The sequence below is a fragment of the Xylanibacillus composti genome, from assembly GCF_018403685.1.
Classification (GTDB): Bacteria; Bacillota; Bacilli; order Paenibacillales; family K13; genus Xylanibacillus; species Xylanibacillus composti.
Genome location: NZ_BOVK01000027.1, coordinates 1 through 102,242, shown reverse-complemented (window position 1 = coordinate 102,242; position 102,242 = coordinate 1). Strand labels below are relative to the sequence as shown.

The window sequence follows — 102,242 nt, the reverse complement described above, 5'->3', positions numbered from 1 at the left end:
TTATCACGGAATAGTAACAGGAAGACTGTGAAGCAATTGAATGTTGTGAGGCGATCGGGTATAATGATGGAGGTTCATTTCGAGAAGAACAATTGTCACAGATTTTTCACGTTTGGACCGATGGAACACTTACCATTCCATGCAAGAATCCATTACAATAATAAAACCGGACTACTAGGAATTGGGGGATATTCATGCACAAGTGGATTATGTTTGCATTGTTTATTGCAGCCAGCGCAGCAGCAGTCGTGTTCTCGATTACGATGATCGAGCCGAAGGAAGGGGCAGAGGAGGAAGTTGGTGAGAATGAACTTCGCTTTGTGCTCTCGAATTTTGAGTTTGACCAACAGGAATATCACGTCAAGCTTGGCGAAACGATGAACGTTTCCATGCGGAACAAGGAAGGCATCCATGGCGTGGCGATTGAGGGATATGACATCGACATTCATGCCGGCGATTCCGTAGAAGTGACATTTGACAAGCCAGGCACCTTCGAACTCGTTTGCTCGGTTATGTGCGGACTGGGGCATGCCGAGATGGTAGCGACACTCGTTGTGGAATAAAAGGGAATCCGCTTTCCCAGAACAAAGGCTATTTTTCGGACTGACTCGAAAAATAGCCTTTTTTTTGATGCGTGCGGAATATGGAACCAGCTTTGATCCCATACTAGATGAAAATGCAGATTCACCTACTCTAGCTGGTGTCGGAGGTGGCCCTTCCATGCGTTGGCGGTACCGTTGGCAACTGGAAAAGCCTGTGTCTGGTGTGGTACGGGTGAATAAAAGCACGAAACGGCTCATTCCCCAGCTGCAGACGAAGGAGATCGCGGTCTTGTGCCACGAGGATCTGGACGAAATGGCTGCTGAAGGTTTAATCGCCGCCAAAGTCAGAGCGGTTGTGAATGCATCTTGTACGATGAGCGGCACCTTTATGGCGAAGGGGGCAGAGATGTTGTTGCGAGCCGGGATTCCCATTGTGGAGGTGCGGCAGCAGCATTTTTCCCTTTTTCGCTCAGGCATGCGGATCACGATTGAGCAGAACCGGATTGTCCGGGATGAGGGTGGAGACCCGATTCCATGCAGACCATTTGATTGGCAAACTTGGCAGGACAGCCGAAAACGGGCGCTCCAAAATGAGCAGCTCTGCTTGAAGCAATTTATTGAGAATACGTTGTCCTATGCCAGCAAGGAAAAACAGCAGATTTTGCAGCGACTTCCCTTGCCTGATCTGCAAACTTCGCTGCAGGGACGCCATGCGCTCGTGGTCGTGAGGGGCAGCGGGTTCCGTGAGGATTTGCAAGCGCTGCGCGAGTATATTGCCGATTTTCGACCTGTGTTAATTGGGGTGGACGGAGGAGCGGACGCCTTAATCACTTGCGGATATAGGCCAGATATGATCATTGGCGATATGGATAGTATCACGAACGAAGCGCTGCTGTGCGGCGCAGAGATAATTGTCCACGCTTATCCGAATGGCCATGCCCCCGGCATGCAGCGGGTCAAGCGGCTGGGCATATGGGCAAGGAGTGTGCCGGCTTCAGGTACAAGCGAGGATTTAGCGATGCGTCTTGCGTATGAGAAAGGGGCTGCTTTGATTGTTACGCTTGGCACGCATACACATATGATTGATTTTTTGGAAAAAGGCCGCAAGGGGATGGCCAGCACGCTTCTTGTTCGGATGAAGATTGGGGACAAGCTCGTCGATGCGAAAGGTGTCAGCAAGCTATACCGGAAACGGCCCAGGCTGCGTCATTTATGGCTGATTCCCACAGCCAGTCTGTTTCCCTTCACTATGTTGGCAGTCATCCATCCGCAATTCCGTGAACTGCTGTCTGCGGCGTGGCTGTTGATGAAGGGAACACTTGCCTAATACAGGACTATTATCGGAGGAAAGCATAAGCGGAGCCTGGAACGGAAGGAGGTGCGCGGATGGTCTCCCTAAGGTATCACATTAGTACGATCATTGCGGTTTTCGTTGCCCTCGGCCTAGGCTTGGTGATCGGCGGCACCATGGGACAAAGCCTTTTCCATGACGCGCAAGGACAGATGCTGCAGTCGTTGCATAACCGCTACAAGGACCTGACAGTACAGCATGAGCTCGTCCAAGGAGAGCTGCGCAGCTATCATGAGCTTACCCGACAATTGGCGCCTGAGATGAATGGCATGCACATCGTCTGGCAAGGGCGTCACGATCAGCAAGCCGAGCAGCTGATCCAACGGCTCCGTCAGTTAGGGGCTGTCGTGACCGTCGAGGAGGAGCCTGCCCGCTCTGATACAAAGTGGGAGGTGGAGCCGGATTTGCTGCTTGTGGCGGGATCGGCCCATTCCGAGCCGCTGGCTGTTGCGATGTCAGAGAACACAGGCGAAGCTGGAGCCGAGCCGTCTTATGAAAGTCATGATATTCCGGTGCTGGATATGCGAAAACACCGCTTCGACGGAAGCATTCACGAAAACACCGCCCGCCTGATCAAGCTTGTGCAAGAAACTATCTTGGAAAGGGAGTCGCCGCATGCAGCAAGTGTCAGTCATTATTCCGGCATGGAATGAAGGGGCCCGCATTTCGGTTACGCTGGAGGCGCTGCATCAAGCGAACCGCTTCCGGAAATGGTATCATGAACTGCTTGTCGTGGATGACGGCAGTACAGACGAAACCCCGAGAGCAGCCGGGAAATGGGCCGATACGGTTATTCGGCATACGACGAATCGAGGGAAGGGCGCTGCGCTTGAGAGCGGTTGGCGTCATTCCGCCGGCCATATCGTCGTATTCCTTGACGCAGACTTGGGAGAATCGGCGGCGTTTGCCCACTTGCTGCTCGAACCCATTCGCCAGGAGCAAGCGGATATGTGCATCGCCAAGCTTCCTGCCGCCGGCCGCAAAGGAGGCTTTGGCCTGGTGAAGGGGCTGGCCACGACCGGCATCACCCGACTGGGCGGATTTCGTCCTGAGGCGCCGCTGTCCGGGCAGCGTGCCGTAAGGCGCGAAGTGCTGGAGTCTGTCGGTTCGTTGGCGCGCGGTTTCGGCATTGAAGTGGGCTTGACGATTGATGCGCTGCGCAAGGGATATCGTGTGTGCGAAGCAAAAGTGCCTTTCCGCCACCGGGAGACGGGGCGCGACTGGAGCGGCTTCGTCCACAGGGGCAAACAATTTTATGCTGTCGGCGTGACGCTGATGCAGAAGTGGCGGGAACGTTCTTGTTGAGCGAGCTGCTGCTGCCGGAAGGATGGAACTGGCTCGCATGGCTGCTGCTATGGGGATGGACAGGAACGGTCGCAGCTCTAGCGGCATGGAGCGTCCCGCGATTTTTGGCTGCGCATCGGCTGACGGCGGCGAATTTCCGCAAGCAACTCATTCCGCTGGGCAGCGGCATGGCTGTCTGGGTTACTGTGGCAGCACATTGCGCATTCTTGTCGTTATTCGCTGCTTGGTGGCAGGGGACAGAGGTTTATGGCAGCTTGGCCATTGCAGGGACCGCAGTGTTTTTTGCCGGTTGGCTGGATGACACGGTAGGGGATGTGAAGGTCAAGGGACTGCGGGGACATTGGCAGGCTTTTCGCCACAACGCTCAAGTGACGACAGGGGCCTTGAAGGCTCTGTCTGCAGCGGCTGCGGCCGCTTGGATCGGCGCGCTGGTGGCGGGCCCCATTCCGCCGATCGGCGGATGGGCTGCAGTTGAAGAGGCAGGGGTTGTTCTCATCTGGCTTGTGCGCTGGCTGCTTGCCTTTCTGCTCATGTGCCTTTCGGCAAATACGCTTAATTTACTCGATCTCCGTCCGGGCCGCGCCTTGAAAGGCTTCTTCGTATTAGGCGTTGCGGCTCTTCTTGGGGGCGTTTGGCAAGGCAGAACCAGCGAAGCAATTGTGATGCTGATGCCAGGCTTGTTGGCGGCCCTATGCTTGTTTCGTCAGGACATCCAGGCGCGTTCGATGCTTGGAGACTCCGGCGTCAATCTGCTCGGCTTCCTGGCAGGATTTGCGCTTGCTTCCTGCGCGCCAATGCTCATGCAGCTCCTGATCGTCGCCTTGCTGACGTTCCTGCATGTGGCCGCGGAGCGGATCTCCCTGTCACACGTTATTGACCGTACGCTGCTTTTGCACTGGTTCGACAGGCTTGGCAGAGCCGATCGGCAGCCGTAGCCGCGGATCGGCTCAAACACACTTGCTTGCCAGCAGGTATGGCATTCCGGGCATTGACGCCGCAAGGCGTCTGCGTATTATCAGGTTGACCAGAGTTTACTGGTTGGCCTTTTTTGTTGTGAAGTCGGGAATAGCGGCCTTGCCTTATTTCCGCTTGGCCTTGAAGCGGGGAGCGACATAATTGCGCTTGCGGTCGCGGAAGAAGATCCACCCTCCGATAAATCCCACCCCTGCAGCGAACAGCAGCAAGCCGAGCATAAACTGCCCCCAGCCAAATCCGGCGGCACCTTGGTCCTCGCCGAAGCTGGCCGCGTAAGCAAATATGGCATTTTTCATCTCCAGAAAGCCGAATGTTGCCGCAAGACCGGGAATGACGAGCAGCAGTACAGCGATAAGTCGTGCGAAAACTTGGTTCACGTCCACTAACCCACTTTCTTTTGTACATGTTGTGATGAGTGCATTTTCCCTCCCTCTATATTTCCGTGTGCGAAAAAGGTTAGAATAGAGAGACGGTATTTGCTAGTATATATCATAATAACATAGCTTGTCTCTGACACATAGATCGGGAAACGGGAGGGTTACGAATGTCTACGAGGGAATATGATGTGATCGTGCTGGGCGGCGGAATCGGCGGCTATACGGCTGCGATCCGGGCCTCGCAATTAGGGAAGAAAGCGGCGGTGGTGGAGCGGGATAAACTAGGCGGCACCTGCTTGCATCGCGGCTGCATACCGAGCAAGGCGCTGCTGCGCAGCGCGGAGCTGTACGAGACGATGCGGGACAGTGTATCGTACGGCATAGTAGCCGAGCATGTACGGGTCGATTTCCAAGCTGTCCAGCAGCGGAAAAACAAGATTGTCGGCCAGTTGTACAGCGGGCTGCAGTTTCTTATGAAAAAGCACAAAATCGATGTATATACGGGCAACGGCCGGGTAATTGGTCCTTCCATCTTCTCGCCGCGCAGCGGATCGCTGGCAGTTGAGGCCGAGAATGAGGAGGAGAGCGTGACGTTGGTCGCGCCCTATACGATTCTGGCAACCGGATCAAGACCGAGCGCATTGCCGGGCCTTGAAGTGGACGGGAAACGCATCGTGACCAGCGATGAAGCCTTGGAGATGCAGGAGCTTCCGGCTTCTGCCGTTATCATTGGCGGCGGCGTCATCGGCTGCGAATGGGCGTCGATGCTGCAGGACTTCGGCGTAAAGGTGACGCTTGTCGAGGCGGCAGACCGGCTGCTTCCGGCGGAAGACCGCGATGTCAGCCGGGAACTCGAACGCTTGTTCAAGAAACGGGGCATCGATGTTTATACACAGTCCAAGCTGGATATAAAGAGTGTTGAAAATACTGGAAGCGCCGTAGAGTTGACAGTGGAACGCAAGAATGAGCCCGTTCGGCTGCAGGCGGATATGATGCTCGTTGCAGTTGGCCGCAAGGCAAATGTAGATGGCCTCGGTCTGGAAAATACCGATGTGCGAGTAGAAAATGGCTTGATCCGGGTGAATGAGCATTATCAAACGACGGAGTCGCATATCTATGCGGTAGGGGACTGCATCGGCGGTTATCAGCTGGCCCATGCGGCGGCCCATGAGGCAGTGGCGGCAGTCGAGCATCTGGCTGGCGTGAAGAAGCCTGCTGCGGTCCTTGGGCCGGCGGCATCTGCGCTTGTTCCCCGCTGTGTCTATTCGCGCCCGGAGACCGCTTCGGTAGGGTGGACGGAGGAAGAGGCGGTGCGGCACGGCCATGCGGTGAAGGTGGGGAAAATCTCGTTCAAGGCTTTGGGCAAAGCGCTCGTTCACGGCCAGAATGACGGGTTTGTGAAAGTGGTCGCGGACAAAGACACCAACGACTTGCTGGGCGTTCACATGATCGGTCCGCACGTGACGGACCTGATCGCCGAGGCGGGAATCGCGCAGCTGCTGGACGCTACCCCTTGGGAGATCGGTCAATTCGCGCATCCGCATCCGTCGTTGTCCGAAGCATTGGCGGAGGCCATGCTGGCTGTGGATGGACAGGCTCTCGGATCATAAAGGAAGTACACCTGGTATCCAGTAGCCAATAGGGCGTGCAACATATGACAACTATCACTTGGATTCCGGAACAGGAACGCGTTATAATACTTATATCTAACTACTAGTACCAGGTAATAATTATAGAATCCCGGAACAGGAGGGCTTCGATGAAACAAGAAATATCGGCTGTTAGTACGACGCGGCACGAGCAGCTTGGCTTGACGGATGCGCAAGTCCTGGAGATCTACCGCACGATGCTGCTTGCACGCAAGTTCGACGAGCGCAGCTTGCTGCTTCAGCGCGCAGGGAAAATCAACTTCCACGTATCCGGTATCGGCCAAGAGGCGGCTCAGGTTGGAGCGGCTTTCGCATTTCGCAAGCAGCACGACTATTTTCTGCCTTATTATCGCGATTATGCCTTTGTTCTGGCTGTAGGCATGACAGCTCGCGAGTTAATGCTGTCGATCTTCGCCAAGGCAGAGGACCCGAACAGTGCGGGCAGACAGATGCCCGGACACTTCGGCAGCAAGCGCCTGAATATCGTAACCGGGTCAAGCCCGGTCACGACGCAGGTTCCGCATGCAGCAGGAATTGCCTTGGCGGCGAAGATGAAGAAGCAGGACATTGTCACCTACGTTTCGTTCGGCGACGGCTCCAGCAATCAGGGGGATTTTCATGAAGGCTGCAATTTTGCGGGCGTTCATAAGCTGCCTGTTGTTTTTGTTTGTGAAAACAATCAGTATGCGATTTCCGTCCCCTACGCGAAGCAGGTGGCGTGCGAAAGCATTGCCGACCGTGCGATTGGGTACGGGTTTCCGGGCGTGCGCGTGGACGGGAATGATCCGCTCGAAGTGTACCGCGTGACGAAGGAAGCGCATGAACGGGCACAGCGCGGAGAAGGTCCGACCTTGATTGAAACAGTTGTATACCGCATTTCGCCGCACTCTACATCGGATAATGATTTGGTCTACCGGACGAAGGAAGAAGTCGATTACCACAAGGGACGCGATCCGATTCCGCGGTTCCGCGAATATCTGCATGCCTGCGGGGTGTTGAACGATTCGCTCGAGGCGGAAGTGGAGGAGGAAGTGACGGCTGTCATCAAGGAGGCGACCGAGTATGCGGACCGGGCGCCGTTCCCGCAGCCGGAGGATACCTTGAAATACGTCTATGGCGACGAATCGGTATAGAAGGGGAAATGAAACGGTGACAACGATCAGTTATATCGATGCAATCAACGCCGCCATGCGGGAGGAAATGCAGCGCGACGCCAGCGTCTTTGTGCTGGGCGAGGATGTAGGCGTGAAGGGCGGTGTGTTCGGCACGACCAAAGGCTTGATGGAGCAGTTCGGCGAGGAACGCGCCCTGGATACGCCGCTGGCCGAATCGGCCATCGCGGGCGTCGCGATTGGCGCGGCAATGGTTGGCATGAGGCCGATTGCCGAAATGCAGTATTCGGACTTCATGCTGCCGGCAACGAACCAAATCATCAGCGAGGCGGCCAAGATCCGCTACCGCTCGAACAACGATTGGAACTGCCCGATCGTCATTCGCGCGCCTTTCGGCGGCGGCATTTTCGGCGGTCTGTATCATTCGCAGTGTCCGGAATCCATCTTCTTCGGCACGCCGGGCCTGAAAATTGTGGCGCCTTCCACGCCTTATGACGCGAAGGGGCTGCTGCTTGCGGCGATCCGGGACGAAGACCCTGTGCTGTATTTTGAACATAAAAAGTGCTATCGCAGCGTGACCGGCGAAGTGCCGGATGGTGATTATATGGTGCCGATTGGCAAAGCGGATGTGAAGCGGGAAGGGGATGACATCACAGTCATCACTTACGGTCTTACCGTTCATTTTGCCATGCAGGCAGCGGAGGAGCTGCAGAAGGAAGGGATTGAGGCGCACATCCTTGATCTGCGCACCTTGCAGCCGTTAGACAAGGAAGCGATTCTCGAAGCGGTTCGCCGCACGGGGAAGGTGCTGATCGTTCATGAGGACAACAAGACGGGCGGCGTTGGAGCTGAGGTAGCCGCCATTATCGCGGAGGAGCTGATGTTCGAGCTGGATGCTCCGATTGCCAGACTGTGCGGCTACGATGTGCCGGCCATGCCGATCAGCCCGCCGCTAGAGAAATTTTACATGCTGAACAAGGATAAAGTGCTGGAAGCGATGCGCAAGCTGGCGTTATTCTGAGAAATCGTGCGCAAGCTGGATATAGTATGAAATCTCGATGTTTTTTGGGGGCTGCCCCCGGTTGAAAGGAGAGTGAGCAGGTGGCGCAGAGCAAATCAATTGAAATCACCCTGCCTCAGCTTGCGGAAAGTGTAGTCGATGCAACGATTACGAAATGGTTGAAGCAGCCGGGCGATCCGGTGGAAGAATATGAGGCCTTATGTGAAATTGTGACGGATAAAGTGACTGCGGAGCTGCCAAGTACTGCAAGCGGAGTGCTGGATCAGATCTTGGTGGGAGAAGGCGAGAATGTCGCTGTCGGCACAGTAGTCTGCACGCTTCGCGGCGAAGGCGCAGCGCAGGAGCCTGCGGGAACAGGATCGGCGGCGGAGGCTGACAGCAGCGTCGCGGCAGTGTCCGCAGGAGATCAGAGCATGCGCAGCCGCATCTCGCCGGCAGTCCGCACGCTGGCGGATGAACATGGCATTGACTTGAACCTGGTGGCTGGAAGCGGACTGGGCGGACGCATTACCCGCAAGGATGTGCTGGCGTATCTCAACAATCCTCAGGCACATACTGCACAAGCTTCCGCTCCTGCTGCGCAACAGCCTGCACGCACGGCAGCAGCCAGCCAGGCCAGCGAAGAAGCAGATGCGGCGCGGGTGCCGGTGCGCTCCACCGGCCTGCATCTGACCGGGCAGAGCACCGCACAGCCGCAATCCGACCGGGCAGCTGCAGCAGAGCGGGGCGAAGAGCTGATTGACGTATCGCCGATTCGCGCGACGATTGCCTCCCGCATGCGCCAGAGCGTGTCCGAAATTCCGCACGCCTGGACGATGATCGAGGTGGACGTGACGAATCTGGTCACGCTGCGGAACAAGCTGAAGGACGAGTTCATGCGCAAGGAAGGCGTGAATCTTACATATTTGGCCTTCCTGATTAAAGCAGTCGTCAACGCAATCAAGGATTACCCGATCATGAACTCGGTCTGGGCTGTGGACAAAATCATCGTGAAGAAGGATATTAACATCTCCTTGGCTGTCGGAACCGAGGATGCGGTCTTCATGCCGGTCATCAAGAAGGCGGATCAAATGAATGTCGCCGGACTGGCCAAAGAGATCGACCAGTTGACCAAGCGCGCCAGAGCAGGCACGCTCCGGCCGGATGATGTGCAGGGCGGCACGTTCACGGTGAACAACACCGGCGCCTTCGGCTCCATCCTGTCGCAGCCAATCATCAATTACCCGCAGGCGTGCAACTTTACGTTCGAATCGATCGTGAAGAAGCCGGTCGTCATCGACGACATGATCGCGGTCCGCTCGATGGTCAACCTGTGCCTGTCGCTGGATCACCGCATTCTGGACGGCGTCATCTGCGGCCGCTTCCTGCAGCGCGTCAAGGAAAACCTGGAAGCGTTCGACATCAACACGAAGCTTTATTAAACACGACTTGCGGGCTTGGGTCTGCCATTTGGAATCATGAGCCGTCCATCAATTTGGTGGACGGCTTCTATCGCTGATCACGAATTCGTGATTTTATGCAATATCCGGAAAATCAGCAACGAAGTCTGATAATGAATTGGTTGTTGGAGAATTGGAAATCGCAGTGAGGGGGAGAAAGTCCATGTGGTTCATCTTCAGTAGTGTGTTGCTCACGAGTATGCTAGTACTATTCGGAAAGCGCGTTTGCAAGACTACGCATGCGTACACAGCGGGTGTGTTTTTTCTGTTCTGTGTCACTGCGGTAGCGAGTGTATGCTTGTCGCAAACCTACATACTGAGCGTGACGCCCGGCTACCATGACGGAATCGGGATTTCGAACAGAGTGGCTCAGTGGATCATCGGGGAGACACATTGGTCATCCGCATTATTCTGGCAGTATTTCACACTATCCGTTTATGTGGCGCTGGGGCTGCTGTTAGTGTCGGTTGTGCTGTTTCTTTGGGAATCGCGACTTGCATGGAAGCAGAGGGAAAACAGAAGCGAGTCGTAACGGAAGTCAGAGACGTTATGGCGCCCATTTCGCGACGAAAAATAATGTAACGGAAATGAGCGCTCTTATTAGCCCTTTATGTAGCGGATTTGACACCCGATTGCCGAAATAAGGTTCGTGTGTTCCGTTAAAATGCGCAGTTGGCGAAAATCGATCAACTAGTGGCGCTGAGTTCCGTTAGCGCGCACAGCAATTGAAAAACTGTCAGGACAGCCCTGAATTGCAGGTGGGAACGGGGTTGTCCGACAGTTTTCTTTAGCTAGATTCATGCAACGGCCAGAACCTGAGCGAGCATGAGCAGGACGGAGAATAGCATCGAACCGATCATGACGTAAATGACAATGCGAAACCAGAGCTTATTTCTACCCATGATAATTGTGGACACTCCTTTTGATGTACATGTTGCTGCAATGGCTGAGAAAGCGCTGCATCGATTTTGAATTTTCCTAGTAAATATGAAATACTATTGTCATTGTAACGAAAACGGTGCGCGGAGGGAAGCGTTTATGGTGAATCGGCAGCGATTGGTAGAAGAGTTTCTGGAATTGGTGCAAGTGGATAGCGAGACGAAGCATGAGCAAGCGATCAGCGAGCTATTGCAGCGCAAATTCCGGGAAGCGGGCTTGGACGTCTTCGTGGATGATACGGCGGCAGTTACCGGACACGGATCGGGCAATTTGTTCGCGATGCTGGCGGCGACGGATGGATGCGAGGACAAGGATACGATTTATTTTACATGCCATATGGACACAGTCGTGCCGGGAGCAGGGATCAAGCCGCAGATAGATGAAGACGGCTACATACGCAGTGACGGAACGACGATTCTCGGCAGCGATGACAAGGCCGGGATTGCCGCAATGCTCGAAGCCATTCGTGTACTGCAGGAACAAGCGATTGCCCACGGGCCGGTTCAGTTCGTCATCACGGTCGGCGAAGAAAGCGGACTGGTCGGGGCCAGAGCCATAGACGCCGGAAATCTCAAGGCGAAATACGGGTATGCGCTGGATTCCAACGGCAAGGTTGGAGAAGTGGCCGTTGCGGCTCCCGGTCAAGCCAAAATTACGATTGAATTTTACGGTCGCTCTGCGCATGCGGGGGTCAATCCCGAGGACGGCATCAGCGCGATTCAGGTGGCGAGCAAGGCAATCGCAAGGATGCAACTCGGCCGCATCGATCAGGAGACGACGGCGAACGTCGGCAGCTTCGAAGGAGGACAGGAGACGAACATCGTCTGCGATTACGCGAAGCTGAGGGCGGAGGCTCGCTCGATTCGAAAGGAAAAGCTGGATCGGCAGGTAGAGGCTATGCGCCAAGCTGTTATGGAAACAGCACAAGAATTCGGAGCGCGCGCTGAATTTCAGGATGAGCGTATCTATCCGAGCTTTAACTGCAGCGACGATGAGCCGGTAGTGCAGACGGCAAGACGGGCCATAAAAGCGATTGGACGCACGTGCCGGACTTTGCATTCCGGCGGCGGCAGCGATGCGAACATTTTCAACGGCCTTGGCGTGCCGACGGTAAATCTGGCGATCGGTTATGAGCATATTCATACGAAGCAGGAACAGATGCCGGTGGAGGAATTGGTCAAGACGGCAGAACTGGTCGTGGCGATTGCGAAGGAAGCCGCGAGCGACTAGAGGCTGGTTCAGGCGAAATAGGGATATTCAAGACTGGGCATGTTGGCTCCCTTGCCGGGGATGAAGCATGCCCTTATTTCTTAACACATATGAATAGAGACATGGGTATTTCCAGCCCGTGCAGTTGGGATAATGAAGAAGGAATGATCAGTATGAGCACCGTTAGAAAAAGGGGGTCATGCTTTGCTTATATGGGAGTGGGCGACAGCGACCGGCATACCTCAACCAGCAGGAGGACTAATCGAGGTCAGCGTCGCGTTGGACAGCGGAGCAGCGGGCAAAGCATACGGTGACCCGGCGTTCATCGGACAGGTACATCCGGGAGATCGACTGCTGCTGAACACGACAGCCGTTCATTTGGACTTGGGTACAGGCGGCTATCATTTTATACATATGAATGCAGGAAACGGACGAGCGAAATGCGAGCATGCAGGGGGAGCCAGGAGCAGCGAGCCGATCGCGGGCAGCGGACAGGGGCGGCACGGCGGGAACAGGCTGGACGAGAAGCGGGGGCATATCATGAAGCTGCGGTATACCCCGTTGCAGCACGCGGTGCTGGCGGCTGAAGAAGCGGCAAGCCCTTTTCACGAGGTGTTCAGTGAAAAGAAGAGTTTGGCCGGCATGCCCGTGCTGATCGGCGAGCTCCACAGCATGCTGCCTATTGCTGCGGCGTGGCTTGTGCAGAGGTCTGCTTTGACTGTCAGTTATATCATGACGGATGGCAGCGCGCTGCCGCTTGCGCTAAGCCGTCACGCCGCAGAATTGAAGCGTCTGGGCTGGATACGGCAGACGATTACGAGCGGACAAGCGTATGGCGGCGATATCGAAACCGTCAACAAATTCACCTCTTTGCTGGCTGCCAGGTGGGTGGCCGGGACAGATACGGCGATCATCGCGATGGGTCCCGGCATGGTCGGCACGGAAACAAGGCTGGGTCACTCCGGCATGGAGGTCGGCGAATGGGTGAATGCCGTGCGCGCCTTGCAGGGGGTACCGATTGTCATCCCTCGACTGTCGGCCGGGGACGCCCGGGAGCGGCATCGGGGAATCAGCCATCATACGTTGGCTGCGCTGCAGGTGGCCGCGAGGGAGAAGGCAATTGTCCCGCTTCCGATAACGGGCCAGACCGAATGGGATGCCCGGATGGCGGCCCAAGCCCAGTCTATCGCCAAGCTGCATGAACTGCGCTGGATTCAAGCCCCCTCCATGCAGGAGATAGCCGCTGTGTTGACGGATTATCCTTTGCCTGTCACGACGATGGGCCGGTCGGCGGCAGAAGATCCCCTGTTCTTCCAAGCAGTTTGCTGTGCAGCGGAAACTGTGCGCTTATGGCTGGAGCGTGCGGACTCCCCCAGCTCCAGCGATTGAAGATAAGCGCGAAGCGTAAGGCCAGCTGTCCGGCGGTCTGTGCATAATGACCGCCAATGGTGCCGGATTTCCCACGCTTTCCCGGACATATGAAGCTGATTATCCGTGCTGTCGATACGCATAGGGACCATCCCTTCTTCCTATCAGGTTTGCTATACTATCCATATGTCAGGAATGAGCAAGAATAGAACTGCTTGTCCGAAATAGGCAAGCAGATTAAGGGAGTGGTGAAGATGAACGATAACAGCAGGAAGCTTGAAGAGATCACAACGAGAATTGAGCCCGTATTCGAAGGGAAAATCATTTCGCTGCAGATCGAGCATGTGGAGCTGCCGAACGGCCAGACCTCGACGCGGGAAGTGGTCAAGCATCCGGGGGCGGTTGCTGTTCTGGCATTGCGCCATGGCAAGATGCTGGCCGTCGAGCAGTACCGGAAAGCGATGAGCCGGACGCTGGTGGAGATTCCGGCAGGCAAGCTGGACCCGGGCGAAGAGCCGATTGACGCTGCAGCGCGGGAATTGGAGGAGGAGACGGGCTTCCGCACCGATACCTTGACTTATTTGCACGCTTTTTATACATCGCCCGGCTTCGCCGATGAAATCATTCATCTGTATGCGACGGATCGGCTGGTCGAGGGCGAGGTGAAGCCCGATGAGGACGAGTTTCTCGAGCTGCTGGAGCTTACGCTGGAGGAGGCCAAGCAGATGATCGCTCTTGGCCGCATCCGGGACGCGAAGACCATCATGGCCGTATACGCCTGGGAACGTTACGAGCGGGAAGGGAGCTTTGCCTTGTGATGGCAGAGGCAGGACAGGGAGAGCTGCGCCGCATCTTTGCCGATTTTCATATCCATATCGGGCGGACAGCCGCAGGCAAGCCGGTGAAGATATCGGGCAGCCGGGACCTGACCTTTGCCAATATTGCCTACGAGGCATCCGAGCGCAAGGGGATCGGGCTGATCGGCATTATTGACTGCCATTCGCCAGCTGTGCTGGAGGAGATCGACGCACTCGTGTCGGCCGGGGAGATGGAAGAAGTGCCGGGAGGCGGATTGCGCTACCGGGATACGGTCGTGCTGCTCGGGAGTGAGATTGAGGTGAAGGATCCTGGCTTCGGCCCGGCGCATCTGCTCGCGTATGTGCCGGATTTGTCGGCGATGCGAACTTTCAGCAGCTGGATGGCGGGCCATATGAAAAATGTGGAGCTGAGCTCGCAGCGCATTTATGCGACGGCCCAAACCTTGCAGGATACGGTCGCCCAGCTAGGAGGCATCGTGATTCCGGCGCATATTTTTACGCCTCATCGAAGTGTGTACGGCAGCGCAGCCAGCCGCATGGCGGATTTCCTTAATCTTGACCAGATCGCGGCCGTTGAGCTGGGCCTGAGTGCAGACACGGCGATGGCGGGCATGCTGTCCGAGCTTGACCGCTTCCCCTTCCTGAGCAATTCCGATGCCCATTCCCTGGCGAAGATCGGCAGGGAGTACAATGCTCTCCGCCTGGCTGAGCCCTCCTTCGCGGAATGGGTAATGGCGCTGCGCGGCGAGGCAGGCCGCTGCATCTTGGCGAACTACGGCTTAAGCCCCAGGCTGGGGAAGTATCATCGCAGCTACTGCTCGCAATGCTCGGTTGTGTTGGATCGGGACGATATGGTAACGGACCGTTGTCCCGCATGCGGAGGCCGAATCGTACGCGGGGTCATGGACCGCATCCGCTCGATCGCCGACCGGAATACGGAGGAGGCGCATATGCTTCATCACCGGAATGACCCGCTGCAGGCTGATGAGCGCCCGCCCTATATTCACCAAGTGCCGCTCGAATTTATTCCCGGTCTCGGTCGGCGAACGCTGGACAAGCTGTTGGACCACTTCGGCACGGAGATGAACATCCTCCATGAGGTGCCGCAGGAACGGCTCGCGGAAGTGGCAGGCGCTGACATTGCCTCAAGCATTGCGGAGGCGCGGGGCGGCATACTGGCCGTAGAGGTAGGAGGAGGCGGACATTACGGCCGGGTGAAGAAAGCGCGCACGCGACCGGGAACGGACAAGTCATAGAACGGCATTCCCTCTCATAGGCTGATAGTACAAGCCGGAATGGACTCGAGGGAGGAAACGATTGTGGAAATCCAATACAGTCTACGTCAAAGCATTCGGGATCATATGCCGCTATACGTATTTGTGTCCGTTCTGTTCATCATGGGCATCGTATTTGGTGCCCTGCTGGTCAATGCGCTGTCCCTGGAGCAGAAGCAGGAGGTTACTCGCTATTTGGGAAGCTTCTTTCATTCCATTGAGCAGGGGGTGGTCGGGGATGCCGGCTATTCTTTCAAGACCGCGTTGCTCGGCCATTTGAAATGGATATTGCTCATTTGGCTGCTGGGATTGTCGGTAGTGGGCTTGCCGCTGATTATGGTGCTCGATTTTTTGAAAGGCGTATTGATCGGATTCACGGTCGGGTATCTCGTTGCCCAGCTCTCGTGGAAAGGGCTGTTGTTCGCGCTGGTATCGGTGGCGCCGCAGAACCTGATTATGATCCCGTCTGTGATCATAGCCAGTGTGGCAGGCATCACCTTCTCCTTGTTTCTGATCAAGAACCGCTTCCTTCAGCGTTCTGCAGGCAGTGTCAAGCAGCAATTGGCGTCGTATGCCGTAACGGCCCTTGCCTTGCTGGCCTGCGTGTTTGCCGTTTCCCTGTTCGAAGTGTTTATTTCGCCGCATCTGATGGCCTGGGTAACCCCGCATCTGATCGCGGTCAGCTCGTGACGGGACGTTTTCCTTTTGCTGCATCTGTTTCCTCAAAACTGTTATTTATAATCATTCTAAAATGTTTGACTTTCTCTTCAGAATCCCCCTATAATGAAATAAACCAATAGTGCGAATAAGGCGTCCTGCATGACTTGAGGGGGAAAACGATGGAAGCGCGAATAGAGAAGATAAAGCAGCAGCTGCAGTCCCAGGGATATAAATTGACGCCCCAGCGCGAAGCCACGGTACGGGTACTGCTTGAGAATGAAGAGGATCATCTCAGCGCTGAGGATGTCTATATGCTGGTGAAGGAAAAGGCCCCTGAAATTGGTCTGGCAACCGTCTATCGAACTTTGGAGCTGCTCAGTGATTTGCATGTCGTGGAGAAGATGAATTTCGGCGACGGCGTTGCGCGCTATGATTTGCGCAATGACAACAATACCCATCATCATCATCATTTGATCTGCGTGCAGTGCGGGGCAGTGGATGAGATTATGGAGGATTGGCTTACACCGCTGGAAGAGCGTCTGGAGAAGGAGTTTCACTTCAAGGTCATTGATCACCGACTTGATTTTCAAGGAATCTGCCATCGTTGCAACAAGAAGGACAAGTAATGCTTGGACATATACACGCCCGTCACCTCGGCCATGCGGCTTGAGGTGCTTTTTGTTTGAACATGGAGATAGTAGGGTATATTAGGCTCGATCTCAATTCATGAACGGAGGCGTATAAGCATGAACAAGCAATCTGCCATCGTAGGAGTTCCCAAGGAAATCAAGAACAACGAAAATCGGGTGGCCCTTACACCCGCTGGCGCAGGCATGCTGCGGGATGCCGGGCATCGCGTTATCGTCGAGCAGGGGGCAGGAATCGGCAGCGGCTTCACAGACGAAGATTACAGGCAAGCCGGGGCAGAGCTCGCTCCGACTGCGGCCGACGTCTGGGGAAATGCCGAGTTGATTGTCAAGGTGAAAGAGCCGCTGCCCGAGGAGTTCGGTTACTTTCGCAAAGAGCAGCAGCTGTTTACATACTTGCATCTGGCAGCAGAAGAACAGCTTTCGCATGCCTTGGCGGACAGCGGCGTAACGGCTATCGCCTACGAAACGATCCAATTGCCGAATGGAGCGCTGCCGTTGCTCACGCCCATGAGCGAGGTGGCAGGCCGCATGAGTGTTCAGGTAGGCGCCCAGTTCCTGGAAACCTTCTATGGCGGTCGCGGCATTCTGCTGGGCGGCGTGCCCGGTGTCCCTCCGGCCGAGGTGATTATTCTCGGCGGCGGCATTGTAGGCATGAACGCGGCCAAGATGGCGCTGGGGCTTGGCGCAGATGTCGTGATCATCGAGCTGAACGGCGAGCGAATGCGTTACATCGATGATGTATTCGGGGGACGGGTACGGACTTTGATGTCCAATCCGTACAATATTGCATCTGCGGTGCAGAAGGCGGATTTGCTGATTGGGGCGGTACTCATTCCAGGCGCCAGGGCGCCGAAGCTCGTCACAGAGGAAATGGTAAAGACGATGAAGCAGGGAGCGGTTATTGTCGATGTCGCGGTCGATCAGGGAGGAACAATCGAAACGGTGGACCGGGTGGCCACACATAGCGACCCCACTTACGTGAAGCACGGCGTACTTCATTACGCAGTGGCGAATATGCCGGGAGCGGTTCCCCGAACGTCTACGCTTGCTCTTACGAATGCGACGTTCCCATACTTGCTGGAGCTGGCGAACAAAGGCTTCGACCGGGCTGTGCGCAACAACCAGCCGCTTCGATTCGGCGTCAATGCGTACAGCGGCGAAATCACCCATCAGGCTGTTGCTGCCGCTGTCAATCGCCCATTCCGACCGCTGGAGGATCTGCTGGGATAGCCGGGCATAATTTCAAAGGGCCTTCATATGCTAAAGGTAAAAAAGCGAGGAGACAGGCATATGATCGTTCACTTGCGCAAATGGCTGGAACGGTTGAAGTTTCTGCTGCTGTTCCTGCTGCTGACTTATTTATTCTCGCATGTATTCCAGGCGCTGTCGGCGTGGATGGAGCCGAATGATCCGTATCGCAAGCCCAATGGCCATGCCGTGAAGGCGTTTCAGGAGCAGGAAGCGCAGCACGCAGTAGAAGATATGACGGTTATGGAGCGTTTGCGGTTGTTTTATTGGTATGGAGAATAGAGAAAGACGAAAGTCTCGGCAGGAAATGGCGGGCCGCTCGTGGAAAGAAACAGGTACCGGAATAAAGGGGAGAGGAAGAAGGTTACCGATGAAAGCGCAGCTGCAGTCGTTCATGCATTTTCTGGCAGTCGAAAGAGGATTGACCCGCAATACACTGGAAGCGTATGAACGAGATTTGACCCAGTATTTGGATTTCCTTCTTCAACAGGGGATCGCTCGGCCGCAAGATGTCGGCAAGCCGGCGGTCTTGCAATACTTGTCCATGCTTCGGAAGCAGGGGAAGGCGAACGCTTCCATCTCGCGTGCGATCGTCTCGATTCGCGCCTTTCATCAGTTTCTGCACCGGGAGCGCATCACCGAAGCCGATCCGACTTTTCACTTGGAAAGTCCCAAGCAGGAGAGGCGCCTGCCGAAGGCGATGAGCGTGGAAGATGCAGAACGTCTGCTCGCCGCGCCGTCCGCCAAGGATCCGGCAGGGTTGCGGGACAAGGCCATGCTGGAGGTGCTGTACGCAACCGGCATGCGGGTATCCGAACTGATCTCGCTCGATACGGGTGATTTGAATACAGGGATGGGCTTTGTCCGCTGCTTCGGCAAGGGCGCCAAGGAGCGCATTGTGCCTTTGGGCAGGCATGCTATCGAAACGGTCAATCTGTATGTGGAGCATGCCCGGCATAAGCTGATGAAGCAGGGACGAGCCGAGCAGGCCTTGTTCCTGAATCATCTCGGCACACGTCTGACCCGCCAGGGCTTCTGGAAAATCATTAAGAAGCATGCGTCGGCAGCAGGCATTACCGCTTCCGTGACCCCGCACACGCTGCGTCACTCGTTCGCAACGCACCTGCTGGAGAATGGAGCGGATTTGCGCGCCGTGCAGGAAATGCTCGGCCATGCGGACATCTCCACGACGCAGATCTATACGCATGTAACGAAGCTGAGGATGAAGGAGATATACGACCGCACCCATCCTCGGGCCAAAATGGAATCATAGAGGGAGTGGACAAGCTTGCAATTTGATCGAGTAGTTGTCATCGTGCTGGACAGTGTGGGCATCGGTGAACTTCCCGACGCTGCTGAATTCGGCGATTCGGGCTCCCATACGTTGGGACACATTGCTGAGCGAATCAAGGGGTTTGCGCTGCCCAACATGCAGAAGCTGGGTCTGGGCAACATTGCGCCGATCCCCGGTTTTTCACCGGTTGAGAAGCCCGGGGCGCATTACGGCAAGATGGCCGAGGTTTCGGTAGGCAAGGACACGATGACCGGGCATTGGGAGCTGATGGGACTCAAGGTCGGCATTCCGTTTCAGACGTTTCCAAGCGGCTTCTCCGAGGAGCTGATCGGTGAATTCGAGCGGCAGACCGGCCGCAAGGTTCTAGGCAACAAGCCGGCATCGGGCACGGAGATCATTCAGGAGCTGGGCGAAGAGCAGATGAGGACCGGCGCTTGGATTGTCTATACGTCGGCTGACAGCGTGTTTCAAATTGCCGCGCATGAGGAAGTCATTCCGCTGGAGGAGCTGTATCAAGCCTGTGAAATCGCTCGCAAGCTGACGTTGGAGGCTCCCCACGCAGTAGGGCGGGTCATAGCGCGTCCTTATATCGGCAAGCCCGGCGCTTTTGAACGTACAGCCAACCGGCATGACTATGCGCTCAAGCCTCCGGCTCCTACAGCGTTGGACCGATTGAAGGACGCAGGACTGGACGTCATTGCCGTCGGGAAAATCAACGACATCTTCTCGGGCGAGGGCGTGACGGCATCATACCCGACGAAAAGCAATGCGGACGGCATGGCACGGACGGCGGACCTGCTGAAGGGCGACTTCCGCGGATTGCTCTTCACCAATCTGGTAGACTTCGACTCCTTGTACGGACATCGCCGCGACCCGGAAGGTTACGCGCGGGCCTTGCAGGACTTCGATGCGTTCCTGCCGGAGCTTACTGCGGCAATCAAGGAGCGCGACTTGCTGATCATTACGGCGGATCATGGCAACGATCCGACGCACAGCGGCACGGACCATACGCGCGAGTATGTGCCGTTGCTGGTGTACAATCCGGCATTCCAAGCCTGTGGCAGTCTCGGTGTGCGCAGCACATTCGCCGATTTGGCAGCGACGCTGCTTGACAATTTTGGCTTGGCGGAGCTTGAGCTGGGCGAGAGCTTCTTGAACCAGTTGAAGTAGATAGAGGTACAGCTTATCGTGTTATGTAGGAGAAGATTAGGAGAAGAGAAGATTATAACGAATGGAGAGATGAAGATGGGACCACAAGTTGACGCGGCAACGACAGCGTGCATCAAAGAAGCGGCGGCTGCGATTCAGCAGCGCATTGGCTTCCAGCCGGAGATCGGGCTTATCCTGGGCTCCGGTCTTGGCATGCTAGCCGATCTGATCGAAGATCCGGTAGTGATTCCCTATGGAGATATCCCGCACTTTCCGGTATCCACCGTGGAAGGACATGCGGGAGAACTGGTGGCAGGACAGATCAAAGGAAAGTCCGTTGTGATGATGAAGGGCCGCTTCCATTTGTATGAAGGCTATTCGGTGTACCAGGTAACGCTCCCGGTGCGGGTGATGAAGGAACTCGGCGTAAGCAAGCTGGTCGTGACCAATGCAGCCGGCGGCATCAATTTGTCCTACAAGCCCGGCAACTTGATGCTGATTCGCGATCATATCAATTTTACGTTCCGCAACCCGCTGATCGGACCGAACGATAACGATCTGGGCGTTCGCTTTCCAGACATGTCTGAAGCATACAGCGCCCGCTTGCGCAGCATTGCGCGAGATACAGCGAAGGAATTGAACCTGCCTCTCCAGGAAGGCGTCTATATCGGACTGCTCGGTCCTTCGTACGAAACGCCGGCAGAAATCCGGATGTTCCGAACGATGGGAGCGGATGCAGTGGGCATGTCCACCGTGGCTGAAGTGATCGCAGCCCGGCATGCCGGGATCGAGGTGCTCGGCATCTCCTGTATCAGCAACATGGCCGCCGGCATCCTGGATCAGCCGCTTTCTCACGAGGAAGTGATGGAGACGACGGAAAAGGTGAAGGAAACGTTCCTCCGCCTTGTGCTGACAATCCTGCCGAAGCTGGACTAGAAGGGAGAACAGAGAAATGGAAATAGCAGCAGGATGGAATGGTGCGCCGGGAAGCGGCGCTCTGTATAAGCAGGCTGTTGAGGAAGCCGCTGCCTATCTCAAGGACAAGCTGGGGATGCTCCGTCCTCAGGTCGGCTTGGTGTTGGGCTCAGGCCTCGGCGATCTTGCCGAACAGATCGAGGACCCGATTGTCATTTCGTATGGGGAGGTTCCGCATTTTCCGGTCTCGACAGTAGAAGGGCATGCCGGACAGTTTGTCTGCGGGAGGCTGGAAGGGCGCCAAGTCATTGCGATGCAAGGCCGCTTTCACTATTATGAAGGTTATCCGATGAAGCGCGTGGTGTTCCCGGTCTATGTGATGAAAGCGATTGGCGTCGGCGCATTGGTCATCACGAATGCTGCCGGCGGCATGAATCGTGATTTCCGAGCTGGCGATCTGATGCTGATTACCGATCATATCAATATGACCGGTGCGAATCCGCTGATCGGCCCCAATGACAGTGAGCTGGGTGTCCGGTTCCCGGATATGTCCCAGGCTTATACGCCGCGGCTGCGTGAGCTGGCACGGCAGGCGGCAGCGCAAATGAAAGAGGCCGATGACACGTTTCGACTGCAGGAAGGGGTTTACAGCGGGATTAGCGGTCCGGCTTATATGACGCCGAGCGAGCTGAAGTTCTTGGCGTTGGCGGGCGGCGATGCTGTCGGGATGTCCACAGTTGGCGAGGTCATCGCTGCGAGCCATGCGGGCTTGGAAGTGCTGGGATTGTCCTGCATTACCGATATGGCGATTGGAGATGAGCTGGAGCCGTTGACGCATGAGCAGGTAGTGGCGGTTGCCAACCAAACGAAGCCCAAATTCATACAACTGGTCAAGCTGTTCTTGTCGAGGCTGGATACGTAGCAGAAACCGTGCGCGAAGCAGCAGGATTGCAGATCAGATGCGTTTGTCTAGCAGGCTTCCTTTTTCATAATACCCGTACTTATCGCTCCAATGACGGTACATGCGTTCCTGGTCGCGTCTTTTTTCCTCCTCGTCCTCCTTGTTCATATAAGGCATAGCTGGCCGAACAGGCTGGATGCGACCGGGCCCCGTCACGGGCTGCTTGTCAATGGTCTGTTGATGATACCAACGGTAGATTTGCATGACCTCACCAACTCCTTATACCTATTATATACCCGTTTGGCGCCTAATTTGAATCGGGTTGACCGAAAAATGTACAGTCGCCAAGGCAAAGCCGGCCGTTCTTTCATATTTTGCACAGTATACACGATTTCGACGCTTGTGAGGGTGCTTCAGGGTGACTTGGTTGGCTTCCAGATATCCTCGGGAGCGCTGAGTGAATCTGTCCAGGCATGAAAAGAGTGGGAAAGGTTGGCGAAAAGATGATACATCCTTCGTGCAAAAGCTGCTTGCTGCATGCTTCGGTTACCTCGCAGGGACCGGGCAAGCTGGACTATGTGCTGCTCGATCCGCATTGGATGAGCCATATGGGCATTGAACCGGAAGAGACGGTCTGGATTGTAGCCGATGATCCCCGATGCACGTGGACGGCTTCCGTTGTTCCGGGGAAAGAGGGGAAAGGTCAGCTTGCGGTGTACGGCGAGCATGCCGCGCGCATCACGAACCGGTCGAGGCTCTCGGTCTATGCCTTCCATTCCGGACCCTCTGCGGACCTTGGCGGCACAGAGTGGGTATGCCAGGAGCCCGAGGTTGTCATTGAGCTTGCGGACGGCAATCGCATTAACAGGGTGCTGATTCGGATAGGAGCAGACGCTGAAGAAAATCCGGCGAAAGGAGAATGGGCTTGCGAACAGTCGATTTGATTCATAAGAAACGAGACGGGCATCCGCTGACTGCGGATGAAATTACATATCTCATTCAAGGCTATGTGTCAGGAGAAATTCCAGACTATCAAATCGCGGCGTGGGCTATGGCCGTTTATTTTCAAGGGATGACTGCGGAGGAAACCGCACATCTGACGATGGCCATGGCTGCATCGGGCGATCAGATCGATTTGTCCGACATCCAGGGCGTCAAGGTAGACAAGCACAGTACAGGCGGGGTCGGCGACACAACGACGCTCGTGCTAGTACCGCTTGTGGCAGCTGTCGGCGTACCGGTAGCCAAGATGTCAGGGAGAGGGCTCGGACATACCGGCGGCACGATTGACAAGCTGGAATCGATCCCGGGCTTTCGCGTAGAGCAGTCGCGCCAGAGCTTCCTGGATCAAATCAATCGCATTGGCGCGGCCGTGATCAGTCAGACTGGCGATATCACACCCGCTGACAAGAAGCTGTATGCGCTGCGCGACGTAACGGCTACGGTGGAATCGATCCCGCTGATAGCCAGCTCTATCATGAGCAAGAAGATTGCATCCGGCGCAGATGCGATGGTGCTGGATGTGAAGACAGGCCAAGGCGCCTTTATGAAAACGCTGGATGATGCGATTGCATTGGCGCAAGCAATGGTAGACATCGGTACAGAGGTTGGGCGCGAGACGGTCGCCATCATCAGCGATATGGAGCAGCCGTTGGGGCGGGCGATTGGCAATGCGCTGGAAATGCGCGAAGCAATCGAGACGCTGCAAGGCAATGGCCCCGCCGACTTGCTTGAGCTTTGTTTGAAGCTGGGCGCTCATATGATGATGCTGGGGGGGGCGCGCTTCATCGGAGCGGGAAGCGAGGGCCAAGCTGGAGGAAGCGATTCGCACCGGCCATGCGCTGGCGAAGCTGAAGGAATTGGTCGATGCGCAAGGCGGCGATCCGACCGCTATAGAGCAGACGGAGCTGCTGCCTGCCGCTCCGCATCAGCTCGAGGTGAAGGCCGAGCGCTCCGGTTTTGTCCACAGCATGGCGGCAGAAGAAGTCGGTGTTGCGGCCATGCTTCTCGGCGCCGGCCGGGCGACGAAGGAATCGGCCATTGACTTGGCTGCGGGCATCCTGCTGCAGAAGAAGCCGGGTGACCATGTCGAGGCCGGGGAGGCGCTGGCCATTCTCCACTATTCGCCTTCGGCTGCGAAGGATGTGGATGCGGTCGCTCGCCGCGTTCAAGCCGCATACGATATTCGCGGTGAGCAGCCGGGCAAAGGCCATCTCATTTATGCCGTGGTGACGAAGGACGGCGTGCGCAAGCTGACCTAATCTCAAGATGGGCGCAAGCATTCCAGCTAGGTGAATGCTTGCGCCCATCTTGCTTATTTCGCGAGCGAGATGCCGTTCGAATGCGGCTATTGGATCAGCTAACCTCTTCCCCGCTCATCAGCTTTCTTATCTTGGCCGGGAGCGAATCGCTGTTGCGTGCGATGTAGCTTTCGAGCTTATCGGCATGGAGCTGATTGTCGGTCCATTCCCCCATCCTCGGACGGTCTTCCTTGAACTCCATAATCGGCACGCCATAGCCGCAGCTCGTTTGGACCAATTCGATCTCGATCTCGAATAGCTGCCGCAGGCGGCGGCTGTCGATATGCGGGAAGTATGCGGCCCGAACAGTCTCAAAGGCAGCATCGGCTTTGCTTATAACCCTTCCTGATCCATATATCCGCAGGATAAGCGGGTTCTCGCCGAAGCTGTTCCACATGAGCGTGATCTGATTTCTCTCCGCCAGATGATTGGCCGTTTCATTCCCGCTTCCCGCATAATCGGCGTAAAGCAGCTTGCTTCCGGATGCAATGCGCAGCGTGTCGTAGCCTTTGGGAGACACATTGATTCGGCCTTCTCCAGCCGGCGCAGTCGCTACGAAAAACATCTTTTGCTCCTCAATAAATTGCTGGTGGGCTTCGCTTAAACGGTTCGAAAATTTCCCCATCTTGTTTCCCGCATCCTTTCCCCATTGAATGGTTTTCTGCTTGCAGTCGATTTGCCGGAATGTCTTTGGTTCTATAATGGAATATTTTACTGTAAATGCGTCAACAATGATAGCTATATCCATTACATGTGACACCAGGAGGGCTATCCATGAGATTGTTAGGTTTACAGGTATGGAACCGAAAGCAAGCTGGCCGTATCGTTCGCGTCATGGCATCGGCGGCGCTGCTGCTATCGCTGTTTTCGCCTGCGGTGTGGGCTGACCACGGCGGGCCGCATGACGAGGCAGAACCGGGGACGGAATCGCACATGGCGCCGGAGCATTCGCCGGAGGAAGGAGCGGACCCATCGGCGTCTGCGGAGGAGGACGCCACAGCTGCCCCGGAGGAAGCGAATCATTCCGAAGCCGGTCGCTCGGAAACGGAACAGTATGCGGCAACACTGGAGTTCACCGCAACAGCCGCCGGTCAGTCGGGCTTAAAAACCGAGAATGACTTGTCACCGAATGCGCGCTCCGCCATCCTGATGGATGCGGATACAGGAACAGTTATCTTCGAGAAAAACCCGCATGAAAAGCTGCCGCCTGCCAGCATTACGAAAGTCATGACGATGCTGCTCGTGATGGAGGAGCTGGACAAGGGCACGCTCAAGTTGGATGACCAGGTGACGACAAGCGAATACGCTGCATCCATGGGAGGCTCGCAAATTTTCCTGGAGCCGGGGGAAGCGATGTCGGTAGAGGACTTGTTGAAAGGGGTAGCGATGGCCTCCGGCAACGATGCGACGGTAGCGTTGGCGGAGAAGATAGCCGGCTCCGAGGAAATTTTCATTCGCATGATGAACGAAAAGGCGAAGGAGCTCGGACTGAAGAATACCCATTTCTCCAATACCAATGGACTTCCGGCAGAGGACCACTACACTACAGCTTACGATATTGCGGTCATGTCCAGAGAGCTGCTGAAGCATGAGGAGATTATCCAGTTCACTAGCAAATACCAGGATTATCTTCGCAAAGATACGGACAAGCCGTTCTGGCTCGTGAACACGAACAAGCTCGTGCGCTTTTATGATGGCGCGGACGGCTTGAAAACCGGCTATACAAGCGAGGCGAAATTTTGCTTGTCTGCAACGGCCAAACGCGGCAGCTTTCGCGTCATTGCAGTAGTCCTGGGCGAGCCTAATACGAAGACGCGCAACGCGGAGGTGGCTTCGATGTTCAACTTTGCCTTCTCGCAATATACGAATGTGCCAATCGTGAAGAATGGCGCGGAATTCGGCATTGTGCAGGTGGAGAAGGGCAAACAGTCGAATATCGTCCTGAAGGCGGAGCGCCCTTACAGTGTGCTGATGAAGAAGAGCGATGCGACAGATTTGAATCTCCGTCATGAGCTTGTCTTGGCGGAGCAATTGAAAGCACCGGTGAAAAAGGGGCAGGAAATCGGCAAGCTTGTGATCTACAACAATGATCAATCGCTGGGGGAATATGCGTTGTATGCGCCGGAGGATATTGACAAGGCCGGCTGGTGGACGTTAATGAAGCGAACGATGGCGAAACTCGCCTTTATCGATTAGCAGTCACTGTCGGGAAATGACGCCCTGCTTCTAGTTTTGTCGGGGAGCAGGAATCGCCATTTCCGTTGTAGAAAGCTTCTGTCATCATGGGGGAAGGAGTGAGTGAAGACATGAAACTGGATGTGGAATTGGAGCGTATCCGCCGTACCCTGATTGTGCGCTTGAAAGGGGAGCTGGACCACCATACGGCAGATATGGTCCGCACACGCATGGAAGAGGCCATCGAAAAAGAGGATATCCATGATGTGATCGTAAGTCTGAAGCAGCTGCAATTTATGGACAGCTCAGGATTGGGCGTAATGATTGGACGATATAAACAAATTACCGCGAAGGGCGGCAAAATGGTCGTCTGCGACGTCAATCCGGCTGTCCATCGCTTGTTTGAAATGTCGGGCCTGTTCAAAATTCTTACGTTGTCTGACAACGAAGAGGTCGCGCTTTCCAGTCTGGAGGTCGTATCATGAATGCCAAGCAAAGCAATCACATGACACTGAAGTTTGCCAGCCGCTCTGAAAATGAAGGGTTTGCCCGCGTGGCTGTAGCGGCCTTCGTCTCGCAGCTGGATCCGACCATGGAGGAATTGACCGACATCAAGACCGTTGTTTCCGAGGCCGTCACGAACGCGATTATTCACGGTTATGAGGATCGGGAGGACGGAGAAGTGACCATCCGCGCACGCATAGAAGGAGACCTGCTCTTTTTGTCCGTTGAGGATGAAGGCTTGGGCATTGCCGATTTGGATACGGCCCGCCAGCCGTTGTACACCTCGAAGCCGGAACTGGAGCGCTCGGGTATGGGCTTTACCATTATGGAGAACTTCATGGATGAGGTAGATGTGTTCTCGCAAGAGGGACAAGGCACGAAAATCACCATGAAGAAGCGCATCGAATCCAAAAAAGCACTTTTTAATTAGGAGCTGGGGATATGGAAGCGGATTTGAAACAAGGATCCCAGACCTATTTGGACGATGCGGAGGTGAAGCGGCTGATCGCGCTCAGTCAGACCGGAGATACATTAGCGAGGGATACGCTGGTGAACTGCAATATCCGGCTGGTCTGGTCGGTCGTGCAGCGCTTCTTGAACCGCGGCTATGAACCGGAAGATTTGTTTCAGATCGGCTGCATCGGATTGTTGAAATCGGTGGACAAGTTTGATTTGTCTTATGACGTCAAGTTTTCCACTTATGCGGTGCCGATGATTATCGGCGAGATTCAGCGCTTCCTGCGAGATGACGGGACGCTGAAAGTGAGCCGTTCGTTGAAGGAAACGGCGAACAAAATCCGCAAAACGAAGGATGAGCTCTCGAAGACGCTCGGACGCCTGCCTACTGTCAAGGAGGTAGCGGAGGCGCTCGGGATTACGCCGGAGGATGTCGTGTTCGCGCAAGAAGCGAACAAGCCGCCGTCGTCCATCCATGAAACAGTGTTCGAGAATGACGGAGATCCGATCACGCTCATGGATCAGATTTCCGATGATTCCCAGGATCGGTGGTTCGATAAACTGGCCTTGTCCGAGGCGATCGAATCGTTGTCGGAACGGGAACGGCTCATCGTGTATCTTCGTTATTTCCGAGATCAGACACAGTCTGAGGTGGCAAGCCGATTGGGCATCTCTCAGGTTCAGGTGTCCCGTCTGGAGAAGAAAATATTGAAATCCATAAAAGACCAGATCGCTCAATGAGTGATCCGGTCTTTTGTTATGCATAATAAAACGTACATATGCTGCTAATGGGATACGGGCCTCGCTAATGAGGGCGAAAAAATGAAGAGAAGGAAAGGGTTTTGCCATGTCCGTTACAGAGAAGGCGACGATCCATTTGCGGCTGCACCGCCGCGTTACTCATCTCTCTGACCAGCCTGTACGGCTTGGCGATGTGGCATCACTGTTCGCGCCGCCCGAGCTGGAGAGCAAGCTGAGGGAAGCGATCGTGTACCGCCATAACCCGGCAGACGGTCATATTGTCATGGTGGAAATGCTGGATGTGCTTCACGCAGTAGAGCGAATTGCGCCGAAGGCTGCTGTGGAGGTATATGGGGAGCCGCAAGCAATCGTAGAGCTAAGAGAACGGAAGGGGAGTCCCAATGTCATCCTCGTTGCTTTCGTTCTGCTCCTGTTGTTCCTCGGTTCCGGCCTGGCGATCATGAACTTTCATGCGGATGTCAACATGCTGGAGGTACAGCGCAAAATTTATCAGTTCATTACAGGCAGAGAGGACGAACACCCGTATTTGCTGCAAATTCCATATTCACTGGGGCTTGCGGCGGGCATGATGATTTTTTTTAACAGGCTGTTCAAGAAGCGCTTTAACGAAGAGCCGACTCCGCTTGAGTTGGAGATGTATTTATACGAGCAAAATATCAACCAATATATCGTAACGGAGGAATATCGGAAAAAGCGGGAGACAGAAGGAGGGTGATCCGGGATGGCCTGGCTCGCGGCTGCTTTCGCAATGCTGCTTGGCCTGGCAGGCGGACTGATTGTCGGCAGCGGACTGGTGGCGCTGCTGACAGTATTGGACATTATTCCGCGGCTGGCGCAAGTGGCTTGCATGTACAAGCATGTGGATTGGCTGGAACGGGCTGTAGTGTCCGGCGCTTTTTTTTGGACAGTGGCTGATTTCTTCGACCTTACTTTTGGTCATTTTGCACTCGGCGCCGTTCTCGTAGGATTGCTGCAAGGAATATTCGTCGGCATGCTGGCCGCCGCGCTGACAGAAGTGTTGAACGTGCTCCCCATCCTGTCGCGCAGATTGCGGATGGAAGCCTACATGATGTGGTTTGTCATTGCTATGATGGCGGGCAAAGTGGTGGGTTCGCTATTCGATTGGCTGGTTTATCAGCGATTGTAGAACTGGAGAACGGGAGGTCAACCGCATGGACAAAGGGATTTTCGACGTTGAGCAGGATCGGGAAATTGTCGGTATGGAAAGCAAAATGCCTGATGATGAAGAGACGCTGTCCCAGGAAGAGCTGGATCTGAAAACGAGCGATGATATTCATCGCCGATTGGAAGACAATATTCGGGTGCTTGAGGAGAAGGCGGGTCTGAACAAGAGCTTTGATGTGATATTTCGGGAAATGACCTTTGCGGGCAAAAGGACTGGACTGTTCTATTACAACGGCTTCGCTGACGACTTGGCTTTGGTGGAAGTATTGAAACGGCTTAGCTATGTAAAAAAAGAAGAGCTGCAGCCTCATGCGCTGGAAAGCTTCTATGAAGAGCTGGTTGCACATATTCAAGTAGACAAGGTATCCACCATGTCCGAAGTAATGATGAAGGTCATGGCGGGCGGGTCCGCTCTTTTCGTCGAAAATGAGACAGAAGCGATTGTGATCGATGCCAAAACATTCCCGCAGCGCGGACCGGATGAATCGACAACGGAGAAGGTGGTGCGCGGGTCCAGGGACGGGTTCATCGAAACGTTGCTGACGAACGTGACCCTTGTGCGGAGAAGAATTCGCGATCCGCGACTCAAGCTGGAGATCATGAAGGTCGGCAAGCGTACGCAAACGGACGTCTGTGTGTCTTATATTAACGATATAGCTGATTTGGAAACCGTCAAGTCTGTAAAAAGAAAAATTCAAGGGGCTAATGTGGATGGCTTGCCGCTCGGCGAGAAGCAGCTGGAAGAGCTGCTGATGGAGAGATCGTGGAATCCGTTCCCGATGGTACGGTATTCGGAAAGACCCGACGTCATTGCCAGTCATTTGCTCGAAGGGCATATTGTCGTGTTCGTGGACACTTCGCCAAGCGCCATGATTATCCCGACGACGATGTTTCATCTCGTCCAGCATGCGGAGGAATACCGGCAAACCTCATTTATCGGCACATACTTGCGATGGGTTCGCTTCATTGGCATCATGGCCTCGATATTTCTTCTTCCCTTCTGGCTGCTTCTGGTGCTCCAGCCTGAGCTGAAGCCGGCTGGCCTTGGCTTTATTGGTCCGGACAAGACTGGTCAGCTGCCTATCGTGATGCAAATTGTCTTAGCGGAAATCGGTGTCGATCTGATGCGGCTCGCGGCGGTACATACGCCAACGCCGCTGGCAACCGCCATGGGCTTGATTGCGGCCATCCTGATCGGGGATATTGCCGTGCAGACGGGGCTGTTCGTCAATGAGGTCATCCTGTATATGGCAGCTGCCGCCATCGGGATGTTTGCCACTCCTAGCTATGAGCTGGGATTAGCCAATCGGATCGTGCGCTTGGGGTTGGTCGCCTTGGTTGCGCTGTTCCACGTTCCCGGCTTCGTTGTAGGTTTAACGCTGACACTGATCCTGCTTGCCGTACAACGTTCTTACAACTCGCCGTATTTATGGCCATTCCTTCCGTTTAATGGAAAAGCGCTGCTGTCGATCCTGTTCCGCCGTCCGATTCAGGAGCAGAAGCGCCGGCCAAGCATTACGAAGCCGGTGGACAGTACCCGGAGGCCTTTGCACTAAGCGGTGCCTATTTGCCAACACAAGCGTTGCTAAGCGTGTTCGGATATGGTACGTTTATTAGCATAGAAAACGTAGCGAAGCGCCGCCGAACCCAGGTTTCACTTGCGTGAAGCCGTTCATGCGGCTGCAGGGAGAGGAAGTAAGCGATGTATTTACATGGAACTAGCAGAATTAACGAGGCGGGAAGACTGGAAATCGGCGGCTGCGATACAGTGGAGCTGGCGAACCGTTTCGGCACGCCCTTGTATATTATGGATGAAGCGTTAATCCGGCAGAAAAGCCGGGAATATATAGAAGCTTTTCGCAAGACGGGGATGCGTTTCCAGGTTGCCTATGCAAGCAAGGCGTTTTGCGTGATGGCGATGTGCAGGCTCGCTGCGGAAGAAGGTCTTTCGCTGGACGTTGTTTCGGACGGGGAATTGCTCACCGCGATGCGCGCAGGATTTCCGCCGGAGCGGATTCACTTCCATGGCAACAACAAGTCTCCAGACGAGATCGCCATGGGTATTGATGCGGGCATCGGCTGTTTCGTCGCGGACAATTTCGTCGAGCTTGAGATGCTGGACGCGATTGCGGCGGAGAAAGGCGCAGTCGTCAAGGTGCTGCTCCGGATTACGCCTGGCATTGAAGTGCATACGCATGAGTTTATCACGACTGGACAAGAGGATTCAAAGTTCGGCTTCGACCTGGGCAGCGGCGCCGCAATGAAGGCTGTGGAAATTGCTGCGGGCAAGGCGAATTTGGAGCTGCTTGGCGTCCACTCCCATATTGGCTCGCAAATTTTTGAGATGGAAGGGTTTCGGGCCGCGGCGGAGAAGGTGGCCAAATTTGCATCGGAAGCAAGGGATAAGTTGAATGTCGTCTTCCCGGTTATCAATATGGGCGGCGGGTTCGGCATTCGTTATGTCGAGGGGGACACACCGCTGCAAGTAGAGGAATATGTGCGGGTGCTGACGGATGCAATCAAGAACGAATTTGCCTCGGCGCAATATCCGATGCCGGAGGTGTGGATAGAGCCGGGAAGGAGCCTCGTCGGCGATGCTGGCTGGACGCTGTACACGATTGGCACGCAGAAGGAGATTCCCGGCGTGAACAAGTATGTGGCCGTCGATGGCGGAATGAGCGACAACATCCGGCCTGCTCTCTACGGTGCGCAGCATGAAGCGATGCTGGCCAACCGTGCGAACGATTTGCCTGAGGAAAAGGTAACCATAGCGGGCAAAGCTTGCGAAAGCGGCGATAAGCTGATCTTCGACTTGATGCTGCCGAAGGCGCAGCCAGGGGACATTCTAGCTGTTTCCTGTACGGGTGCATACAGCTTCGCCATGTCCAGCAATTACAACCGCATTCGCCGGCCGGCAGTCGTCTTCGTGGCTGACGGTCAGGCCGACTTGGTCGTGAAGCGCGAATCCCATGACCATATGCTGGCGAACGATGTGCTGCCGGAGCGCTTTCAAGTCAAGGGCTCTCAGGAAGGGGCAGCGATTCGTTAGCCGATGCCGAAGGTTGGCAATCGGAGCGAATGCAGGTACAATAGAAGAAAAAATCTAAGTAAGAGAAACGAAGGAGTGGACAGGCATGGCTAAACAAGTGAAGATGAAATTGGAGAACGGCGGCGAGGTCGTCATTGATTTATTCGAAGAAGATGCGCCGAACACCGTGGCCAATTTCGAGAAACTCGCGAACGACGGCTTCTACGATAATTTGACCTTTCACCGGGTTATTCCGGGATTTGTAGCGCAAGGAGGCTGCCCGAACGGCAATGGGATGGGCGGGCCTGGCTATACGATCAACTGCGAGATCAACCCGAACAAGCATGAGCGGGGATCGCTTGCGATGGCGCACGCAGGACGCAATACGGGCGGCAGCCAGTTTTATATTTGCTACCAGCCGCAGCCGCATCTGGATGGCCAGCATACGGTATTCGGCCAAGTAGTCAAAGGCATGGAGTTCGTCGACGTGCTGAAAAATGGCGATAAGATGGCCGAAGTCAAAGTCGTGGAAGTGTGACGATTTCAGGCAACTAATCCATGGATCAGCTGCCATACCTTGCATTTTTGCAGGTTCCGTGATACACTTCAATTCAATGATTGACCTAATTGCATAACAGCTTTCGCTTCGGGGCAGGGTGCAATTCCCTACCGGCGGTGATGACGGGAACAGCTTGAGACAAGGACGGTACGGAGTGCACGGCTTGTATGAAGCGTTCTCGGCTCAGCCCGTGACCCGCTAGGTACTGCAAGCACGACAGTGTTGCAGTCCTGCGGCTGACTTGGTGAAATTCCAGGGCCGACAGTAACAGTCTGGATGGGAGAAGTGAGAAAGCGGGAAGCAGCCGATATCGGCTGAAGCAGAACGGCGCAGGAAGCAGGCGGAGGTAACCGTTTCTTTGGGTATGTCTCTATGATTCATTTCATAGAGTTCCAGACACGGCAATTGCAGAAATATGTTCTTTTTTTCACAACATCCGCTGCTGCATGTTTGTCATCTTCAGCAATCGGCTTGTCTATTGATCGTTCCCGCTTTGACCTATTCACCGAAACCATTTGCGAAAGCAAATGGTTTTTTTGGCTCTATGGATCATCATCGAAGCATCGCGTACAGGCGAAACAGGCAGTACAGGATTTCAGATAGAGGGTGGGAAGGATGGAGCTGAATACGAACCGCTATGTGCCGCCAGAGCTTCGCGTGGCCGAAGTGCCGCAAGGACTCGGGGACGACTATTACATGCGGTTGGCATTGCAAATGGCAGAGGCGGCTGTGGGCCAGACCGAGATTAATCCGAATGTTGGCTGCGTAGTGGTGAAAGAAGGGCGGATCGTTGGACTTGGCGCCCATCTCCAACGCGGCATGGCCCATGCGGAAGTGCATGCGCTGAACATGGCCGGGGAGCAGGCGCGTGACGCAACCGTGTACGTGACGCTTGAACCTTGCAGCCACCATGGGCGCACGCCGCCCTGCGCGGATCGCTTGATCCGGGAACGTGTCGCTCGCGTGGTCGTTGCTGCGACAGACCCGAATCCCCAGGTTGCAGGCAGAGGTATTGCCCGTCTGCGCGAGCATGGCATCGCCGTGACAACCGGGGTGCTGGAGCATGAAGCCCGCCGGCTGATCGAGCCTTTCGCCAAGTATATGTCGACCGGAAGGCCTTATGTGACCTTGAAGACGGCTTCCACCTTGGATGGCAAGATCGCCTCCGCGACCGGCGACAGCAAATGGATCACGGGCGAGTCAGCCCGCGCTTTCGTCCATACGTTGCGTCACCGCCATCATGCAATCATGGCCGGAATCGGGACGGTGCTGGAGGACGATCCGCAGCTGAATACGAGATTGCCTGTTCCGGGCTTGCATCCGGTTCGGATCATTGTGGACTCCCAACTGCGGCTCCCTCCATCATCGCGAGTTGTGCAAGACCGGTCCGCCAGGACCGTCGTGCTTGCGAGCGATCAAGCACCAGCTGAAAAGCAAGCTGAGCTGGAGCGGCTGGGCGTCGAGGTGCTGCGCTGCGGAGAAGGGCCGCGGGTAGACCTGGCGAAAGCAATGGATGCCCTCGGTCGGATGGAGATCGGCTCGATCTTGCTGGAAGGCGGGGGACGACTGAATGGCTCCATGCTGGAGCAGCAGCTGATTGACTATATCTATTTATTCTTCGCTCCAAAGCTGATTGGCGGGAACGGTCCGGGAAGCTTTGATTTTTCCGGCTTCGCCCGCATGCATGATGCGATCCGATTGGAGCAGCTGACTTGTACCGCTTTTGGCACGGACTTTTGTATTTCGGGGAAGCCGATCTACGGGAATCTATAAAATGAGGAACATATGCATAAGGAGGGAGCGCCCATGTTCACTGGAATCATTGAAGAGATAGGCCGCCTGGAAGCGGTAAGGCGCCAAGGCGAAACGCTTGTTGTCCATCTGGCTGCTTCCAAAGTGACAGGCGATGTGAAATTGGGAGACAGCATCGCAGTCAACGGCGTCTGCCTAACGGTTGTCTCGTTCTCGGAGCGCGCCTTTAGTGCAGATGTTATGCCGGAGACATATCGAAAGACGAACCTGCACGAGTTGAAAATTGGCGAGCCGGTCAATTTGGAGAGGGCTATGTCCGGAAAGGATCGCTTTGGCGGCCACCTGGTGCAAGGGCATGTGGATGGCGTCGGATTAATCTTGGAGCGTAGGCGTGAGCAGAATGCAGAGGTATATCGCATTAAGCCGGACAATCCCGACTTGTTCCGCACGATTATCCCTAAAGGCTCCATTGCCATTGACGGCATTAGCTTGACGGTGGTGGAGGCCGATGGCGAGACGCTGACAGTCTCGATCATTCCGCACACATTGGAGCAAACGGTGCTGCAATACAAGCAGCCGGGAGCGCGAGTCAATCTGGAAACCGATGTCATTGGGAAGTATGTGGCGCATTTGCTGCAGCTGGGGGCGCCCGCTTCAACAGGTGCGCCCAAGAGGGAATTGACCGAGTCGTTGCTGAGAGAACACGGGTTTGCGTGAGCAGCCTTGGATAAGGAGGAGAGCATGATGGGAGAAGAAATCAAGCTGGACAAGATCGAGGATGCGATTTATGACCTGATGCTGGGCAAGGTAATCATTGTTGTCGACGACGAGGACAGAGAAAATGAGGGCGACTTTATTGCCTTGGCAGAGAAAGCAACGCCGGAGGTTATCAATTTCATGATCCGGGAAGGCCGCGGATTGGTGTGCGCCCCGATTACGGAAGAGCGTGCAGCGGAGCTGGAACTGCCTCCGATGGTGAAGCAAAATACAGATTACCACGGGACGGCTTTTACCGTTTCGGTGGATCACGTTTCCACGACAACCGGCATATCGGCACACGAACGCTCCCAAACAATCAAAGCGCTCATACGTCCCGATACGCAACCCGTGGATTTCCGGAGACCCGGGCACATCTTCCCGCTAATCGCCAAGAAGGGCGGTGTGCTGCGGCGCGCCGGCCACACGGAGGCGGCCGTCGATCTCGCCCGCATGTGCGGCTCTTATCCGGCAGCTGTAATCTGCGAGGTCATTAAGGAAGACGGCTCCATGGCAAGGCTTCCGGATTTGAAGGAGCTTGCGGATAAGCACCAACTGAAGATGATTTCCATTCGCGATCTGATTGCATACCGCAATCGCACGGAAAAGCTTGTGAATCGCGAGGTCCAAGTAAAAATGCCGACTGATTTCGGCCAATTCGAAGCGATTGCGTATTCCAATCTCGTCGATGACAAGGAGCACGTGGCGTTGGTCAAAGGGAAAATTGACGGCAACCAGCCCGTTCTCGTTCGCGTGCACTCCGAATGCTTGACCGGCGATGTGTTCCACTCTCACCGTTGCGATTGCGGTCCGCAGCTCGCTGCCGCTCTGAAGCAGATCCACGAAGCCGGATCGGGCGTCCTGCTGTACATGCGCCAGGAGGGGCGCGGCATAGGTCTGCTAAACAAATTGAAGGCATATAAGCTGCAGGAGCAGGGATTGGACACAGTGGACGCGAATATTAAATTAGGGTTCGCGCCCGATCTTCGCGATTACGGCATTGGCGCGCAAATTTTGAAAGATTTGGGCATCCGCCAAATTCGGCTGTTGACGAACAATCCGAGGAAAATCCGCGGCTTGGAAGGCTATGGGCTGGAGGTCGTCGAGCGGGTGCCGATTCAAATGGAAGAAAATGAGGATAATACGCGCTATCTGCACACGAAGCAGGCGAAGCTTGGACATATGCTGACGTTTCAGGATTCCTGATAAATATGGATAAACCTTCATGCACGAGCAAGAGCCGCGTCAAATCCGTTAGCGGCCACGCGAGAATAAGAGAAAAACAATTAGACCAAAAGGAGAGCAACCACCTATGAATCCAAATCGAGTATACGAAGGACATTTAGTATCCGAAGGCAAGCGTTATGGCATTGTTGTTGGCCGGTTCAACGAATTTATTTCCGGAAAATTGCTGTCAGGCGCGTTAGACGCATTGAAGCGTCATGGCGCGAAGGACGAGGAAGTTGAGGTGGCCTGGGTTCCGGGCGCCTTCGAGATTCCGCTGATCGCCCAGAAGATGGCGGAATCCGGCAAATATGATGCGGTCATCGCGCTGGGCGCGGTTATTCGGGGATCTACTCCGCATTTCGACTACGTGTGCAACGAAGCTGCCAAAGGGATTGCGCAAGTCGGTCTGAAGAGCGGGGTGCCGACGATATTCGGTATTTTGACGACTGATACGATCGAGCAGGCGGTAGAGCGTGCCGGCACCAAAGCGGGCAACAAGGGCTGGGAAGCGGCAACGACCGCGATTGAGATGGCGAATCTTTGCCAATCGCTGCAAAGTTAACGAAATCGGCGGACAATCTGGTTTGCCCCCAATCTACAACTGAACCGGAGGCCATATGAGCGTCAAATACAAGCTGGAGATTTTCGAGGGACCGCTCGATCTGCTTCTCCATCTCATCGACAAAAATGAAATTGACATCCACGATATTCCGATTGCGCAGATCACTGAGCAATATATGGAGTATGTGCAAACCATGCAGCAGCTGGAGCTGGAGCTGGCAAGCGAGTTTCTTGTGATGGCCGCAACACTGCTTTCGATTAAGAGCAAGATGCTGCTGCCGAAGCCGCCGAAGATCGAAATCGATGGCTTCGAGGATGAAGAAGAGAACGATCCGCGAGAAGAGCTCGTCATGAAGCTCATTGAATACCGCAAGTACAAATCCATGGCCGAGCAGCTTCGGGATATGGAACTGGCACGCAGTCTTATTTATTCCCGGGAACCCCAGGATTTGACGCCATTTTTGCCGGAAACGGCAGATAATCCGCTGAAGGGCGTGCACTTGGCTGATTTGATGCTTGCCTTCCGCCGTACATTGAAGCGACTGAGCAGCCGCAACCGGGTTGCGCGCATCAGGCGAGACGAGATCTCCGTGAAAGACCGTATAACAGAAATTGTCCGCCTGCTGGAAGCTTCGCGAGAGTCCGTTCTGTTTTCCTCATTGTTTGCTGCGGACCGCAGTCGAGAAGAAATGGTTGTGACGTTTCTGGCGATATTGGAATTGATGAAGATGAAGCAGATCAGCTGCCAGCAATCCGGCTTGTTCGACGACATCGTGATTCAGTACAAGGGTGAGGGAGTAGGGAATGGAATATCCACAGATGAAATCGATTATTGAGGGTCTGCTGTTCGCTGCGGGGGACGAGGGTCTCGATGCCAAGCAAATTGCAGCGGTGCTGGAGCAGTCTGCGAACTTGGTGGAAGACTTGCTGCATGACTTGCAGAGCGATTACCGCCGCGAGCAGCGCGGCATTCAGATCATGGAGATTGCCGGCGTATTCCAAATGACGACATTGCCGGAGCATGCCGTATACTTTCAGAAGCTGGCCGCTTCCCCGACTCGCGCCTCCTTGTCGCAAGCAGCGCTGGAAGTGCTATCGATTATTGCTTACAGACAGCCGATTACCCGGGTAGATGTGGAAGAAATCCGCGGAGTCAAATCGGATCGCGCGATCCAAACGCTGGTCGCCAAAAATTTGATCAAGGAAGTGGCGCGTGCGGATGTGATCGGCCGTCCGATCCTGTACGGCACAACCAAGCTGTTTCTCGACTATTTCGGACTGAAAAGCTTGAACGAGCTTCCGAATGCAGAGGAGTTTGACAGCGATTCATTGCTGGAGGAAGAGACGAGGCTTCTGTTCGAAAAATTGGATGCGAAGCAAATGACGATCGACGATGTGGACGGCGATGAAGCACGCAGCCGGGCAGCGGCGGAATTGGACATTCAGGATAATCAATAAATCCGTTGTCGCCCATATGCCGTCAATTGTCTTCTTTGCATGAGTGAGAGCCCCAAGGGGCAACCTAATCCCGATGATCTTGCTGCGAACGCTGCGGCTGGATGCTCGGGTTTTTTTGTGCGTGGATGGGAAAGCGGACAGCGTCAAATCAGCAATATTACGAAATGGGGCAGATGACATGGTGTGGGCAGCCTATATCGTTGCGATCCTTCTTGTGAAAATCCTCATTTTCAACAGTAAGGTGAACATCTCGCTGCATGTGGAGAGACATGGCAATAATGATCGAACGCTGGTCATGGCATGGTTCTTGTTCGGTTTGATCCGATATACATATGATGTGCCAACGATCAAATTCAAAGGGTTGATGCAAGGTGCCGAAGTGAAGGTGAAGGAAGAACAAGATGTGGGCGCCTCGCAGCAAGCAACGGACAGTCAACAGCGGATAGATGCGAACACGGTGCTGCATTTCTTCGAAAGAGCCAAAAAACTCTTGGACCAGACAATATCTTTGACGGGGTGGGTAAGGCAGACGCTGACACATTTTCGTTGTACGGAGCTGAGATGGAAGACCTCGGTAGGTCTGGACGATGCTGCGGATACGGCCATTACGACAGGTTTGATTTGGGGTTTGAAAACGTCGATGCTCGGGATGCTGTTTCAGTTCGTCCGACTCGATACTCGTCCGCAGCTCGATGTGCTGCCAGCTTATCATCAACAGCAGTTTACAATCGATTTAACAGCCACAGTCCAAACGAAGGTATGGTGGCTTGTTGTTGCCACCATCAGGCTGCTTCGGCGCATGCGCAAGCTCGGGCTGAACAAGAAGACCGTGAGGCAAGTACTCGCTTCACGAGTCTAATGCATGGCCGGAGTTCTAGGCGGGCGGGGCATAAATTCGGTCGGGCAAGCGCAAAATAAGCGCGAGCGGCATTTGATGAGCATTCAATCCGAAGGAGGGGTTAAGCGTGAGTGAACATCCGATACAAGGCCTTATGCAGACGGCTATGGAAAATATCAAGGAAATGGTTGATGTCAACACCATTGTCGGCGATCCAGTGGAAACGCCGGACGGCAGCAGTGTCATACTGCCCATTTCGAAGGTTGGCTTCGGGTTTGCGGCGGGCGGAAGCGATTTTGTTATCGACAAAGAGAAGGACCATACGCATGGCAACGACGCCATGAATGCGCAAGTAGCGCTTCCATTCGGCGGCGGCAGCGGCGGCGGTGTATCCATTACGCCGATTGCGTTCCTTGTAGTAAGCACGGATGGGGTCAAGGTTGTGCCGTTGGACAACAACACCCACCTGCTCGAGCGCATCATCGATGCAACGCCGAACATGGTTGACAAAATTCAGATGATGATGAAGAACCGCGGCCAAAATCAAGGTCAACAGCTGCAAGGCAATCAGCAGATGAATCAGCAGCAACAAGGCGGTATGCAGCAAAACAACTACACGGTGTAAGCCGGCAAAAAGGCCTGCATTCTCAATATGAGAATGGCAGGCCTTCTCTTGCATGTTTTTTTTTTAGAACATAGCAGAGCGGCACTCGATTATTGGAAAATGCTGCTCTTCTGAGAAGTTTCCCTCAGTCCATTCGGACCATTCACGATGGTCTCGCCCCAAGCAGACAGGCTCGTGCCTGCCGGATTGTGAGCCAAATCCAAATATTCGACTCCTCCGCTGTTGCCGTACCACGACCAGGCAAGCCAGCCGACGCTGCGCTGCTGGGTGTAGCTGAGGATATAAGCTTCATCCACATCCCCGCTAGTATGCTGGAAGCCGAATTCTCCTATAATGACGGCCAGTCCCTGGTTCAGCACACCGTCGATATTGTTGCGAATCGTAACCGGATCGGAACCAGCGTACTCGTACATATGGATGGAGAACATCGTATTGCCGAGTGGATCGGCATGAAATACCTCTTGTCCATAGTTGTGGATCGAGGCAGGGTATTGCCCCCAACCCGCAGCGTCGACGATCAGCGTATGCTGCAGACCAGCGTCGCGCAGACGCGGAATCGCTTGCTTATAGCCTTTTGCCCATTCTGATCCGCTCCAGTTCCCATACCACTCATTGGCAATATTAATAATAACCGTGTCTTCTTTGCCGATCAGGGCGCTCTTGATATCGATCCAATAATCAACGGCTGCTTGAAGGTCGGATATGTTGTTGCTGCCTGTAGCGTCATGCACTTCCAGCACGGCGATCATTTCATGCTGTTCAAGCAGAGAAATAATGTTGCTCACTTCACTCGCACTGTCTCTCGTCCACTGGCGGCCGTTCGACAGGACCACACGCACGGTGTTGGCGCCAGTCGCTGCAATTGCCGGGATAGCGGTATTCAGATCATTTTTATACCATGTATGGGCATGGTTGATGCCGCGCATGACGAACGGGTTGCCGTTGGCATCGTACAGGGTCGTTCCGCTGATATAGAAGCCATTAGACGGTTCGCCGGGTTCAACTGGATCAGTCGGATCAGTCGGATCTGTTGGATTTTCCTGATAGAGTTCCCATACTCCCCATTGTCCGGTTGTGCCAGGCTCCTGATTTTGCGTCCACCATCTAGCTAACCAAAGCTGACCGTTATGTGAAACAATGTCTCCAGTATTGTAGATCGAATTAGGGTTCCATGCCGGGTAGGAAGCTGTGCCGTTGCCCGGATCGTTGCCGTTGTTGCCTGGATCAACGGGGTCGTTCTGAACTACACGCCAGGGTCCCCATTGATCCGCACCGGGCTCTTGATTTTGCGTCCACCACTGTGCCTGCCACAATTGGCCCTTGTGCGAAACAATTTCTCCGCCGGTGTAAATCGTGTTCGCATTCCAAGCCGGATAATCGGCAGCCTGCGCGCTTGGCGAAGCCGTTACAAATCCACCGCCGAGCACCACTGCCAAGCAAAGCAAAAGCAGAAAGCAGTTTCTCATCTGTCTTATCATTAATGAGCACCTCACTTATAACAAAGATATATTTTGAACATCTCGTCCCTTATGAGTACGTGCAACGGGCCTCCTTTCTGTGTGAAAATTAGGGATGAGATGCCAAAATCAGTTCCATGTAAGCCCTTACATAATAGTGAATGAAAATAAGTTGTGCGTACTGAATGACAATATCCGCCGGGAAAGTGATGAGAAGTCATGCTCCATGGAGTAGGCTTATGCTAGCCAGGCAGTCCAAATCCTCACGTGAATTAGGTTATAGTTAGATAGTATATATAACAAAACAATAACAAAAACTAACCAATTTGACAAGAGGATCGCTCGTAAATTTGTCGGACATAAGCAGTCTTCCTTTATCGTATGAACAGGGCTAGAACGTTCGCAAACGTTGACAAAATATGCTGAAATCCTTGTACATCTGCAAGCAGGGCAGGCTGCAGGACAACGGCAGATGCAAGAAGGTGTCGAAAGGGATCAGACTGTGCGATTTCCCGAGAAATAGCTTGGCATGGGAAATAGAGGTACACTATATGAAAGAAGGAGGAGCGGAACGTGAGGTCATCTGATGGGCAAAGGAACGGATTGAGATGGAGGGACAAAACAACTGGTTTAACGTTCAGGAAATTTTGGACTATTTTCTTGCTGTCGCTAGGTCTGCTTAGTGCACTCTCTTATGCAGTTTTTCTACTTGCCAAGGGATAGACATTTCGATGGGTAAAACCATAAATATTGTGGCCATCTGGCAAGGAGAGCTTCTTTGCAGACTGGGATTCGAGACATGAAAAAACGCCTGCAGCGAATCCTGCAGACGTATCCTCATGAACAATATGGATACCGCGGAACTATAATCCGGCTTGGGCAAAGACTTTATCGAAGCCGGACTTGGAGCGGGCCATCAGCTCTTCCATGGAAGCGGAAGGCGGTTCGGGAGTAAGCACCTCTTGGGCGACTACCCCTTTGTAGCCGATATCGGACAGGGCGCGCAAGAAACCGGCCAGGTCAATGACGCCTTCTCCTGTATACAGTCTGTCGTTGTCCAACACGTCTTCTACTGGTATGTCGGGCGCATCATTCATGTGGGCATGGACGATTTGCTCCGGTTTGAGCTGCAGGATATCGTTAATCGTCCCGCCTGTCGTGTACCAGTGGTATGCATCAAACAACAGTCCTAGATTAGGGGCATGAATGGCCCCGATCCAGTCGAGTGTTTCTTCCATCGTCCAGATGAACGGGTTTGCCCAGCGGGTCCGAAGATGATGCGGGCCGACGAATTCCAGGCCGAGCCGAATGCCGTAGGCATCCAGGATGTCCGCGCAGACACGAATTCGTCTCGTTGCCAACGCCATGAAATGGGCTGATCCCGAATCTGTGGATGGCAAAATATACGTGCAGCAGCTTGCACAGCCTAATGCTGAAGCCGCTTCAGCCGCTTCGATAAGCGCAGGCAATCCGGCGCGAAATGCCGCTTCATCTGCTCTCCACTCTACAGGCAGGCCTATTGCGCCGATCACTATGTTGTTTTCTTCAAGCAAGGCCTTGGCCTGCTCCAATCCATTCCGCGCGATCAAGCCGGCCGCGTCTACATCTACCGCCTGAAAGCCGGATTGGGCCGCAAGCCTGATCCATTGCTCTTCGCTTTCCAAATTTCCGAAGCCGGCGCGTGTCAATCCTCGCAACATCGCAACCATTCCTTTCTGAATGAATGTCGTTTCATCCCGTCCCTGATTTCGAATCCATATTGGTAGTAAGCTGATTTGCGATTTGAGCCGGGAAGGTCGCTCGATTTATGCCAAGCCATAGGAAATGACCTGGCGCTTCAATCGATTCCTCCCATACTAAATAGCGGAAGATTCTGTTCTTATTTAATGCCATCAATGATTCACGTTGATATGTAGCGGAACAAGATGGTCCTATTCGCGTCATTCCCTATGCGTGAATAGGTGATTGCCGCCAATAAGACCAAAATTTCCATTTATTATACGACTTTCGCCGTGTAAGTGTTGCATAACGGAAGTATGTTCCTTTATAGTGAGCAGCTGTCGAAGCTGAAGCGCCCATGTTACGGCTCAACGGTTGTGAGTGCCCGAACTGAACCAATGTACCCGGCAACTTCAGAGCTTAAAAATCCCAGTTCAGCTGCACCTCGCGGCCGGTTTGGGACGACTCGTAAATGGCGTTCAGCACGAGGCTGTTCGTGAACCCGGTCATGCCAGAGGTGATCGGCTCCTTGCCTTCGCGAATGCACTCCAGGAAGTGGCGGCTCAAGCGGATGCGCGCGCCTTCGTCATTTTCCGGAGTGACCAGCTCGGTCTCCAGCGGGCGATCGAACTTCTCGGTCAGCAGCTTGCCATGGGGACCGCGATAGCTGGCGCCGCCCTCGGTGCCCATCAGATGGATGAACGGCGTGTTGTCAGTGTCCATATGGACCGCCCAGCTGACTTCCAGGGACAAGGTGCTGCCGTTGTCCATTTTGATCAAGGCCGTAGCGAAATCCTCTACGTCATAAATCCCGTTCCAATCCGGCTTGCCCCAGTCGCCGATGCCCCGCTTCTTCGGTCCGAATTCCGCATAAGTCGCGCCAAAGACAGATACCGGCTTCGGATTGCCCATTAAATACAGCGCGAGGTCAAGCATATGGACGCCGATATCGATAAGCGGCCCGCCGCCGGATTGATCCATGCGCGTGAACCAAGTGCCCCAGCCTGGAATGCCCTTGCGGCGGAACCAACCGGTCTTGGCCGAGTATATGCTGCCCAGCTCGCCGCGGTCCATCTGCTGCTTGATCTGCATCGGCACCGCTTCCCAGCGCATTTGATGTGCAAGCATCAAGGTGCGGTCTGTGCGCTGCTTGGCTCGCATAATGTCGCGTGCCGCTTCCGCATTGATCGCCATTGGCTTCTCCAGCAATACATGCTTGCCTGCCTCCAGAGCCTGAATGGTTAGGGGGGCATGGTATTGATTCGGCACGGCGACAATCACCGCATCCACTTGGTCGCTGGCAATCAGCGCTTCCGGCGTAGGAGCGACCCACGGAATGCCATACTGCTCTTTTCTGGATTCGGCAAGCGGCAAGAATGCATCAGTAATAGCAGTAATCTCGCATTCCTCTTGCAGCTGCCGAAATTGCTGAATATGCACATTGGCGATATTTCCCGCGCCAATAATGCCGATACGGATTTTTTGGCTCATCGTAAAATCTCCTCCATACAACAGATATATGTCTCATGGTATTATAGGACTAAAGAAAAATCATCTCAAGATTGAGGAAGTTTGTCCCATTATTTCGGACGGAGGCATCAGCTTTGACTTATTTGCCGAAATACATCAAGGAATACCCGAATATGTACGCCGAGCTTCCGCTGCATATTAGTTTGAACAGGCTCATACAAGGATATCCTGCCCATCGCCATGATTTTCTGGAATTTTCCTATGTGGTCGATGGCCATGGAAGCGAAACGATCAACGGCATCAGCCATCCGATGGAGCCGGGAGTCTTTACATTCGTGCTTCCTTATCAGATTCACGAAATTTATACGGAGCCCGGGAAGACGCTGACCTTATATAATTGCATGTTCAGCATGGATTTGCTCGTGGAGCATGGCAATGCGCTGGCAGGCGGTTTATATGAATTGCTGCACAATCGCGATCATTTGCCGGGATACCATTATTTTGAAGACGATGAGCATGTTCGCATGCTCGACATTATTCAGGATATCTATCAAGAATACCAGGGCGATGGAAGCTGGCGGAAAGAGCTGGTCAAGGCGAAGCTGGGCGAGCTGCTCATCCGGTTTGACCGGGCTCGACATGCTGCGGCGGCAAGCGTGATGCAGAAAGAAGCGTTCCAACCGGGACGAAGCAATATCTGGCCGATCATTCATTATATTCACCAGCATGCGCAGGAGCCCTTGACCTTAACGGGGGTGGCCGAGCGCTTCGGCATCAGCCCTTCCCATCTGAGCGAAACGCTGAAAAAAACGACCGGCCAATCGTTCGTGCCGTTGGTGCATGATATACGCATCCGGCATGCGTGCAGCCTGCTGTCTTCCACGGAAATGAGTGTGGCTGAGGTGGCCTATGAAGTCGGATACGGCTCCTATAAAACCTTCCATCGGATATTCGCCGAACGCAAAGGCATGGTCCCTACGCAATACCGCAAGCTGAACACGAAATTATGAAACGTTCCTCCCATTCGTCTGCATAATGAATCCTGTCTTGAGGCAGGATTTTTTTGTTGTGCCGCGAGCCATCGGGCAATCGGATGATGGCGGACATGGCTTGCGCCGGCGGGCCAAGTTCCTTCGGACATCTTCTCATATCCGGGATGGACCGGCATATACATGTACAAAACCGAACGGAAGTGTTGGATCAAAATTCAGAAGCGAAGGAGCCGGGAAATGTGAACAAGCGGAAGGGTGTACGATCAATGAAAGCATTAGTCAAGCAAATAGGGATGACCGGTATGGCCGTTTTGATGCTCTTGACGCACGTGGCGGGGGCTGCGCCGGCTGTGCATGCGGATCATCCCAGGATTGGCACACATGCGCAAGCTGCGGCCTTAATCGATGTGGAATCCGGTCGGATTCTGTATTCGCACAATGGTGACAAGCCGATGTTGATCGCCAGCTTGACGAAGGTGATGACAGCTATCGTTGCGATTGAACATGGCAACCTGGAGGACGAGGTGACAGTTGGGAGGAACGCTGTTGGCAAGGAGGGCTCCTCCATCTACTTGAAGCTGGGCGAGAAGATGAGCCTGGAGAATTTGCTTTACGGCCTCATGCTGCGTTCCGGCAACGATGCGGCGACTGCCATTGCGGAACATGTAGGCGGCTCCATTGAAGGGTTTGCTTTTCTCATGAATCAGAAGGCGGAAGAAATCGGTATGACGAACAGCCATTTTGTCAATCCGCATGGCCTGGATGCCAAGGACCACTACGCCAGCGCGAACGATATGGCGAAGCTGACTGCTTACGCGCTGCGCAACAAGTCATTCCGGCAGATCGTCAGCACGAAGGTGAAGAAAGCGCCCAACCCGCATGAAGATTGGGATTATGTCTGGCACAACAAGAACAAGATGTTGCGCTTCTACGATGGCGCCGACGGGGTGAAGACGGGATACACGAAGGCGGCTGGACGCTGTCTCATCTCTTCTGCGACACAAGGCGGCCGCCAGCTCGCCGTTGTTACCTTGAATGACGGAAACGACTGGCTGGATCATCGCCATGTACTGGACTGGGGCTTTCAGTATTTTCCCCACCGTACTCTGATCAAAAGAGGCAGCGCCATTCAAGGAACGGGACTGCGTGCAGCAGCAGACTTCTCCTATCCGCTCGTTGAGGAGGAACGGTCGGAGCTTTCCTCTTCCGTAGAGACCCTGGATGAGAAGAGTCTGGACTATCGCCTGGGCAAGCGCGGCGAACTCGTCATCAAGCTGCGCGGGGAAGTCATAGGCAGAGTGCCGCTGCTCGCTGCGGACGACCCCGTCTGGCAGGAGGAGAAACAGGTTGCGGCCAGTGCGGGAATGAGCAGCGGAGCCGGCTCATACCAACAGACTTTGACTGCATTAGTGCGTGCGCTGTTCACGGGGGAGACGCGTTAAACGGTGGATGGCCCTTGCAAGTGTAGAGACATACAGGTTTTATTCGGGAAGGAGGAGGGGCGCTTTGGTCAACTTGATCTGGTTGTTCTTCATCGTATTCGGATTTGTGGTGGCGGTCTTCACCGGCAGAGTGGAGGCCGTAACCGAAGCAGCTTTTGAAGGGGCCAAGACCGGGGTGACCGTTTGCTTCGGATTAATCAGCATCTTGGTATTCTGGCTGGGGATGATGCGCATAGCCGAGGACGGGGGCTTGCTGAACAAACTGGCGGTGCTGTTGAGGCCGGCTGTACGATTTTTGTTCCCGGATGTGCCCAAGGATCACCCCGCTCTTGGCTACATTCTGTCGAACATGAGCGCCAATATACTGGGACTTGGCAATGCCGCCACGCCGATGGGCATCAAGGCCATGAAGGAGCTGCAAAAGCTGAATCCCGATCCGACGACGGCCACACCGGCCATGTGCACGCTGCTGGCTATCAATACCGCCAGCATCACCATTATTCCGACCACGATCATCGCCATTCGCATGAACTTTGAATCGGCCAATCCGGCTGAAATTGTAGGCACTACCCTTATGGCCACTGCCATCTCCACAACGGCTGCCATTCTGGTGGACAGATGGTTCCGACACAGGACCTTTTCCCGGCCCAAAAGGGAGGGATAATCATGTATGAGGCAATTAACACCATATCGGTCTGGGCAATCCCGGCAATCATCGTGTTTATTCCCTTATATGCGTATTTCAAAAAAGTTCCGGTTTACGAATCTTTCGTGGACGGCGCCAAGGATGGCTTCAATACGGCCATCAGCATTATTCCCCATTTAGTCGGCATGATGGTGGCGATCAGCGTGTTTCGGGCGTCGGGAGCGATGGAACTGCTGGTCAATCTTATTCGTCCGCTGGTGGAGGCAGTAGGGATTCCAGGCGAGGTGCTGCCGCTAGGCATTTTGCGTCCTATCACCGGGGCGGGCTCATTGGCCTTTACTACCGATCTGATTCAAACGCACGGACCCGACTCCATGATAGGGCGCATCGCCTCAACGGTGCAGGGCAGCACCGATACGACTTTGTATGTGTTGACGGTCTACTTCGGAGCCGTTGGCATCCGCAATTCCCGTTATGCGTTGAAGGTCGGATTGATCTCGGATGTTGTCGGCTTTTTGGCAGCGGTATTTATTTGCCTGATCGTGTTCGGTTAATGCGCTTTGCGCAGAATAGCCGGCGGCGCACACCTGCTGATTCAGCTTCATATAGTAAATCAATCTCCACTTGATTTGCGAGGTGAAGTGCTTGCAGCCAATCGGTGTGGTCATGCATCATGCAGCATGCCCTTCCATAAACGGGAAGGGCTATGATTTTTTTATTCGAAAAGATGGAACAGTGATTGCAGCGGAAGAGCCGCAGGACACAGATTATGTGCATATTTGCTTGGAAGGCGATTTCTCCCGGCGTCTGGGCGGCATGTCGGAAGGGCAATTGGAAGAGCAGTGCTTTGTTGTGCAAAAGCTGCTTATTCGCCTGTTTGGAAAGTACGGATTGTCCACCCTGATGTTCCACGGTCACAATACAGATTGCCCGGGACCATACTTTCCATGGAGCAAGCTTGTGATTTCCCCAGCGAATCGGTATCATTAGGGGAAGAGGTGAGACAAACGCATGGAACGTCTGCAAAAAGTATTGGCGCAAGCCGGTGTGGCATCGCGCCGCAAGTGCGAGGATTTGATTCGCGCCGGCCGGGTAGAGGTGAACGGCGAAGTGATCGATACGCTGGGAGCCAAGGTAGATCCGGCAACGGATGAAATAAGTGTGAATGGGCGTCCGATACGTCTGGAGGAGAAGGTCTACTTGCTCCTGCACAAGCCGAAAGGCGTAATCGCCAGCGTAACGGATCCGAAAGGCCGCAAGGTAGTCACAGACTACCTGCGCGGCATCAAGCAGCGTGTATATCCGGTAGGGCGGCTCGATTATGATACCGAGGGTCTGCTGCTGCTGACCAATGACGGCGATTTCTCGCAGAGATTGACTCACCCGCGGCATGAAATCCCCAAGACCTACCATGCCATGGTGAAAGGCGTGCCTCACGGCAGCCTGCTGGACAAGCTGGCGCAGGGGATCGAGCTGGAGGATGGGATGACGGCTCCGGCTCAGGTCGATTACGTGGACATCGATCCGGACGGCAAGCATTCGCTGATCGAAATTACGATTCATGAAGGCCGCAACCGTCAAGTCCGCCGCATGTTTGAAGCGATCCATTTCCCGGTAGTGAAGCTGAGGAGGGTGCGCTTCGGCTTCCTGACACTGGAGGGAGTCCCGCGCAACAAGTATCGCCACTTGACGAAGCAAGAGGTGAAGGAACTGCTCGATATGGCCGGCAGACCCGGCGGCCAAAAGCTAGACACAGACACATAACTTTCACAAATCGGGAGGCGGCTTCTGCCGCTTTTTTCGCTATAATTACTGTTAGGTGATGAAGAATGATTCGCAAACAAAAATGGTTACAAGTGCTGATCTTGGGCGGGATCGTAATCGCTGGCTTTCTGGCGATTGGCGGCAGCTTATTCAGTCAAGAGGAGAAACCGCCGGAGAAGGGCGACGCCATGGTCGACTTTACGCTGGACGGTCTGGACGGACAGGCTTATTCCCTGTCTTCCTACAAGGGACAGCCGATCGTCCTGAACTTCTGGGGCACCTTCTGCGAGCCTTGTGTTCGGGAGATGCCATTGCTTGAGCATTTCCATCAAGAACATGTGGACGAAGGCCTGAAAGTGATCGGCGTCAATCTGAATGAAACGCAGGTTTCGGTGCGGAGCTTCGTGCGGGAAACAGGCGTATCCTTTCACATTTTGCTTGACAAAGATGTGGTGAGGAAGCGGTATGGCGTTCTGTATTTTCCAACTACGTTCTTCATTGATCGGGAAGGGATCATTCAGGAGATCGTCATAGGCGAGATGACCGAACCCATCCTGTTGTCGGCATTGAATAAAATCGGCGTGAAAGGACAGCCGGGAGGCCCATCATGATAGAAAACACAAAGTGCGAGTGCGGACACCAGAATCCGGTCGGAACCGTGCTGTGCGAGTCATGCGGCAAGCCGCAGCAGGATGAGAACGGCACGGAACTGCTGGAGATGCGCTATGACGGCGTTGCCCGCCGTTCGCAGAAACAGCAGAAGAACTGGATCGATCAAATCTGGAGCTTTTTGTCCTCCGTAAAGGTTGCGGTATGGCTTATCCTGATCACACTGATCGGAGCCTCGCTCGGAACCATTTACCCGCAGCAGAACGTCTTTGTAGGCAACATTGATTTGGCGCAATATTACGAGACGCAATATGGAACGCCAGGTAAGATCTATTATATGCTGGGTTTGCATGATACGTATGGATCGTTCTGGTTTCAAGGACTGCTCGTGCTGATCGGGGCTTCTCTGGTCGTATGCAGTCTGGATCGTGTGCTGCCGCTCTACCGGGCATTGAAGAAGCAGAAGATCCGCAAGCATTTATCCTTTATCCAAAGGCAGAAGGTGAGTCATCAGACCAGACTGGAGCTTGCTCAGGGCGAGACGGAGGAAGAATGGACCGAGAAGTTCGAACAGCTTCTTCGCAAGCGGCATTATCGCGTGCACCGCGAAGGATCGGCATTGCTTGCCGAAAAGTACCGCTTCAGCAGATGGGGGCCCTATATCAACCATATAGGCTTGATTATATTTTTGCTCGCTGTCCTGCTTCGCAGTATGACGGCCTGGGAAGTTGATTATGTGCCGGTAAGGGAAGGAAAGATCGCGCAAATTCCCGGAACGAAATATTATTTGGAAAATAAAGATTTTCGAGTGGAGTATTATGATTACGATGAGCTGACACCCGATTTTCAGAGGCGAAATCTGACGATTGAGAAGTCTTTCGAAACAGATGCAGTTCTCTATGAATGCGTGGATAATTGCGACAATCCGAGCGTAGAGCCCACGCTGGAAAAATTGAAGGAACAGACGATCTACGTCAACGGCCCCTTGACATACCAAGGCCTGTCGGTATTTGAGGTGCATTTCGAGGAGACGCCGCAGCTGCTGCACGTCCGGTCCCAGCTCCGCATGAAGGATACTGGCGAGACGATCGGCACGCTTGACCTGGATATCCAGAATCCGCAGGATGTGTACACCGTCGGCGATTACACTTTGCGGGTGATCGGCTATTACCCGGATGTCTCGTTCAAGGATGGCAGACTGGTGACCTTGTCCAAGGATCCGAATGCGCCGGCCTTTGTCTTCTTGATTGAGGGGCCCGGGCTGGCGGAAGACGGCCATGTCCATGTATACATGGTGCGCCCGGTAGACCAGGTGCAGTACCAGCAGGAGCAATTGAACGAAGCGGCAGGCAGCCCCTTTGCAATCGGCGTTGCTTCCATGGAAGACTTGGTCATCTCAGAGTACACGACTTACTTCAATGTGAAGCAGGAGCGCACGATGCCTTTCATTTGGACGGGAGCAACCATTTCCATGATTGGCCTGATTCTCGGTTTCTACTGGCATCATCGCCGGATCTGGATGCGCATCGATAACGGCGTGCTGACGATCGGCGCCCATACGAATAAGAACTGGTTTGGCATCCGTCAAGAGCTGACCGCAGCTCTGAACAAGGCTGGCGTTGAAGTGGATGCCAAGACATTGGCGAATGAGGTGAACGGCTCTTGAATTTAGTAAATATCAGTATGTTTGCATTGGGACTAGCCCTCTTTCTCTATATGATTGGCTCCATCACATACGGTGTAACGGTGATGGGCAAGCGCTATAGCAAGCACGATGCCAATACGCATGAACGGAAATGGGGACGCAGGTCGATCATTATCACATTGGCGGCATTTGGCTTGCATGCAGTATACTTTATCCTCCGCTGGATCAGCGCAGGTCATATCCCGAACAGCAACATGTTTGAATATTTGGTGCTGCTGGCAGGGCTGATTACGATTGCATTTTTGATCTTGTTTGCCATCTATCGCACGCCGGTACTAGGCATGTTCGCTCTGCCGGTTACGGTTGTCATCCTGATATACGCTTCCGTATATCCGTGGCAAACCTCTCCGCTGATTCCTCAGCTGCAAAGCAATCTGCTCATTATCCATGTGACAACGGCAGCGCTCGGGGAAGCGTTCTTCGCGATTGGCTTTGCTGCCGGATTTATTCATCTGGTCCGTACAGTGAACTATGCGGGGACAGGCAAAACCGAACGGCGTGAACAACGGGGATTGGAACTTGTCTTCTGGGTGATCCTTGTATTTATCGGCTTTGTTCTCATGCATTTCCTCTTCAAAGGGTTGGGCTACCAAGCGGAGTTCAACTACCCGACGGAGGAGAGGGGCGAGGTCATAACGAAAAATGTAACGTACTCCATGCCGCCAATTGTCGGACCGCACCAGTATGAGAAAGTATCGATGGACACTTTCCTGGGAACATCCGAGCCATGGGTCGAAGCACCTGGCTGGCTGAAGGGCATCAACTCGGCAAGCAAGCTGAACACCATCATCTGGTCGCTGTTGTCGGGGACGGCGCTCTATTGGCTGGTTCGACTCATTCTCCGGAGGAAGATCGGAGCTGCTGTACAGCCGGCTACGAAGGATTTGGATCCGGAGCTGCTGGACGAAATCAGCTACCGCTCCATCGCCATAGGCTTTCCGATCTTCACGCTGGGCGCATTGATTTTCGCGATGATTTGGGCGCAAATCGCCTGGTCGCGCTTCTGGGGATGGGATCCGAAGGAAGTGTGGGCGTTGATCACCTGGCTGTTCTACAGCTATTATCTGCATATTCGTCTGTCCAAGGGATGGATAGGCAAGCCATCTTCCTGGCTGGCTGTCGTAGGCTTCATTATTGTAATGTTCACCTTGATCGGCGTTAACCTGCTTATCGCCGGTTTGCACGCCTACGCAGGCGTCTAGATAATTACGTGAAGCCCGTGTGGGCGGAGAAAGGAGTGTTCGCGCAATGAGCGATCCGGTTACTACGATTTTGGTCGTCGATGATGAGGAGCGCATTCGCCGTTTGCTCAGAATGTATTTGGAGAAGGAAGGATACATGATTGAGGAGGCCGAGGATGGCGAGACTGCGCTGCGGAAAGCGCTGGACCACAATTACGACCTGATTTTGCTGGATGTCATGCTGCCAGGCATCGACGGTGTAGAGGTGTGCGAACGCGTGCGCCAAGAGAAGGCGACGCCGATCATTATGCTGACAGCCAAAGGGGAAGAATCCAACCGTGTGCAAGGCTTCGAGGTAGGGGCTGATGACTACGTCGTGAAGCCATTCAGCCCGCGGGAAGTGATTTACCGGGTCAAGGCAATCCTGCGCCGCTCCTCCTCCACTGCTTATTTGGCGACAGATCCGGGGACGAGCAACAATATCGTATTCCCGCATTTGGTCATTGAGCATGATGCACACCGGGTTACGGCGGGCGGACAGGAAATTAGTCTGACCCCGAAGGAATATGAGCTGCTGCATTATTTGGCAGGCTCGCCGGACAAAGTGTTCTCCCGTGAAGATCTGCTGAAAGATGTATGGAATTATGAATTTTTTGGCGATCTGCGTACTGTGGACACACACGTCAAACGGCTGCGCGAGAAGCTGAACAAGGTTTCGCCGGAAGCGGCTGCCATGATCACGACAGTATGGGGAGTAGGCTACAAGCTGGAAGTGCCGAAATAAAGCATAGAGCGGCTAGCCAGGAAAAATCGCGAACAGCTAACGGCGGCCAACATTCGGCTAGGTCGAAGCGGTCGTTAGCCGGATTGATGAACATGTAATAGACTATGATACGCTCATGGAAGATGCCAGCAAACCCTGACTCGGGGTGCGGCATCTTTTTTTGTGCTTGAAAGGGGCAGGCCGGACGAACGTCCGTTAAAAGCTGAGCATGCCATGCGTCTTCAATCGTACAATGATTCCCGTAGAGCAGCGTTACATTATATACGGGAAGGATTGATCTATCGATGGAAACGAACAAAGCGGGAGCAAGGGAAGCCGAAAGCGCCGCGTATTCTTTTACCTTATCATCTGCCGACACGCGCCGGGAACGGGCCTATCAAGCTCGTGTAGAGGCGGCCGCTTTTCAGCGCAAGCAGCCGTATCCGAAGCAGGGCTACAATGGGGATGAGCAGAAATATCCGGAGAAAATCGGGAGTTTCTCCAAAGTCTTGCCGCATAACGAGCTTGGAGTGGTCGATGCCAGTGCCTACCAAACCTTCAAGCATGCCATTTCAACCGGAAGACCGGAGGATTACGAAGCAATTCCGCTAGGCGGCAAAGCGAAGCTCGTGAATCCGCAAGCCGGATTGGGCTATGATCTGGTCGGAGCAGATTGTCACCACTTTGCGCTTCCTGCTCCGCCTGCCTTTGACAGCGCGCAGATGGCCGGCGAATTGGTGGAGCTTTATTGGCGAGCGCTGACCCGAGATATCCCATTTGCCGAGTACGAGACGAATGCGCTGGTAGCGGCTGCTGCGAAGGAGCTCTCGGCCTTGACTGATTATCGGGGACCGAGGTCGCCGCAAGGAAGCGTAACGCCGAAAGAGCTGTTTCGCGGAGGATTAGCCGGCGAAACGACAGGGCCGTTCCTCTCCCAGTTTATATATGGGGATTTCCCGTATGGCGGGGCGTTGACCGTCCAGCAGAAATATAGGGTTGCAGCCTCGGGTTCCGACCATCTGACCCAATATGATGAATGGTTGGCCATTCAGAACGGAAGTCAGCCGCAATCTCCGCAGAAATTGGACGCGACTCCAAGGTATCTGCGGACGGGCCGAGACTTGGCAAGCTTGGTGCACACTGATTTTTCCTATCAAATCTTCCTGACTGCCGCCCTCATTTTGTTAAGATTGCCGCAAGAAGCGATAGACCGCTCCAACCCATACGTGCATTCTTCCACACAAGCCGGTTTTGCAACATTTGGCGGCCCGCATATTCTGGAACTTGTTGCCGCTGCCTCCAAGTCAGGGCTCGCTGCTGCCTGGTACCAAAAGTTTCAGGTTCATCGCCGAGTAAGGCCGGAAGCTTATGCCGGATATCTGCACCTGCACAAGACAGGCAGGAAGGCATATCCATTCCACAACGACCTCTTGCAGTCCCGCGCTGCGACAGAAGTGTCCAAGAAGTTCGGCACATACCTGCTTCCCATGGCGTACCCGGAAGGCTGTCCGGCGCATCCGTCTTATCCGGGAGGCCATTCGAGCATTGCCGGCGCTTGTACGACTGTGCTCAAGGCATTCTTCCATGAATCGTATGAGCTGCCTCGCCCCGTTCAGCCCAGCAAGGACGGCTTGTCGCTTGAGCCTTATACCGGTCCTGCCTTGACAATCGGCGGAGAATTGAACAAGCTTGCGGCGAATGTTGCCTATGGCCGGGATACGGCAGGCGTACACTGGCGAAGTGACGAAGAGGAAGGCTTGAAGTTGGGCGAAGCGGCAGCTATACGTCTGCTGCAGGATTACAGCAGCCAATTCCATGAAGCGTTCAGCGGATTTACCTTCACCAAATTCGACGGAACCACCGTCACCATTTAGAGGTGCGTCAAGTGACTTCAGGCGAGGAAGCATTCCTTAATACGATTAACACGCAGCTGGCCAAGCCTTATGCGGACAAGATGCATGCTTTGTGGATGCTGCTGACGAGCGGGGATGGACAATGGGCGCAAGCGTATGAGCAGCACGAACAGACATACCGGCAGCTGCTTGCTTCCCCGGAATGGCGCCAAGCAGTAAAAGCCGGATGCACGCAGACATCATCGCCACTGGCAAGAAGGCAGTGGACGGTATTGCGCAACGAAATGCTGGAGCATCATGAGGACGAGCAGCTGCGCGCACAGTGGGTCCGGCTATGGAACGAATTGAACGTCCGCATCAGTATGTACCGCACGACAATCGAAGGCCGTTCCTTGACCGAGAAGGAGACACGCATTCTGTTTCGCATGCTGGATAACGGCGGAAAGCGGAAGCAGCTCTGGCATGCGTATATGCGATTGGGCGAAGAGATAGCCGCTCCGCTGATTGAACAGGTGAGGATGCGCAATCGATTGGCCCGCGCGAGAGGGTTTCCCGATTATTATGCGATGAAGCTGGCTGCACAAGAGATGGATGGGACTGAATTGGACCTTATTGTGCGCCTACTGAAGGAAGAGCTGCAGACGTCTTACCGCAAGGTGAAGGAAGAAATCGATCAGGGCATTTGCCGCAGATTCGGCATTGCTCCTTCCGCGATTCGCTCCTGGCATTACCCGGATCCCTTCTTCCAATCGTACGAGCCCGAGACGCCGGCTGAAGCGATAGATCTGCACAAGTTTTCTGCTGGCGTGGCGAGGTGGTTGGAAGACCGGGGGATTTGGCTTGGCGACCTGGTGAAGCGAATGGATTTGGGCGACGGTGCAGGCAAGAGCTCGGCCAACTTCTGTCTGCCAATCGATCGAGGAAGCGATGTCCGTATATCCTGTCAGGTGAGTCATGATGACAGGGGAGCGCGCATCGTCCTGCATGAATTCGGCCACGCTTTCGCGGAGCTGGCTTACGATCCTTCTCTTCCTTTTCTGCTGCGACAGCCGGCTCATCCGTTTCTGAGCGAGGCTGCCGCGCTGCTGATGGAAAGACTGCTGTATGTTCCTGGCTGGCGGCAATCGCTTAACAACGAGGCATCCTATGTGCAGGAGAGGGACGGGCAGCGCGATCTGCAGGCTTCCCTGCTGGTGAAGCTATTTTGGACCATGACGCTTGTACAATTTGAGCGGAAGCTGTATGAAAATCCGGATGGGGAGCTTAATCGCTTGTGGTGGGAGCTCGTCGAGGAGTACCAGGAGATTGCGAGGCCGGAGGAATGGGATAAGCCTTATTGGGCAAGCAAGCCGCATCTCAGCACCTTGCCTGCCACCTACTACTATTATCTGCTGGGGGAAGTTGCCGCGTCCGAGCTCCAGCAATCGCTGGATAACCAGTACGGCGAATGGCACAACATGCGTTCTTTGCAGCATATGAGAAGGACGTTGTTCCAGCCGGGCATCTCGCGCTGCTGGAAGGACGCGCTGCACGCTTGCGCGCATCGTCCGTTGAGGCCGCAAGCGATTATCGGCCAGCTTCAGCTGGATTAGGTCGCGTTTAGAACGGCATGAACCTGTGCCGGCCATCGGGCATCGTCCGGACCGTAAGCGAGCAGCAAGGCATACACCCAGCGGTCGAGTCCGAAAGCGGCGCAGCCGGATTGCAGCGGATTCCCCCCGCGGTCGGTGACGCAGAACGGCTTGCACAAGCTGTCGCCCATATAATTGAACGAAGCAATCGAGAACGGGGGAGCCGCTTCCGGCGTTACGATCAATTCATATTTCAAATTAGCTGCCAGCTGATGCTGTCCTCTATCCGATTCATCGGAAAAGTAGAACAGATCGCTGGCAGTTTCGATTTTGCCAGGCAATCCGAGCGATGCGAACAGCGCCCAAGTCTCATCTATAAGATGCTTGCGCTGTGTCTCGACATAATCGTCATGGCCGAACAGCACGATTTCACGCATGCTGAATTCATTCAGCCGATGCTTGCCCAGACGCCATGGGGCTTCATGGCGATAGCAGCGCCCTCGGGCTGTCAGTGCCAGCGGCGCTTGCAGCCGGGAGCCGGCGAGCTCTGCGTAACAGTGAAAGCAAACGGCGGGGGCTAATGCATACGGACTGAGTCTGGCCAACTCGGGCAATCGCTCCGGCTGTCTGGCCTGCTTTAATGCATTCAGGCGGTGAGGGATTTCCGAGACCAGATGAATGTTTTGCGGGAAGGCGGGAATGTACCGGCACTTGTCCAATATGTCGAGCGGGATCATGGACGGATACTTTCGCTGCTCGCTGCCGTAACGCTCCGCCAGAGCAAGCAGTTTTCGGTCTATGCGCTCGAACAAGGCAACCGCCAAGCCGCGGCGCACCGATCCATTGTCGGCGAACGCCTCTTCTATGTCCGCCTGGCCTGTCCAAGCATGTCCATCCCGCTGCACATACATCCTCGAGGCGATTACCCGCTGGCTTCGTACCTCCTCGATCAATTGATGTACGGTCTCATCCAATTCCTCTTGATCGCAGCCTGGCAGCAAGTCAACCTGTATAGTTTGCGAGTGGTCATCCAGCCGGCATCCGGCAATTCCTTCAACGCTGTAGATGAGCTTGGCCAACAGCAAGTCGGCTTGCTTGCGGTTCAGCACATCGTCAATCACATAGCACTTCTTCAATATCCATGCTCCTCCCTGGTTATCCATCCATTGCTTGTTTTTAGTATAAAAGGCGTCAATCGGCGAGTATCGGTTTATGCAGGGGACTTTCGACCGAATCGGGTAATAGCAGGCGCAAGAAGCCATTCATCCCCGCAAGATTCGCACGCGAAGCAGAGTCTGCTCCCCGGCCTGATGCTACAATTCGGGTGAATGCGGATGAATGCCGGAAGACAAGCGGCAATCAACCTGCGCATTCGCCTGGAGTTTGAATCAGGGAGGGAGAAGATGGAGCAACCTTTGTTTGAGAGAATGGATACGGTTTTCTTGCGTGTTCGCGATTTTGAGCAGGCATTTGCTTGGTACCATCACACTTTGGGACTGCCTGTGATTTGGCGGACAGACATGATCGCCGCTCTCAGAGCGGGAGACAAGACGCCGATTACGCTGGTGAAGCAGGATGCCGTCGCTGAACCGCATCCTCTGTTCAATTTATACACCTCCAATATTCAGCAGACGTATGAACGGATGCAGGAGCGGGGAATAGCTGTAGGACCGCTTCGCGATTACGGCACGGTTCAGACATTTGATTTCACAGATGCGGAAGGCAATGTGCTCAATGTTTGCCATTTCGAATAACGCGCTTGTGTGCAACGAGTGCTCATGAAGGAGGGAAGCGATATGCCAGACACACCCATTGCATTCCAGGATAGACAGCAATTCGACGAGCAGGGATACCTCATTGTGAAAGGCGTTTATTCGAAGCGCGAGCTGGATGAGCTTCATCAGGAGTATGTCAAGATATGGACGGAATTGATGGCGCTCGGGAAAATTCGGCAAAATCGGGAAAGACCGCTGGAGAGTCTTTTTCCCAACCGGCTGAGAGACTTCCACCGCGATAACCCCGTGATTACAGCCTTCATGCTGAAGCAGGAAGCGATCGCCATATTGGAAAGTCTGCTGGGCGAAGAACCGCTTGCCATACAGAGCAACTATTACTTCAAGCCGCCAGGCACGAAAGGACTTGGATTCCATCAGGACAATGCCCATATCGGCATCGAGCCGGATACTTCTTACGCGATGTGGGTGAGCATAGATGCAACAGACGGGGAAAACGGCAGCTTGTTCTTCGTGCCGGGCACGCACAAGCTCGGGCTTGCGCCCTCGGAAGTCGTACCGGGCAGCAGCAATGCATACAGTTCCGAAATTCTCAGGAAGCCGGATGGCTACCAGCGCATACAGGTAGAGACAGAACCGGGCGATGTAGTTCTCTTCAACGGCAATATGTATCACGGGTCTTCCAAAAATGTTTCGTCCTATCGTTACCGGCGTTCCTTTGTCACGCATTTCGCCAGAGCAAGCGTCGAACGGATTGCATTGAATTACAGTCATTTGGTGAGCAAGCATGGCCAGCGGGTACGGAGGAGACTGAACTCCCGGCCGAAAATCATTGATGAATCGAGCATTTTCCAATACAGGGACGCTGCCTTCTATGATCAAATCATTCATGGCATTTTTTGATAGACGAGGGCTCCGCCCGAAGGAATGGAGAGGGTGTGTTGTATGATTTTTCGCTACCCGCTGGCCAGCGAGAAAAAGCGGGCGAAGGCCGAGCAACTGACCGATAGTGTCTATTACTTGTCCGAACACATTGTTGACGTACGTCTGCAAGCAGACTGCCTGGAGGTTGAATATGCGGGGGATGAGGAACCTGCCGCGTTCCAAGAAAGGCTGAACCGTTATATGCGAGTCGGCTTGCTGGCGAAATATGCCCCGAAGCAAATTTCCCATGACAACCGAGTGCGACAGCCTGCCCAGTCGTGGGCTGCAGCTGCCCGATCTTCGCTAGGAGGGCTTCAGTTGGAAGGGGACGAAGTAGGCCTTGCACAAGCCTTCGACCGGATCTTCCTGGAGATAGCCTTGAAGTCTGGCGCTTCGCAACGAAAATATCCTTCCTTGATGACAACGAAACAAATGAAAATGGGCGGGTATTTGGCGCACTTCCCGCAGCATATGTACGGCGTTAGCGAAATTGCGCATGACGATGCGGTGCTGAGGAGCTACAGAGAGCAGTCGGACGAACAGAAGGAGTCCGGCGCCTTTCTCCAGCCGAGCGGATATTTTCTCCAGCCTTGCCTCTGCTTCCATGTATATGAGGAGCTGGCGCGAACAGGGGTGAGTCGAGTAGAAAGCTTGTCCGTATATACGGCCGCCGGATCATGCTTCCGGCACGAGCATCGCAGCCGTTTGTCCCCGACGCGGCTGCGCGAGTTTGCGATGCGGGAGATCATTTATATCGGGGAGCCCGAGCGTGTGGCGGAGATCAGGGAGCAGCTGATTGGGCTGACCTGGTCGCTCTTCGAGGCATTGGGCTTACAGGGGTATATCGAAAGCGCAACCGATCCTTTCTTCTACGAGGATGACAGTGTGCTGATGTATCAGCAATCCGCGCATGCGCTGAAGTATGAGCTGCGCAGTGCGGGGAACGGGCAACCCGACTTCTCCATCGCCTCCTTCAACTTATGCGGACACGTGCTGTGCGAGGCCTTCGGGGTCAAGAGCTGCGGTCATGACCAAAGCAGCTTGCATTCAGGCTGCACCGGGTTTGGCATCGACCGTTGGGTACAGGCATTTCTTTATGCCCATGGCCGAGAATCCGGCCGCTGGCCGAAAATTATACAGCGCTATCTTCAAGGATGAGGCTTATCTGACCATCAGAAGTTGAAATCCACTCAGCTAAAACAGAGGAAATTGTTCGCCCATATGGGAAGATAGAGGTGTCGAACAGCACAAGTGAAATCTCCCGGGGCGTGCGGTTCGAAACTCTCAAATCGGAAGGAGTTTTCCCTATGGCAGTAAAAGTGAATTATATCGATAACGTGTTCTTGAGAACGAAGAACTACCAGGAAATGATTAATTTCTACAGAAGAACCTTCGATTTCCCTGTTGCGTACAGAAACGATTGTGTGGAGCGTCTGCAGGTAGGCGATCTTGCCGATCGCGCCATGATCACCCTTATCGATGACAACCACGTAGTAGGGGACCGTCTCTCTCTGCTCGGATTCCACGTATCGAACATTGAGGAGACCTTCAAGGAAGTAGGGCGCTTGAAAATGCACTGCGACACGCATATTCGCACGTTCGGTGAAAAGAATGAATTCCGTTATTTCAACGTAGTTGATCCGGACGGCAACATCATTTCGCTTATTGAGCCCGTGTAAGCCGGCCAAGAAGCGTGAATGAAAGACCGCCTGTTTCCCGGCACGGGGAGCAGGCGGTCCTTTCTGTTGTGCGGCTGATCATGATGTTGGCTTGCGAGAATGGATAGACGTCTTTCGCCGGTAGGCCGGATCGAATTGGAGCTTGTGCATCCGGTTGAGCTTGCGCTTCACGACGTTTCCATGCCGATCGTACAAATCCAAATAATGCACGTAAATCTTCTGGACGCTGCTGCCTACATAATGGGTGACGAAGGAACGGCGGAACCGGTACAGCGTGCGATTCGCATGGGAGCCATGGAGGACTTGACCGTTGAACAGAACGACATCCCCGGGCGAGGTGCTTACGTCAACGGCTTTATAGCCTTCCGGTACGCGGACCGCCTGACCGTAAGCGGACAGATGCGAAGGCAGCCTCGGAGGAATCAGCTCGAAGTGCTGCGTACCGGGTACAAACCGCAAAGCGCCATTCTCCGGATCTGCCTGATCCAAGCTGATCCAGACGGCCCAGGTCGTGCCGGGTTCCGCCCCAATGTCGTAATTGTCCTGGTGAAAGGGCAGCACATCGGCCCCCGGCGCTTTGAAGAAGCAATCGCAGCCAACGGCCAGCGGCTCTTCGCCCAACAGCTGCTCGGCGAGCGCAATATTTCGCGGGTCCAGCATCAATTGCATGAGCCGTTCATGCGACAGATGGCGGTCGCGGACGGGAGGATACAGGCTTGTCAACGGTCGGTTTGGCTGCTGTACGAATTGCTTGTTCACGACCGCATCAATCCACATATGATCGAACGCTTGACGGATGTCCTCTATTTCTTCCAACGCATACAATTGCTCCAGAACCAAGTAGCCTTCTTTATGCAAGAACCGCAGCTCATCGTCGGTTAGTTTGCGGATCATCGTTCATTCCCCCCTAATGCTGTCCGTCATGAATTTGGTCAGGATATAGTCGCTTGGCATCCACATGCCGGGCCACACAAACAGCGCTGCAAAACCAAGTCCCGAACAGCTCCCAGTTTTTTTCGTCTCTGTAGATGGGGCGTCTGCAGCCGAAATAGCTGCATTCATCAATCGGACTTGGGTCATCCGGATGCCGGTGGGACAAAGCGAATTCGGCGCGTTCATAGGTTCCCATTCCGAAGCCACCTCCTTTTTCCTAAGAGCATACAATATGCTCTCCCTCCGCCACTCGACTTTACTTGCTGCATCGACACCTTTCCACAACTTAAACCAAACTTTTAACAATAATTGCATAACGCGTGCGGCCATTCGGTTGTAAGATTAAATTGCTAGTAGCGATGGATGTACAAAAATGGGGAAAGGATGATGGGCATTGGACGTTCTGGTTCTATATCGAAGAAAGGGGTTGAATCATGTGAAGCTGTTGGATCACCAAACTGTAAAAGCCAAGCTGTATGTAACAGAGTGCTATCAGAATGCGATGGAGCTGGCAAAAGAGGCAAGCTATCAACTCATTGCGTTTTTGACGGATGAGCGGGCATTTCCTGACTCCTGGAAGGTTTATGATCTCAATATGGGATGTCCGACACTGGTGCTGACCCAAGTGAATCAATTTCATATGGGCTTGCTGAATCAATGGATCGATACATATTTGCTGGAAGGAGCCTCCCCTCGGGACAAGGCCATGCGCGAGTCGCTCCAGTATATCCACAACCACTTGTGCGACAGCAATTTGTCCCTGGATCAGGCCGCTGCACATGTGTATATCAGCAAATATCATTATTCGCGATTGTTTCAGAAGCACATGGGGGTGGGATTCAAGGAATATATCATGCGGCAAAGAATCAAACGGGCCAAGGTTCTGTTGAACGGCGGCGAAAGTGTAACGAATACTTGCTATATGGTAGGCTACAACGACTTGACGCATTTCTCGAAAGTATTTAAGCGCATGGTCGGACTGCCGCCTTCCAAGTATCGCGCGACGAACCAATCCAGAAACAGATGGAGGAGAGGAGAACAGTATCATGAGTCAACCGAAGTTGGATCCTAGATATTTCATTTTGGCATTCTTGTTAAGCTTTGTTGTAATGGGTCAATTGTTTTTGGATTTTTTTCAGAAATGGGATACCTTCTTTGCATCTGTCGCGACAACGATGCTGGTCGAAGTAGTGCTTTGTCGTTGGATTCGCAAAAAATGGATTTTTCCACTCAGCGCATTCATTTCCGGGATTGGCATTAGTCTGATCTTAAGCTCTTACCTGGTGTGGCCGTATGTGCTGGCCGCGGTTTTGGCCATTGCCACGAAATATGTGTTCAGGCTGGGAGGAAGTCATGTATTCAACCCGAACAATGTCGCTGTTGTTTTTGTCCTGTTCTTCCTGTCCGAATACGTGGTCACCACGCCCAAGCAATGGACAAATGATGTTTCCGTGATGGTCATTATCCTTGTTTTGGGGTTAGTCGCGGCATATGTGGCCGGAAGGTTGGATACGGTACTCGCCTTTGCAGCAGGTTTTGTGTTGTTTGCTTATGTCAGACATGCATGGTTCGACGAACCGCTCCTGTTCGCGTTTGGCCCGATGATGGGGGCATCCTTTCAGCTGTTTGTATTCTTCATGCTGACGGACCCGAAGACAACCCCGGCCCATTCATCAGCCCGCATTATTCTGGCATTCTGCATAGCGGCTGTGGATGCGTGGTTTCGCATTCATGCAATTACGAATTCACTCTTTTACGCTGCCTTTGTCGTGACGCTGCTGTTCGGAGTGCCCTATCGCTGGATGCTGCTGCGCAGACAAAGAACGTAAACATCCGGCAGAGTGCATCGGGGAAGCATGGTTTGCTCAGCCAACGATCCATAAGCTGCCGGCGGCAATAAAAATAGCGAAGCGGGAACGGGCTCTGCTTCGCTATTTTTTTGCCTCGATATACAGGTTTTTCGCTGTTTAGTACCAGCCTAGCTTGAAGCCCCAGCTGCCGATATCAAACAAGCGGCCGATCCCCCAATAGTAGAGAAAGTATGCTCCGCCTGCCGCCAACGCTATGGCGCTGACAAGCTGCGGCTGATGGGGACGCGTTTCCATCCAGCTGATGATTTTTCTTCTGAACAGGTATGCCAGCAGCACCATCAACACCACCATGACGGCGATCTGCCCCAATCCTTGCAGGCACATGACGAAGGCTGTGTACAACGGGTTGTTCGACGCGACCGCATAGGTCAGGAAATCGCGGAACACCGGGAACGGCCTGCCTACCGAGAACAATCCGACGAACACACCGAGAATGCCTGCTTTTGCGCTGGTTGAGGAGAAGAAGAGGACCAGCCTTTCGGGCAACCGCCGCACCATGCGGTTCAAAAATCCGAAGGACAATGCCGCCCAGACCAGCATGGCGATCCCTAGTAGCGAGAATGTTATTTGCGCTTGCAGAAGGCGCACTTCCCGCACGTTCAATTGCTCTACATAGGCTTTGCCCAACAGGCCGACTATAAATCCGTATACAGCGCTGATGAGCAAGACGGCAGCGGAGAAGACAAGCAGCGAACGCAGCGCTGTTTTGACGGGCGATTGCCCATTGGAGCACGTCAGGCTTGGAATCATGGAGAAGACGACACAGTTGCATGCGGTAAACGTGGCGGCGAGTCCGGCGACAGCGGCAAACAACATGCCAAAGCCATATCCGTTCATGCTGAATGATTGCGCCAGTTCAGCGGAGTCTCCAATCGTCTTGCCTGAGACAATGTTGCGGCCGAAGCCGTCTACCAGATGGTAATTCCAAAACCCCGCGATCAGGATGCCTGCCGCTACGGAGACCAGTGCCCAGATGAGGCGGCGTTGATAACTATAAGCATTTTCCATGTCCTTTCATCCTCCTTACATATTGCCCGTTCCCGAACATCGTATAGAATGCAACGGGATCTGCGCTCTGCTTTCGCAGTCAAAAGCCGAGATGCCGCGGCGGGCAGATTGCTATAATGACTAGCGATAGGCTGCAAGCAATGGGAAGGGAGGAGCACACGGCATGAGCCTGAGCCCGCTACGCTATTCCTATCAGATGACTCTTTGGGGGAACCGCTACAAGGAAGGCATGCAATATTTGCGCGGCACCATCGTGCAGGGAATTGAAGTAGGCAGCGCCATTCTGATGCGCTATGAGCGTGACGCCGCGGCATGGATCAGCTTGACCGAGCAATTCGGATTGCGGACATCCGCTGTATATGAATTCGGTCATTTCGATAACTGGCCCAAACGGCGCGAGATCTACTTGCACCACGACCGGGTGGCCAAATTGCTGGAAAAGGCCGATGTCCCGCTCGCCATTCTCGGTCCGGGCCTTCGGTTTCGGAAACAGCGCACGACGGAAGATAACGAGCGGCTGCTGCGCATGATTGCGGAGATTGCCAAGCGATATGAGGCGCATGGCGTACGCATGGCGATTCATCCGCATTGGGGTCACTGCATATTCGCTCAAGAAGACATTCACCTGGTGATGTCGCATACGCATCCAACCGTTGGACTCGTGCCGGATCTCGGTCATTTGGCGGAAGCGGGAGCAGATATCATGGCCGTTCTGCAGACATATCTGAACCGCATCCCGTGTATTCATCTCAAGGATTACGTGACGCAGCCGGCGGCGCCGTCCGGTCCGCACCAGCGGCGTCTTCGCTTCTGTGAAATGGGATACGGCATTGCGAATATCGTTCAGGTCGTCTCCTATTTGCAGCAGGCCGGATTTCCGGGCTGGTTGACGTTGGAGGCGGAAGAAGACATCCTGTCCACACCCGAAGCCGCAACGGAGGATATGCTGCAGTATGTAAGCCGGCTGGGGGTGGGGTGAACGCTATGGATTATTTCCGGATTCCTGCTCGATCGTTCAATAGCCTGGAGTATGATGATTCCCGCAATCAGGTAACGAAACGGAGTATGGACAAGGACAAGCTCAGAGACGAAATACGCTGGTATCTGCATGTGCCGGACTCCCTGCAACGATACCTGCCCCAGATCATCGATTTTGGCTTGGAAGATGAGCTGTATTTGACCATGGCGTGGGTGCGATTGCCTACCGTGCACCAGCTTTATATGGATAAACCAGACGACTGGAGGCTGATGGAAGCCATACTCGGACGATTGCAGGACGCTTTGGCCTGCATGTCCCTGCCTGCGGCTCCTCCTGCAATCACAAGGGAACAGCTGACTGAGATTTATGTGAATAAGACGATGCGCAGGCTGGTGCGGCTGCATCAGCAGCAGGAGTGGGTCCGGCACATATATGCCCGCGGCAGTGTCGTGTTGAATGGCAGCACTTATCCATGTCCGATTCGCTATTTGGAGGAGAATCCGCAGGTGCCTGCTATACTGCTGGAGCGCCCGGTTCCGCGCATTGTGCATGGAGACCTGTGCTTCCCCAATATGTTTTTCGATGAGCGGCAGGAGCAGCTGATTCTGATTGATCCAAGGGGAGCCTTTGGAGTGCCAGGCATATACGGTGACGGCCGATATGATCTGGCCAAGGTGCGCCACAGTCTGTCCGGCTATGACTGCATCATCGCCAACCGCTTTCAGGCCGATGCATCCGCGCACGGGCTGACAGTGGCTCTGGCTGTTCAGCGCAAGCAAGCGGCCTGGCGGGAGGCTTGGGACGATATTTGCGGGCCAAGCCTGGAGGAGATTCGCATGGCGGAAGCTCTGCTGTTCCTGTCGATGGCTTCGCTGCATGCCGACCATCCCCGCAGGCAAGTAGCCATGTATGGGCTGGGAACCAAACTGCTGTTCGACATTGTGGGGGAGTGAGGGAGCGTGAACGATGAGAATTGTTATTGATTTGGACGGCACCATCTGTCAGTTGAAGAAGCCGGATCAGTCCTATGCGGAAGTGCTTCCTTTGCCCGGCGCACAGCAGGCGATCCGTTCCTTGAAGAAGCAGGGGCACGAAATCGTGATCTATACCGCGCGAAATATGAAGACCCAGGGCGGCAATGTGGGCCGGGTTATGCAGCATGTGGGCAAGACGACGATAGACTGGCTGGTCGAGTACGACATCCCTTACGACGAGCTTGTGTTTGGCAAGCCCTATGGGGATCTGTATATTGATGATCTTGCATGCACGTTCCATACTTGGCAGGAAGTCATGCGCAAGCTGGCCCCTGAGGAGAAGGAGGAATGAATATCGTCATTCCGATCGCCGGGGAAGGACGCAGGTTTCGCCATGCGGGCTTTCGCTTGCCTAAAGTGATGCTTGAGACTGCGGGGAAGCCTATGCTGTACTGGGCTCTGGACAGCCTGCAGCCGCTGCTGGCTGACCATCGCGTGATCTTCGTCTGCTTGTCCAGGGATCTGCAAGCTTATTCGCTGGACCAAACCATTCTTGATTATTGTCCGCATGCAGACATCCTGGGGCTCGACGCTCCCACCCGGGGACAAGCGGAGTCGGTATGGGCAGCCCGGACTATTCTCGATAAGGATGAGCCGTTGCTGATCTACAATGGGGATACATACACGAAGATCGACGAGCGTTCGCTGCTTGGGTTTCATCAGGATGACGGGATGATTCCGGTTTTTCGGTCCAGTGACCCTGCCTTCAGCTACGTGTTGACCAACGGGGATGGCAAGGTAGTCCAGGTGCGCGAGAAGGAAGTGATCTCGGCTTGGGCAACGACTGGCCTTTACGGGTTCAGCCGTACAGAACTGTTTCTGGCTGCAGCGGAAAAGGCGCTCGCTGAGCAGCGCAAAGCAGATGGGGAGTACTACGTTGCCCCTCTTTACAACGATTTGATCGGACAAGGATATTCCTTTCGCATCGAACCGGTGAAGCTATGCCTGCCGATAGGGACGCCGGAGCAGTGGAGGTACTTTCAGTCCGTTATCCATTCGGGAAAAGGGGAAGGAGGCAGATGAAATGCGCCACGTATTTTTCGGCCTGAGCGGCGGCCTGGGGCCGATCCTTCGCAATGTGCCGACGGCAAAGGAATTTGAACGTGCCGGGATAGAGGTCAGCTTTAGCATTTACGGCGAATACGGCATTTCCTTGCTGCAGCGGCTCGGGCTTCCGGTACACATGGACGATGATCCAATTCGGCCTGGGGCCCGCTACCGGATACCGCCGCAGCCGATGTTTTATCATCTGGACCATTACTATGCCCAGATGGGCTTGTTGGACAAGCAATTCACAGCTGCTTGGGTACGCAATCGCATTCGCATGGTGGAACAAGCGAAGGCTGACTTGATCGTCTCCGACATGAGTCCGCATACGATAATTGCTGCCAAGGTATTGGGCATTCCGTCTATAGCCATCACGCAATCGTGTTTGCATGCAAGGGGCAAGCCATTGTTTTGGGGCCACCCGCCCCGCAATCTTCCAAGAGTCACTCCTGTGATCAATGAGATTCTTCGTTCGTATCGGCTTCCCGAAATTTCCAGGATGGAGGAGCTGCACTCGGGCGATCTGGATATCGCGCCAAGCATACCCGAGCTGGACCCGATAGGGGACAATCGCGTTATTCATGCCGGACCGATCAGTATGAATATGCATGAGACTCACCGCCTCGAGCTGCCCGATGGCCAAACGGGTATCCTCGTCTATCCGGGAAGAATGCGGGATGCTTCGGGAGAGACAGGCCTGCATTTGCTGAGGGCCGTATTTTCCGCATTTGCGAGAAAAAAGGTAACAGTTGTCGTTGCTACCTCCGAGGCGCTTCCGGCGTCGCTGCTGCGAAGCTGTCCCCGCAACGTGCGCATTGTGCCGACTTTCAATGAGGATATGCTGCATCGCTTCGATCTGTTCATTCATCATGGCGGGCACGGCAGCTGCCTGTCCGCGATTTGTCAGGGCGTGCCCTCCCTGATGATCCCCACGCAGCGGGAGAGGGAATTCAACGCCAGACAGATGCATCGGATTGGCGCGGGTGAATATATGATGCCGCTCACATTCACATCCGCACATCTGTACGGCTTGTCCATGTATATGCTGCATGAAGAGTACCGGGAGCGGGTACGGCAATTGCGGGACAAGGTCAAGAAGCGCCATTACGGGGGAGCGCGACTGGTATACGAGCATGCAGTCAGGCTCCAGACAGCCCATCAGCGCTAGAAGTGGAGCAACGAATGCCGAATGATAGTCATGAAAAACCAAGGCGTACAGACAAGCAGCGTGTAGCATGGATATAAAAGATTCAGGGGAGGGAAGGAACGATGGGTGCGGGCGATGTGAACAGCATGGTGAAGCAGACCTTGGCGCAATTGCTGGCGATGCACGCGGATCAGATCAGCGATCAAGATGAATTGTACGAGAATCTGGGGATCGACTCCTCTACAGTTGTCACCCTGCTGCTCGACTTGGAGCTGGCATGCAGCGTGGAATTTGACATGGAAGCGCTGCAGCCGGAGCATCTGGCAACGGTGGGGAGTTTGGCGGAATATATTCGGGAACTGCAGTCTGCCCAAATAGAGAGGGAGGGATAGGAAAGATGGCTTTTCAACGTATTGATTCTGTGTTTCTTCCAGTATCGAATGTAGAGAAATCAGCTCGGTGGTACGAGGACATTCTTGGTTTCACGCTGGAAATCCAGGATAAGAAGTGGAAGTACTATTCGCTGCGGCTGGATGGATCGGACAAGAATACTTGCCCGTGGGTTACGCTCTATGAACAGCATACCGTGCAGCCTGCTGATCATATGCCGTTCAATTTGTATACGCCGGACGGCAGTGAAGCGCATCAGCAATTGCAGGCGCGGGGCGTGAAGGTATCCGAAATGCTCCATACCGGCAGCATGCTGGTGTTCGAAGTGTTCGATCCGGATGACCACCGGATCGGCATTGTCAGCTGGCCCATGTAAGGAGGAGACTAGGGTGAGAATACTGGTCATTGGCGGAACGATATTTGTCGGGCATCATATAGTGGAAGCGGCTTTGCGGGCAGGACATGAAGTAACCTTGTTCAATCGGGGACAATCGAATCCGGATGCCTTCCCGGAGGCAGAGAAGCTGGTTGGCGACCGGAACAGCGATTTGACTGCGTTGAAGGGAAGAAGCTGGGACGCGGTCATTGACACGTCGGGCTATATTCCCAAGACAGTGAAGCGGCTGGCCGAATTGCTGGCGGATGCTGTGGAGCACTACACCTTTATTTCCAGCATTTCTGTATATAAGGAATTCATGATTCCCGGCATGGATGAGAATGGCCCGCTGCGGGAAATGGATGATCCGGACAGTGAGGACGTATGGAATTACTACGGTGAGTTGAAGGTGCTGTCCGAGCGGCATCTTGATGCGCTTATGCCGGGCAGGGCGCTTCATCTGCGCTCCGGTCTGATTGCAGGTCCCCGCGATCCGATGGATCGGTTCACATACTGGGCTGCCCGGGTACAACGCGGCGGAAAGGTGCTGGCGCCTGGTCAGCCGCAAGATCCCGTTCAAATTATTGACGTTCGGGATCTGGCCGAATGGTCGATTGCGATGGTAGAGGCGAGGCAGAGCGGTCCATTCAATGTCGTCGGCCCGGACTATCCGCTGACCTTCGGGCGGCTGCTGGCTGAATGCAAGGCTGTCTCCGGGAGCGATGCGGAGTTCGAATGGGTGGATTCCGATTTCCTGATGGACAAGAAGGTCATTCCTTGGGACGAAATGCCTCTCTGGAATCCGTGTCAAGGGGAAACCGCCAATATGATTTACTATTTGGCGCAGAGCAACCGGAAGGCACTGGCCCACGGGCTGCGCTTCCGGCCGCTTGCCGACACGATCCGCGATGTGCTGGCGTGGGATGCCACACGTCCCGCGGATCAAATCCGCAGCGCAGGCTTGGCTGCCAGGAAAGAAAGCAGGCTGCTGGCAGAGTGGCAGGCGCTCAAGAAACAAAGCTGACGCAAACACAATTAGGCCAGTCACAATATTCTGGCTGGCCTAATTGAACGCCGCCGCCTCCGCGTCGCAGGCTGCTTGGAGGACAGCGCCTCATATGTTCCAACAAGCGGCCGGGGGCGATTTACAAATAATCTTCCGGCTTGGCGCCGAACAGGGTAGCGTTGGTAATGCCGATGGAGTTGCCGTCCGGGTCCTTGATGCCGAAGCCTCCTTGCTTGCCCATGCCTTCAATGTAATTGATTTTCGACACCGTAAGCTTCTGATCGCTGCAGAATACATGGAATCGCTCCAGATCCGGCACATAGAAGTCGATGACACTATGTTCGACACCGGTGTGGCTGTTCTTGAAGGTGAGTCGTTCAGGGGATTCGGTCTCAACGAGATAAATCCCGGGTGCGCTCGTTGCGTTTTTGCCCTGCACGTGCAGCAGCGCGGCATTGTTCAATTCAACCCATACAGACAGCCCGAACGTGTTCGTGTACCATTCAATCGACCGCTTCAAATTAGAGACCGGAATTTCCACTGTTGCAATGCGCGGCGTTATGCGCCACATGACCTCGTCGTGAATCACCTGGTTGGTTTGCTCCACCTTTTCGTTCCCTGCTTTTTGTTCTGCCATGTCCATCAATTCCTCCTTCAATTTTTTTTTCGTTCGTTTGATCCTGCTTTCTACGGCACTCACGGACAAGTTCAGATGTCCGCCAATTTCCCTGGCGCTGTAACCATTCATGAAATACAGAATCGCCACAGAGCGATTGGACTCCTCGAGCAGATTGATCGCCTGCCGGACGCGATGCCGGGCATCGCGGCGATGCATGATCGTCTCGGCATTCTCGCCGTCGGTCAGATCGGCGGGCAGTTCGGTCGTCTCCACTAGCTTCGCTCTTCTGAGCCAATCCAGACAAATGCGCCTGACGATGATCAGCAGCCAGCTTCCGAATTTCTCCTGATCCTGCAGGCTTCCCAACTTGAACCATGCCTTCACGAACGCTTCCTGGGCCAAGTCTTGAGCCAAATGATGGTCGCGCACAATGTTCGAGGCGGCAGCATATACCGCGTTAGAATACTGGTTCAGCAAGGCGGAGTAAGCTTCTGTATCACCGCGAGCAGCCCTGGCCACGAGTTCGCGCTCATCGCCGGCTCCCATCCTCATCCCTCCTTCACTATGTAAGACGCAGCAAAAGCCGAAATCCGGTCGCAAAAAATATAAAAGTTTTTTTGCGCTGTATCTGATGACTACTATACAAAAGCGGATGAACAATTGCCAGAATAGCGTGAAATCTTTGTTTGGCGAGGGAAGCATGCGGTACTTCTTCAGCTTGAAGGGGGGGCCACATAGGCAGGATGGAAATGCTCGCGGACATACATCAGCGGCTCCGTTTCGTTCCACAGGACATAATGCTTGTACGCGAGCAGCCTATGCTCATCGTCGGCGGGATCGTTCGTTGATCCGCAACCGAGCAGCTGCCGCTTGCCCATGACAGGGTGGGCATCCCAAATCTTCCCGATTGGGAGGCTGCCGGACTGCAGCGCCTCCCATATCGGTTGAGGAAGGCTCGGCTTGCACACGACATAATTGCGCGAGATCCATTGCCCGGACGGCAGCAAGAGCATGGATCGGCGTTCCAGCAAGCGGCTGGTTGCATCCGCCGCAAGATGCTCTCGGATGGAGGGCGCAATCGAGGAAGCTGGAACGATATGCTGTTGTTCAACGGCAACCTCAAGCTTCTCATCCAGCATGCTTTCCAGCAAACGGGTTGTGGAGCCGTCGCTCATGAGCAGCATGCGGGATGCCGTTGCATTGGGCCATTGCGTCTCCATAATAAAGACCTCCTATTTGGATTTACTCGACTTCTGTCCGGCGGAGCAGCATCAGGCTGACGCGGGAGAGGGGCCCGGCCATGATTAGCAATACGGTCTCGCCGGGAAGGATCATCCCCCGCATTTCTAATTCATGCAAGCTGATTAGGCAGTCGCTGCCAAGCAAATTGCATGCCGGAGCATAGCTTCTCTTGTAAACGGAGATGCCTTCGAGCCGGGATGACAGTGTGTGGAGGAAGGCTTGGCTTATATGCTGCACGAGGGCATAGCGAATGGCGGAGAAGCTCCGGGAATGCTTGTCCTTGAAGCGTTGCAGCGCTGTGCAGCTGCGTTCAAGCAGCAGCTGTTCATGGAGACGGATCTCCTGCTCATTCCAGGCATAAGGCTGGTACGCAAGGTAAGGCCACTCCTCGATAATCAGATCGTGGATTTCCCATGTTCCATGCTCCGGGGAGCAGATGCATGCGGCCGCCGCATCCCCGTACGGATAATGATCTTGCCAGAAGCGAGGCATCGGCGGAGCAAGCTGATCGCTTACGACAACAATAGAACGGGCACCTGGCGGATCGCCTTCCGCGCTCATGCACATTAACATTTCAACCGCACAGGCGAAGGAGACAGACCCGCAACCGCTGATGGCCAGCGGTTGGACCTGCCTCAATCCGGCACGCTTCTTAAGCAAGAGGGCAGGGGTGAGATAAAAGCTCGGTTCAGGCGTATCATGCGCATAAATCAGGTATTGGCCGCTGCGTCTTATGCTTTCATCCAGTCCAGCCAGACGTTCCACCGCTTCGAGGGCAAGCCCGGCTGCGGAATGTCCGGGGGCGACAGGTACGCTGGAAGGAAGGGGAATTTCCGCTTCGTCGGAATCAGCAGTTTCGATTCCATATTCCTTGTACAGGGCAGGCACCGTATTTTGCAACAGCGTCCGTGTATCGGGAGAAGGAAGGACAAGGGGCGATGGAGCGCGTTCAGGCTGCCGCACAAGCGTATCCCGCTCGCCGAATCCATGCTCCTTAACAGGACAAGCTGTTAGGTGGGACAAATAGAACAAGGCTGCTCACTCCTTACGGACCGATCCATATTGAAACACTGTACAGCCGAAGGTGCTGCCCATGCCGACTGTCAGTGTAGCGTAGTAATCTCCCTTGCGCAGAATTTGATTTTGCAGGGCTGCCTCCAAATTAAGCAGGGGGTCAGCGTTATGCGCATGTCCAATCTCGGGGAGAGTAGGGAAATAAAATGTTTCCCGTGGTATGCCGAGCGCAGACGCGACGCGAATCCATGCAGTTTGATTCACATTCGCCGGGAAGATATAGGCGAGTTGATCTATGGCGAGCCCAGCATGCTTCAAGGCCTGCCGCATAATCTTGACCAAGCCGACATAGAACGACCGCTGAAACCACTCGAATTCACGCGGCTCTGCCAGGACGCTGTTGTAAAGGGTCGCGTCGGAATGAATGGCCGAGCTGACCAATCTGTGTTCGTGCGCATCCCGAGACAGCAGGACCGCTGCTGCCGCATCGCCGGATACTGTGCTGTCCTGCAGGTAGCGGCTGTTGGGCAAAAACATTTTGTCCGCCGCCAATAGCAAGACAGCCTTCGCACGCTTATGCTCCAGCAGCAGCTTCGCGGTATAAAAAAGCAAATCCAGTGAAGCGCAATTCATCTGCGACACGCTTCTGACCTTGGCGCCCTCCAACCCCCATTCGCGCTGGAAATCAGACAGCGGCTCTACGAGAAAAGGGGTAAACGGGTTGAATGTGTGCGTATGCAAAATCCAGTCAACGTGGCGCAGCTGCTCCGGATTTCTCCGTGCAACCATCCTTCCTGCTTGAGCCATCATGTGATCGGCGCGCAGCCTAGGCTCTACGGCGACTTGCCGCAGACCATAATCGTCTGTCAGCACGCGCAGCTGCTCTTCCGTGAGGCCAAGCTCCGTCTTCATGGAGCGTATGCTGCTTCTCGCTTCCGGCACATAGCAGGCGAAATCGATCCATCCGATCATGTCGTCCTCCTGTCAGGAAAAGAATGTGTCAGGGATAACGGTACAAGCGCCCTCCCGAATTGTACATGAACAGAGCGTGCACAGCGCGTAAATCGCATGTGAAAGCGGAAGTGCAACCGTCGGCCCCCAGGAAAGCCGAGCCCATACGGTTCTTCCGTTCTATAATGTGGGGCAACGGTCAAACGGAAGGGGAGGATTGGATGGGACAGCTGCTTGCCATGCTGGAGGAGGCAGCCGATTTGGATGGACACCGACTTGCGGTCGCGGAGGGCAATGCCCGCATCACTTACGAGGAATTGGCACAACAGATCAGACGGCTGACAGCCGAGCTCCAACGCGGCCGACCAAGCGTGTATGGGCTCGTCATGGATCAAACCTTGCCGTCCGTATTGCTGCTGCTCGCGCTGCTCGAGTCTGGGCATGCGGTTCTCCCTGTGGATGATTTGCTGACACCTTCCGAATTACAGCGAATCGGTCTTGTTGGCCAGGTACAGGGATGGGTCGTGCCGGACAGGCAAACAAGCCTTGGCGCGCAGGGCGAGCGTGAGGAGGAACAGCGGATTCCGTACAGCCGCTTCTTTCGGGATGAGACGGCTTATGCTGGAACCGGAACGGCTATACCGGACAGAGAGCAAGGGACAGACGGCTCAAATCCGAGGGGGCACGCATCATGCCGGTTGAACAGCATGAACAACAGCGGACATTCGCCGATTCTGTATCAGCTTACGTCCGGCACGACCGGCGAGCCGAAGCTGGCTCGGCTTGCATGGCGAACAGTGCTGCGAGAGGGCAGCGTGTACAGCGATTGGTTTGGCTACCATGCGGCCGACATTGTGGTGCTGACAGCTCCGCTAAACCATTTGTACGGGCTGTCCGCCGGTTTATTCGCCTCCTTGTGCGCCCGCAGCACGCTGGTCATCTGCCGCCGCCCGACACCGCGCAAGGCGATTCGGCTAGTTCACGACTGCGGGGCGACGATTTTGATTGGCGTGCCCCAGTTTTATCAATTAATGAGCGACGTTCACCAGCCGGCTCAGGCGGACAGACGGCAGATGCGGTTTGCCGTCTCGGCTGGCGGTCCCTTGCCCCTTGAGCTGCCTCGCGCTTATGAAAAAAAATGGGGTCACAGGCTGCTGCAGGTATATGGAAGCACGGAGACCGGGGCCGTTGCGGCGCAGCATCCGGCCCGCACTTACGAGGCGGCTTGCACAGGCGAACTGCTGCCGGGGGTACGGGCATGGATTCATGAGGAGCAACGGCTCGTCGTACAGAGTCCCAGCCTATTCTCCGGGTACGTGACAGCTGGCGGCGAAGAAAATCCAATCACGGACGGCTCGTATGTGACGGATGATCTGGCAGTACTCTCGCAGGGGCGTGTGTATTTGCAGGGAAGGCTGCCCAAGTTTATCAATGTTGCAGGTCGGAAGGTGAACCCGCGGGAAGTGGAGGAGGCTTGCCGGGATATGCCGGGAATTTCTGAAGTCAGCGTATATGGCAAGCCCGATCAGCTGCACGGCGAGATCATCGTTGCCCGGATTGCGGCAGACAAGTCTCTGTCCATTCGGGAAATCAAAGCGTACTTGCGCCGACATCTGGCTGACTATAAGGTGCCGCACTTGATTGAGCGTGCAGAACGGCTCGCCCGCACGTGGAAAGAACGGTATGCGGTGGAAGAGGAGGGAGCAGAGGATGGATCGAACTGCGATAGAGCGAACTATTAAGCAGCTGTTGGAAGGCCATCAGATCCAACTGGATTTGGCAAGCGGGGAGGAGCCGTTGGCGGCTTGCGGATTGTCCTCCCTCTCCTGGCTGCGCTTGATGATCGACATGGAGAATGCGTTCCAGATTGAGCTGGTTTTGTCGGAAGCCTGGGAAGAGAACGTACCGACTTTGAAGGAGCTTGTCCACTATGTGGAAAGCGAGCTTGGCAAGCGATGAACGAGCAGGCTTCAGGCAAGGAACGCACGTGGGTGGCAGTCGTTGACAAGAGTCAAGACAAGGGCGCTGTGGTGCCGAACCGTCTGCCCCTTCCTCTGCAGCGGGTTCACGTATACGGACTGAAGGATGTGCTCCTGCTCTGCAGGCAGGGCTGCCCGGTAGGGTGGGTTGTCTGGCAGATGCGCAGTGTGTCGGACTATGACCGCGAATGCTGCACGGAGTTGGCCCGGTCTTACCCTGACATTCCGATCTTTGGCCTTCTGCATGAAGCTGTCACAGAAGAGGATTGTCACGATCTGGAGCAGCTGGAGAATTTGTGCCTGCTTGTGCAGCAGGAATCCATCTGGTTCACGGTACAGCACCTCGCAGCCGCGCATGCTTGGCCTCCCGATCGGGACATCCTGTTGCAGCCAGGTATCGTATACAAGCCCGGGCAGCGCAGTGTGCAGCTGCATGACAGGCAGGTTGCATTGACTGAGAAGGAACAGGCTGTGCTGGATTATTTGTGGACCCGCCGTGGACAATACGTTCCGACGGAGGAACTCATTGCCGCTGTATGGGATGAGTACACGGCCTCGGATGCAGTACGCCAATACATCTACAGGCTGCGCAAAAAGCTGGACGCCCCGGATTTGATGCAAAGCCTCATCACACATGTTCCGGGGAGCGGCTACAGGCTGTCGGCTGCTCCCCATGAATCATGCGGCGGGACTTAGGCGTGGACCGAGGAGAGCAGGGAGTGAGGCTGGCAGAAGCAGTTTTTCGTGACAGCGGCAAGGAAAGCCGAGGCAAACGGAGGTCGATTCAATAGACTTTGGATAAACCATCCGTATGGGGGGGAATCGCCATGACCAAAATCGTATCGGCGGAGGATCGCCGATTTTTTGAAGAGAACGGCTACGTCGTCCTTCGCCATTGGGTTTCTGCTGAAGATGCGCAACAAATCAACCAGGAATTTCACAAGCTTTGGATGGATCTGATTCGGGAAGGCACGATTGTCCAAGAGGAGGACCGCCCGCTGGAGAGCGTGTTTCCGAGGCTGCGCGACTATCACTTCACCCGACCGGAGATCGCCGGCCTGATCCTGTCGGATGATATGTTCGCTGCTGCGGAAGCGCTGCTTGGCGAGCCGGCGCTTGCCATCTCCACGAGCTACTATTTCAAGGGACCCGGGACTCGGGGACTTCCCGCTCACCAGGACAATTACAGTGTGGGGGCGGCGCCAAAGACCACATGCTCGCTGTGGACATGCCTCAGCGCATCTCAGCCGCGGAACGGCGGCTTGTATGTGGTGCCGGGCTCGCACAAGCTCGGTTTGCTGGAGCCGGAGCCAATTGAGGAAAGCGAGGCGGAGTACGGGGAGAAGCTGAGTTTGCCGGAGGGCTATGAGAAGCTGCCGCTGGAGACAAATCCGGGAGATGTTGTCGCCCTGCACGGGAATTTGGTGCATGGTTCTTACGCGAATGTGACGAAGAACAGGTTTCGCCAAGCGCATGTGACCCACTTTACAGGAACCAGTGCGGAGCGGGTGGCGCTGAATCACCATGCACTCCTGGACCGCAGCGGCAGCAAGGTGCGCAGAAGGCTGAACGTCCGGCCCAAAGCGGGGAATCCTACGCTGAAGAAGGCGGTTTGGAGCGGAGTCGGCGGCAGCAAGCCGTGGGAAGGAAGCCAAGATGTCGAGTAGGATTCCTATGCAGGAAGTCAGCATGGCGTGCAAGACAATTCCGAAGCAGCTCTCTGTTGTCGGCATTGGGATTGACATGCAGAGTATAGAACAGCTGAGGCAGGCGCTCGAGCGCCAGGGGGAGCGAATGATCGCCAAGGTGTTCACGGCGCAGGAGCGCGAATATTGCCTGAGTCATGCCAATGCCGCACAGCACTTCGCAGCAAGATGGGCAGTCAAAGAGGCGTTCTATAAGGCGATGAGCGGAGAACTGAGCATACCGTATCGGTTTGTAGACGTAGAGACACGCCGGACTGCGCATGGCAAGCCCTATCTCTTCTTGTACGGAGCTCTTCATGAGCATGCGGTACGCCATCGCTTGGACTTTCATATCAGCTTGTCCCACTCCGGGGAATATGCGGCAGGAATCGTGCTTGTTACCAGGCCAGCGGAACCGGGAAAGGAGCTGGCGACATGAAGGCGAGACAGCTGCCGATCCATCCGAATCCCGGTTTGGAGACGGAATGCTATCATAATTTCCGGTTGAGCATCATTATGGCCGACCCGATGCGGACGCCTTGGTGCTATGGACATTTCGTCAATCTTCAGATCAAGTCGAAGGAGAACATGATGTTTCCTTTTGTGCGCTTTGAGGAGCATTTGGATGTGTATGCCGGCATGCTTCGAGAGGAGCCGCTGGATTACGGCGGCAAGGGGGTGCTGGCGGCTATTCGCGGGGCGCTCGATCAAGGTCATTATGTCATGATGTATTTCAACTGGTCTCGCCTGCCGTGTTCCAATTTTTACCGAGGCCCGGATTTGGTTCACGATGCGATCATTTATGGCTACGATGACGAGCGCCAACAACTCGATTTGCTCGCATTCGAAATTAACGGCAAATCTTATGGCAGGACAAGGATTGCGTATGCGGTCTGCGAGAAGGAATTCGCGCATGTTGCAGAGGAGCATCTGCATGCGAACAGATGGTTCGCTTATTACGGCTTTCCTCTTTCGCGCATTTGCCTGGAGCCTGCTGCCATGTTCACGCATAACTGGAGGAGCCTGTACTTCTCCCTGGAACGGGGGAATATTCAACCTCGCGGGGAAAAGGACGATGTGTTCTCCAACGGATTTCCGGTCAATGTCTATATGGCCGATTACTTCGCGAGAACAGCCAAGAGCCGGGATATAGATCCGAGAGAATACGGAATCTGGAACATTGTCGTGACCAAGATGCTCCAGCACAAGAAATGGATGCTGCGCAGGCTTGCATACATGCAGGATAGGGAAGCCGGTCCGGATCGACGCCTGTTGCAAAAGAGCATGGATCTCTACGAACAGGCCAAGCAGCTGCTTATGCGCGTCCGCATGGACTCGCTGCTGTTTCAGAAGACGACGAACTCCAGGCATCTGGCGGAGATTAGCGAAAACTTTCACGCCATATACGAAAAGGAAAAGCGCGCGGTCCCCCTGCTGATGGAGTACTTGGTGGAAGCCAGGCTGGATCTCCGCTATCGGGAAGGCAGGTGACGGATATGAAAAAGGAAGAAGCGATCGAGCAAATTATTGCATGCCTGGAGGATATCGTGCCCGCGCAAGTTCAAGTCGACCGCAGTACAGACTTGCTCAAGCTGGGGATTAATTCCATGACTTTTATTCGCCTCGTAGTGGCTCTGGAAGAAACGTTCGAAATCGAAATCGATGATGAATCCATCTATCTGGACAACTTCAAGAGCGTGGAGCACATTTATCAGCTTGTCGAGCCGTATGTGGCGGGATAGCGGGCTGCCGAACAGCGCACAAAACAACGAAAGATCAGGAAAGGAAAAGCTGAGAGATTCGGGCGCAGTCATGAGAAGATAGAATTACCCCCGGGAGGCAAACTCAATTTTCAGGAGGTAATAGCTATGAAAACAGCGCTCAAAAAACTTTCCATGACATTGGAAAACTCGAACAGTAAGACGTATCTGGAATTGGCAGACGGCCGTGTGGAAGAGCTGCAGTTCACGCAGGCGCAGCCGACGCACTTCACGGTTAATGATTCCGAGTTCAGCCTGAAGTCCGGCGTTACGGTAGATCTCGAGATTATGAACGTGGACTTGGTTGCAACCTCCAAGGAAATCTGGCCTGGACAAGAAATCCGCGTGCGCGGCGGCGTGCATGGACAAGGCGCTCCGATGAAAGCCAGCGCAACGATCCCGTTCAAAAAGACCATCACTGACGGTGTTCAAGGCGAGTCCTACCTGTACTGGGTAATGGAAACTCCGGAGGGCACGTTCCACAACAAGAAGCCGATCCACATGAAAGGAACGCTGAAGGGCCTTCCTCCGAAGGATGCAACTTTCTACTCCGAGAGCGTTGTGCCTCTGTTCGACGAGCAAGACAATCAAGTGGGCCAAATTTACGGCTGCTTGCAATCCAACTAATCGAAGTCCAATCAGGCAAGAGGGAAGGGCCATCTCGTATGGCTCTTCTTTTTCAAGCTGAGCCATGGGAGAGCTGCCATGTACGATTTCATTATTGTCGGAGCACGGTGCGCGGGGGCGGCAACAGCCTTGCTGCTTGCCGAACACGGCTTCCGCATCCTGGTCATGGATCAATTCGCAAAGCCGGGGCCAACCTTGTCAACCCATATCATTGGCGAGACGGAAATATACGACAAGCTGCGCGTGCATGAACGCATGAGTTCAAGCGGCATTCCGGCAATGACGCGCATGCGCATCGATCTGGAGGGCCGGGTATTCGAGTCTGGCATTACAGTTACCTCCAGGGCGCTGAGCGTCCGGCGAGAGCTTCTGGATCAATGGTTGTTTGAGGAGCTGGGCCGATTCCCGAATATAGAAATATGGACGAGAACGAAGGCAGTTTCGACGGTATCCTTGAAGCAGCGTGTCATCGGTGTACGATTCAAGCACCAAAGCGGCAGACAGGATGCCGTATACGGGAAGGTCATCATCGGAGCGGACGGCCGCCGCTCCGCCATCGCCCGGGCTGTACAACCCGCGCGGCTGCTCGGCTCAAGCGAGAACCACTTGGCCGTCTATTATGCGTATATCCGCGGCCTGCAGCCGCTGCCGATTCCAACGGTGGAATGGTATTGGCTCGATCAAGGGATCATGCTGTGCAACCCGTTGGATCAAGGTCTGCATTGCATTGCGGTCATGCTCCCGGAGCAGCAGTTCCGCGAATGGGGGCAGGCGCCCGCCGCGAACTTCTTGAAGCTGCTGAGAAAGATCGCCACGTTCGCGCCGAGAATGGACAATGCCGTGATTCACGGCCGTCTGTACGGTACGGCGGGCATAGAAAGCTATATACGCAAGCCTTATGGCGAGAAATGGGCGCTTGTCGGAGACGCGGGCGCGCATCTGCATCCGGTCTCCGGAACAGGCATCGATAATGCCGTGTGCTCGGCTGCCATGCTGGCAACAGAGCTGGCTAAGTACAGGAAGGGAGCATGCACTTGGCAGGAGGCGATGCAGGCTTATACCAGGCAACGGGATGAACGTATCATTCCCCAGTACCACAACTGCTTGCGCACCTTGGAGCGCTCGACGCAAACAATCGAAGCGGAGTCGCTCCAGACACTTGGAGTGCTCTGCACATTTCCCGGACTTGTCAAGGAGCTCGGTCATCGCGCACCGGGGATTTATTCTAAATTAATGGAGGGTCCCACTTATGATTGAATGTCCATTGGATCGATCGATTAACGTCACATACCTGGAGGCGCCTTTGGAGCGAGTGTGGTGGTCTGTCGCCACACCGTCCGGCACCAATTCGTACTTAACCTTCTATGCCAAGACATCCGGCATTGACGGCGAACCGAAAGCAGGCGACTGCTATACGCTGAACTATGGAGACATCAATAACGAAACGAGGGTTGTCTCCTGTGAGCCGATGAAGCAGATTACGCTGTCCGACCGCTATGAATCGATGGATCCGGACGGGCAGCTGCAGCAATATTTGGTGCAAACTACGTACCGTCTGTCGCAGGAAGGACCTTTTGTCAAGCTGGAGCTGGAAGTAGCCGGCTTCCAGCCCACCACCCACGGACAATGGTTCCGCGAATGCCTCGAGATGGGGTGGCGCCGATCACTGATGAATTTGAAATCTGTGCTGGAGCTTGGTTTGGATTTGCGCACGGAGCTGTTCAGCTTTCCCCGAATGGGAGTCGTCAACTGTACGGTTAACGAGGAGCAGAGCAGGGAGACAGGCGTGTCGCCCGGACAAGGCAACTACTTGCTGGAAGTATTCCCGGGAAGTCCGGCCGATCAGGCGGGGCTGCGCAAAGGGGACGTCATCGTAGCCATTGGGGATGCTCCGACAAGGAATTACAGGGAGTTCGTCCGTACCGTTTCTACCTATTACGGGAAGAAAGCAAAGCCGCCTGTTCTGTATGTCCGTGATGGTCGGAAGCTGAATACCGAGGTCGCGTTTTCGATTGAAGATACATTTACGGGCTTGATTGATATTGAGGAGACATCATTTGAAGCGGAGCGGCGCAAGCGTGAGCTGCTAGCTCGACAGCGCTCCGCATCCGGACAGATGTGGAAGGACAGCAAGCAATCCGCAGCGGCGGATCACGAGTCAGACTGACCGTGATCCGCTTTGCGGTTAAGGATGGCGGCGATACGTTCCTCTGTCGGCTGCACCAGCCCGGTCAACAGCGGATCTGAGGACAGGGTGACCGCAGTATGATAGATTCGGCCATCCCGTGCATACGTAATTGGAACAGCTTGATGTTTCCGGAAGGACATGGCCAGCGCTTTGACAAAATCGTGGTATGTCGGGACGGGCTCTCCGCTGAGCGCCAGCACGAGGTCCCCCTTGCACAGCCCCGCCCTGGCTGCGGGGCTGTCCGGGAATACCTCCAGCAGCACATTGCCGCCAACCGTATCCGGATTGTACCCTTGCTCCGCTACTTGCTCCATGCTGGCAGTGCAATTGCAAACCCCTAGCCGCGGATAGCCGAATATGTCATATCGAAGATCAAGACCGAGCTCAACAACATGCTTCAAGTTGAAAAGCGACTGCCTCCAGCCAAGCTCGCCGCATTCACGCAGCCACTGCATCCACACGTTGTCCTCCTCGTAGCTTTCCGCTACAGCCGTAACCTTCGTCATCCATTGTTCTTCCTCCAACAAAAATGTGGTGGTTAGTTCATACTCCAGATAGCTGCCGTCGGCGAGCATGGCGCGGAAACGGTCGCGCAGGCAGAAGCGGCGCGGCGGCTCGCAGGCCAGGCAGACCGCATCATTGATCATGTCGCCTATGATAATGCGGACTTGGTCTCCTTCCTGGATGGTGCTGCCGGCGACAATCACTTCATCCGTCAAGTAGGCGTTCATGCCTGCAGGTGTGGCCAGATACGGCCATATTTCACTCGCTGATGCTTCAATATGCATGACAGCTTTCGCTTGTGTGCGATGCATGCGATCCTCCCCTTTCCTTCTTCCCCTAATTATTGTAGAGAGCGCTTGTTGGTTTCTAGGCTAATGCCAACCGATTGCTGCCAAGCGAAGCAGAGTAATCGAAAGGGACCGCCCCCTATAATGTGATCAGGATTGATCGAGAGGGAGGCATACCATGGACATACAAAATGAAGTGCTGCGGTTGCTTAGCCAGGAGGGCTGCGGCGTTCTTCCCCGAGAACAGATCGAGACAGAGTGTGCGTTGCTGGACATCGGCTTCGATTCGCTGCGTTATATGGAATTCGTGGTGCTGTTGGAGGAATCTCTGCACATTACCGTTCCAGACAGCATGCTGGAAATCCGGGCAGAAATGAAGGTAGCGGACATTATCCGCATGGCGAGTGAAGCTGGACATGCGTAGCGTCGATGTCATACTTCCCGTCTACAATCAGGCGCTTCCGCTTGAATTGACGCTGGAAGGGTTTGCAAGGCAAACGCTGCCGCGCGAGCAGTTCACGCTCGTCATCGTCGACGACGGTTCCACGGAGCAAATCAAGCTGGTTGCGCAGCGCTTCTCCAAGTCGCTTCCGGTCCGCTACATTCGTCTCGGGCGCAGCGGCAGAGCCGCTGCAAGAAATGCCGGCGTTCGGGCCGGAAGCGGCGATCTGCTCGTATTTTGCGATGCGGACCGGATTCCGCGCCCCCGATTTTTGGAGGCGCATCTGAACAGAGCAAGGCATGGCAGCGAGGCGATTGTAACCGGTCAAGTCCGGGAGATGTACGTGACAGACTTGGCTGCCAACCGGATGAAGGCCAGGCAGCAGGCCATACAAGAGCGCCATGACCGCATTCCCCAGTATTGCCAGCTCATGTATCGGTTGTTCGATGAGCATGGCGCCGCCGCTTCGCCGATTGCATGGGCGGCTGCGCTGTCCGGAAATCTCTCCGTATCTCGAACGGTTTTCGAGCAGATCGGCGGATTTGATGAAGGCTTCAAGGAATGGGGCTTCGAGCATTTCGAATTCGGATACAGGGGATTCAGGCTTGGCCAGTCGTTCGGCTACGAGCCGCAGGCTGTCAATGTGCATCTGGCGCATGCGCGGGACCGCAACGCCTATATCGAGCATATGCGGGCCAGCCATGCGTATTTTTTGCACAAGCACCCAGGGCCGGCGGTGGAGAAGCTGCTGGACTTTATGCTGGGCTACATTAGCCTGGCCCAGTTCGAGGAATATGCGGCTGAAGGCAGGTTATCTTGCATGGCGGAGGGGACGCAGCGCGCACGAGGAGAGGGACGCGGCAAGCGCGACGGCTATGTACGCATCCAGAACTTCTAGGAAAGAGGGTAGGGAGATGGATAAGGACGAACCGCGCATATTGGATCTGCTCCCGCAGCAATATCCGTTCCGCTTTATTGATCAGGTGCCCCTTTACAAGCCGGGGAAGCGGATGCAGGCTTCGTTCGATCCAGCTGCGCTGCGGACTTGTCTGGGAGGGGGAGCAGCGATTCCGGTCAGTGTGCTGATCGAAGGTCTGGCTCAGACAGCCGTTCTGCTGACCCAGCTGGAAACCCGCCCGCTTGGACCGGGAGAGATGCCGCTGCTTGGAAAAGTGCGTGCAAGCATTAAGGAACAGGCGGTATGGGATAGATTGGTCTATTACGAGTTGGCGCCGGAGCGCATCTGGCAGCGGCAGGCCGTATTCTCCGGCAGCGTGCAGGATGAGGATGGCCGTCCGCTAGTTACGGCCACGCTTCTGGTGGCCATTGCAGACAAGGGAAGTGATCCAAAATGAGGGCTGAGCGCATTTTGCCCTACGCCAAGCCGTGGATACTGATCGATCAGGTGACGGAGCTGAAGGGCGGCACGCAGGCGGTTGCCGTGAAGCAAATCAGCAGCAGCGACTTTTATTTGCAAGGGCACTTTCCCGCACACAGTATTTATCCGGGTATGCTGCTGTTGGAGGGCATTAGGCAGACGATTGCATGCGTCTTTTTGCAAGAAGGAACTGCCGCTGTATGGAAGGAAAGCGAAGTCAGCTCACGCTTTATGCACCCTGTGGAGCCGGGAGACAGTGTGAAGTATGTGGTCATCCGCCGGCCGTCAGGCATGCATGCTGCACAGTTTGACGGCGAGGGTTGGGTTGGAGACAACAAGGTGATACAGGCGAGGATCGCATACCGCAAGGAGGAGGAAGCAAATGAAGCCAACGCGCGGCAATGAGCACTTTATCGAGCTGGAGGACAACGAAGGACGCTTGGCAGGCGTGCTGCACCTGCCCAAGCAGGCTGCCGGTCCAAGTCCGGCAGTGGTGTATTGCCCAGGCAAAAATGGAGAGCGATACGAGGTTCATCGGCTTGCGGTCAAATTTGCCCGCAGACTTGCAGAGAAGGGAATCGCTTTTCTCCGTTACGATTATTACGGCATGGGATTAAGCGACGGACACTATTACGAGGTGACCACTTCAACGAAGGTGTCCAACGCCAGGCGTGCTTACGCATTCGCGTCAGCGCGTCCGGAAATTGATAAAGCGCGCATCGCCTTTCTGGGGTTTAGCGACGGCGCAAGAATCGCGCTTATGGCTGCGAATCGGACAGATGCCGACTGCCTGCTTCTCTGGAGCCCGCTGTTCTATGAGTTTGGCGGCAAGTACTTGGGACCGCGCCCCAGGTTTGCAAGGCACGAACGCGATCCGCAACAGCTGGTTGTGCCATGGGCCGGCCTCTGGGTTGGCATTGACTTCTTCAAGGATTTGCAGCAGGCCAACTTGGCGCACGAGCTTTCCTCGTACCGCGGCCATTCCCTGCTTATCTATGGCGACAACGATCCATTAATTCGGGAGGAGCTGGACAGGGAGCACACGGACCGACATGCGATCTATTCGGATGTGCCGGAACACCAGGTGACTGTCGTTGCCAATGCCGGCCATCTGTTTACTTCCGTAGCGCTGGAAGAGCAGTTGATGGCGCGCTCTGTCCGGTGGCTGGAGGCGCAATGGCACGAGAAGGGCGGGGAGGGATAACGATGTGGAAGCAAGTGAGGTTCGGGTCGGACCAGACAATGGCCGGCATAGTGGAATGGCCCGATCATGCCGGGCTGCCCGCCACGCTGCTGGTCAGCCTTCCGGGACTTGGTCAGGCGATGAGCGAAAAAAATTACTTTTTCTCGAATCTGCGCAAGCGATTGGCCGAGGAAGGCCAATGGTGCGTACAGTTTGACTATCGCGGCAGCGGAGACAGCGAAGGTGAGTTGAGGCAGGCGACAATCGCCTCCATGGTGCAGGATGCAGTGGAGGTGTTGGATGAGGCGACGAAGGAGCACAAGCCGGCGAAGGTATATCTGGCCGGCCATGCGCTAGGCGCGGTCATCGCGCAGAGGGCGGCATTGGACTGGGAAGGGAGAACCGGAATTCCTTGCATTCCCATCCTTATTTCACCTCCGCTTGCCAAGCTTCCGGCGGCGCGAGACATCGTGCCTGCTTCGGCTTACGACATGCTGGAGCGGAATGGCTGGCTGGACAGCAAGGAGTTGTTCCCCGGCGACGATTATTACACCTTAAGTGACTTCGATCCGCAAGTATACGCCTATGTGACGACGCTTGGCGCGCATTTGCTCTATTTGCATGGCCAGTGCATCGGCAAGGAGCTGCTGGACGAGCTGGATGCGCTGGATCCGATTGCGCTGTACAACGAGAATGTACACGGTGTTTTCCTGCTTTGCGGCGAACAGGATGAGCCAAGCTGGCAGCAGGCGCGGAAGATCGAACGAGCGACCCTCGCTGCCTTTCGGCACGGCACACATTTTTACCGGCATCCGGCTGCAATGGATGAAGCGATACAAGCTATCCGCGACATCGTTATTCCGAATGGCTGCAGCAAGTGCGGGAAGTGCTGTTGTGCCGCTGCCCGCAGGCAGACGCTGGCAGAGAGGCTGCGCGCACAGGATAAAGTCGATTGGCGTTTTCCCGATGAATTTGGGCTGAGCGAGCGAAATATGGATTGTCTGCAGCTGTCCATTCTGGAGGTGTTGAAGTGGAAGGGGGAATCCAACCCGATCCCGATCTTCCTCAACGCCTTCGACTGCAAGTCGGAAGGCCTGCTGCTGCGCCGCAGCTTGCCCGTGCTGCACCGGGGCTGGAAGCTTATAGAATATCCGCGGCTCGACCGGGAACGCATGCAGCACCTATTGCGCTCGCTGCTTGACGGAGAAGGCTATGCGCTCGTGCATTACAAGGCGTTTCATGCGCCGTTCTCCTCCTATTACCACAAGCATGATGTCGTCCATTGGGCGTTGGTGATCGATTATGACGAGGACTATGTGCACATGGTGGATGACGCCGGCAGCGAAGCCTCCTTCCAAGGCTGCTTGGGCAAGGTGCCGAACGCTCTGTTCTTCGATACGTTGGCTGCTGCGGGAAACGGCGGTATGGCGATTCTGCAGCAGTCAACCAGCAGCGTGGAGGAGGGCGGGCATATTGCCGGATTGCTACGAAAGTCGGTCAGTCAGATGGAGGCAGGGCTTGCAAGCTTGTCTGCATTTGTTGATCGGGTTGCAGAGACGCCTGCTGCAGCGCTAGCGGAGAAGCTCCCGATGCTGGAATTTGATATTCATTATTACCGCAGGCTGCGGGAGCTGTGGAAGACAGCCGCCGAGCGGCGAGTCATTCCGGACGAGCTGCTGCAGGATGATTTGCCGGAAGCGCTGCATCAGGTGTGCGAAGCATGGTCTTTTGTAATGGGAGTGCTCATGAAATGGAAGCGCCTGCCGCAGCGGGACTTCCGGGACAAGCTGATCTCCCTGCTTCGCGAGGCTGTGCGGGCAGAAGGACGTTTGCAGCAGGCATTCGCCAGAGCGGGGGAGGGAAGGGCATGAACGCCAGTATCCATGCCGGGATGAGAAGGCTGGCCCGCACGGTTATCCGCCACTCCCTGCGGCTGGAGAAGGGCCAGCGTGTGCTGATCGATGTAACCGGTCAAGCCGACGCTATGGTCGAGGCACTGCTGGAAGCTGCCCGTGATGCAGGGGCCGAGGCCTATCTTCAGCAAGTCCCGATTCGCTACTTGAAGCAGCTGATATTGGGGAGCAGCACAGAGCAGCTCAAGCGGTTGACCGCACTCAGTCTGGAGCAAATGAGCGGGATGGACGCCTATATCGGCATCCGCTCGGATGATAATGTGTACGAGCTGCAGGATTTGCCCGATGCGCGGTATGAGCAATATGTGAAGACCTATGCGCAACCGAAGCAAGCGGCTATGGCCGGCCTGCCCAAATGGGTGCTGTTGCGCAATCCTACCTCTGCACTCGCGCAATTGGCGCGAATGAGTGACGCCGCCTTCTTCGATATATACGAGCGCGCTTGCACTCTCAATTATCTGAAATGGGCGAATCGTGTACGGCCGCTCGCTGCGCTGCTGGAGAAGGCAAAGCATGTACGCATTGTCGGGCCAGGGCCAACAGACCTGCAATTCTCCATTCAAGGGATGCCGGCTTTTGTGTGCGACGGAAGATACAACCTGCCGGATGGAGAAATCTTTACAGCTCCCGTCCCGGAATCGGTGGAAGGACAGATCCAATTTAATGTGACTACGGACTATTTGGGACATCTGTATGACGAAGTGTATATGGAATTCGAACGCGGACGGGTGACGAAGGCAAGATGTCCGCAGCAAGAGCAGCTGGAGCAGCTGGAGCAGCTGCTGCAGCAGGACGACGGGGCTTCCCGTGTCGGGGAATTCGGTATTGGTTTGAATCCCTATGTGATACGGCCGATGAACAACTTGCTGTTTGATGAGAAGATGCAGGGGAGCGTTCACTTGGCCTTGGGCCAGGCTTATCCGATGGCAGACAACGGCAACCGATCCTCTCTGCATCTGGACTTTGTCTTGTGCCAGACGGAAGCGTTCGGAGGCGGCGAGCTTTACCTGGACGGTGTGTTGGTTCGCAGCAATGGACGCTTCACGCTGCCCGAGCTGTCCGGCATGGACAACCTGCCTGACTAGGTTGAACGATAGGCTGCTTCGAGGAAATCGAGTGAAAGTCTCTTCCGATTGTTGAAGTTCAATATAAAGTCCCGCATCACTATATGCGTATTTTCAAGGGAGGGATTACATGGCTCGGATTGCCGTAGTCAGTCAGTGGCTGCTTGGGCATATCGTGCCGGCCCTGGGCATTGGGGCAGAGCTGGCCCGAAGGGGGCATGAAGTCTCGATGCTTGCCGCAGCGCCATTCCGCGCCTTGATTGAGCAGGCAGGACTGAAGCATGTCGAGATCGTCTGCGGGAAGTACCCGCATAAATTTATGGAGGCGGCTTTGAACGAGATCGATGCCCTGTTCGCATCCATGCAACCGGACCTCGTCCTGTGCGACTCCGCGCTCAGCGCGCCGGCTTACGCCGCAGAGAAGCGGGGGTTGCCGTGGGTGAGCTATCAAACGGCCGTCTATATACCGGACGAGCAGGTGCCGGGCGTGCAGCGGGTCAATGAACGACTGCGGGCTATGTACCGGGATGAATTGAACGCTCTCAGGCAACAGCATGGTCTTCCTCCTCTTGCGGATGAAGTGCGCACGAGAGGGGACTTCGCTGGATTATCCGCTGACCTGCATCTGATGCTTTTCCTGGAGGAGTTGCTGCCGGGCCCGGTCGAGCTGCCGCGGGGCTCGCGAATCGTCGGTCCATGTACGTTCGAGCCGGAATCGGCCATACCGCTTGCTAGGCCGGCACGCAGCACCGAATTGCCGAATATAATTGTCTGCACCTCATCGGCTGACAAGCCTGGCTATACAGAGAAGACGAGATGTTACCTGGAGCACGCACTGGCTGCTTTCCCGGAGGGATCGGCACAGCTGTACATGGCGGCAGATGCGGGCATTGTCGATCTGGCTGGCGGCTTTGGCGCTCATGTGAGGTGGGTTGGCTCGCATCCCAACCACCACCTGTTATTTCCGTACGCTGATGTGATTGTGACGCATGGCGGATGCGGCACTCTGCAGAAGGCGATTCGCCACGGTGTGCCGACGATTATCATTCCGCTCGGCAGCGACCATATTCGCTTGGCCGAGCGGTGTGCGGAATTGGGAATCGCTAAGGTGATGAGCTTGGAAGCGATAAATGCGGAAAGCTTGCGCCGTGCGGTACAGCAAGCGCTTGCGGATCAGCAGATGAAGCAAAGCATTGCCCGCTTGTCAGGAAAAGTAGATGAACAAAATTCCAACCGTCGTGCGGCGGACGAAATCGAAAAACGATTGTTGAGGTGAGCGTGTATGGTATCGAAAGAGCAACTGATTGAAGTCGTTAAGCGCGTGTGCGGAAAGGAAGAGGTAGAAGCAGAGAGCGCGTTCGAAACACTGGGTATGGATTCCACCAACATTGTAGAAGTGCTGATTGAGCTTGAGATGGTGCTGGATATGGACATTTTGGACGCAAATGTCAACCTGTACGAAATGGTTACGGTAGCGGATATGTACAATTACCTGGCTTCGTTGACGTCTGCAGCGGAAGGATGAGCGAGATGCGAATCGGCGGCGCTTCGGTTTATTGTCCGCGAGGCCGCCTGACAGCAGAAGCGTGGCTCGGGCAAGGGCAGCTCTCGCATGAAGAGTACGAGCAGCTGAAGCAGGCAGGCATCCGCAGTGTGGCCGTAGACGACGAGACGCCTGCTCCCCGCATGATGGAGCGAGTGATGGAACAGCTTCTCGTTAAGCACCGCCTGCCGCCCGAGCGGATCAAGTATGTGCTTGTCCCTTATTTGTATTATTCGTTCCCGTGGACGATGAACGTGTTCGCTGCTATGCGCGAGCGGTTCGGGCTGGAACAAGCGCTGTGTTTTTCCGTGCGTGATCTGCTCTGCTCGAATGTGCTCATGGCCATGCATATCGGCAGCAAGCTGCTGGAGCGATTCGCGGGACCTGATGACCTCGCTGTGGTGCTGGCCGTGGAGAAATGCCTGCTGCCCGATCAACGCTTCGGCGGCGGCCATTTCATTACCGGAGATGGCGCCGCCGCTGTCTTTATCGGATCAGGTCCGCGGGGCGACAAGCTCCTTGCTTTTCGCAGCGCGGCGGATCTCCGCACGCTGCAGCAGGGCAAGATGAGGGACGGCCGGGATGAAGTTCCCGATTATTTCTATTATGTCAATCTGGTCAAGACAATCCGATTCGTCTTGTCAGAGGCACAGCTGGAAATCGAAGACATTCGGCTGATTATCCCCAATAATATTGCCGTCGAAACCTGGACGTTGCTCGCCAAGCTGATGAAGATTGAACGGGACCGCATTTATACGGAAGGGCTTGCTGATTCCGGTCATATCAACAATTGCGATCTGTTGCACAATTGGCAACGGATCGGCGCTGAGGGCCTGCTTGCCGCCGGGGACTATTATTTGTTGCTTACCTTGGGCAGCGGGGGGGTGATTTGCTGTGCGGTTTGTCAGAGAGACAGAGCTGTTCCTGACACAGCCAGCGGTGCTCAGGAACTATGCGCGGAGGGAGCCGAGGCCTTCCAGGGAAGCGAACGTCTATAACCGGATTGCCGAGCAATACTCCCTCTTGCTGGCCCAGACAGGCTGGGAGGAGCGGACGGTATTTGCGGATGAGCCGTGCGCTTGCATTCATGAGCTGGACAGCCCGATACAACCGGGACAACTGCCCGCGCATTTCGTCTGCTGTTATGCCTCCCATCCGCTGACGGAGAAGATTAATGCAGCCTTATACATGCTGAAACAATTGAATCTTGCCGGAACGCAGCCGGTTTCATTCAGTGATGCCGGATGGCTCAGCCCGCTAATTGCCCTGCACTGGGCAGATGCAGTACAGCAGGCGGCCTGCGTAGTCTGCATGGAGCAACTGACGCCCTACCGGGACAGGCAGCTTGCCGCTTCCGGCGCTTACCCGCTGGCAGAAGCGCTGGCGCTTGCCTGCATAACCCCGGATATCGGGGATTGGCGAATATGCGGCTATGCGATTGAGCAGCAGAGCGCGGAGGAATCTTCCCGCGGGCCGGACGCGCTGGTTCAGAAGGCCGTGCAGCTGGCGAAAGAGATGCTGAGCGCAGGCCGAGCAAGCGCCGCTCATACCATCGTCGTGCCGCAAATGGTGGATGAACCGTTTGTTTCCGGGATGCGTCATGCTTTTCCGAAGACGTTCCTGAAGCGGCAGGCGGTGAATCAGGGAACCGCTGATTTGTGGTACGCCCTAGCCGAGCTTCAACTGGCGAAGACAGGGAAATCAGAGATCCTGCTTGTCTATGCGGACAGGAAGCATGGGACAGGCTGTATGCTGCTGCGAAAGGAGAATGCAAGATGACAAAATGGCGCGAGGCATGGATGGAAGCCTTGCATATCGATTCGCAACGGGGCCGGCTTGCCTGGCTTGGCAATTTCGAGGTGGAGCAGGACTGGCGAAGCAAGGACGTGATTGGGCTGCCGGGCGTGCCGAGCGTCACGCAAGCGCCGTTGGCTCTATCCGAGCTGGCGCTGCTCTTGGCAGCACCTGAAGATCTGGTGCTGCTCCCGAGCGAGCCTGACGATTCCTTCCTTTCCTATTTGCTCTCCCTTGGATGGCGCTCCCCCGCTATTTTCGCCCCTGAGTCCAAGTCGCTCTCTTCCAACGAGTCGCTTACTTGCCAGCTGCTCGCCGCTACTTCCTCCGGCGCTCCCTCTGCGGTTCGTCGCTGGGCAGAAGCGGGGGACGGCTTCCTGCTTCCTCATGGCGTGTCGGTATGGGAGGAAGCGCTGGCTGAAGATTGGCACATTCCGCTTGCGGCGCCGCGCACCTCTGTAACTCGCGAGGTGAACAGCAAGCTGTTTAGCCGGGAGCTCTGTGAACAGCTGGGTATTCCGCAGGTGCCGGGACGAACGGTTCGTACGCTGAGCGAGCTGGAATCGGCCTTCGCGGAGCTGGCTCCGCACTTGGCGGAGGGTCCGCTTGTATTGAAGGAAGGCATGGGCGTGTCGGGCAAAGGAATGCTGCGCATAGACAGCGCCGCCAAGTTTCAGCAAGTGCTGCGCATGCTGCGTCAATCAGCGGTGAGACAGGGGACGGAACATACGGAATTCGTGCTGGAGCAATGGATCGATAATGCACAGGACCTGAATGTGCAATTTCTAGTAAGCCGGGACGGCCAGGTGCGGCAGGTGACGATTCTGACTGCGCTTGTGCAGAATGGGACGCATCTCGGGCATATGTCTCCGCATCAGCTGACAGCGTCGGCAGAAGAGCGTGTACGAGCGTATGCCGAGCAGATTGGGCAAGCGCTGCATGCGCACGGCTACTACGGTCTGGTCGGTCTGGATGCGATGATCGGGAGGGACGGAAAGCTGTATCCCTGCATCGAGATCAACGCGCGGCTCAACATGTCCACCTACCATACCCGCCTGCTGCAGGATTGGGCGCCGGCGGGCAAGCATGCGCTCATCCGCCCCTTTTCTTTTTCCAAGCAAGCGCCGCTGGCTTTCGTCCAGATTCAACAAGCGCTGCAGGCGAAGCTCTACCGTGTTGATTCCGGCCATGGCGTCATCCTTTGTGCGTATGCGCCAGTCAACTCCAGCGATCCGCATGGGCGCCGGGGCAAATTGTACACGACCATGATCGGCGATTCCGCCGAGGAATGTCTGCAGCTGGAGCGATTCTGCCGCCAGCAGCTGCAGCAGATAGGAGGCATCGGCCTGAAGGTTGATGTTTGAAGGGGGTCATGATAGTGGGGATTTCGGAGCAAGTTTTGCCAATTGACCTGTATCAGCGGCTTGGAGAGCAGTATGGCACTCCGCTTTATGTATACGATATGGCTGTCATCGAACAGCGTGTTGCCGACCTGCGGCAATGCCTGCATCCGAATGTGCGTCTCTTTTACTCTATGAAAGCTAATCCGAATCCATCCGTAGTCCGTGCGATTTATCGGCATGGCGTGTACAGCGAAATTTGCTCGCCGCTGGAATTGGAGATCGCCCTGTCTGCCGGAATAGTGCCTGCGCATATTCTCTATCTGGGTCCAGGGAAAAGCGCGGCTGAGCTGGAGCGCTTGGTGGCGCTTGGCGTTCGCTATCTGATCGTAGAATCGATTCAGGAGATTGCTCTTGTGCAGAAGATTGCGGGTAAGCGGGGCATGGTGGCAGAAGTTGGCTTGCGCATCAATCCGCGCGAGACAGTGCGCGGCGCGCGGCTGAAGATGGGAGGAGCGGCGCGTCAGTTCGGCATAGATGAAGACCAGCTGCCGGAAGTGCTTGCAGCGGCGCGCGCCATGTCCTGCGTTCGTGTCGTCGGTCTGCACGGCTACTTGGGTACGCGCATCCTCCAAGCCGATACGATTGCCGCCAATGTGCGCTGCATGCTGGAGGCCGCCGACCGCCTGCTGGCAGGCGGCCTGTCGGAACTGCGCTATGTCGGGGTCGGCGGCGGCTTCGGCATTCCGTATCATTCGGGAGAATCGCGCCTGGATCTCGAAGCGGTCGCTCTGCGCACCCGGCCTTTGTTCGATTCATTCCTGCGCCGGTACCCGGACGTAGAAGTATTGGCAGAATCCGGCCGATTTCTTGTTGCGGAAGCCGGGAGCTATCTGGTTCGCGTGCGCTATACGAAGCGATCGCAAGGAGTCGAGTTCGCGATAGCGGACGGCGGCGTCCATCAGTTCGCGGCAGCCGGAGGAGCAGGCAGTCTCGTCAAGCGGAATTATCCGATCGAAGCGCTTGTCTGCGGCAGAGGGGAGCAGCGCATGTATCATATTTCAGGACCGCTCTGTTCGCCCGATGACTTAATCGGACGAGGGGTGGAGCTGCCTGTCTTGCAGCCGGGCGATCTGTTGGCGGTGAGGCAAGCCGGCGCTTACGGACTCACTTTCAGTCCGGTTCTATTCCTGAGCCACCCGCTTCCGCGCGAGGTGATGCTGGCGAACGGCCAGGCGGTTCTAGTCCGGGACATAGACGAATACGGCCTTCCTGCTGTGCGAGAGTTGTGACAAGAGAACCCTATCTTTGCGGCAACAGAGGTCGAGTGTTCGGGCGCCTGCTTCTGTACGATGAAGGTAATCGTCCGATAAAGGAGTGTTGGCAACGATGTATGATGTGCTGATTATAGGGGCAGGGCCGGCAGGGGCAAGCGCCGGCATATTCATGGCTAGGGCCAAGAAAAAAGTGCTCATTCTGGATAATGACAAAAGCGGAACGAAGAAGGCGTGGGCAGCCAATCATTATGCGGTGATGGGCATCACAGGTTACGACGTGTTCGAAACAGGCAAGAGGCAGGCCGAGAAATACGGGGCCGAGGTGAAGCTCGCCGAGGTCAGCGCTGTTGAGCGCAGTGAGAGCGGTTTTCGCGTGACGGCGTGCGCTGAGGTGTACGAAAGTGCAGCCGTCATCTTGGCGACTGGAGCCGCGAAGGGATTGGCTCGGCAGATGGGGCTTCAAATGAAGCCGGGCAAGGAAGAGGGCGGCCCGGAAGTGATCGCCGTGGATGAAGAGGGACGGACCAGCATGAAGGGGGTATGGGCAGCTGGCATCTGCACCGGACAGAGCATGCATATCTCCATTACGTCAGGTGACGGGGCGCGCGTGGCGATCAATCTGCTGAGCGAGTGGAACGGCAGGCAGTATGTTGATCACGATATGATGTGCTGAACGGAAAAGAGGAGGGATTACCGATGGAGCAAGGCGCATGGACGAAGGAGCAGAAGGAGCAGTTCGAGAAGGACGGGTACCTGATCGTGAAAGGCTTGTACAGCCCGGAAGAAGTGCAGCGTCTGAACGATATGTACTGGGAGATTTGGAAGAAACTTATGGCGCAGGGGAAGATCATTCAGGCCCCGAACCGTCCATTCGACAGTCTGTTTCCCCGGCTTCGGGATTACCAGCTTGGACATGAAGGCATACAGGATTTCATCTTCCAGCCGCAGGCTATTGCCCTGCTTGAAGGCTTGATTCAGGAGGAAGTGCTGGCTGTTCAGACGAGTTACTACTTTAAGGCTCCCGGCGCCAAGGGACTGCCGCTGCATCAGGACAACTACAGTCTCGGGGCATCGCCGGACACCACTTACGCCATATGGGTAAGCCTCGATTCTTCGGGCCGTGACAATGGCGGGCTGCAGGTCGTCCCCGGGTCGCATGTATTTGATATTGTACAGCCGGACGTTGTGCCAGAGAGTGTGAATGTGTACGGCAAGCAAATCCCGGTGCCTGAAGGGTATGAGAGCATCGAGCTGACCACCGAGGCGGGCGATGCGGTGTTTTTCAACGGCAACATCCTGCACGGTTCTTCAGACAACAACTCGGAAGACAAGTTCCGCAGGGCGATCGTGACACACTATGCGCGCGTGAGTGTCGAGAAGATTACGTTGAACTACAATTACTTGATTCAGAAGGACCGCAAAAAAACCAGACGCAGGCTGAACGCTCATCCGCGTGTCGTGGAGACGAAGGAAAACTTGTTCGAGTTCCACGAAGCCAAGTATTACGACCAAATCATTCACCGCGATTTTTGAGGAGGGACCGGCATGGATACGGAGCAGTTCCTTACCGTGCTGTCCGGCCATTCCGGTGCATGCTTCCTTTTTCCTTCAGGCGATGCAGCAGCTTATGAATCGCTCACGCAGGCGATAGCCTGGAATGTGGAACGTCTCCGCGAGAGCGGGTACGGCAGCCGCGGCGGGAAGCAGCAGGTCATCGCCTGCCAGATTTCGCTGGGCTGGCGAGCTGTTCCTGTGCTGCTGGCGGCTATGCAGTGCCGGGTTACAGTCGTGCCGGTCGATTCTTTCCGCAACCCGCAGCTTACCCGAAAAGCGTTGGAGGAAATTGGCCCGGAGCTGGTCATTGCACAGGCTCATGTAGATCAGACTGGCAGGCTGCAGGCCTTGCCAACCGTGTTCCCGAAGCGTCGCAGCTCCCTGCAGGATGTCGCGCTCATTCTCTATACGTCAGGCACGTCGGGTTTTCCGAAGGGCGTCATGCTGACTTACCGCAACCTCTGGAGCAATATGGAGGACATTCTGCGCTGCTTCCCGCTAGGGGCGGAGGATCGCCTGCTGCTGCTTCGTCCGCTTGTCCATGCCTCCGCGATCACTGGCGAGCTGCTTCCTGCATTGTATTGCGGCGCAGCAATCGCGGTCAAGCCCGATGAGCTGACGCCGCTCGGCGCAGTGCGCGAGCTGGCTGCACAGCGTATCACGGTATGCTGCATGACGCCTACCGTCGCTTCGAGCCTGGCCCACTTCGCTCCGCGCTGCGATATGTCCACGGTGCAGCAGCTGGTGCTGAGCGGCGAACCGCTGCGCAAGCTGCAGAAGGAAAGGATTAGGGCGGCTTTTCCCGGCGCGCGGATCGGCAATGCCTACGGCTTAACGGAGGCTTCGCCGCGCGTAAGCTGCAAGCTGCAGCTGGCGGACGATGATCCGGTCGAATGCGTCGGCGCTCCGTTGGCCCGGGTCGACATCCGCATTGTAGACGGGCAGGGAAACCCGGTATCGCCCGGCTGCCGCGGGATGCTGACCGTTTCCGGGCCGAATGTGATGAAGGGCTATTTCGGCGACGCGGCAGCTACGGCAGTCAAGCTGGATCAGGGCTGGTTGAAGACAGGCGATATCGCAAGCTGGCGCGAAGGCGAGCTGTTCGTTTATGGCAGGGCCGATGACCTGATCATCCGGGGCGGGGTCAATGTCCACCCTGCGGAGCTGGAGCAGGTGTTGTTGGAAGTGGAGGGCGTTCGGGAAGCGCTTGCCTTCGGACATATGGAAGACAGCGGCGTCAAGATACATGCCTGGGTCACTGCTGATCCCGAGCTGGATCGGCATGAAGTGCTGCGCCGCATTGTGCAGAATCAGCAGGATACGAGATTGTGGCCAGATGTGATCGAGGTGAAGCGGGAGCTGCCCAAAACCGCCTCGGGCAAGGTGATGCGTCCCAGAGGTTAGTACGGGGGAGGCCCCCTGGTGAAGCGGGCGGCAGTGAAGGCGATGAAGTTGAGGGTTGTGTCAAGGTAAGAAATTTCTGGCTGCTTACGGAAGCGCGTGCCCAATTGCCGGCAGCCAAGCGGCTATGGGAGGAGGAGATGCAGGGATGGGGGAGTCGTGGAATCAATTTTTTGGAGCGGACTATTTGTCCTTTTCCGAGGTGATCCTGTCTCCGGAGCGGACGGCCTATGAGCTGGAGGCGATCATGCAGCGCCTTAAGCTGTCCTCGGGGATGCGTGTGCTGGATTTGGGATGCGGACAGGGACGGATGAGCATTGCGCTGGCGAAACAAGGGATGGAGGTGGTCGGCTATGACGGCTCTGCGGCTTTGCTGGAGGAAGCCAGGCGAAGGGCGGAGGAACAAGGCGCCAATGTCGGATTCGTTCTGGGAGATATGCGCGAGCTGCAGAGTGAAGACGAGTTCGACGCGATCATTAATATCGGTACGGCCTTCGGTTACATCGAGGATGAGGAGGGCGACCGGGAAATATTGCGCAGGGTATATCGGGCTTTGAAGCCGGGCGGGCATTTTTTGCAGGACACAGAAAACCGGGATTTCAAGCTGCGTCAGCTGTACAATACTTGGGAGAAAATGAATGGGCGGCTCGTGTTCTCCAGACGCGCATTCCATCACCATACCGGCAGATGGACGGAAGAACTGAATTGGTACACAGAGGGCGATCGCGAGCATGCGCTGTTGGATTTGCGCTTGTACACGGCGACCGAGCTTGTCCGGATGACAGAGGCAGCTGGCCTCCAGGTTCGAGAGCTCCACGGCGGTTTCGACTTGTCGCCATTCAGCCTGTCCAGTCCGCGCTTGGTCATTGTATCTGAAAAATGCCGTTAGGGGGAGGAAAACGATGGACAAGCAGCACGTGATTATTGAGAAGGCACGCATGCAGTGGGAAAAGGGGATCTATGCCGATACGGAGATGTGCTATTTGTGGAGCGATGACTCTACCGGAAGACGATGCTTTCTGCTGAAGATGCATCCGGGTTCGTCGATTCCGATGCATGATCATCCATACCGGGAAATAGCAATCGTCACCGAAGGGGAGGTTCGCCTTAACGAGGACGTGATGCGTGCGGGCGATTTTCTCACTGCCGGCTTGGGCGAGTCCCATGACGTGTATACCGATACAGGATGTGTCATGTTTATTTATGTCGACTTTGATGTAACCGAGTACAAGCTTGTTCCGCTAGAGGACGAGCAAGCGCAGCGGGGGCGGTAATGGTGAGGGAGATGCAGGTTTCCAGCGGGTTGTTCGATCGCGTCTATCATGCGGTGTATGACGATGTATCCGGCTATACGGCCGAAGCGATCGCGACCTGCCTGCAAAACGGCGGACTCGACTTTCAGCAGGGTTTTACCCTGGAGGAGGCCTGGAGCGGGCTGCGCTGCTTGCCGGATTTCCAGCTGCATGTCGAGTGGGCGCTGTTTTTCCTGCGGCAGCAAGGCTACTTGGTCCAGCGGGGCGGCTGCTGGCTCGGCGCGCAGCGCAAGCGCTATGCGTTCGGCGACGGCCGGAATGTGCAAATCCAGCCTTCCCTGAACCTGATTGACTATGTTGCAGCCCATTGGCTGGATGTGATTCAGGGCCGGTCGAACAGTCTGCATGTGCTGTTCGGTCCGGAAGGTGCCCCGTTGTGGGAGCATTATTTCAGCAATAGCCATGATTTATACGCGGTACATAATCAATGGGCTGCGGAGTGCTTGGCTGACCGCATGAAGGCAGATCAAGCGCAGGCGCCGGAGGTGTTGGAGCTGGGCACCGGATACGGCTCCGCCTCGATGGCGCTGCTGGCTGAATGCATGCTGCGCGCGCAACCGGTCGGACGATGCGTCTTGACCGATATTAGCGCCGCACTGGCGAACAGGGCAAGGAAACGGCTGGCCGCATCGTACCCGGCTGCTCGATTGGACGCAGGCAAGCTTGACCTGAATGCGGACTATCCGGATTGGGCGGAAGCGTTTGACTACATCTTCGCCGTCAATGTGGCGCACTGCGCGCAAGATATCGTGGCTGCTCTGAACCGGCTGCGCAGCTGCCTGAAGCCCGGCGGCACCTTGCTGCTGTCGGAATGCATGCGCCAGGATCACACCCGTTTGCTCCACCAAGAGTTCATCTTCTCGCTGCTTCCGAACTTTGCCCCGATCCGCAGGGGGGACAGCGATGCGCCATGCTTTGGCTTCTGGAGCGGTGCGGATTGGCACGCATTTATGGAATCGGCGGGCTATCGCTCGATCCAGGTGATAGAGAATGAGGGACGGCAAATATTGGGCGGCTTGATTATCGGGAGCTGATTGGGTTTGTTTGCTGCAGAGCGCCTGTATGCGGGGTTCGGGGGTCATACTTGGAAGTTTCGGGTCAGCAATAGGGAGGGAATAGAGTTCGATTCAACATAGCGTTGGAAGGACCGATTCGACGGCGCGGGCGCAAAGTGTTCGTGGTTTGCGGGTGCGAGTAAGTGTAGAGGTTAGTGATTCGATAGACGGTAGTGGCAATGTGTTCGAGTTCTGTGGAGGGTAGCAGAACGGAAGTGGCAGGTACATGTGCGCGTGAACAGTAAAGGGTGAAGTCATTTGATTTTCTAACTGCAGTTAATGGCAGAAATTTCGGTAGAAGAAATAACGGAAATTCTTGTATTTATTTTGTGATATTTGCGATGACGGCAGCATTAGCGGACATTCGTGGTTTTATTGACGCAGTTACATGGACGAGTAGGCAGAAGGGACCGGAATAAGCCCACTTTTTCCACTAGCCTTGCATCAA

Annotated in this window: 111 protein-coding genes, 2 pseudogenes and 1 riboswitch; of the genes and pseudogenes, 96 read left to right on the top strand and 17 right to left on the bottom strand. The window is 55.1% G+C overall.

The window, feature by feature from the left end; genetic code table 11:
* The first annotated feature begins 194 nt into the window (after positions 1-194).
* The 5 genes from XYCOK13_RS11130 (at position 195) to XYCOK13_RS11110 (ending at position 4,133) form a co-directional block, all read left to right on the top strand.
* The gene (locus XYCOK13_RS11130) at positions 195-563 is read left to right on the top strand and encodes a cupredoxin domain-containing protein (protein ID WP_213412224.1); all 369 of its coding nucleotides are present in this window, start codon (positions 195-197) and stop codon (positions 561-563) included.
* Between the two features lie 157 nt (positions 564-720).
* Positions 721-1,869, top strand: a complete 1,149-nt coding sequence (gene steA / locus XYCOK13_RS11125; protein WP_213412223.1) for a putative cytokinetic ring protein SteA — start codon at positions 721-723, stop codon at positions 1,867-1,869.
* A gap of 59 nt (positions 1,870-1,928) precedes the next feature.
* Positions 1,929-2,546 (top strand): copper transporter, encoded by a 618-nt coding sequence (locus tag XYCOK13_RS11120; protein ID WP_213412222.1) that lies wholly within the window; start codon positions 1,929-1,931, stop codon positions 2,544-2,546.
* Complete coding sequence (locus XYCOK13_RS11115) at positions 2,509-3,198, top strand: glycosyltransferase family 2 protein (protein WP_213412221.1); 690 nt, start codon at positions 2,509-2,511, stop codon at positions 3,196-3,198. The genes XYCOK13_RS11120 and XYCOK13_RS11115 overlap by 38 nt, the downstream gene beginning before the upstream one ends.
* On the top strand, positions 3,195-4,133 hold the full coding sequence (locus XYCOK13_RS11110; protein WP_213412220.1) for a hypothetical protein: 939 nt from the start codon (positions 3,195-3,197) through the stop codon (positions 4,131-4,133). The genes XYCOK13_RS11115 and XYCOK13_RS11110 overlap by 4 nt, the downstream gene beginning before the upstream one ends.
* Before the next feature lie 144 nt (positions 4,134-4,277).
* Here the strand turns inward: XYCOK13_RS11110 and XYCOK13_RS11105 are convergent, their stop codons facing one another.
* Positions 4,278-4,550 carry a DUF2627 domain-containing protein gene (locus tag XYCOK13_RS11105; RefSeq protein WP_213412219.1) on the bottom strand — a complete coding sequence of 91 codons (273 nt, stop codon included), beginning with the start codon at positions 4,548-4,550 and terminating at the stop codon, positions 4,278-4,280.
* A 167-nt stretch (positions 4,551-4,717) separates the two neighbouring features.
* Between XYCOK13_RS11105 and lpdA the strand changes: the two genes are divergently transcribed.
* The 5 genes from lpdA (at position 4,718) to XYCOK13_RS11080 (ending at position 10,303) form a co-directional block, all read left to right on the top strand.
* Positions 4,718-6,160, top strand: coding sequence for a dihydrolipoyl dehydrogenase (lpdA, locus tag XYCOK13_RS11100; protein WP_213412218.1), 1,443 nt, complete (start codon positions 4,718-4,720; stop codon positions 6,158-6,160).
* 149 nt (positions 6,161-6,309) lie between these two features.
* Positions 6,310-7,332, top strand: a complete 1,023-nt coding sequence (locus XYCOK13_RS11095) for a thiamine pyrophosphate-dependent dehydrogenase E1 component subunit alpha (RefSeq protein ID WP_213412217.1) — start codon at positions 6,310-6,312, stop codon at positions 7,330-7,332.
* 55 nt (positions 7,333-7,387) lie between these two features.
* Positions 7,388-8,332 carry an alpha-ketoacid dehydrogenase subunit beta gene (locus XYCOK13_RS11090; protein ID WP_373314383.1) on the top strand — a complete coding sequence of 315 codons (945 nt, stop codon included), beginning with the start codon at positions 7,388-7,390 and terminating at the stop codon, positions 8,330-8,332.
* Positions 8,333-8,412: 80 nt separating this feature from the next.
* Positions 8,413-9,753 (top strand): dihydrolipoamide acetyltransferase family protein, encoded by a 1,341-nt coding sequence (locus tag XYCOK13_RS11085; protein ID WP_213412215.1) that lies wholly within the window; start codon positions 8,413-8,415, stop codon positions 9,751-9,753.
* Between the two features lie 181 nt (positions 9,754-9,934).
* Positions 9,935-10,303: a hypothetical protein gene (locus XYCOK13_RS11080; protein WP_213412214.1), complete on the top strand. Its 369-nt coding sequence runs from the start codon at positions 9,935-9,937 to the stop codon at positions 10,301-10,303.
* Positions 10,304-10,568: 265 nt separating this feature from the next.
* Here the strand turns inward: XYCOK13_RS11080 and prli42 are convergent, their stop codons facing one another.
* Positions 10,569-10,673 carry a stressosome-associated protein Prli42 gene (gene prli42, locus XYCOK13_RS11075; RefSeq protein WP_213412213.1) on the bottom strand — a complete coding sequence of 35 codons (105 nt, stop codon included), beginning with the start codon at positions 10,671-10,673 and terminating at the stop codon, positions 10,569-10,571.
* 136 nt (positions 10,674-10,809) lie between these two features.
* On the opposite strand from prli42, the gene XYCOK13_RS11070 reads away from it, so the two are divergent.
* Both XYCOK13_RS11070 and XYCOK13_RS11065 read left to right on the top strand, forming a co-directional pair.
* A complete protein-coding gene (locus XYCOK13_RS11070; RefSeq protein WP_213412212.1) occupies positions 10,810-11,940 on the top strand; it encodes a M20/M25/M40 family metallo-hydrolase in 1,131 nt (376 codons plus the stop codon).
* A 183-nt stretch (positions 11,941-12,123) separates the two neighbouring features.
* Positions 12,124-13,308, top strand: a complete 1,185-nt coding sequence (locus XYCOK13_RS11065; RefSeq protein ID WP_213412211.1) for a DUF3866 family protein — start codon at positions 12,124-12,126, stop codon at positions 13,306-13,308.
* Between the two features lie 62 nt (positions 13,309-13,370).
* Here XYCOK13_RS11065 and mciZ read toward each other — a convergent pair.
* Positions 13,371-13,430: pseudogene (mciZ, locus tag XYCOK13_RS22330) on the bottom strand (Z-ring formation inhibitor MciZ); the annotation flags it as partial.
* Positions 13,431-13,541: 111 nt separating this feature from the next.
* Here mciZ and XYCOK13_RS11060 point away from each other — a divergent pair.
* From XYCOK13_RS11060 to XYCOK13_RS11015, 10 genes are all read left to right on the top strand, one after another.
* Complete coding sequence (locus XYCOK13_RS11060; protein WP_213412210.1) at positions 13,542-14,105, top strand: NUDIX hydrolase; 564 nt, start codon at positions 13,542-13,544, stop codon at positions 14,103-14,105.
* Positions 14,105-15,361: an endonuclease Q family protein gene (locus XYCOK13_RS11055; protein ID WP_213412209.1), complete on the top strand. Its 1,257-nt coding sequence runs from the start codon at positions 14,105-14,107 to the stop codon at positions 15,359-15,361. The genes XYCOK13_RS11060 and XYCOK13_RS11055 overlap by 1 nt, the downstream gene beginning before the upstream one ends.
* Before the next feature lie 63 nt (positions 15,362-15,424).
* Positions 15,425-16,069: a stage II sporulation protein M gene (spoIIM, locus tag XYCOK13_RS11050; RefSeq protein WP_308443021.1), complete on the top strand. Its 645-nt coding sequence runs from the start codon at positions 15,425-15,427 to the stop codon at positions 16,067-16,069.
* A gap of 149 nt (positions 16,070-16,218) precedes the next feature.
* Positions 16,219-16,665, top strand: coding sequence for a ferric iron uptake transcriptional regulator (gene fur, locus XYCOK13_RS11045; RefSeq protein WP_213412207.1), 447 nt, complete (start codon positions 16,219-16,221; stop codon positions 16,663-16,665).
* A gap of 120 nt (positions 16,666-16,785) precedes the next feature.
* Positions 16,786-17,919 carry an alanine dehydrogenase gene (gene ald, locus XYCOK13_RS11040; RefSeq protein ID WP_213412206.1) on the top strand — a complete coding sequence of 378 codons (1,134 nt, stop codon included), beginning with the start codon at positions 16,786-16,788 and terminating at the stop codon, positions 17,917-17,919.
* Between the two features lie 60 nt (positions 17,920-17,979).
* Positions 17,980-18,219: a DUF4227 family protein gene (locus XYCOK13_RS11035; RefSeq protein WP_213412205.1), complete on the top strand. Its 240-nt coding sequence runs from the start codon at positions 17,980-17,982 to the stop codon at positions 18,217-18,219.
* 88 nt (positions 18,220-18,307) lie between these two features.
* Complete coding sequence (gene xerD / locus XYCOK13_RS11030; protein ID WP_213412204.1) at positions 18,308-19,210, top strand: site-specific tyrosine recombinase XerD; 903 nt, start codon at positions 18,308-18,310, stop codon at positions 19,208-19,210.
* A gap of 15 nt (positions 19,211-19,225) precedes the next feature.
* Entirely contained in the window at positions 19,226-20,401 is a 1,176-nt protein-coding gene (locus XYCOK13_RS11025; protein WP_213412203.1) for a phosphopentomutase, read from the top strand.
* A gap of 75 nt (positions 20,402-20,476) precedes the next feature.
* Complete coding sequence (locus XYCOK13_RS11020; RefSeq protein ID WP_213412202.1) at positions 20,477-21,316, top strand: purine-nucleoside phosphorylase; 840 nt, start codon at positions 20,477-20,479, stop codon at positions 21,314-21,316.
* A gap of 16 nt (positions 21,317-21,332) precedes the next feature.
* Positions 21,333-22,217, top strand: a complete 885-nt coding sequence (locus tag XYCOK13_RS11015; RefSeq protein WP_213412201.1) for a purine-nucleoside phosphorylase — start codon at positions 21,333-21,335, stop codon at positions 22,215-22,217.
* A gap of 33 nt (positions 22,218-22,250) precedes the next feature.
* Here XYCOK13_RS11015 and XYCOK13_RS11010 read toward each other — a convergent pair whose 3' ends face one another.
* Positions 22,251-22,460: a hypothetical protein gene (locus XYCOK13_RS11010; protein ID WP_213412200.1), complete on the bottom strand. Its 210-nt coding sequence runs from the start codon at positions 22,458-22,460 to the stop codon at positions 22,251-22,253.
* 239 nt (positions 22,461-22,699) lie between these two features.
* On the opposite strand from XYCOK13_RS11010, the gene XYCOK13_RS11005 reads away from it, so the two are divergent.
* Together XYCOK13_RS11005 and XYCOK13_RS11000 are read left to right on the top strand one after the other, a co-directional pair.
* Positions 22,700-23,140, top strand: coding sequence for a hypothetical protein (locus tag XYCOK13_RS11005; protein ID WP_213412199.1), 441 nt, complete (start codon positions 22,700-22,702; stop codon positions 23,138-23,140).
* Positions 23,122-24,457: pseudogene (locus tag XYCOK13_RS11000) on the top strand (pyrimidine-nucleoside phosphorylase). Before XYCOK13_RS11005 ends, XYCOK13_RS11000 begins: the two are co-directional and overlap by 19 nt.
* A gap of 94 nt (positions 24,458-24,551) precedes the next feature.
* Here the strand turns inward: XYCOK13_RS11000 and XYCOK13_RS10995 are convergent.
* Entirely contained in the window at positions 24,552-25,121 is a 570-nt protein-coding gene (locus XYCOK13_RS10995) for a pyridoxamine 5'-phosphate oxidase family protein (RefSeq protein ID WP_213412198.1), read from the bottom strand.
* Between the two features lie 149 nt (positions 25,122-25,270).
* On the opposite strand from XYCOK13_RS10995, the gene XYCOK13_RS10990 reads away from it, so the two are divergent.
* The 17 genes from XYCOK13_RS10990 (at position 25,271) to ytfJ (ending at position 40,382) form a co-directional block, all read left to right on the top strand.
* On the top strand, positions 25,271-26,692 hold the full coding sequence (locus tag XYCOK13_RS10990) for a D-alanyl-D-alanine carboxypeptidase family protein (protein ID WP_244865115.1): 1,422 nt from the start codon (positions 25,271-25,273) through the stop codon (positions 26,690-26,692).
* Between the two features lie 110 nt (positions 26,693-26,802).
* Positions 26,803-27,156, top strand: coding sequence for an anti-sigma F factor antagonist (gene spoIIAA / locus XYCOK13_RS10985; RefSeq protein WP_213412197.1), 354 nt, complete (start codon positions 26,803-26,805; stop codon positions 27,154-27,156).
* The gene (gene spoIIAB, locus XYCOK13_RS10980) at positions 27,153-27,605 is read left to right on the top strand and encodes an anti-sigma F factor (RefSeq protein WP_213412196.1); all 453 of its coding nucleotides are present in this window, start codon (positions 27,153-27,155) and stop codon (positions 27,603-27,605) included. The genes spoIIAA and spoIIAB overlap by 4 nt, the downstream gene beginning before the upstream one ends.
* Before the next feature lie 11 nt (positions 27,606-27,616).
* Positions 27,617-28,372 carry an RNA polymerase sporulation sigma factor SigF gene (gene sigF, locus XYCOK13_RS10975; protein ID WP_213412195.1) on the top strand — a complete coding sequence of 252 codons (756 nt, stop codon included), beginning with the start codon at positions 27,617-27,619 and terminating at the stop codon, positions 28,370-28,372.
* A gap of 106 nt (positions 28,373-28,478) precedes the next feature.
* On the top strand, positions 28,479-29,108 hold the full coding sequence (locus tag XYCOK13_RS10970; protein ID WP_213412194.1) for a stage V sporulation protein AA: 630 nt from the start codon (positions 28,479-28,481) through the stop codon (positions 29,106-29,108).
* Between the two features lie 6 nt (positions 29,109-29,114).
* Positions 29,115-29,540: a stage V sporulation protein AB gene (locus tag XYCOK13_RS10965; RefSeq protein ID WP_213412193.1), complete on the top strand. Its 426-nt coding sequence runs from the start codon at positions 29,115-29,117 to the stop codon at positions 29,538-29,540.
* Positions 29,541-29,565: 25 nt separating this feature from the next.
* A complete protein-coding gene (locus tag XYCOK13_RS10960) occupies positions 29,566-31,134 on the top strand; it encodes a spore germination protein (protein ID WP_213412192.1) in 1,569 nt (522 codons plus the stop codon).
* 146 nt (positions 31,135-31,280) lie between these two features.
* Positions 31,281-32,627, top strand: coding sequence for a diaminopimelate decarboxylase (lysA, locus tag XYCOK13_RS10955; protein ID WP_213412191.1), 1,347 nt, complete (start codon positions 31,281-31,283; stop codon positions 32,625-32,627).
* Between the two features lie 85 nt (positions 32,628-32,712).
* Positions 32,713-33,144, top strand: a complete 432-nt coding sequence (locus XYCOK13_RS10950; RefSeq protein ID WP_213412190.1) for a peptidylprolyl isomerase — start codon at positions 32,713-32,715, stop codon at positions 33,142-33,144.
* Positions 33,145-33,244: 100 nt separating this feature from the next.
* A riboswitch (FMN riboswitch) is annotated at positions 33,245-33,457 on the top strand.
* Between the two features lie 404 nt (positions 33,458-33,861).
* On the top strand, positions 33,862-34,938 hold the full coding sequence (gene ribD, locus XYCOK13_RS10945) for a bifunctional diaminohydroxyphosphoribosylaminopyrimidine deaminase/5-amino-6-(5-phosphoribosylamino)uracil reductase RibD (RefSeq protein ID WP_373314382.1): 1,077 nt from the start codon (positions 33,862-33,864) through the stop codon (positions 34,936-34,938).
* Between the two features lie 33 nt (positions 34,939-34,971).
* Positions 34,972-35,634, top strand: coding sequence for a riboflavin synthase (ribE, locus tag XYCOK13_RS10940; RefSeq protein ID WP_213412188.1), 663 nt, complete (start codon positions 34,972-34,974; stop codon positions 35,632-35,634).
* A 27-nt stretch (positions 35,635-35,661) separates the two neighbouring features.
* Complete coding sequence (locus XYCOK13_RS10935) at positions 35,662-36,879, top strand: bifunctional 3,4-dihydroxy-2-butanone-4-phosphate synthase/GTP cyclohydrolase II (protein ID WP_213412229.1); 1,218 nt, start codon at positions 35,662-35,664, stop codon at positions 36,877-36,879.
* Positions 36,880-36,985: 106 nt separating this feature from the next.
* The gene (gene ribH, locus XYCOK13_RS10930; RefSeq protein ID WP_213412187.1) at positions 36,986-37,462 is read left to right on the top strand and encodes a 6,7-dimethyl-8-ribityllumazine synthase; all 477 of its coding nucleotides are present in this window, start codon (positions 36,986-36,988) and stop codon (positions 37,460-37,462) included.
* A gap of 55 nt (positions 37,463-37,517) precedes the next feature.
* On the top strand, positions 37,518-38,297 hold the full coding sequence (locus XYCOK13_RS10925; protein WP_213412186.1) for a segregation and condensation protein A: 780 nt from the start codon (positions 37,518-37,520) through the stop codon (positions 38,295-38,297).
* Complete coding sequence (gene scpB / locus XYCOK13_RS10920) at positions 38,266-38,919, top strand: SMC-Scp complex subunit ScpB (RefSeq protein ID WP_213412185.1); 654 nt, start codon at positions 38,266-38,268, stop codon at positions 38,917-38,919. The genes XYCOK13_RS10925 and scpB overlap by 32 nt, the downstream gene beginning before the upstream one ends.
* Positions 38,920-38,992: 73 nt before the next feature.
* Positions 38,993-39,778, top strand: coding sequence for a DUF2953 domain-containing protein (locus tag XYCOK13_RS10915; RefSeq protein ID WP_213412184.1), 786 nt, complete (start codon positions 38,993-38,995; stop codon positions 39,776-39,778).
* A gap of 106 nt (positions 39,779-39,884) precedes the next feature.
* Entirely contained in the window at positions 39,885-40,382 is a 498-nt protein-coding gene (gene ytfJ / locus XYCOK13_RS10910; RefSeq protein ID WP_213412183.1) for a GerW family sporulation protein, read from the top strand.
* An 89-nt stretch (positions 40,383-40,471) separates the two neighbouring features.
* On the opposite strand, the gene XYCOK13_RS10905 is transcribed toward ytfJ, so the two are convergent.
* The 3 genes from XYCOK13_RS10905 to XYCOK13_RS10895 form a co-directional block, all read right to left on the bottom strand.
* Entirely contained in the window at positions 40,472-41,860 is a 1,389-nt protein-coding gene (locus XYCOK13_RS10905) for a cellulase family glycosylhydrolase (protein ID WP_308443020.1), read from the bottom strand.
* An 842-nt stretch (positions 41,861-42,702) separates the two neighbouring features.
* The gene (locus XYCOK13_RS10900; RefSeq protein ID WP_213412182.1) at positions 42,703-43,539 is read right to left on the bottom strand and encodes a sugar phosphate isomerase/epimerase family protein; all 837 of its coding nucleotides are present in this window, start codon (positions 43,537-43,539) and stop codon (positions 42,703-42,705) included.
* Between the two features lie 439 nt (positions 43,540-43,978).
* A complete protein-coding gene (locus XYCOK13_RS10895) occupies positions 43,979-45,049 on the bottom strand; it encodes a Gfo/Idh/MocA family protein (RefSeq protein WP_213412181.1) in 1,071 nt (356 codons plus the stop codon).
* A gap of 113 nt (positions 45,050-45,162) precedes the next feature.
* Between XYCOK13_RS10895 and XYCOK13_RS10890 the strand changes: the two genes are divergently transcribed.
* From XYCOK13_RS10890 to XYCOK13_RS10835, 12 genes are all read left to right on the top strand, one after another.
* Positions 45,163-46,038: a helix-turn-helix transcriptional regulator gene (locus XYCOK13_RS10890; RefSeq protein ID WP_213412180.1), complete on the top strand. Its 876-nt coding sequence runs from the start codon at positions 45,163-45,165 to the stop codon at positions 46,036-46,038.
* 248 nt (positions 46,039-46,286) lie between these two features.
* Positions 46,287-47,462: a D-alanyl-D-alanine carboxypeptidase family protein gene (locus XYCOK13_RS10885; RefSeq protein WP_244865114.1), complete on the top strand. Its 1,176-nt coding sequence runs from the start codon at positions 46,287-46,289 to the stop codon at positions 47,460-47,462.
* A gap of 64 nt (positions 47,463-47,526) precedes the next feature.
* The gene (locus XYCOK13_RS10880) at positions 47,527-48,126 is read left to right on the top strand and encodes a nucleoside recognition domain-containing protein (RefSeq protein WP_213412179.1); all 600 of its coding nucleotides are present in this window, start codon (positions 47,527-47,529) and stop codon (positions 48,124-48,126) included.
* Between the two features lie 2 nt (positions 48,127-48,128).
* On the top strand, positions 48,129-48,662 hold the full coding sequence (locus tag XYCOK13_RS10875; protein WP_213412178.1) for a spore maturation protein: 534 nt from the start codon (positions 48,129-48,131) through the stop codon (positions 48,660-48,662).
* 91 nt (positions 48,663-48,753) lie between these two features.
* Positions 48,754-49,098 carry a peptidoglycan recognition protein family protein gene (locus XYCOK13_RS10870; protein WP_213412177.1) on the top strand — a complete coding sequence of 115 codons (345 nt, stop codon included), beginning with the start codon at positions 48,754-48,756 and terminating at the stop codon, positions 49,096-49,098.
* A 21-nt stretch (positions 49,099-49,119) separates the two neighbouring features.
* On the top strand, positions 49,120-49,872 hold the full coding sequence (locus XYCOK13_RS10865; RefSeq protein ID WP_213412176.1) for a pseudouridine synthase: 753 nt from the start codon (positions 49,120-49,122) through the stop codon (positions 49,870-49,872).
* A 65-nt stretch (positions 49,873-49,937) separates the two neighbouring features.
* Positions 49,938-50,483: a redoxin domain-containing protein gene (locus XYCOK13_RS10860; RefSeq protein WP_213412175.1), complete on the top strand. Its 546-nt coding sequence runs from the start codon at positions 49,938-49,940 to the stop codon at positions 50,481-50,483.
* Positions 50,480-52,147, top strand: coding sequence for a cytochrome c biogenesis protein ResB (gene resB / locus XYCOK13_RS10855; protein ID WP_213412174.1), 1,668 nt, complete (start codon positions 50,480-50,482; stop codon positions 52,145-52,147). The genes XYCOK13_RS10860 and resB overlap by 4 nt, the downstream gene beginning before the upstream one ends.
* Complete coding sequence (gene ccsB, locus XYCOK13_RS10850) at positions 52,144-53,388, top strand: c-type cytochrome biogenesis protein CcsB (protein WP_244865113.1); 1,245 nt, start codon at positions 52,144-52,146, stop codon at positions 53,386-53,388. The genes resB and ccsB overlap by 4 nt, the downstream gene beginning before the upstream one ends.
* Positions 53,389-53,434: 46 nt before the next feature.
* Positions 53,435-54,151 carry a response regulator transcription factor gene (locus XYCOK13_RS10845; RefSeq protein ID WP_213412173.1) on the top strand — a complete coding sequence of 239 codons (717 nt, stop codon included), beginning with the start codon at positions 53,435-53,437 and terminating at the stop codon, positions 54,149-54,151.
* Positions 54,152-54,435: 284 nt separating this feature from the next.
* Positions 54,436-56,004 (top strand): vanadium-dependent haloperoxidase, encoded by a 1,569-nt coding sequence (locus XYCOK13_RS10840; protein WP_213412172.1) that lies wholly within the window; start codon positions 54,436-54,438, stop codon positions 56,002-56,004.
* Between the two features lie 11 nt (positions 56,005-56,015).
* Positions 56,016-57,575 (top strand): M3 family metallopeptidase, encoded by a 1,560-nt coding sequence (locus tag XYCOK13_RS10835; RefSeq protein ID WP_213412171.1) that lies wholly within the window; start codon positions 56,016-56,018, stop codon positions 57,573-57,575.
* Here the strand turns inward: XYCOK13_RS10835 and XYCOK13_RS10830 are convergent.
* The gene (locus tag XYCOK13_RS10830) at positions 57,572-58,690 is read right to left on the bottom strand and encodes a class-II aminoacyl-tRNA synthetase family protein (protein WP_213412170.1); all 1,119 of its coding nucleotides are present in this window, start codon (positions 58,688-58,690) and stop codon (positions 57,572-57,574) included. The two genes, XYCOK13_RS10835 and XYCOK13_RS10830, sit on opposite strands and share 4 nt — an antisense overlap.
* 198 nt (positions 58,691-58,888) lie before the next feature.
* Between XYCOK13_RS10830 and XYCOK13_RS10825 the strand changes: the two genes are divergently transcribed.
* From XYCOK13_RS10825 to XYCOK13_RS10810, 4 genes are all read left to right on the top strand, one after another.
* Positions 58,889-59,308 carry a VOC family protein gene (locus tag XYCOK13_RS10825; RefSeq protein WP_213412169.1) on the top strand — a complete coding sequence of 140 codons (420 nt, stop codon included), beginning with the start codon at positions 58,889-58,891 and terminating at the stop codon, positions 59,306-59,308.
* Positions 59,309-59,350: 42 nt separating this feature from the next.
* Positions 59,351-60,190 (top strand): phytanoyl-CoA dioxygenase family protein, encoded by an 840-nt coding sequence (locus XYCOK13_RS10820; protein ID WP_213412168.1) that lies wholly within the window; start codon positions 59,351-59,353, stop codon positions 60,188-60,190.
* Between the two features lie 42 nt (positions 60,191-60,232).
* A complete protein-coding gene (locus XYCOK13_RS10815) occupies positions 60,233-61,369 on the top strand; it encodes an aminoacyl--tRNA ligase-related protein (protein ID WP_213412167.1) in 1,137 nt (378 codons plus the stop codon).
* A 149-nt stretch (positions 61,370-61,518) separates the two neighbouring features.
* Complete coding sequence (locus tag XYCOK13_RS10810; RefSeq protein ID WP_213412166.1) at positions 61,519-61,890, top strand: VOC family protein; 372 nt, start codon at positions 61,519-61,521, stop codon at positions 61,888-61,890.
* Between the two features lie 78 nt (positions 61,891-61,968).
* Here the strand turns inward: XYCOK13_RS10810 and XYCOK13_RS10805 are convergent, their stop codons facing one another.
* Together XYCOK13_RS10805 and XYCOK13_RS10800 are read right to left on the bottom strand one after the other, a co-directional pair.
* Entirely contained in the window at positions 61,969-62,784 is an 816-nt protein-coding gene (locus tag XYCOK13_RS10805) for a phytanoyl-CoA dioxygenase family protein (RefSeq protein ID WP_213412165.1), read from the bottom strand.
* A 13-nt stretch (positions 62,785-62,797) separates the two neighbouring features.
* The gene (locus XYCOK13_RS10800) at positions 62,798-63,019 is read right to left on the bottom strand and encodes a hypothetical protein (RefSeq protein ID WP_213412164.1); all 222 of its coding nucleotides are present in this window, start codon (positions 63,017-63,019) and stop codon (positions 62,798-62,800) included.
* A gap of 240 nt (positions 63,020-63,259) precedes the next feature.
* On the opposite strand from XYCOK13_RS10800, the gene XYCOK13_RS10795 reads away from it, so the two are divergent.
* A complete protein-coding gene (locus tag XYCOK13_RS10795; RefSeq protein WP_213412163.1) occupies positions 63,260-63,895 on the top strand; it encodes a helix-turn-helix transcriptional regulator in 636 nt (211 codons plus the stop codon).
* The gene (locus XYCOK13_RS10790) at positions 63,870-64,652 is read left to right on the top strand and encodes an RnfABCDGE type electron transport complex subunit D (RefSeq protein WP_213412162.1); all 783 of its coding nucleotides are present in this window, start codon (positions 63,870-63,872) and stop codon (positions 64,650-64,652) included. Before XYCOK13_RS10795 ends, XYCOK13_RS10790 begins: the two co-directional genes overlap by 26 nt.
* Positions 64,653-64,790: 138 nt before the next feature.
* On the opposite strand, the gene XYCOK13_RS10785 is transcribed toward XYCOK13_RS10790, so the two are convergent.
* Positions 64,791-65,702 (bottom strand): sulfite exporter TauE/SafE family protein, encoded by a 912-nt coding sequence (locus tag XYCOK13_RS10785; RefSeq protein ID WP_213412161.1) that lies wholly within the window; start codon positions 65,700-65,702, stop codon positions 64,791-64,793.
* Positions 65,703-65,865: 163 nt separating this feature from the next.
* Here XYCOK13_RS10785 and XYCOK13_RS10780 point away from each other — a divergent pair, with 163 nt between their 5' ends.
* The 8 genes from XYCOK13_RS10780 to XYCOK13_RS10745 all read left to right on the top strand — a co-directional run bounded on the left by XYCOK13_RS10780 (position 65,866) and on the right by XYCOK13_RS10745 (position 71,699).
* The gene (locus tag XYCOK13_RS10780; RefSeq protein ID WP_213412160.1) at positions 65,866-66,681 is read left to right on the top strand and encodes a sugar phosphate isomerase/epimerase family protein; all 816 of its coding nucleotides are present in this window, start codon (positions 65,866-65,868) and stop codon (positions 66,679-66,681) included.
* Positions 66,682-66,686: 5 nt separating this feature from the next.
* Positions 66,687-67,634, top strand: coding sequence for an aminoglycoside phosphotransferase family protein (locus XYCOK13_RS10775; RefSeq protein ID WP_213412159.1), 948 nt, complete (start codon positions 66,687-66,689; stop codon positions 67,632-67,634).
* Positions 67,635-67,647: 13 nt separating this feature from the next.
* Positions 67,648-68,007, top strand: a complete 360-nt coding sequence (locus XYCOK13_RS10770; protein ID WP_213412158.1) for an HAD hydrolase family protein — start codon at positions 67,648-67,650, stop codon at positions 68,005-68,007.
* Positions 68,004-68,738 (top strand): glycosyltransferase family 2 protein, encoded by a 735-nt coding sequence (locus XYCOK13_RS10765; protein WP_213412157.1) that lies wholly within the window; start codon positions 68,004-68,006, stop codon positions 68,736-68,738. Before XYCOK13_RS10770 ends, XYCOK13_RS10765 begins: the two co-directional genes overlap by 4 nt.
* A gap of 1 nt (position 68,739) precedes the next feature.
* Complete coding sequence (locus XYCOK13_RS10760) at positions 68,740-69,930, top strand: glycosyltransferase (RefSeq protein ID WP_213412156.1); 1,191 nt, start codon at positions 68,740-68,742, stop codon at positions 69,928-69,930.
* Between the two features lie 101 nt (positions 69,931-70,031).
* Positions 70,032-70,301, top strand: a complete 270-nt coding sequence (locus XYCOK13_RS10755; RefSeq protein WP_213412155.1) for an acyl carrier protein — start codon at positions 70,032-70,034, stop codon at positions 70,299-70,301.
* Positions 70,302-70,306: 5 nt separating this feature from the next.
* A complete protein-coding gene (locus tag XYCOK13_RS10750) occupies positions 70,307-70,675 on the top strand; it encodes a VOC family protein (RefSeq protein WP_213412154.1) in 369 nt (122 codons plus the stop codon).
* Between the two features lie 13 nt (positions 70,676-70,688).
* Complete coding sequence (locus XYCOK13_RS10745) at positions 70,689-71,699, top strand: SDR family oxidoreductase (protein ID WP_213412153.1); 1,011 nt, start codon at positions 70,689-70,691, stop codon at positions 71,697-71,699.
* Between the two features lie 121 nt (positions 71,700-71,820).
* On the opposite strand, the gene XYCOK13_RS10740 is transcribed toward XYCOK13_RS10745, so the two are convergent.
* The 4 genes from XYCOK13_RS10740 to XYCOK13_RS10725 form a co-directional block, all read right to left on the bottom strand.
* Positions 71,821-72,846, bottom strand: a complete 1,026-nt coding sequence (locus XYCOK13_RS10740; RefSeq protein ID WP_213412152.1) for a sigma-70 family RNA polymerase sigma factor — start codon at positions 72,844-72,846, stop codon at positions 71,821-71,823.
* Positions 72,847-73,013: 167 nt separating this feature from the next.
* Entirely contained in the window at positions 73,014-73,520 is a 507-nt protein-coding gene (locus XYCOK13_RS10735) for a chorismate--pyruvate lyase family protein (RefSeq protein WP_213412151.1), read from the bottom strand.
* A gap of 22 nt (positions 73,521-73,542) precedes the next feature.
* Positions 73,543-74,574: a beta-ketoacyl-[acyl-carrier-protein] synthase family protein gene (locus XYCOK13_RS10730; protein ID WP_213412150.1), complete on the bottom strand. Its 1,032-nt coding sequence runs from the start codon at positions 74,572-74,574 to the stop codon at positions 73,543-73,545.
* A 6-nt stretch (positions 74,575-74,580) separates the two neighbouring features.
* Positions 74,581-75,528: a 3-oxoacyl-[acyl-carrier-protein] synthase III C-terminal domain-containing protein gene (locus XYCOK13_RS10725; RefSeq protein ID WP_213412149.1), complete on the bottom strand. Its 948-nt coding sequence runs from the start codon at positions 75,526-75,528 to the stop codon at positions 74,581-74,583.
* Between the two features lie 200 nt (positions 75,529-75,728).
* Here XYCOK13_RS10725 and XYCOK13_RS10720 point away from each other — a divergent pair, with 200 nt between their 5' ends.
* The 10 genes from XYCOK13_RS10720 (at position 75,729) to XYCOK13_RS10675 (ending at position 83,725) form a co-directional block, all read left to right on the top strand.
* A complete protein-coding gene (locus XYCOK13_RS10720) occupies positions 75,729-77,249 on the top strand; it encodes a class I adenylate-forming enzyme family protein (RefSeq protein ID WP_213412148.1) in 1,521 nt (506 codons plus the stop codon).
* Positions 77,218-77,466, top strand: a complete 249-nt coding sequence (locus tag XYCOK13_RS10715) for an acyl carrier protein (protein ID WP_213412147.1) — start codon at positions 77,218-77,220, stop codon at positions 77,464-77,466. Before XYCOK13_RS10720 ends, XYCOK13_RS10715 begins: the two co-directional genes overlap by 32 nt.
* Positions 77,463-78,182 carry a winged helix-turn-helix domain-containing protein gene (locus XYCOK13_RS10710; protein ID WP_213412146.1) on the top strand — a complete coding sequence of 240 codons (720 nt, stop codon included), beginning with the start codon at positions 77,463-77,465 and terminating at the stop codon, positions 78,180-78,182. Before XYCOK13_RS10715 ends, XYCOK13_RS10710 begins: the two co-directional genes overlap by 4 nt.
* A 131-nt stretch (positions 78,183-78,313) precedes the next feature.
* A complete protein-coding gene (locus XYCOK13_RS10705; protein ID WP_213412145.1) occupies positions 78,314-79,153 on the top strand; it encodes a phytanoyl-CoA dioxygenase family protein in 840 nt (279 codons plus the stop codon).
* On the top strand, positions 79,143-79,610 hold the full coding sequence (gene acpS / locus XYCOK13_RS10700) for a holo-ACP synthase (RefSeq protein WP_244865112.1): 468 nt from the start codon (positions 79,143-79,145) through the stop codon (positions 79,608-79,610). The genes XYCOK13_RS10705 and acpS overlap by 11 nt, the downstream gene beginning before the upstream one ends.
* The gene (locus XYCOK13_RS10695; protein WP_213412144.1) at positions 79,607-80,662 is read left to right on the top strand and encodes a hypothetical protein; all 1,056 of its coding nucleotides are present in this window, start codon (positions 79,607-79,609) and stop codon (positions 80,660-80,662) included. The genes acpS and XYCOK13_RS10695 overlap by 4 nt, the downstream gene beginning before the upstream one ends.
* A 5-nt stretch (positions 80,663-80,667) precedes the next feature.
* Positions 80,668-80,913, top strand: coding sequence for an acyl carrier protein (locus XYCOK13_RS10690; protein WP_213412143.1), 246 nt, complete (start codon positions 80,668-80,670; stop codon positions 80,911-80,913).
* Between the two features lie 126 nt (positions 80,914-81,039).
* Complete coding sequence (locus XYCOK13_RS10685) at positions 81,040-81,558, top strand: hypothetical protein (protein ID WP_213412142.1); 519 nt, start codon at positions 81,040-81,042, stop codon at positions 81,556-81,558.
* 78 nt (positions 81,559-81,636) lie between these two features.
* Positions 81,637-82,815 carry an NAD(P)/FAD-dependent oxidoreductase gene (locus tag XYCOK13_RS10680; RefSeq protein WP_213412141.1) on the top strand — a complete coding sequence of 393 codons (1,179 nt, stop codon included), beginning with the start codon at positions 81,637-81,639 and terminating at the stop codon, positions 82,813-82,815.
* The gene (locus XYCOK13_RS10675) at positions 82,808-83,725 is read left to right on the top strand and encodes a PDZ domain-containing protein (RefSeq protein ID WP_213412140.1); all 918 of its coding nucleotides are present in this window, start codon (positions 82,808-82,810) and stop codon (positions 83,723-83,725) included. The genes XYCOK13_RS10680 and XYCOK13_RS10675 overlap by 8 nt, the downstream gene beginning before the upstream one ends.
* On the opposite strand, the gene XYCOK13_RS10670 is transcribed toward XYCOK13_RS10675, so the two are convergent.
* A complete protein-coding gene (locus XYCOK13_RS10670) occupies positions 83,710-84,561 on the bottom strand; it encodes a PDZ domain-containing protein (RefSeq protein WP_213412139.1) in 852 nt (283 codons plus the stop codon). The genes XYCOK13_RS10675 and XYCOK13_RS10670 overlap by 16 nt on opposite strands.
* A gap of 154 nt (positions 84,562-84,715) precedes the next feature.
* On the opposite strand from XYCOK13_RS10670, the gene XYCOK13_RS10665 reads away from it, so the two are divergent.
* The 19 genes from XYCOK13_RS10665 to XYCOK13_RS10575 all read left to right on the top strand — a co-directional run bounded on the left by XYCOK13_RS10665 (position 84,716) and on the right by XYCOK13_RS10575 (position 101,773).
* Positions 84,716-84,961: an acyl carrier protein gene (locus XYCOK13_RS10665; protein WP_213412138.1), complete on the top strand. Its 246-nt coding sequence runs from the start codon at positions 84,716-84,718 to the stop codon at positions 84,959-84,961.
* Positions 84,954-85,877 carry a glycosyltransferase family 2 protein gene (locus tag XYCOK13_RS10660; protein ID WP_213412137.1) on the top strand — a complete coding sequence of 308 codons (924 nt, stop codon included), beginning with the start codon at positions 84,954-84,956 and terminating at the stop codon, positions 85,875-85,877. The genes XYCOK13_RS10665 and XYCOK13_RS10660 overlap by 8 nt, the downstream gene beginning before the upstream one ends.
* A 16-nt stretch (positions 85,878-85,893) precedes the next feature.
* Positions 85,894-86,334: a FabA-like domain protein gene (locus XYCOK13_RS10655; RefSeq protein WP_213412136.1), complete on the top strand. Its 441-nt coding sequence runs from the start codon at positions 85,894-85,896 to the stop codon at positions 86,332-86,334.
* Positions 86,331-86,762 carry a 3-hydroxyacyl-ACP dehydratase FabZ family protein gene (locus XYCOK13_RS10650; RefSeq protein WP_213412135.1) on the top strand — a complete coding sequence of 144 codons (432 nt, stop codon included), beginning with the start codon at positions 86,331-86,333 and terminating at the stop codon, positions 86,760-86,762. Before XYCOK13_RS10655 ends, XYCOK13_RS10650 begins: the two co-directional genes overlap by 4 nt.
* On the top strand, positions 86,740-87,561 hold the full coding sequence (locus XYCOK13_RS10645; RefSeq protein ID WP_213412134.1) for an alpha/beta hydrolase: 822 nt from the start codon (positions 86,740-86,742) through the stop codon (positions 87,559-87,561). The genes XYCOK13_RS10650 and XYCOK13_RS10645 overlap by 23 nt, the downstream gene beginning before the upstream one ends.
* Positions 87,562-87,563: 2 nt before the next feature.
* Positions 87,564-89,411: an alpha/beta fold hydrolase gene (locus XYCOK13_RS10640; protein ID WP_213412133.1), complete on the top strand. Its 1,848-nt coding sequence runs from the start codon at positions 87,564-87,566 to the stop codon at positions 89,409-89,411.
* Entirely contained in the window at positions 89,408-90,538 is a 1,131-nt protein-coding gene (locus XYCOK13_RS10635) for an aminopeptidase (protein WP_213412132.1), read from the top strand. The genes XYCOK13_RS10640 and XYCOK13_RS10635 overlap by 4 nt, the downstream gene beginning before the upstream one ends.
* A 109-nt stretch (positions 90,539-90,647) precedes the next feature.
* Positions 90,648-91,793, top strand: a complete 1,146-nt coding sequence (locus tag XYCOK13_RS10630; protein WP_213412131.1) for a glycosyltransferase — start codon at positions 90,648-90,650, stop codon at positions 91,791-91,793.
* Positions 91,794-91,799: 6 nt separating this feature from the next.
* Entirely contained in the window at positions 91,800-92,042 is a 243-nt protein-coding gene (locus XYCOK13_RS10625; protein WP_213412130.1) for an acyl carrier protein, read from the top strand.
* Positions 92,039-93,058 carry a 3-oxoacyl-[acyl-carrier-protein] synthase III C-terminal domain-containing protein gene (locus XYCOK13_RS10620; RefSeq protein ID WP_213412129.1) on the top strand — a complete coding sequence of 340 codons (1,020 nt, stop codon included), beginning with the start codon at positions 92,039-92,041 and terminating at the stop codon, positions 93,056-93,058. The genes XYCOK13_RS10625 and XYCOK13_RS10620 overlap by 4 nt, the downstream gene beginning before the upstream one ends.
* Positions 92,955-93,839 (top strand): hypothetical protein, encoded by an 885-nt coding sequence (locus tag XYCOK13_RS10615; RefSeq protein ID WP_213412128.1) that lies wholly within the window; start codon positions 92,955-92,957, stop codon positions 93,837-93,839. Before XYCOK13_RS10620 ends, XYCOK13_RS10615 begins: the two co-directional genes overlap by 104 nt.
* On the top strand, positions 93,836-95,218 hold the full coding sequence (locus XYCOK13_RS10610; protein WP_213412127.1) for an ATP-grasp domain-containing protein: 1,383 nt from the start codon (positions 93,836-93,838) through the stop codon (positions 95,216-95,218). Before XYCOK13_RS10615 ends, XYCOK13_RS10610 begins: the two co-directional genes overlap by 4 nt.
* Before the next feature lie 14 nt (positions 95,219-95,232).
* Entirely contained in the window at positions 95,233-96,486 is a 1,254-nt protein-coding gene (locus XYCOK13_RS10605) for an alanine racemase (RefSeq protein WP_213412126.1), read from the top strand.
* Between the two features lie 97 nt (positions 96,487-96,583).
* Positions 96,584-97,144: an FAD-dependent oxidoreductase gene (locus tag XYCOK13_RS10600; protein ID WP_213412125.1), complete on the top strand. Its 561-nt coding sequence runs from the start codon at positions 96,584-96,586 to the stop codon at positions 97,142-97,144.
* Positions 97,145-97,167: 23 nt separating this feature from the next.
* Positions 97,168-98,004, top strand: coding sequence for a phytanoyl-CoA dioxygenase family protein (locus tag XYCOK13_RS10595; RefSeq protein ID WP_213412124.1), 837 nt, complete (start codon positions 97,168-97,170; stop codon positions 98,002-98,004).
* A gap of 12 nt (positions 98,005-98,016) precedes the next feature.
* A complete protein-coding gene (locus XYCOK13_RS10590; RefSeq protein ID WP_213412123.1) occupies positions 98,017-99,429 on the top strand; it encodes a class I adenylate-forming enzyme family protein in 1,413 nt (470 codons plus the stop codon).
* Between the two features lie 145 nt (positions 99,430-99,574).
* On the top strand, positions 99,575-100,315 hold the full coding sequence (locus XYCOK13_RS10585; protein WP_213412122.1) for a class I SAM-dependent methyltransferase: 741 nt from the start codon (positions 99,575-99,577) through the stop codon (positions 100,313-100,315).
* A 13-nt stretch (positions 100,316-100,328) separates the two neighbouring features.
* Positions 100,329-100,700, top strand: a complete 372-nt coding sequence (locus XYCOK13_RS10580; protein ID WP_213412121.1) for a cupin domain-containing protein — start codon at positions 100,329-100,331, stop codon at positions 100,698-100,700.
* A gap of 11 nt (positions 100,701-100,711) precedes the next feature.
* A complete protein-coding gene (locus XYCOK13_RS10575; RefSeq protein WP_244865116.1) occupies positions 100,712-101,773 on the top strand; it encodes a class I SAM-dependent methyltransferase in 1,062 nt (353 codons plus the stop codon).
* Positions 101,774-102,242 lie beyond the last annotated feature (469 nt).

Bases quoted from the DNA above. Each gene is read 5' to 3' on its own strand.
- XYCOK13_RS11130 (WP_213412224.1), top strand. From the start codon at position 195: ATGCACAAGTGGATTATGTTTGCATTGTTTATTGCAGCCAGCGCAGCA.
- steA (WP_213412223.1), top strand. From the start codon at position 721: ATGCGTTGGCGGTACCGTTGGCAACTGGAAAAGCCTGTGTCTGGTGTG.
- XYCOK13_RS11120 (WP_213412222.1), top strand. From the start codon at position 1,929: ATGGTCTCCCTAAGGTATCACATTAGTACGATCATTGCGGTTTTCGTT.
- XYCOK13_RS11115 (WP_213412221.1), top strand. From the start codon at position 2,509: ATGCAGCAAGTGTCAGTCATTATTCCGGCATGGAATGAAGGGGCCCGC.
- lpdA (WP_213412218.1), top strand. From the start codon at position 4,718: ATGTCTACGAGGGAATATGATGTGATCGTGCTGGGCGGCGGAATCGGC.
- XYCOK13_RS11095 (WP_213412217.1), top strand. From the start codon at position 6,310: ATGAAACAAGAAATATCGGCTGTTAGTACGACGCGGCACGAGCAGCTT.
- XYCOK13_RS11090 (WP_373314383.1), top strand. From the start codon at position 7,388: ATGCGGGAGGAAATGCAGCGCGACGCCAGCGTCTTTGTGCTGGGCGAG.
- XYCOK13_RS11080 (WP_213412214.1), top strand. From the start codon at position 9,935: ATGTGGTTCATCTTCAGTAGTGTGTTGCTCACGAGTATGCTAGTACTA.
- prli42 (WP_213412213.1), bottom strand. From the start codon at position 10,673: ATGGGTAGAAATAAGCTCTGGTTTCGCATTGTCATTTACGTCATGATC.
- XYCOK13_RS11070 (WP_213412212.1), top strand. From the start codon at position 10,810: ATGGTGAATCGGCAGCGATTGGTAGAAGAGTTTCTGGAATTGGTGCAA.
- XYCOK13_RS11060 (WP_213412210.1), top strand. From the start codon at position 13,542: ATGAACGATAACAGCAGGAAGCTTGAAGAGATCACAACGAGAATTGAG.
- XYCOK13_RS11055 (WP_213412209.1), top strand. From the start codon at position 14,105: ATGGCAGAGGCAGGACAGGGAGAGCTGCGCCGCATCTTTGCCGATTTT.
- fur (WP_213412207.1), top strand. From the start codon at position 16,219: ATGGAAGCGCGAATAGAGAAGATAAAGCAGCAGCTGCAGTCCCAGGGA.
- ald (WP_213412206.1), top strand. From the start codon at position 16,786: ATGAACAAGCAATCTGCCATCGTAGGAGTTCCCAAGGAAATCAAGAAC.
- XYCOK13_RS11035 (WP_213412205.1), top strand. From the start codon at position 17,980: ATGATCGTTCACTTGCGCAAATGGCTGGAACGGTTGAAGTTTCTGCTG.
- xerD (WP_213412204.1), top strand. From the start codon at position 18,308: ATGAAAGCGCAGCTGCAGTCGTTCATGCATTTTCTGGCAGTCGAAAGA.
- XYCOK13_RS11020 (WP_213412202.1), top strand. From the start codon at position 20,477: ATGGGACCACAAGTTGACGCGGCAACGACAGCGTGCATCAAAGAAGCG.
- XYCOK13_RS11015 (WP_213412201.1), top strand. From the start codon at position 21,333: ATGGAAATAGCAGCAGGATGGAATGGTGCGCCGGGAAGCGGCGCTCTG.
- XYCOK13_RS11010 (WP_213412200.1), bottom strand. From the start codon at position 22,460: ATGCAAATCTACCGTTGGTATCATCAACAGACCATTGACAAGCAGCCC.
- XYCOK13_RS11005 (WP_213412199.1), top strand. From the start codon at position 22,700: ATGATACATCCTTCGTGCAAAAGCTGCTTGCTGCATGCTTCGGTTACC.
- XYCOK13_RS10995 (WP_213412198.1), bottom strand. From the start codon at position 25,121: ATGGGGAAATTTTCGAACCGTTTAAGCGAAGCCCACCAGCAATTTATT.
- XYCOK13_RS10990 (WP_244865115.1), top strand. From the start codon at position 25,271: ATGAGATTGTTAGGTTTACAGGTATGGAACCGAAAGCAAGCTGGCCGT.
- spoIIAA (WP_213412197.1), top strand. From the start codon at position 26,803: ATGAAACTGGATGTGGAATTGGAGCGTATCCGCCGTACCCTGATTGTG.
- spoIIAB (WP_213412196.1), top strand. From the start codon at position 27,153: ATGAATGCCAAGCAAAGCAATCACATGACACTGAAGTTTGCCAGCCGC.
- sigF (WP_213412195.1), top strand. From the start codon at position 27,617: ATGGAAGCGGATTTGAAACAAGGATCCCAGACCTATTTGGACGATGCG.
- XYCOK13_RS10970 (WP_213412194.1), top strand. From the start codon at position 28,479: ATGTCCGTTACAGAGAAGGCGACGATCCATTTGCGGCTGCACCGCCGC.
- XYCOK13_RS10965 (WP_213412193.1), top strand. From the start codon at position 29,115: ATGGCCTGGCTCGCGGCTGCTTTCGCAATGCTGCTTGGCCTGGCAGGC.
- XYCOK13_RS10960 (WP_213412192.1), top strand. From the start codon at position 29,566: ATGGACAAAGGGATTTTCGACGTTGAGCAGGATCGGGAAATTGTCGGT.
- lysA (WP_213412191.1), top strand. From the start codon at position 31,281: ATGTATTTACATGGAACTAGCAGAATTAACGAGGCGGGAAGACTGGAA.
- XYCOK13_RS10950 (WP_213412190.1), top strand. From the start codon at position 32,713: ATGGCTAAACAAGTGAAGATGAAATTGGAGAACGGCGGCGAGGTCGTC.
- ribD (WP_373314382.1), top strand. From the start codon at position 33,862: ATGCGGTTGGCATTGCAAATGGCAGAGGCGGCTGTGGGCCAGACCGAG.
- ribE (WP_213412188.1), top strand. From the start codon at position 34,972: ATGTTCACTGGAATCATTGAAGAGATAGGCCGCCTGGAAGCGGTAAGG.
- XYCOK13_RS10935 (WP_213412229.1), top strand. From the start codon at position 35,662: ATGGGAGAAGAAATCAAGCTGGACAAGATCGAGGATGCGATTTATGAC.
- ribH (WP_213412187.1), top strand. From the start codon at position 36,986: ATGAATCCAAATCGAGTATACGAAGGACATTTAGTATCCGAAGGCAAG.
- XYCOK13_RS10925 (WP_213412186.1), top strand. From the start codon at position 37,518: ATGAGCGTCAAATACAAGCTGGAGATTTTCGAGGGACCGCTCGATCTG.
- scpB (WP_213412185.1), top strand. From the start codon at position 38,266: ATGGAATATCCACAGATGAAATCGATTATTGAGGGTCTGCTGTTCGCT.
- XYCOK13_RS10915 (WP_213412184.1), top strand. From the start codon at position 38,993: ATGATCTTGCTGCGAACGCTGCGGCTGGATGCTCGGGTTTTTTTGTGC.
- XYCOK13_RS10905 (WP_308443020.1), bottom strand. From the start codon at position 41,860: ATGATAAGACAGATGAGAAACTGCTTTCTGCTTTTGCTTTGCTTGGCA.
- XYCOK13_RS10900 (WP_213412182.1), bottom strand. From the start codon at position 43,539: ATGTTGCGAGGATTGACACGCGCCGGCTTCGGAAATTTGGAAAGCGAA.
- XYCOK13_RS10895 (WP_213412181.1), bottom strand. From the start codon at position 45,049: ATGAGCCAAAAAATCCGTATCGGCATTATTGGCGCGGGAAATATCGCC.
- XYCOK13_RS10885 (WP_244865114.1), top strand. From the start codon at position 46,287: ATGAAAGCATTAGTCAAGCAAATAGGGATGACCGGTATGGCCGTTTTG.
- XYCOK13_RS10875 (WP_213412178.1), top strand. From the start codon at position 48,129: ATGTATGAGGCAATTAACACCATATCGGTCTGGGCAATCCCGGCAATC.
- XYCOK13_RS10865 (WP_213412176.1), top strand. From the start codon at position 49,120: ATGGAACGTCTGCAAAAAGTATTGGCGCAAGCCGGTGTGGCATCGCGC.
- XYCOK13_RS10860 (WP_213412175.1), top strand. From the start codon at position 49,938: ATGATTCGCAAACAAAAATGGTTACAAGTGCTGATCTTGGGCGGGATC.
- resB (WP_213412174.1), top strand. From the start codon at position 50,480: ATGATAGAAAACACAAAGTGCGAGTGCGGACACCAGAATCCGGTCGGA.
- XYCOK13_RS10845 (WP_213412173.1), top strand. From the start codon at position 53,435: ATGAGCGATCCGGTTACTACGATTTTGGTCGTCGATGATGAGGAGCGC.
- XYCOK13_RS10840 (WP_213412172.1), top strand. From the start codon at position 54,436: ATGGAAACGAACAAAGCGGGAGCAAGGGAAGCCGAAAGCGCCGCGTAT.
- XYCOK13_RS10825 (WP_213412169.1), top strand. From the start codon at position 58,889: ATGAATGCCGGAAGACAAGCGGCAATCAACCTGCGCATTCGCCTGGAG.
- XYCOK13_RS10820 (WP_213412168.1), top strand. From the start codon at position 59,351: ATGCCAGACACACCCATTGCATTCCAGGATAGACAGCAATTCGACGAG.
- XYCOK13_RS10815 (WP_213412167.1), top strand. From the start codon at position 60,233: ATGATTTTTCGCTACCCGCTGGCCAGCGAGAAAAAGCGGGCGAAGGCC.
- XYCOK13_RS10810 (WP_213412166.1), top strand. From the start codon at position 61,519: ATGGCAGTAAAAGTGAATTATATCGATAACGTGTTCTTGAGAACGAAG.
- XYCOK13_RS10805 (WP_213412165.1), bottom strand. From the start codon at position 62,784: ATGATCCGCAAACTAACCGACGATGAGCTGCGGTTCTTGCATAAAGAA.
- XYCOK13_RS10800 (WP_213412164.1), bottom strand. From the start codon at position 63,019: ATGGGAACCTATGAACGCGCCGAATTCGCTTTGTCCCACCGGCATCCG.
- XYCOK13_RS10790 (WP_213412162.1), top strand. From the start codon at position 63,870: ATGAGTCAACCGAAGTTGGATCCTAGATATTTCATTTTGGCATTCTTG.
- XYCOK13_RS10785 (WP_213412161.1), bottom strand. From the start codon at position 65,702: ATGGAAAATGCTTATAGTTATCAACGCCGCCTCATCTGGGCACTGGTC.
- XYCOK13_RS10780 (WP_213412160.1), top strand. From the start codon at position 65,866: ATGAGCCTGAGCCCGCTACGCTATTCCTATCAGATGACTCTTTGGGGG.
- XYCOK13_RS10775 (WP_213412159.1), top strand. From the start codon at position 66,687: ATGGATTATTTCCGGATTCCTGCTCGATCGTTCAATAGCCTGGAGTAT.
- XYCOK13_RS10770 (WP_213412158.1), top strand. From the start codon at position 67,648: ATGAGAATTGTTATTGATTTGGACGGCACCATCTGTCAGTTGAAGAAG.
- XYCOK13_RS10765 (WP_213412157.1), top strand. From the start codon at position 68,004: ATGAATATCGTCATTCCGATCGCCGGGGAAGGACGCAGGTTTCGCCAT.
- XYCOK13_RS10760 (WP_213412156.1), top strand. From the start codon at position 68,740: ATGCGCCACGTATTTTTCGGCCTGAGCGGCGGCCTGGGGCCGATCCTT.
- XYCOK13_RS10755 (WP_213412155.1), top strand. From the start codon at position 70,032: ATGGGTGCGGGCGATGTGAACAGCATGGTGAAGCAGACCTTGGCGCAA.
- XYCOK13_RS10750 (WP_213412154.1), top strand. From the start codon at position 70,307: ATGGCTTTTCAACGTATTGATTCTGTGTTTCTTCCAGTATCGAATGTA.
- XYCOK13_RS10740 (WP_213412152.1), bottom strand. From the start codon at position 72,846: ATGGGAGCCGGCGATGAGCGCGAACTCGTGGCCAGGGCTGCTCGCGGT.
- XYCOK13_RS10735 (WP_213412151.1), bottom strand. From the start codon at position 73,520: ATGGAGACGCAATGGCCCAATGCAACGGCATCCCGCATGCTGCTCATG.
- XYCOK13_RS10725 (WP_213412149.1), bottom strand. From the start codon at position 75,528: ATGATCGGATGGATCGATTTCGCCTGCTATGTGCCGGAAGCGAGAAGC.
- XYCOK13_RS10720 (WP_213412148.1), top strand. From the start codon at position 75,729: ATGGGACAGCTGCTTGCCATGCTGGAGGAGGCAGCCGATTTGGATGGA.
- XYCOK13_RS10715 (WP_213412147.1), top strand. From the start codon at position 77,218: ATGGATCGAACTGCGATAGAGCGAACTATTAAGCAGCTGTTGGAAGGC.
- XYCOK13_RS10710 (WP_213412146.1), top strand. From the start codon at position 77,463: ATGAACGAGCAGGCTTCAGGCAAGGAACGCACGTGGGTGGCAGTCGTT.
- XYCOK13_RS10705 (WP_213412145.1), top strand. From the start codon at position 78,314: ATGACCAAAATCGTATCGGCGGAGGATCGCCGATTTTTTGAAGAGAAC.
- acpS (WP_244865112.1), top strand. From the start codon at position 79,143: ATGTCGAGTAGGATTCCTATGCAGGAAGTCAGCATGGCGTGCAAGACA.
- XYCOK13_RS10695 (WP_213412144.1), top strand. From the start codon at position 79,607: ATGAAGGCGAGACAGCTGCCGATCCATCCGAATCCCGGTTTGGAGACG.
- XYCOK13_RS10690 (WP_213412143.1), top strand. From the start codon at position 80,668: ATGAAAAAGGAAGAAGCGATCGAGCAAATTATTGCATGCCTGGAGGAT.
- XYCOK13_RS10685 (WP_213412142.1), top strand. From the start codon at position 81,040: ATGAAAACAGCGCTCAAAAAACTTTCCATGACATTGGAAAACTCGAAC.
- XYCOK13_RS10680 (WP_213412141.1), top strand. From the start codon at position 81,637: ATGTACGATTTCATTATTGTCGGAGCACGGTGCGCGGGGGCGGCAACA.
- XYCOK13_RS10675 (WP_213412140.1), top strand. From the start codon at position 82,808: ATGATTGAATGTCCATTGGATCGATCGATTAACGTCACATACCTGGAG.
- XYCOK13_RS10670 (WP_213412139.1), bottom strand. From the start codon at position 84,561: ATGCATCGCACACAAGCGAAAGCTGTCATGCATATTGAAGCATCAGCG.
- XYCOK13_RS10665 (WP_213412138.1), top strand. From the start codon at position 84,716: ATGGACATACAAAATGAAGTGCTGCGGTTGCTTAGCCAGGAGGGCTGC.
- XYCOK13_RS10660 (WP_213412137.1), top strand. From the start codon at position 84,954: ATGCGTAGCGTCGATGTCATACTTCCCGTCTACAATCAGGCGCTTCCG.
- XYCOK13_RS10655 (WP_213412136.1), top strand. From the start codon at position 85,894: ATGGATAAGGACGAACCGCGCATATTGGATCTGCTCCCGCAGCAATAT.
- XYCOK13_RS10650 (WP_213412135.1), top strand. From the start codon at position 86,331: ATGAGGGCTGAGCGCATTTTGCCCTACGCCAAGCCGTGGATACTGATC.
- XYCOK13_RS10645 (WP_213412134.1), top strand. From the start codon at position 86,740: ATGAAGCCAACGCGCGGCAATGAGCACTTTATCGAGCTGGAGGACAAC.
- XYCOK13_RS10640 (WP_213412133.1), top strand. From the start codon at position 87,564: ATGTGGAAGCAAGTGAGGTTCGGGTCGGACCAGACAATGGCCGGCATA.
- XYCOK13_RS10635 (WP_213412132.1), top strand. From the start codon at position 89,408: ATGAACGCCAGTATCCATGCCGGGATGAGAAGGCTGGCCCGCACGGTT.
- XYCOK13_RS10630 (WP_213412131.1), top strand. From the start codon at position 90,648: ATGGCTCGGATTGCCGTAGTCAGTCAGTGGCTGCTTGGGCATATCGTG.
- XYCOK13_RS10625 (WP_213412130.1), top strand. From the start codon at position 91,800: ATGGTATCGAAAGAGCAACTGATTGAAGTCGTTAAGCGCGTGTGCGGA.
- XYCOK13_RS10620 (WP_213412129.1), top strand. From the start codon at position 92,039: ATGAGCGAGATGCGAATCGGCGGCGCTTCGGTTTATTGTCCGCGAGGC.
- XYCOK13_RS10610 (WP_213412127.1), top strand. From the start codon at position 93,836: ATGACAAAATGGCGCGAGGCATGGATGGAAGCCTTGCATATCGATTCG.
- XYCOK13_RS10600 (WP_213412125.1), top strand. From the start codon at position 96,584: ATGTATGATGTGCTGATTATAGGGGCAGGGCCGGCAGGGGCAAGCGCC.
- XYCOK13_RS10595 (WP_213412124.1), top strand. From the start codon at position 97,168: ATGGAGCAAGGCGCATGGACGAAGGAGCAGAAGGAGCAGTTCGAGAAG.
- XYCOK13_RS10590 (WP_213412123.1), top strand. From the start codon at position 98,017: ATGGATACGGAGCAGTTCCTTACCGTGCTGTCCGGCCATTCCGGTGCA.
- XYCOK13_RS10585 (WP_213412122.1), top strand. From the start codon at position 99,575: ATGGGGGAGTCGTGGAATCAATTTTTTGGAGCGGACTATTTGTCCTTT.
- XYCOK13_RS10580 (WP_213412121.1), top strand. From the start codon at position 100,329: ATGGACAAGCAGCACGTGATTATTGAGAAGGCACGCATGCAGTGGGAA.
- XYCOK13_RS10575 (WP_244865116.1), top strand. From the start codon at position 100,712: ATGCAGGTTTCCAGCGGGTTGTTCGATCGCGTCTATCATGCGGTGTAT.